This is a genomic window from Cupriavidus sp. H19C3 (assembly GCF_049393815.1).
GTDB lineage: Bacteria > Pseudomonadota > Gammaproteobacteria > Burkholderiales > Burkholderiaceae > Cupriavidus.
Window position 1 is genome coordinate 3,770,356 of the sequence record NZ_CP184985.1, and the last position, 113,028, is coordinate 3,883,383.

The window sequence follows — 113,028 nt, forward strand, 5'->3', positions numbered from 1 at the left end:
AGCGCGGATCGCCGGAATCGCCTTCGGGGCGAAACTGGGCCATCACGCCGCACAGCCGCTCTGCCCAGTCGCTCGGACGGAAAGCCTTGCCTTCCTTCGTAATGCCTTGGATGAAATATTCGCGAACGTTGGGCTTCATGAGACTGCGGGGATGGAACGGAGACTCGACGGACAACCCGCTGTCACGGGCGCCCATTTTGACGCGGCCCGCCAGCATTTGGTTCGCTGTGCGTCGGCCGGGTGAGCAGGGCGTCGGTGTCTGCAGGGGCACTTTTGATGCCGGTGCGGGCGACCGGCATGGGTATGCCTGGCCCCGCGTGAATCAGCAGGTATTATATCTTATATAAGACTTGCGCATAAGTGCCCAGGCCTCCGGCAGGCACCGTCCGCACCGCCGGGGTGGGGTGGCCCCGGGCTCGCCAAAGGGCGCATAACCCGTTATGATTCTTGCAGTCAAAATGCGTAAGCGACGCGAAAGGCGGCTCCGCGACACGCTCCGCCGAACGGCATCGGCCCGGTGAATACCGCGCTCCCGCCGGCGGATGTGTCCCCAGCGAGTCGCCTTCTTTGTTTTATGAGCCCAACCCCGATCAAGCATTACCTGCAGTTCAGCGACCTTGCCGCCGAGGAGTACGAGTACCTGCTGGACCGCGCGCAGATCCTCAAGGCGAAGTTCAAGAACTACGAGACCTGGCACCCGCTGCACGACCGCACGCTGGCCATGATCTTCGAGAAGAATTCGACGCGCACGCGCCTCTCGTTCGAGGCCGGCATCCACCAGCTCGGCGGTCACGCGGTATTCCTCAACACGCGCGACTCGCAGCTCGGTCGCGGCGAACCGATCGAGGACGCGGCGCAGGTGATCTCGCGCATGGTCGACATCATCATGATCCGCACGTTCGGCCAGGACATCATCGACCGCTTTGCCGCGCATTCGCGCGTGCCCGTCATCAATGGCCTGACCAACGAATACCATCCGTGCCAGGTGCTGGCGGACGTGTTCACGTACATCGAGCAGCGCGGCAGCATCCGCGGCAAGATCGTGGCGTGGATCGGTGACGCCAACAACATGGCCTACACCTGGATCCAGGCGGCCGAGCGTCTCGGCTTTACGTTCCATTTCTCCGCCCCGCCGGGGTATCAGCTCGAGCCGGCCATGGTGCCGGCCACCGCGGCGGGCTTGGTGAAGGTGTTCGACGATCCGCTGGCCGCCTGCGCCGGCGCGCATCTCGTGACCACCGACGTCTGGACCAGCATGGGCTTCGAGGCCGAGAACGAGGCGCGCAAGCGTGCGTTCAAGGACTGGATGGTGACCACCGCGATGATGGACCGCGCCGCCTCCGATGCGCTGTTCATGCATTGCCTGCCCGCGCACCGTGGCGAGGAAGTGGAAGCCGCCGTGATCGACGGCCCGCGCAGCGTGGTCTGGGAAGAGGCCGAGAACCGCCTCCACGTCCAGAAGGCGTTGATGGAATACCTGCTCTGCGGCCGTTACTGAAATTTTTCTCCGAAAGAACCATCCATGAGTCAGTTCGACAACGTCTCCGTCGTCAAGAAAGCCAACCTGTATTTCGACGGCAAGTGCGTCAGCCACACGGTGCTGTTTCCCGATGGCACGCGCAAGACGCTGGGCGTGATTTTTCCGTCGAGCCTGACCTTCAGCACCGGCGCGCCGGAGATCATGGAGATCAATGCGGGTACCTGCCGCGTGCGTCTGCACGGCGCGGATGGCTGGCAGACCTACGGCGCCGGCCAGCAGTTCAACGTGCCTGGCGATAGCAAGTTCGATATCGAGGTCACCGAGACGCTCGACTACGTCTGCCACTTTGGCTGACGCGCCGCACCGCCGCTGCATCAGAGAATTACCGGCTCCGGCTCGATCCGTACGCCAAAGCGCTGCTGCACCGCGTCCTCGATGCGGTGCGCAAGCGCGAGCAGGTCGCGCGCGCTGCCGCCGCCATGGTGCACCAGCACCAGCGCCTGCTTGCCGTAGACACCCACGGCGCCATCCCGGATACCCTTGAACCCGCACTGGTCGATCAGCCAGCCCGCGGCCAGCTTGTACGAGCCGTCGGCCTGCGGATAGCTGACCAGCGACGGATGCGCCGCCAGCAGACTGTCACGCAACCCGGCCTCGACCAGCGGGTTCTTGAAGAAACTGCCCGCATTGCCGATCTGGGCCGGATCGGGCAGCTTGCGCGAGCGGATCGCGACCACCGCGTCGCGAATCCGTGCCGCGTCCGGTGCCGCCACGCCTTCGAGTTCACGCGCCAGTTCGGCATAGCCAAGCGCGGGCGTCCATTGCCGTGGCAGGCGGAAGGTGACTGCCGTGACGATGTAGCGGTGGCGGCCCTCGCGTTTGAACAGGCTGTCGCGATAGCCAAACGCGCAGCGCGCGGCGTCCAGCTCGACAAACGCGCCGGTACGGCGATCGTACGCGCGCAGGCCGGCAAAGCGGTCGCACAGCTCCACGCCATAGGCGCCGATATTCTGGATCGGCGCGGCGCCCACGGTACCCGGGATCAGCGCCAGGTTTTCCAGGCCGGGCAGCCCGTCGGCAATGGTGCGGTTGACGAAGTCGTGCCAGTTTTCGCCGGCGCCGGCGGTGACCAGCGTCACGTCGCCGCCCGCGGCAATGCGGTAGCCGGGAATTTCCATCAGCAGCACCAGCGCGTCGAGATCGCCAGTCAGCACGATGTTGCTGCCGCCCCCGAGTACCACCACGGGCAGGTCACGCGCACGCGGGTCCGTCAGCGCGCCGACGAGGTCGTCCTCGCTGCGGACATGGACGGCAAAGCGCGCGCGGACGTCGAATCCGAATGTATTGTGGCGGCGCAGGGGATAGAATTCGTGGAAATCTGCCATGCAAGAGAAGCGGTTGTACGCGCGGGTAGCCGGGAATTGGTTGCCGGAACCCGGGCGGGTACCCGGACTGCGCGGTAGGCAGGATTATACGTAACCGGTCGCGAAGGCCCGCCGGCGCGCGGCGCGCCCCGGGCCCATGACGCCCCAGGAGAATGAAGATGCCGTCGTTTGATGTCGTATGCGAAGCGAATATGGTGGAAGTGAAGAACGCTGTGGAGCAATCCAACAAGGAGATCTCCACGCGCTTCGATTTCAAGGGCTCGGATGCCCGTGTGGAACACAAGGAAAATGAACTGACCGCGTTTGCCGACGACGATTTCAAGCTCGGTCAGGTCAAGGACGTACTGATCAACAAGATGGCCAAGCGCAATGTCGATGTGCGCTTTCTCGATTATGGCAAGGTCGAGAAGATCAGCGGCGACAAGGTCAAGCAGGTCATCACCATCAAGAAGGGCGTGACCGGCGACCTGGCCAAGAAGATCGTGCGTCTGATCAAGGACAGCAAGATCAAGGTGCAGGCAAGCATCCAGGGCGACGCGGTGCGCGTCTCGGGCGGCAAGCGCGACGACCTGCAGTCGGTGATCGCGCTGCTGCGCAAGGACGTATCGGAAGCGCCGCTCGACTTCAACAACTTCCGCGACTGAATGGCGGCCGGCCGTCCGTGGGGACGGCCACCAGCGTCAGTGCCGGATCCGGCTTACTGCGCCGGCCGTCCCGCCGGCGGCAGGCCGCCGATCTTCGCGCCGGGCTTGATGCCCTTCTGCGCAAACCAGCCCTTGTTCATCTCCAGCGCGTAGCGCACCGCCGCGCGCGGGCAATGGTTGTCCTCGGTCTGCGGCGCCATGTCCTCGATGTTGACGATGCTGCCATCATCGGCCAGGAAGGCGATCGACAGCGGCAGGTCGGTGTTCTTCATCCAGAAGCAATGGCCGGCCTTTTCCTCGAACACGAACAGCATGCCCGCATTGGCCGGCATGTTCTGGCGGTACATCAGGCCGCGCTCGCGCGCCGACGGGCTGGCCGCCACTTCGGCGTGAATGGCATACACGCCGGCGGTCAGGTTGATCGTGGGCAGCACGCCCTGGGCGTGCGCCAGGGCGGCCCAGGCAAGGCCGGCGGCGGCCAGCGTGGTCTTGAACACGGTATGCATGGCGAGGAGATCGGGTTCGGTGTGGGAGGCCGGATCGGCGTCCGGCAGCAGCCGTGAGCATAGCGCAGCACGGCGCCTTCGTGCGCTGCGGCCGCCCATGAGAAAAGGCAGGAGCGCCGGGGCGATCCTGCCTTTCTGTTGCCGTCGCGAGGCGCGCAGGCCTCGTGTCGGCGCTTACGACGCAGCTGCGGTCTTCTTCTTGGCAGCGTGCTTCTTGTGCGTCTGCTTCTTCTTGGTGGTCTTCGAGGTGGCGGCCGGTGCGGCGCTGTCAGCCGCGGGGGCGGAAGCTTGAGCGAAAGCGCCAGTGGCGAACAGGCCGACAACCAGGGCAGCGATCAGTTTTTTCATTGCATGTACCTCGAAAATTGAGTGCATTCGGAAAAATTCGACGCGTATTGGACGTGTCAGCGACAAAAACGACGGCCGCAAGGCGGTCGTTGACGGCGATTTGTCTAGGATTTGTAACGGCGTTTTACAGCGCGTTGCGGCGCGGCGCGCACCGCGGGCGCGGGCAGGCCCATGGCCGCGGGCGCAATCTCGCGCCATTGGCCGGGCGCCAGCGCGAGGTCGGGCAGGCGCAGCGCACCGATCGCCACACGTACGAGACGCAAGGTCGGATAGCCGACCGCGGCGGTCATGCGGCGCACTTGCCGGTTCTTGCCCTCGTGGATCACCACCTCGACCCACGTGGTGGGAATGGCCGCGCGAAAGCGCACGGGCGGATGGCGCGGCCAGAGCCAGGCCGGTGCCTCCACCACGCGCGCCTGGGCCGGCAGCGTGCGGAAATCGCCCAGATCCACGCCACGCCGTAGCGCCGCGAGCGCCTCCGCGTCGGGTACGCCCTCCACCTGCGCGAGATAGGTCTTGGCCAGCTTGTGCCGCGGATCGGCGATGCGGGTTTGCAGCGCGCCGTCGTCGGTCAGCAGCAGCAGGCCCTCGCTGTCGGCGTCGAGCCGGCCGGCGGGATAGACCCCGGGCACCTGCACGCAGTCGGCCAGCGTGGGCCGGGTCGGATGCGGCGAGAACTGGCTCATGGTGCCGAACGGTTTGTTGAGAGCGAGCAGGGTCAATGCGAGCGGGGCAGGGTGGCGGAAGCGCGCAGTATGCCGGAGTCCGGCGCCGCCTGGGCCGGGATTGGGCCGGGATTGGACCGGGATTGGGTCAGGGATGGGTCAGGGATGGCCCAGGGATTGGGCCGGACACCATGGCGGTGCCGCGCGGTTTGCTGCAAAATGCCTCGCGACTCCCGTCAAATTTCCCTTCTGCAGTGGAGACGCACATGTACCAGCACATCAAGGTTCCCGCAGGCGAGAAGATCACCGTCAACCAGGATTTCTCGCTCAACGTTCCGGATCATCCGGTCATTCCGTATATCGAAGGCGACGGCACGGGCGTCGATATCACGCCGGTCATGCTCAAGGTGGTCGATGCCGCAGTGGCCAAGGCATACGGCGGCAAGCGCCAGATCGCCTGGATGGAGATCTACGCCGGCGAGAAATCGACGCGCGTCTACGGTCCCGATGTGTGGCTGCCGGACGAAACGCTCGAGGCGGTCAAGGAATACGTGGTCTCGATCAAGGGCCCGCTCACCACGCCCGTCGGCGGCGGCATCCGCTCACTCAACGTGGCGCTGCGCCAGCAGCTCGACCTCTATGTCTGCCTGCGGCCCGTGCGCTATTTCAAGGGGGTGCCGTCGCCCGTGCGCGAGCCCGAGAAGACCGATATGGTGATCTTCCGCGAGAATTCCGAGGACATCTATGCCGGCATCGAATGGGAAGCGGAAAGCGCCAATGCCAAAAAGCTGATCGCGTTCCTGCAAGACGAGATGGGCGTGAAGAAGATCCGCTTTCCCGATACCTCGGGCATCGGTATCAAGCCGGTGTCGAAGCAGGGCACGCAGCGCCTGGTGCGCAAGGCCATCCAGTACGCGATCGACAACGACAAGCCGTCGGTCACGCTGGTGCACAAGGGCAACATCATGAAGTTCACCGAAGGCGGGTTCCGCGACTGGGGCTACGCGCTGGCGCAGGAAGAATTCGGTGCCGAGCTCGTGGATGGCGGCCCCTGGTGCAAGATCCGCAATCCCAAGACCGGCAAGGACATCGTGGTCAAGGACGCCATCGCCGATGCGTTCCTGCAGCAGATCCTGCTGCGCCCCGCCGAGTATTCGGTGATCGCCACGCTCAATCTCAACGGCGACTACATCTCCGACGCGCTGGCGGCGCAGGTGGGCGGTATCGGCATCGCGCCGGGCGCCAATATGTCCGACTCCGTGGCGATGTTCGAAGCCACGCATGGCACGGCCCCCAAGTATGCGGGCAAGGATTACGTCAATCCGGGCTCGGAGATCCTGTCCGCGGAAATGATGCTGCGTCATATGGGCTGGACCGAGGCAGCCGACCTGATCATCGGCGCGATGGAGCGCGCGATTCTGTCGAAGAAGGTCACGTACGACTTTGCGCGCCTGCTGGAAGGCGCGACGCAGGTATCGTGCTCGGGCTTCGGTCAGGTGATGATCGACAACATGTGAGCCCGGTCCCGGCCCCGTGCGTGCGAGCCGCACCGCACCGCGCCGGCTCGAACGCGCGTTCGGCGGCGCCCGGGCGCCGGGATGAGGGGGAAACCGGAAAGCCGGAAAGCCGGAAAGCCGGAAAGCCGGAAAGCCGGAAAGCCGGAAAGCCGGAAAGCCGGAAAGCAAGAAGCCCGGCGTGACCGGGCTTCTTGTCGGATGCGTGGCATACCGCTGTCAGGCATGCCGCGGCTGTCATTGTCAGGCCGAGGCGAGGGATCCCGTCCCAGGGAGCGTTGCCGCCCCCTCGCATCCTGCGGACCGCCAGCTCTGTGGCCAGTACGGTCGCGGCGCGCTTTTACTGGGCGGCGTCCTGAATGTTCGTGGCTTGCTTGCCCTTGGGGCCTTGCACCACGTCAAACGAGACCCGCTGGCCTTCCTTCAGCGTCTTGAAACCGGACATCTGGATGGCCGAAAAGTGCGCAAACAGTTCTTCTTCGCCGTCGTCCGGCTTGATGAACCCGAAGCCCTTGGCGTCATTGAACCATTTGACGATACCGCTTGCCATAAACTCCCCCAACGAAATAACAGATTTCAAGCAGGGAGAAACAGGCAGGCGCGCGCTGCGCGAAGCGGCCAGCGTGCCCCCGCTGCGCCCCGGGCGGGTCCGGATCGAACCCTGACGGAACCTCAACGGGCAATTGCGCAAGCAATTGCACGGACAACTGACCGGAATCTGACATGCTACCGGGCCGTGGGCCTCCCCGCTCACGGAAGCACTCCGGATGGCCTTATTCGCTTTGGCTCGCTGGTCCATGCCGGAATGTCCGATCGATTTTTCTGGCAAACCGGAGGGCTGTCAAGCTGGCAGATTCCCCACTCGCCGTAGGGTGTGGCGGGATTGAAACGGCGGCCAATGGTACCTTGGAGCCCGGCTTGGCCGCCGTGCGAATCGTGCCGTTACCGGGCAATCGCCGGTGGCGGATTGCACCAGCCGCGTGCACGCTTGTGGCCTGGGTGTGCGCTTGCGCACGCAGGAATATTCCGGGGAGGCGTCCCCTTGAATCCGGCGCCTTTTCCCCAAATTGCAGACTTGTGAGTAAGGGTTAGAATAAGGCCATGGCTACACGGCTGGCGAATACCCCACAACGCGAAGCAGGCACCGTTATCGAGCGGCGAGAGCAACAACTCAAGCCGCCGGCGATGTACAAGGTGGTCCTGCTCAATGACGACTACACTCCGATGGAGTTCGTCGTGATGATCCTGCAGCAGTATTTCAGCAGGGACCGCGAGACGGCGACGCAGATCATGCTCACCGTCCACCGGGAAGGCAAGGGCGTCTGCGGCATCTACACGAGAGATATCGCGGCGACCAAGGTGGAACTAGTGTCAACCCATGCGCGGCAGGCGGGGCATCCGCTGCAGTGCGTGATGGAGGAAGCATGATTGCGCAAGAATTGGAAGTAAGCCTGCATATGGCTTTCGTCGAGGCCCGTCAGGCGCGCCACGAGTTCATTACCGTGGAACACCTGCTGCTGGCATTGCTCGACAATCCCACGGCGGCCGAGGTGCTGCGCGCGTGCGCAGCCAACATCGAGGACTTGCGCACCAGCCTGAAGAACTTCATCGCCGACAACACGCCCGTCGTGCCCGGCACCGATGAGGTCGATACCCAGCCCACGCTGGGCTTTCAGCGCGTGATCCAGCGCGCCATCATGCATGTGCAATCGACCTCGAACGGCAAGAAGGAAGTCACCGGCGCCAACGTGCTGGTCGCGATCTTCGGCGAGAAGGACTCGCATGCGGTCTACTACCTGCAGCAGCAGGGCGTGACGCGCCTCGACGTGGTCAACTTCATCAGCCACGGCATCCGCAAGGACCAGTCCGAGCCGGCCAAGCACGGCGAGGGCAATGCCGAGGGCGAGGGCGGCGACGGCAAGGAAAGCCCGCTCGAGCAATATACCCAGAACCTGAACGCGCTGGCCAAGGCCGGCAAGATCGATCCGCTGATCGGCCGCGAGAGCGAGGTCGAGCGCGTGGTGCAGGTACTGTGCCGCCGGCGCAAGAACAACCCGCTGCTGGTCGGCGAGGCCGGCGTGGGCAAGACCGCGATCGCCGAAGGCCTGGCGTGGCGCATCACCAAGAACGAGGTGCCCGATATCCTGGAAAAGGCGATCGTGTACTCGCTCGACATGGGCGCGCTGCTGGCCGGCACCAAGTACCGCGGCGATTTCGAGCAACGCCTCAAGGGCGTGCTGAAGTCGCTCAAGGACAATCCGAACGCGATCCTGTTTATCGACGAAATCCACACGCTGATCGGCGCGGGCGCCGCCTCGGGCGGGACGCTCGACGCCAGCAACCTGCTTAAGCCGGCGCTGTCGTCGGGGCAGCTGAAGTGCATCGGTGCGACCACGTTCACCGAATATCGAGGCATTTTCGAGAAAGATGCGGCACTGTCGCGGCGCTTCCAGAAGATCGACGTGGTCGAGCCCTCGGTCGACCAGACCGTGCAGATCCTGCGCGGGCTGAAGTCGCGCTTCGAGGAGCACCATGGCGTGAAGTACGCCGCCTCGGCGCTGACCGCCGCGGCCGAGCTGTCGGCACGGTTCATTACCGACCGTCACCTGCCCGACAAGGCGATCGATGTGATCGACGAAGCGGGCGCGGCGCAACGCATCCTGCCGAAGTCCAAGCAGAAGAAGACGATCGGCAAGGGCGAGATCGAGGACATCGTCTCGCGCATCGCGCGCATCCCGCCGCAGAGCGTGAACCAGGACGACCGCAGCAAGCTGCAGACGCTGGAGCGTGACCTCAAGTCGGTGGTGTTCGGCCAGGACCCGGCCATCGAGGCGCTGGCCGCCTCGATCAAGATGTCGCGCGCGGGCCTCGGCAAGACCGACAAGCCGATCGGCTCGTTCCTGTTCTCGGGTCCGACCGGCGTCGGCAAGACCGAAGTGGCCAAGCAGCTTGCATTCATCATGGGCATCGAGCTGCTGCGCTTCGACATGTCGGAATACATGGAGCGCCATGCGGTGAGCCGGCTGATCGGCGCGCCGCCGGGCTACGTCGGTTTCGACCAGGGCGGTCTGTTGACCGAGGCCGTGACGAAGAAGCCGCATTGCGTGCTGCTGCTCGACGAAATCGAGAAGGCGCATCCGGACATCTTCAATATCCTGCTGCAGGTGATGGACCATGGTTCGCTGACCGATAACAACGGCCGGCGTGCCGACTTCCGCAACGTGATCATCATCATGACCACCAATGCGGGCGCGGAAACCATGAACCGCGCGACCATCGGCTTTACCACGGCGCGCGAGCAGGGCGACGAGATGGCCGACATCAAGCGCATGTTCACGCCGGAGTTCCGCAACCGCCTGGACGCGACCATCAGCTTCCGCTCGCTCGATGAGGAGATCATCCTGCGCGTGGTCGACAAGTTCCTGATGCAGCTGGAAGAGCAGTTGCACGAGAAGAAGGTCGAAGCGAGCTTTACCGAGAAGTTGCGCAAGTTCCTGGCCAAGAAGGGCTTCGATCCGCTGATGGGCGCGCGGCCGATGCAGCGTCTGATCCAGGACATGATCCGCAAGGCGCTGGCCGACGAACTGCTGTTCGGCCGTCTCGTCAACGGCGGCAAGGTGGCCGTGGATCTGGACGACGCGGATCAGATCAAGCTGACGTTCTCGGAAGCCGATCCGGAGCCGCCCGAGGCGCCGGAGAGCGAGCAGCGCGCGGAGGCCTGAGGCCGCGGACGCACGGTCGGCAGGGGACGCACCAGCGGACCCTGACAGACCATCACCCGGCAATAATCGGGCCGTAGCGCCCGATTATTGCCGGGATTGCGGCTGGCAACGATGTCATTGCGGGCGATAGACGGGCACCACGCCTGCAATGTGCCTGATCCTCGGGCAAAATACAGGGCGGCGACATGTCGCCCTTTTCTTTTTGCCCGCGATCGCAGGATTGCACCGCCCGAGTCTCCGATGCCCCCTTCCGACCACACGCGGCTTCGCCGCCTGCTGCTCAAGTCCTTGCCCCTCGGTGCTTCGCCGATGGCGTTGGCTTCCTTGTCCCTGCCCGCACAGGCCGACAGCCGTCCCATCTCGATGGTGCTGCCGTTTCCGCCGGGCGGCAGCGTCGATATCGTGGCGCGCCAGTTGCAGCCAGGCCTGAAGAGCGAGCTCGGGCAGACCATTGTGGTGGATAACAAGCCTGGCGCGGGCGGGCTGATCGCGAGCAGCGCCGTGGCGCGTGCCAAGCCGGATGGCAATACGTTGCTGATGGCGTTCGATACGCACGCGATCAACCCCTTTGCGTACAAGAACCTGCCCTACGACACGTTCAAGGATTTCACACCGATAGCGCAGTTGGTGCGTTTTCCGCTGGTGATCGCGACGAATCCGGGTGTGATGGCATCCAATGTGCGCGAGTTGATCGAACAGGCCAAGGCCCATCCGAAGGGCGTGAAGTATGCGTCGTCGGGCATCGGCAGCCTCAATCAGCTGGCCGCCGAGGCGCTGGCCACCGAGGCTGGCGTGCAGTTCCTGCATGTGCCCTACAAGGGCGGCGGTCCGGCCGTGCAGGCCGTGCTGGCCGGCGAGGTCGATATCTTCTTCAGCAGCTATGCGGCCGTGCAGGCGCATATTGCCGCCAAGACCATCAAGGTGCTCGGCGTGACGGGCAGCGCGCGTCTGCGTCAGTTGCCGCAGGTGCCGACCGTGGCAGAGCAGGGCTTCAAGGGCTTCGAAGCCTATTCCTGGATCGGCGTGTTCGGCCCGGCCGGGCTGACGCCCGACACGGTGACGCGTCTGCACGATGCGCTGGCCGCCTCGATTCGCCAGCCGCGCGTGGTCGAGGCGCTGCAGGCGCAGGGCTTCGAGATCGCCGTCGGCACGCCGGCCGACCTCGGCAATCTGGTGCGCCACGAGCACGACAAGTGGCAGGCGGTGGCGCGCAAGGCCAACATCCAGTTCGAATAAGGACTGCCGATGGTTGCACCCGTCGAGGCGGCCGCGCCTCTCGAAGCGGTCGAGCCGTACGACCACGCGGTTGTCGTCTGTCCCGATCTCGATGCCGCGGCGGCCAACTGGCAGCGGCTCGGCTTTACGCTGACGCCGCGCGGTTACCACACGCTCGGCTCGCAGAACCACTGCATCATGCTGGCGCGTGACTATCTGGAACTGTTGCACGTGACGGCGCCCAATCCGAGCCGCCAGTACTACTGGGACGCACAGCAGCGCGGCGGCGGTTGTGCCGCCACCTCGTGCAAGAGCCGCGATGCATTTGCGACGGCCGCGCGCCTGCAGGCCGCGGGAATCGCGCGCTCCGAGCCGATCGAGTTCTCGCGCCCGGTGCGCCTGGACGATGGCAGCGAGCATGCCGCCACGTTTCGCGTGACCGCGGTGGACCAGGCACCCGGGGCGCGGTACTTCGTGTGCGAGCATCGCACGCCCGAACTGCTATGGCGCCGCGAGTGGATGTCCCATGCCAACGGCGCGCAAGCGATTGGCGCGATGTACCTCGTGGTGGCCGATGCCGAGCTGGCGGAAGCGGGGCGCGTGTACGCCACCATGACGGGGGGCACGCTGACGACGGGCGCCGACGGCACGTTGCATATCGCCATCGACGGCGCCGAGCTGGTGGTAACGACCGCGGCGCGGCTCGGACGGGTCACGGGTACCGCCGCAGCCGGCCCGGCCGCCCTCTATCGTGAGGTGCCCGGTTATGCCGCGATTCGCCTGCGCACGGCCGACCTCGCTGCCGCAAGGGCGCACTGGCATGCGCACGGCGTGACCGTGCACGACCTCGGTCCGCGCGACGCGCTGATTCCGGCGGCAGCCGCCAACGGCGTCGCCTTGCTGTTCACGCAGGCCGCCTAGAACGTCGGCAGCAGTTCGGGCGGATGCGCGCGCAGTTGCGCGCGCGCGTCGCGAAATTCCGGAAAGATCGACTCCACGGTCTCCCAGAAGCGGGGACTGTGGTTCATCTCCTTGAGGTGGGCCAGCTCGTGCGCCGCCACATAGTCGATCATCGACAGCGGAAAATGCATCAGGCGCCAGTTGAGCCGGATCTTGCCATCGGCCGTGCAGCTCCCCCACCGCGTCGCCGCCGAGGTCAGCGCAAACCCGGTATGGCGCACGCCCAGCTTCTCTGCATAGACGTCGAGCCGTTCCGGCAGCATGCGCCGCGCCTGGTGCTGCAGCCAGCCTTGCACGCGGTCCTTGATCTGTTGCTCGTCGGCATGGCACGGCAGCGCGAGATGCAGGACGCGCGAGTCCGCATCGAACAGCAACGCGCCCATCGGCGATTCCAGTTGTAGCGTGATCGGCTTGCCAAGGAATGGCAGGCTCGCGCCTTCTCGCCATTGCACGGTGGGCAGCACGCGGCGCGCTTCGCGATGGCGCCATTCACCGAGCTTGGTAAAGATCCAGCGCTGTTTTTCCAGGATCGCCGCCTCGATATCGGCCAGGGTGACCCAGCGCGGTGCGGTAATCGACAGCCCGCGGTCGTCGATCGTGAAACCGATGGTCCGTCGCGACGAGCGTTTGAGGGTGTAATGCAGCGACCGTTCGCCGATATGCAGCGCACGGGAGTTCGGCTGTAACGGCGGCCATGCCGCGCCGTCCGGCGCCACCGGGGGGGGCGGCGGGGGCTCGGCGGACGGCGCCAGCAGGGGTGCGGCTTCGTGTGTAGGCAAATGAGCAGACGGTTGAACGAGCGGAGGCGCGGACGGGCGCGCAAACGATGGCGAGGGCCCCTGCACGTGCGATGGCGGCACGTCGCCGAACGACAGCTCCAGTTGGGCGCCGGTCGTATCGTGGGCAGGGCGCAGCAGCTTCATGCGGTGGCCTGGCTCCGGTAGCTGCCGGCGTCGATGCGGCGCATTTCCGCCTCGATCCAGACCTGGGCCTCGGTGTTGAGCTGGTCCGCGGTACGGTTGGCCGACGGGATCGCCGGGCCGATCGAGATCGTGATCGTGCCGGGATATTTGTAGAACGAATTACGCGGCCACACGCGGCCCGAATTGACCGCCATCGGCACGATCCACGCGCCGGTCTCGGCCGCCAGGCGCGCACCGCCGCTCTTGTAGCGCGGGTGTTCCATGCCCGGCGGCGTGCGCGTCCCTTCCGGGAACATGATGATCCAGGCGCCCTCGGCAAGCCGCTCGCGGCCCTGGCTGGCGGCCTGCGCAAAGGCGCGCGAGCCGTCCTTGCGGTTGATATGGACCATCTTGAGCATGCCCAGCGCCCAGCCGAAGAACGGCACGTAGAGCAGCTCGCGCTTGAACACGAAGCACAGGGGCTTGGGCATCAACGCCACGTACGCCACGGTCTCCCAGGCGGACTGGTGCTTGGACAGCAGCACCACGGGCTTGTCCAGCATCGCGTGCAGGCGGTCCATGCCTTCGATGCGGTGATCGATGCCGCAGATCACGCGCGCGGCCCAGATCACGAGCCGCGGCCAGCCGCGCACGAAGCGGAAGCGGTTCTCCGCGCTCATGAACGGAAACACGAGAAAACAGGCGCACGCATACGGCGGCGTCAGCACCGCCAGATAGATGGCGAACAGCAGGGAACGAATAAAGATCATCGGGGTTGTGCCGGGGGTTGCGCCGCGTCGGATACGGCCGGCTTGTGGGCGGCCGGGGCGCCGTCGCCGCGGATCAGCCAGCGGGCGAAAGCGGCGAGGTCGTCGTGCACGCGCGTGCCGGCGGGCAGGCCGCCTTGCTCGAGCGTTTTCTGGCCCTTGCCGGTCAGCACGAGGTGCGGCATGCAGCCGACCGCGACGCCGGCTTCGAGGTCGCGCAGCGAGTCGCCGACCGCGGGCACCGTACGCAGTTCGATGCCGAACCGTTCGCCGATCTGCTCGAACAGGCCGGGTTTGGGCTTGCGGCAGTCGCAGCCGTCGGCTGCCGTATGCGGGCAGAAGAATACCGCGTCGACGCGGCCGCCGAGATTGGCGAGCGCCTTGTACATCTTCTCGTGCATGGCGTTGAGCGCGCTCATCTCGAACAGGCCGCGGCCGATGCCCGACTGGTTGCTCGCGATCACCACGCGGAAGCCCGCCTGGTTGAGCGAGGCGATCGCCTCGAGGCTGCCGGCGATGGGGACCCATTCGTCGGGGGTCTTGATGAACTGGTCGCTGTCGAAATTGACGACGCCATCGCGGTCGAGGATGACGAAGCGGGGCAGGGACTGTGGCATGGTCGGGCGGGTCAGCTATCCATGGGGGCGGGCGGTCAGGCGGCCAGCTTGGAAATATCGGCCACGCGGTTGGCCAGCACGTGCAGCGACGCCAGCAGCGCCAGCCGGTTGGCACGCAGACGCGCGTCCTCGGCCATTACCATCACGTCGTTGAAGAACTGGTCGACCGCGGCGCGCAGTTGCGCCAGGTCGCGCAGCGCGGCCGTGAAGTCACCGTTGGCAAAGGCTGCCTCCACACCGGGGCGCACGCGCTCGATGGCCGCGTGCAGCGTGCCTTCGGCGCTTTCCTGGAACAGCGCGGGATCCACCGTGCCGATGGCCTCGTCGGTCTTGCGCAGGATGTTGGTGATGCGCTTGTTGGCGGCGGCGAGGGCTTCGGCCTCGGGCAGCGCCGCAAACGTGCGGACGGCCTCGATGCGGCCGACGATATCGTGCAGCGTCCGCGGGCGCAGGCTGACCACGGCTTCCACCTCGTTGGTGGTGTAGCCCTTCTCCTTCAGATAGCCGCGCACGCGGTCGTACAGGAAGTCGAGGATCGCCTCGCGCGCGGGCTTGACCGCGGCAATGCCGGCAAAGGCCTGCTCGGTCAGGTCCAGCAGCGTGTCGAGCGGCACCGCGAGCGGCTTCTCGATCAGCATGCGCAGGATGCCGAGGGCGTGGCGGCGCAGCGCGAAGGGATCTTTCTCGCCGGTGGGCTGCAGGCCGATGCCCCAGATGCCGACCAGCGTCTCGAGCTTGTCGGCCAGCGCCACCGCGGTGCTGACCGCGCCTTCGGGCAGCGCGTCGCCGGCAAAGCGCGGGCGATAGTGTTCCGAGCAGGCCAGCGCCACCTCGTCGGCTTCGTCGTCGTGGCGCGCGTAGTACGTGCCCATGGTGCCCTGCAGTTCCGGAAACTCACCGACCATGTCGGTCAGCAGGTCGGCCTTGGCCAGCTCGGCGCCGCGCATGGCGGCAGCCTTGTCGACGGTCACGCCGGCGGCGTTCATCGCATCGGCGATATGGCCCGCGATCTGCTGCAGGCGCTGCACGCGGTCGAGTTGCGAGCCGATCTTGTTGTGGTACACCACATTGGCCAGTTGCGGCACGCGCGAGGCCAGCGTCTTCTTGCGGTCCTGGTCGAAGAAGAACTTGGCGTCGGCCAGACGCGGGCGCACCACGCGCTCGTTGCCGCTGATGATCGATTGCGGCGTGTCGGTGGCGAGGTTGGAAACGATCAGGAAACGGTTGCGCAGATGCCCGGCGGCATCGGTCAGCGCAAAGTACTTCTGGTTGGTCTGCATCGTCAGGATCAGGCACTCCTGCGGGACGGCGAGGAAGGTCTCCTCGAAGTGGCAGGCGTAGACCACGGGCCATTCGACCAGCGAGTTGACCTCGTCGAGCAGCGCCTCGGGCATGATCACGCGGTCGTTGCCGGCGGCGGCGAGCAGTTGCGCCTTCATCGATTCGCGGCGCGCGTCATAGCTGGCGATCACCTTGCCCTGTTCGCGCAGCGCGTCGGCATACACGTTCGCATGGGCGATCTCGATGGCGCCGTGCGAGAGGAAGCGGTGGCCCTGGGTCACGTTGCTGGCGGCCAGGCCGAGCACCGACACCGGCACGATCTCGGCGCCGAACAGCGCGATGAGGCTGTGGGCCGGCCGCACGAAGTGCACGGTGGTGCCGTCCGGGCGCTGGTAGCTCATGACCTTGGGGATCGGCAGCTTGGCCAGCGTCTCGTCGAGCGCGGCCTGCAGGCCTTCGGCCAGCGCGGCCCCACGCGCGGTGTAGCGGTAGAAGAAGGCGTCGGCCTTGCCGTCGGAGGCGCGCTCCAGGGTCTGCCAGTCGATCTCGGCCACACCCACGGACTTGGCCAGCGCGGCCAGCTTCTTGGCGAGCGGGGCGGTGGGAGCGCCGCTGGCGTCGAGCGCCACGGTCAGCGGCAGTACCTTCTCACGCTGTTCGCGGTCCGGTGCGGTGCGACGCACGCCGGTCACGCGCGCGGCCAGGCGGCGCGGCGTGGCGAACGGGGTCACGGCGGCACCGGGCTCGAGCAGGTCGCGCGCGCCCAGGCCGGCAAACAGGCCTTGCGCAAACGCCTCACCGAGGCGAGCCAGCGCCTTGGGCGGGAGCTCTTCGGTGAACAGTTCGATCAGCAGCGAATCGGTCATCAGTTGCGACATGAATCGTATCCAACGGGTATCAGGCAGGCATCGCGCTCAGCAGCGCGGTGCGGGATTGGGTTCTACACCGGACAGCAGCCAGAGGCCGTTCTGTTGCCGGAACTGCAGCGTGGTGAACGCGCACTGCGCGGCCACGCCGGATGCGCCGCGGCTGCCCGCGGCGGGGAAGCGTGCGTCGAGCCGTTGCAGACGACGGTCGTAGCGGATCTCGTCGATGCGCCCGCCGACCCAGAAATCGATCTTCTGCGGCAACTGCGCCGCCGAGCGGTACGTGCGGATCTTGCGGCGCTGCCGGCCGTTGCGCTCCTCCCACTCGACCCACGTGAGCGGGTAGCGGATCGCGCTTTCGTACGCGCGCAGCGGCACCCGGTGCCAGCCAAGATCGCGCGAGCCGGACAGGTCGCACGAGAACGAGCGCACCAGCTGCGCCCATTGGTCGATCGCGTTCAGGCTTGGCCGCCAGTGCCGGGCGAGCGCTTGCTGCAACGCCTGCTGGTCGGCCTCGCACACGTTCGAGAGTTCCGCCGGCAGGTACAGCGTGCTCGGCGTCGGCACGGGCGTGCGCGCGGCCAGCGCCTGGCTTGCCCCGGCCCCGGCCGCCGCCACCGCCGCCACAATCAGCGCGGCACGACGGACGGCGCCTGGCACGCCGCGCGCGCGGGCGGTCATGCGCGGGCCCCGGCGTTGCACATCGGAAAGCCCAGCGCTTCCCGCGAGTTGTAGTAGGCCTGCGCCACCGCGCGCGACAGATTGCGGATGCGGCCAATATAGGCGGCCCGCTCGGTCACGGAGATGGCGCCGCGCGCGTCGAGCAGGTTGAAGGTATGGGCGGCCTTGAGCACCTGCTCGTAGGCGGGCAGCGCCAGGCGCGTGCCGGCCTGGCCGGCGCCGTTCTCGCCCTCGGCGGCTTCGCCCATCAGGCGACGGGCCTCGCTCTCGTGTTCCGAGAAATGACGGAACAGGATGTCGGTGTTGCTGTGCTCGAAGTTGTAGGTGGATTGCTCCACCTCGTTCTGGTGATACACGTCGCCGTAGGTCAGGCGGCGGGTCTCGCCGTTTTCGACCCATTCGGTCCACACCAGGTCGTACACGTTCTCGACCTTCTGCAGATACATCGCGAGCCGCTCGATGCCGTAGGTGATTTCGCCGGTAATCGGCTTGCAGTCGATCCCGCCCACTTGCTGGAAGTACGTGAACTGCGTGACCTCCATGCCGTTGAGCCAGACTTCCCAGCCCAGGCCCCAGGCGCCGAGCGTCGGATTCTCCCAGTCGTCCTCGACAAAGCGGATGTCGTTCTGCTTCAGGTCCAGGCCGAGCGCTTCGAGCGAACCAAGGTAGAGCTCAAGGATGTTCTCGGGCGCCGGCTTCAGCACCACCTGGTATTGGTAGTAGTGCTGCAGGCGGTTGGGGTTCTCGCCGTAGCGGCCGTCCTTGGGGCGGCGCGACGGCTGCACGTAGGCGGCGCGCCACGGTTCCGGGCCGATTGCGCGCAGGAACGTGTGCACGTGGGACGTGCCGGCGCCGACCTCCAGATCGATCGGTTGCAGCAATGCGCAACCCTGCCGGTCCCAGTAGGCCTGCAGGGTCAGAATCATTTGTTGGAAGGTCAGCATAGGAAGACAGGAATGAACACGGCCGGCATGTGCGCGCGATGTCTCCCGCGCGGCGTTGCCAAACCCCGAATTCTATCGGGTTTTTGCCCGCCAACCGCCACGTCGGGGCCCGGAGCGGGAAGTGGCGGATTGCGCGGGCCACGCGGGCACGATGCATGGTGTGCCGGAGTTGTCGGTTCGGCGCAACGGGTCGGGTAAATCCTGACATGGCTTTCAGACTCCGCCGGTGGGTGCCGATAATGATTTTGTATACAGTGCTTCTTATGCGGCCACAGAGCCGCGAGGTCGCGCAAGGTATGGCACCAGGGGCACCGGGCATGACAGCGGGCAGGGCGGCGTAGGCCGGCGTAGGCCGGCGTAGGGCCGTGGTAGGGCACCGGCCATACCTCGTCCTCCCAGGTTTGCTTGCGGCTGTGCATGGTTCTTGCTCGGTGCTGTCGTGGCGTGTCATCGCACGCGGCGTTGCACCAGATCCGCACCGGCACCGCCGGACGCGAACAGGCACTGCCAGACAGGAACATTACCTTGCGCATATCCCCCGTGCCCTCAGGGCCGGGTCACAACAGCCTTTGGAAGGAAGGGGTCCATCATGACTTTGCTGTCTCGCAAGCCTTATATCGCCGCCATCGCCGTGATGGCCGCCGTCGTCGCCGTGGCGCTGATCCGCTAAGGATCTTCGGACCGCTGGTTCGCCCTTCAGACGCCTTTCAGACGCCCACCCGGTCGCACCTGCAGGTCCGCGCGTGCCCCTGATGCACCGTCATGAACCGTCATGCACGGCGCTTGCGCGCGGCCAGCGCTCCCAGCAGTCCCAGCGCCAGCACCGCCAGGCTCGCCGCCAGCATCGGCACGTTGCCCCAGCGGATAAACGGTGTGAACCCCTGCATGCCCTGTACGCTTGCCGCCAGCGTGCCGACCTCGAAGGTCGGCAGACGCTGGCTTGCGCCATCGGGCGTGACCACCGCCGTCATGCCGGTATTGGTCGCGCGCAGCATCGGCCGGCGCATTTCCAGCGCGCGCATGCGCGAAATCTGCAGGTGCTGGTCCAGCGCGATGGTGTCGCCAAACCACGCGAGGTTGGTCATGTTGGCCATCATGTTGGCCGGCTGCGCCTGGTGCCGCAGCGTGTGCGCGATTTCCTCGCCGAACAGATCCTCGTAGCAGATATTGGGCGCCACGCGGACGCCGCGCACGGGCACCGCCTGCTGGTCGAGGCCGCCGCGCCGGAAATCGCCGAGCGGCATCTTCATCATGTTCACGAACCAGTGGAAGCCGAACGGAATGAATTCGCCGAACGGCACCAGGTGATGCTTGTTGTAGCGGTACAGCTCCGGCTGCTCTGGCCCGATCGCGAATGCGCTGTTGGTGAAATCGATCGGCGAGTTCGCGCCCACCGCACCGAACAGGATGGTGCTGCCGGTGTGCTCCATGTAGCGCCGCACATCGCGTGCGATATCGACCGGCAGATCCTGCAAAATCACCGGGAAGCCGGTCTCGGGCGTGACCACGAGGTCGGCCGGCTGCGCGGTGATCAGGTCGCGGTAGAGTTCCAGCGAGCGCTGGATGCCGACCGGCTCGAACTTCACGTCCTGTGCGACGTTGCCCTGCAGCAGCCGCACCGAGATGGGCCGACCCGCCGGCTCGGTCCACTTTACGGGGCGCAGCAGCGCCCCGGCCACCAGGATGCCGGCGCCAACGGCAAGCGCCGCGCCCAGGCGCCGACGCTGTGGCAGAAAGCCCGCCCGCACCGCCACCACCAGCAAGGCGGCGATCGTGCCGGCCAGCACGGCAATGCCATAGACGCCGAACAGCGGTGCAAAGCCGGCGAGCGGACCGTCGGTATGCGGATAGCCGCTGCCGAGCCACGGAAAGCCGGTCAGCACCACGCCGCGCAACCACTCGGACAGGCCCCAGGCGGCGCCGAACACGACTGCCGCCATGACGCCCATGGCGCCGCGCGCCGCATGCCGGCACAGCCAGTGCCAGCCATACCCGGCCAGCGCGGGCCAGATCGACAGGTACATCGAGAACAGCACCACCGCGGGCGCCGCCATCCAGGCCGGCATCTCGCCATACACGTGCATGCTGATATAGAGCCACCAGATGCCCGACAGGAACCAGCCCATGCCGAACGCATAGGCGGTGGCCGCCGCCACGCGCGGCCGGGGGGCGTCGGCCAGCAACGCCACCAGCCCGGCGAGCGACAGCAGCTGCAGCCACCACCAGTCATGCGGGGCGAATGACTGGGTATGCGCCACACCGAGGATCGCGGCGAGCAGCAGGCGTCCGCGGGAGCGGAGCATGCCGGCGCCGCGCCCGGTCGTCATGGACGACTGGCGCGAAGTATCGGGCGAGGAACCGAGATGGCCGTCGGCGCGGCGCGCGTCCACCGCGCTGGCGGCAACCCGCTTCATGCGTCGGCCACGGCCAGCGCCTCGGGGGCGGTTTCACGGCGCACCAGCAGCAGGTGCACCTGGCGGGCGTCGGCGCGCAGCACTTCGAAGCGGATCGGCGGCAGCGTGATGACTTCGCCGCGATGCGGCACATGGCCGAGGTGATTGATCAGCAGGCCGCCGACGGTATCCACGTCGTGATCGGAAAAACCGGTGCCGAACGCTTCGTTGAATTGCTCGATCTCGGTCAGCCCGTGCACGCGCCAGGCGCCGTCGGCGGTCGCCAGGATCTTGTCCTGGTCCTCGTCGAGGTCGAACTCGTCCTCGATGTCGCCGACGATCTGCTCCAGCACGTCCTCGATGGTCAGGAGGCCCGCCACACCGCCGTATTCGTCGACCACGATCGCGATGTGATTGCGGTTGATGCGGAATTCGCGCAGCAGGATATTGAGCCGCTTCGACTCCGGAATGAACACGGCCGGGCGCAGCGTTTCGCGCAGGTCGAAGGTGTCGTCGGTGTAGTACCGCAGCAGGTCCTTGGCCAGGAGGATGCCGATGATGTTGTCACGGCTGCCTTCGTAGACCGGAAAGCGCGAGTGCGCGGTCTGCTGCATGTAGGGAATGAAGGTCTCCGGCGCGTCGGCGATGTTGACCATATCCATCTGGGCACGCGGCACCATGATGTCGCGCGCGGTGAGCTCGGATACCTGGAACACGCCCTCGATCATCGAGAGCGAATCGGCATCGATCAGGTTGCGCGCATGCGCGTCCTGCAACACTTCGAGCAGTTCGGCGCGGGTGTCCGGCTCAGGAGAGATGAAATCCGAAAGACGTTCGAGCAGGGATCTGGGGCGATCCGCCTGCCTGTGGCTGGCAGGTTTCGAACTGGGATAAGGGTCGTTCATGTCGCGGCGAGCGCGTGGTGGAGATCGTCTGAAGCATACACTAAAAGCCTTGCGGCCCCGTGACAGCGCGGGACCGGGTGCACTAAGCGCCTCTCGCTGCACCGCGCGGGTGCGGCGCGCGCGGATCACCGTGCCCCGCACCCCTCAGGCGCGATAGGGATCGTCGAAGCCCAGCGCCTGCAGCGTCTCGGTCTCGATCGCTTCCATTTCCTCGGCCTCCGCCTCGTCCTCGTGCTCGTAGCCCTGGGCATGGAGCACGCCGTGCACGATCAGATGCGCATAGTGGGCGAGCAGCGGCTTGCGCTGTTCGCGCGCTTCCTTCTCCACCACCGGGCAGCACAGCACGATATCGCCGGCCACGGGGTCGTCCTCGTGCTCGGCATAGGCGAAGGTCAGCACGTTGGTCGCATAGTCCTTGCCGCGATAGCTGCGGTTCAGCGCGCGGCCTTCGTCCTCGCCGACAAAACGCACGGTCAGCGCGGCATCGGCGTACAGGGCCGACTTGACCCAGGTCTCCACCTGCTTGCGGCGCGGCAGCCCGTCGCCCTTGCGAATGCCGTCGCCAAACTGGATATCGAGCTCCAGCGCGCGCGGCGTGGCCGGCGTGCCGGTGGTGGTGGTGAGCGGCGTGGCCGTGATGGCGACCGACAGCGCGTCGTGGTTGTCCGGGCGCATCAGCAGGCCAGCCTGCTGCGCGGGGTCGGTATGCTCGGCCAGGAGCGCGACCACGCCATCGTCGGCCTGTGACAGGTCGATGGTGAGGCTGCGTCCATCGGGCAGCTGCACGCGCAGCGCGTGCGCGCTGGTCTTGCGCGCGCGGCCGTCGGCATCGAACAGGGTCAGGCTGGGAGCCGGGCGGGACTTGGAATTCGACATCAGGCGTCTTTATGTTGGGCGTGGTACTCGTCGTAGGCGTCGACAATGCGTGCCACCAGCGGATGGCGCACGACGTCGATGCTCGAGAAGCGCGTGAACGACACGCCGCGCACATCGCGCAGCACGTGCTGGGCCTCGACGAGGCCGCTCTTCTGTCCGCGCGGCAGGTCGATCTGCGTGGTATCGCCGGTGATCACTGCCTTCGAACCGAAGCCGATACGGGTAAGGAACATCTTCATCTGCTCGGGCGTGGTGTTCTGCGCCTCGTCGAGGATGATGAACGCGTGGTTGAGCGTGCGGCCGCGCATGTAGGCCAGCGGCGCGATCTCGATCATCTGCCGCTCGAACATCTTCTGCGTGCGGTCGAAGCCGAGCAGGTCGTAGAGCGCGTCGTAGAGCGGGCGCAGGTACGGGTCGACCTTCTGCGCGAGGTCGCCGGGCAGGAAGCCGAGCCGCTCGCCGGCCTCCACCGCGGGGCGCGTCAGCACGATGCGCTTGACGGCGTCGCGCTCGAGCGCATCCACCGCGCACGCCACCGCGAGATAGGTCTTGCCGGTTCCCGCGGGGCCGATGCCGAGCGTCAGGTCGTGCGAGAGGATATGGCGCAGGTACTCGCGCTGCGCGGCGGTACGGCCCTGCAGGCCCGAGCGGCGCGTGTGCAGCACCGGGGATTCGTCGTCGGGCGCCACCGCGGCGTCGGCTTCGCCCTGCTCGGGCAGGTAGCCTCCATGCGCCGACACCTGGCGCGACTCGACCAGACCGAGCTGCACGTCGTCGATCGACAGCGGCAGGCGCGCGTCGTTGTAGAAGCGCTCGAGCGCGAGCGCGGCATCCTGCGCGAGCGTGCCGCGCACGGTCATGCGATGGCCGCGGCGCTGGATGGTCACGTCGAGCGCCTGCTCGATCTGGCGCAGGTTTTCATCGAGCGGCCCGCACAGGTTCTGCAGGCGCGTGTTGTCGTCCCTGGGCGCGACGAACTCGGCGGAGGGCATCTTCATTGGCATGATGACTGGCGTACCACGATCTCACCGCGCAGCGAGTGCGGGAAGGCCTCGGTGATATTGACGTCGACCATCTGCCCGATCATGCGGTCGCGCTGCGTCTGCGGCACGCCCGGCAGCGCGAAGTTGACCACGCGGTTGTTCTCGGTGCGGCCGTGCAATTCGGTCGGATCCTTGCGCGCCGGACCTTCGACCAGAATGCGTTGCACGCTGCCGACCATGCCGCGGCTGATGCGCTGCACGTTGTCCTCGATGGTCGCCTGCAGATGCTGGAGGCGGCGCAGCTTGACCTCGCGCGGCGTATCGTCGTGCAGGTTGGCCGCGGGCGTACCGGGGCGCGGGCTGAAGATGAACGAGAACGAGGTGTCGTAGCCGATCTCCTCGACCATCGCCATCAGCTTGTCGAAGTCCGCATCGGTTTCGCCGGGAAAGCCGATGATGAAGTCGGACGACATCGACATCTGCGGCCGCAACACGCGCAGCTTGCGGATGATGCTCTTGTACTCCAGCACGCTGTAGCCGCGCTTCATCGCCATCAGGATGCGGTCGGACGCATGCTGCACGGGCAGGTGCAGATGATTGACGAGCTTGTCGCAGCGGCCGTACAGCTCGATCAGCCGCGAGGTGAATTCCTTCGGATGGCTGGTGGTGTAGCGAATGCGCTCGATGCCGGGGATCTCGGCCACGTATTCGATCAGCAGCGCAAAGTCGGCGATTTCGCTGGTACCGCCCATGGCGCCGCGATAGGCGTTGACGTTCTGGCCCAGCAGCGTGACCTCGCGCACGCCCTGTTCGGCAAGGCCGGCCACTTCGGCCAGCACGTCCTCGAACGGGCGCGACACTTCCTCGCCGCGCGTGTACGGCACCACGCAGTAGCTGCAGTACTTGGAGCAGCCTTCCATGATCGAGACGAACGCGCTGGGACCCTCCACGCGCGCCGGCGGCAGGTGATCGAACTTCTCGATCTCGGGGAACGAGATGTCGACCTGCGAGAGGCCGGTCTGGCGGCGGCGTTCGATCAGGTCCGGCAGGCGGTGCAGCGTCTGCGGGCCGAACACGACATCCACATACGGTGCGCGCGACACGATGGTCGCGCCTTCCTGGCTGGCGACGCAGCCGCCCACGCCGATCACGAGGTCGGGTCTGGCGGCCTTGAGGGCCTTCATGCGGCCGAGTTCGGAGAACACCTTCTCCTGCGCTTTCTCACGCACGGAGCACGTGTTGAACAGGATGACGTCGGCGTCCTCGACGTTGTCGGTGGGCTCGAGGCCCTGGCTGGCATTGAGTACGTCCACCATCTTGTCCGAGTCGTACTCGTTCATCTGGCAGCCGTAGGTCTTGACGAAAACTTTCTTCATGGTGCCGGTCTCAGTGGTTTATCTGGGGGCACCCGCGGTAAAACGGGTTACTGCCTGAAATTGTCCGCGACGGGCTCGTCGCGGTCCTGCCTTGTTCCTGCGTGCTCAGTGTCCTGCGTGCTCAGTGCGCGGACTTCCACGCCTTGTACTCGGCCTCGGTCATGATCCACGCGGTCAGCAACTGGCCGTAGAGGTCGAGGCGGTAACGCACCTCGAGCTTCTTGCCGGCGATGGCCTGCGGATTGAGCAGCTGCATGTCCGGCGAAAACACCCGCACGCCCGGTGCGAGGCCGACCGTATTGCTGCCCAGCCTGGCCGTCTGCGGACCGTTGGCGGCGGGCGCCGCCATCACCAGGCGTGCCTGCAGCGCATCCGGCGGAATCACACGCAGGATCGGTGCGCCGGCGTTGCCATCGACAAAGGTCGGTGTATCCGGCTGGATGGTCATCTGCTGGGCCAGCGCGGCCGGTGCGACGATCATGGCCACGAGCGTTGCCATCAGCCGATGGCCCAACCGAGGGCCCAACCGAGGGCGGCACATTACTGCAGCGGCACGCACTGCAGCGGTACTGAATCCAGCGGTACGGAATCCAGCGGTACGGAATCCAGCGGTACGGAATCCAGCGGGCATTGAGCGCTCCGGCACGAGTCAGCGGGAAACAAGGGTAACCGCGGATTTTACCCGTTCGGCCGCCGGCAAGGGCATTTCACTCGGGTGCTGTGGCGCAATCAGAACACGTGCGCGGTGAACACGTGCCATCAGAACAGGCAGGCCGCTTCCTGCAGCACGCGCTGCTTGGACACGGTACCGAGCAGCTCGCGGCTGTCGGTATCGCGGATCAGCGGAATCCGGTTGATGCCGTGGTGCGAGAACAGCGCCAGCGCGTCGCGCAGGCGCGAATCCGGCGTCAGCGACGGGAACTCGCGGTCGGCCAGCGCCAGCAGGCTGGCGCCGGGCTGCTCGCGCTCGGCGCGCTGGATCGCGTGGATCGAAATCGCGCCCAGCAGCGCACCGGCCGTGGAGACGAGATACAAGTAGCGCGTGCCGGTCTCGGCGAACTTGTCGGCGGCCTGCGCCACGCTGGCGTCGGGGCCGATCACGGTGTCGGTGGGGTCGCACAGGCCGGCGAGCTGGAGTGTGCGCGCACGTTCCACCGCGGCGCTGGCCTGCGCGCGTTCGGTCACCACACTGTAGAGCGACAGGGTCTGGCAGCGCGAAGCCGTGTAATAGGCCGCCACGGCGCCGATCATCGATGGCAGCAGCAGCGCCGGGGCGAGCGTCATTTCAAACACCATCAGCACCGACATCAGCGGCGCATGGCTGGTGGCGGCGAGGAAAGCGCTCATGCCAACCAGCGGTAGCATCGGCGCCCAGTCGCCGCCCGGCATGAGCAGCGCCAGCACTTGGCCCAGCGCCGCGCCCACGAACAGCGAAGGCGTGAAGACACCACCCACCGCGCCCGAGCCCATGCTGATGACGGTGGCCGCGAGCTTGGCCAGCAGCACGCCGGCGATGGGAACCGAGAGCGGATGTCCCTGCAGGATGGTCTGGATGGTGAAATAGCCGTTGCCGACCACCTCCGGTACCGCCATGGCAAGCAGGCCGACCAGCAGGCCGCCGAGCGCCAACCGGGCCGGCGGGCCGCCGCGCAGGCGGCCGAAGCTCGTGCGCGCGACCCGTGCCGCGTGCTGGAACAGGGCGCCGGCGACGCCGGCCACCAGACCGAGCGCCACCGCGGCCAGCATCAGCTGTGGCCGGATATCCGGTTCGATATGAAGGCCCGGGTACAGGGGCTGAAGGCCGCCGTGCCACTGGCTGACCATGGCGCCGGCGACGGAGGCGAGGAACAGCGGCATCAGCCGCTGCACGGCCAGCGCGCCGAACACGACTTCCGCGACGAACACCGCCGCGGACAGCGGCGTGTGATAGACCGTGGCCAGGCCGGCCGCGGCCCCACAGGCAGTCAGCATGCGGCGCATGTTGGTGTCGTCGGCGTCGCGTCCGACGGGCGGCTCGGCGCGCGGCGTGCGGGCCGATGGAAACAGCGAGCCGCACAGCGCGGCCAGCTGGATCATCGCGCCCTCCTTGCCGACCGAGCTGCCCGAGACGATCGAACAGAACGACGACAGCGAGCGCAGCAGCGTGATGCGCACCGGCAGCCGGCCGGTGCCGCTCGCGACCGCCTCCATGTAGTCGGTGGGGCCCGTCTGCGCGGCCTGCAGCCGTTCGGCCAGCATCAGCAGCGCACCGGCGATCATCCCGCCCACGGCGGGAATCACCACGCGCCAGGCCAGCGCCAGCCCCGCAAAGACCAGTACGATATCGGCATCGGTGCGATAGAGCGCGAGGCCGGCGCCTTCCAGCGCGGCTTTGAACAGCGTGGTGGCGATGGCCGCGAGGATGCCGACGGGAATCGCGGCAAACAGTGTTACTTCCTGGTCTTCGAGAAATCGGAGCCGCATGATGATCGGGCACGGGGCGGTGAGCGCCCATGATACTCCCGGGCCACCCCGCCGCGAAATCCGCCATGGGCGTCCCCACGGCATGCGGCCGTCACGCGTGGCAAGCGAAATGAAAGGCATGGCGCACGACAGGGGTAAAGCACGAGAAGGACAAAGCGTTTCGCGGCGGACTGGTACACTACGGGCCTTTCCTGTTCCGGAGACGGGGGCAATCGACCTGTCCCGCCGGAGCGCGGGCTGCATGGTGCATCGCCCGTGCCATACCGGTTATCCCATTGTTGCCGCTCCACGATTGGCGCACCCTATGCGCGGCGGGCGGCCGAAGCGTCCATTCATGTCTTTTTCCGAACTTGGCTTGTCCGACAAGCTTGTGCGTGCCGTGGCCGAACAGGGCTACACCACGCCGACCCCGATTCAGGCGCAGGCCATTCCTGCCATTCTCAAAGGCGGCGACCTGCTCGCCGGCGCGCAGACCGGGACCGGCAAGACCGCCGGTTTCACGCTGCCCATGCTGCAACTGCTGACCGAATCCATCGAACGCAATCCCGTGCCGCGCGGCCAGCGCGCACCGGTGCGCGCGCTCGTGCTCACGCCCACGCGCGAACTCGCGGCGCAGGTCGAGGAGAGCGTGCGCAACTATGGCAAGTATTTGCGGCTCCGCTCGATGGTGATGTTCGGCGGCGTCGGCATCAATCCGCAGATCGAAGCGCTCAAGCGCGGCGTGGATATCGTCGTGGCCACGCCTGGCCGCCTGCTTGACCACGTCTCGCAGCGCACGATCGATCTCTCGCAGGTGGAACTGCTGGTGCTCGACGAGGCGGACCGGATGCTGGACATGGGCTTTATCCATGACATCCGCAAGATCCTCAACATCCTGCCGGCCAAGCGCCAGAACCTGCTGTTCTCGGCCACGTTCTCGGACGATATCCGCGCGCTGGCCGACCGCCTGCTGAACAACCCGGCGTCGATCGAGGTCGCGCGTCGCAACACCACCGCCGAGACCGTGGCGCAGCGCGTGTATCCGGTGGACCGCGAGCGCAAGCGCGAACTGCTCGCGCATCTGGTGCGCACCCACGACTGGCACCAGGTGCTGGTGTTCACGCGCACCAAGCACGGCGCCAACCGGCTGGCCGAGCAGCTGACGCGCGACGGCCTGTCCGCGCTTGCGATCCACGGCAACAAGAGCCAGTCGGCGCGCATGCGCGCGCTGTCGGAATTCAAGGCCGGCACGCTGCGGCTGCTGGTGGCGACGGATATCGCCGCGCGCGGCATCGATATCGACCAGCTGCCCCACGTCGTGAACTTCGACCTGCCGAACGTGCCGGAAGACTATGTGCACCGGATTGGCCGGACCGGACGCGCGGGCGCAGAAGGCGAAGCGATCTCGCTGGTGTGCGTGGACGAACATGGCTTGCTGCGCGATATCGAACGACTGATCAAGCGTCAGATCGAGCAGACCGTGCTGCCGGGCTTCGAGGTGGATCCGACCATCGCGCCCGAGCCGATCCAGAAGAGCCGCCAGCAGCGCGGCGGCGGCCAGGGCCAGGGCCGTGGCCGTCCGGGTGGTGCCGCCGCGAGCGAGCAGCGGCGCCAGGCGCCGCAGGGCGAACCTCGTGGCCAGCGCGGCCAGGGTAGTCAGGGCGCTCAGGGCGCTCAGGGCGGTCAGGGCGGTCAGGGCGGTCAGGGCGCCAGCCGGGGCGGCCAGCGTGGGCAGGGGCAGCCGGGCCAGCCCGGTCAGCAGCGCGACGGCGCGCGCGCCAAAGCGCCCGCCGCGCCGGCCGCCAAGCCCGTCGCCAGGCCGGCCCAGGCACCGAAGTCCGGCCAGCCGCAGCCACAAGCACGCGCCCGACCGGCGCAGCCGCGCCGTCCGGCCGACAATGGCGGTGCGCCGCAGCCCGCCGGCGCCGCCCGCCCTGCCCGCAAGCCTGCACCGCAGGCGGCGCTGCTGGGCGGCAGCCGCAAGCCCTGAGCCCATGTCCGCGCCGCTCGATCCGACCGCCGACCGGCATCCCGACCAGGGCACCGACAGCGACGTGCCGTATGCCGGCCTGACGCCCGAGCGCATTCTCGATGCCCTCGAGTCGGCCGGTTTCCGTCCCGACGGGCGGCTGCTGGCATTGAACAGCTACGAGAACCGTGTGTGGCAGGTCGGCATCGAGGACGCCGCGCCCGTCGTCGCCAAGTTCTACCGGCCGGGGCGTTGGATCGATGCGGCGATTCTCGAAGAGCACGCCTTTGTGCGCGAGCTCGCGGACGCGGAAATCCCGGCGGTGCCGGCGCTTGCCAGCGGCGATGACGCGGCCGCGGGTGGCGGCACGCTGCACGTGCACGATGGCTTTCGCTTTGCGGTGTTTCCGCGCTGCGGCGGCCGCGAGCCGGCGCTCGACCTCGCCGAGACGCGCGTCTGGCTGGGCCGCTTTATTGGCCGGATTCACGCGGTGGGCGCCACGCGTCCGTATCAGGCGCGTCCCACCCTCGATATCGATACCTTTGGCGTGGCGTCGCGCGACTGGCTGCTCGCGCACGACTGCGTGCCGGCCGACCTGCTCGCGCCGTGGCGCGCCGCGGTCGACCTTGCGCTCGACGGCGTGCGCCGCTGCTACGAACGCGCCGGCGATATCCGCCTGCTGCGCCTGCACGGCGATTGCCATCGCGGCAACGTGCTGTGGATCGACGCTGACGATGCGCGCGGCCGTGGCGAGCCGGGGCCGCACTTCGTTGACTTTGACGACAGCCGCATGGGCCCGGCCGTGCAGGACCTGTGGATGTTGCTGGAAGGCGATCGCGCCGCCATGCAGGACCAGCTCGCCGATATCGTCGCGGGCTACGAGGATTTTGCCGCCTTCGAGCCGCGCGAACTGTGGCTCGTGGAAGCGCTGCGCACGCTGCGTCTGCTCCATTACAGCGCCTGGCTGGCCAGCCGCTGGCGCGATCCTGCCTTTCCCGCGGCGTTTCCGTGGTTCGGCACGGCGCGCTACTGGCAGGACCGCATCCTGGAGCTGCGCGAACAGATCGCCTTGATGGACGAACCCCCGCTCTGGGGGTAAGCGGGATCGGGCCGCGCGGGAAAGCGGTCAGCCTCGCGTCTTTTCCGCCTTCACCATGATGACCGGGCACTGGGCCTGCGCCACCACGCGCCCGGCCACCGAGCCCAGCACCGCATCGAAGAACGTGCCGCGGCCGTGGGTGCCCATGACGATCGCGCCCGCGCCGACGGATCTGGCGTGGGACAGGATCTTCTCCGGCGCAAAGCCATGCAGCGCATGGCGTTCGAAGGGAATGCCGGCGGCTGCCAGAATGTCGCAGACCGACCGCATGGCCTTGTCGCTCTCCTCCTGGTGCCACGACGCAACCGCGTCCTTGCTGACGAAGGCACGGACCTGTCCCGTGACGTCCGGGGTGACATGGACCACGTGGACCGTAAAGCCCGGCTGCAGCAGATCGCCGCGCGTCAGGAAATGCGCGGCGGCATCGCTGAACGGGGAGCCGTCGGTGGCGAGCACGATAGGGGTCATGACTGGGAACCTCCTCGAAGCGTGGGTCAAGGGACATCCAGGGCGGCATCGCCTCGACATCGACGATGCGCAACCCTCGACGGGATGCGTGGTTGCGATGCAATCGTTACGCCCGGCTATCATAGGCCCATATCGATAGGCCTATTTAGATCACCAGGAGACAGCACATGCACCAGCGCGGCATTCTTCCATTGCAAGGCGTCCGCATCGTCGAGTTCGAAGGGATTGGTCCTGGTCCGTTGTGCGGGGCGATGCTGGCCGGCCTGGGTGCGACAGTCACGCTGGTGACGCGCCCGGTTGCCCCCGAGGCGCGGCGCCTGCTGCTCGATGGTGACATGCCGCCGGAGGTTGCGCTCGATCATGACAAACATGTCATGGCGCTCGATCTCAAATCGGAGGCGGGCCATGCCGCAGCGCTCGACCTCGTGGCCGACGCCGATGCGCTGATCGAGGGGCTGCGGCCCGGCGCCATGGAGCGGCTGCGCCTGGGCCCGGCCGAATGCCACGCGCGCAATCCACGCCTGGTCTATGGCCGCATGACCGGCTGGGGCCAGCACGGCCCGCTCGCGCACAGCGCCGGACACGATCTCAACTACATCGCGCTGACCGGGTTGCTGCACAGCGCCGCGCCAGCAGGCGCACTGCCGCGTACGCCGCCGATGGTCCTGGGCGACGCCACCGGCGCGCTCGGCCTCGGCTTCGGCATCGCCAGCGCCATCGTGCATGCGCGCGCCACCGGCCAGGGCTGCGTGGTCGATGCCGCCATCACCGATATCGTCGCCATGCTGGGTGGGCTGCTGCAGGTGGCGCGCGCCGCCGGCAGCGTCGATGGCCCGCAGGCGAGCGCGTTCCACGATTCGCCGTTCTACGATGTCTACCGTTGTGCCGACGGCCGCGCGATCACGCTCTGCGCGCTCGAACCGCCGTTCTACCGCGTCCTGCTCGAACGACTGGGGCTTGCCGACGTCGCTCCGTCGGCGCAGTACGACCGTACGCAGTGGCCGGCGCTCAAGGCGCGTATCGCCGCCTTGATCGCGACCCAGCCGCTCGCGCATTGGCAGGCGCTGCTCGAAGGCACCGATGTGTGCTTTGCCCCGGTGCTGACCCTCGACGAGGCCGCGCGGCATCCGCACAACGTGGCGCGCGACGTCTACCGCGTGTATCGGCAGGACGGGCACGAGGCCGTGCAGGCCGGGGTGGCGCCCTGCTTCCTGCCCGCGGGCACCCCGAGCGCGGGCACGCGCGGCTAGCGCGCACGCGGCAGGGCGGGGTGGCAGGCCGGGTGCGGAAATTTCTGCATCAATTGTCGGAAATTTCGACAACCAGATTCGGCCTTTTCGACAATTCGCCGGGCACGGGCGCGCCTATTCTCGCCGCAGTCCCGTCCATGAAGGAGCGAATGCCATGTCCGTTGCACTGATCGTCGATGATCATCCCGCCGTCCGCCTTGCCGTTGCCGCGCATCTGACGCAAGACCTCGGCTTCGAAGTCCGCGAGGCCACCTGCGCCGCCGAGGCGATCCAGGCCATGAAGGAGGTCCAGCCCGACCTCGTCATCGTGGACCTCGACCTGCCCGCGCTGCCGGGCGACACGGTGATCGAGGCGGTGGGCAATCTGTGCCCGTCGGCCCGCCTGGTGGTGTTGTCCGCGCTGACCGGCGCGCCGATCCGCGCGTTGCGCGCGGGCGCGCATGGCTATGTGGCAAAGGATTCAGGGCTCCATGAACTCGCCGAGGTACTGCGCGTGGTGTTGTCCGGCTATGCGGTGTTTCCGGTGGGGTCGCTCGATACGCTGCGCCGCATCGCCGATGGGCCCGGCAGCCCGACCGCCGGCCTGAGCCGGCGTGAAATGACGGTACTGCGTTTTCTCGCCACGGGACAGTCGAACAAGTCGATCGCCGAGACCCTGCGCATCAGCAACAAGACCGTGAGCTCGCACAAGACCAGCATCATGACCAAGCTCAAGCTGTCATCGCTGATCGAACTCGCGGAGTTCGCGCGCCGGCATCATTTGATGGGATAAGAGGGGAGGGTGAGCCGAGGCCCTGATGCATGGCGCGCGCGAGGCCCGGTTGGTTTCGCGCGGGCCCGGCAGCGCGGGCCCGCGCCAGGCAGGCCAATCAAGAAAACAAGGCCACGACAGTAAGGCCACGACAATATGGCCACGACAGTAAGGCCACGACAACAAGGCAAAGAAAAAAGCCGCAATCCCTTGCGGGATGCGGCTTTTTGAATCGTGGTGGCGAATCAGGGACTCGAACCCCGGACCTGCGGATTATGATTCCGTCGCTCTAACCGACTGAGCTAATTCGCCAACGAAGACCGTGATTATACCTACGACTTTGACGCTGTCAACACCTTTGTTGTGGTGCGCCGCACCTGCCGGCGGGCGGCTCCCTGTTGGTGGGGGGAGCCGCCGCGGGCGGGCGGGCTACGGCATCAGTCGTGCGCGTAGATATCGACGTCCTTGGTTTCGCGGATGAACAGCGCGCCGATCACGAAGGTCATGGCGGCGATGATGATCGGGTACCAGAGGCCGTAGTAGATGTTGCCGTTCTGCGCCACGAGGGCGAACGAGATGGTCGGCAGCAGGCCACCGAACCAGCCGTTACCGATGTGGTAGGGCAGGGACATCGACGTGTAGCGGATGCGGGTCGGGAACATTTCCACCAGCATCGCCGCGATCGGACCGTACACCATCGTCACGTAGATCACCAGGATCACCAGCAGCACGAGCACCATGATGGTGTTCATCTGCGCCGGATCGGCCTTGGTCGGATAGCCAGCCGCGGCCATCGAGTCGGCCACGTCCTTCTTGAACGCGGCGATCTGCTTCTTGCTCGCGTCGTCGAAGCTGTGGCCACCCACGACACCGGCGTCGAATGCCTTGATCTCCTTGTCGCCGATCTTCACCGACGCCACGGTGCCGGCCGGCGCCTGGACCACCTCATAGCTTGCCGATGCCTGCGCCAGCGTACGCTTGACGATATCGCACGAGCTGCGGAAATCGACCTCGCGGGCGATCGGGCTGCCCTGGAACGAGCAGGTCTTGGGGTCGGCGGTGACCACGATCTGCGCGGTCTGCTGGGCGCGCTCGAGCGCCGGGTTGGCGTAGTGCGTCAGGCCCTTGAAGATCGGGAAGTAGGTCAGCACGGCCAGCGCGCAGCCCAGCATGATGATCCACTTGCGGCCGATCTTGTCCGACAGCGAGCCGAAGAAGATAAAGAACGGCGTACCGATCACCAGGGCACCGGCGATCAGCAGGTTGGCGGTCTTCGCGTCGACCTTCAGCACTTGCGTGAGGAAGAACAGCGAGTAGAACTGGCCCGAGTACCAGACCACGGCCTGGCCGGCGGTCAGGCCGATCAGTGCCAGGATCACGATCTTCAGATTGCGCCACTGGCCGAACGACTCGGTCAGCGGTGCCTTGGAGGTCTTGCCTTCGGCCTTCATGCGCTGGAACGCCGGCGATTCGCTCATCGACAGCCGGATATAGACCGACATGCCCAGCAGCAGGATCGACAGCAGGAACGGAATGCGCCAGCCCCAGCTATCGAAGTTCGGACCGGTCAGCTCGCGGCACAGCAGGATCACGATCAGCGACAGGAACAGGCCCATGGTCGCGGTAGTCTGGATCCACGCCGTGTAGGCGCCGCGCTTGCCGTGCGGCGCGTGCTCGGCCACGTAGGTGGCGGCACCGCCGTACTCGCCGCCGAGCGCAAGGCCCTGCAGCATGCGCAAGGCGATCAGGATGATCGGGGCAGCCCAGCCGATCGTCGCGTAGCCAGGCAGCAGGCCCACGATGAAAGTGGAGAAACCCATGATCAGGATGGTCACCAGGAAGGTGTACTTGCGGCCGATCATGTCGCCCAGGCGGCCGAACACCAGCGCGCCGAACGGCCGCACGATAAAGCCGGCGGCAAACGCGAGCAGCGCGAAGATGAACGCGGAGGTGGGGTCGAGGCCCGCGAAGAACTGCTTGGCGATGACGGCCGCCAGCGAACCGTACAGGTAAAAGTCGTACCACTCGAACACCGTGCCGAGCGAGGAGGCCAGAATGACCTTTTTCTCCTCGCGCGTCATCGGCGCGTTGTGTGCGGTGCCCCCCGGCATCGTCACGTTCTGCGCGTTAGCCATGTTGTCGTCTCCTCTACGTTGGGATCTCCGGCCCAACCCACACGGCGAAACACTGCGCGCACGTGCGGACCTGTGCACCGAAGTTGCAGACGATTGTGGGAGGCGAAACTTACTGCGTTCTGACAGGGGTGGTCGGGGTATACGCTAGCCGTGCGCGGCCGGGCACACGCCTGGCCGATGTTGCGGTGCCGGGTTGCGTGGCGCACGAACCCAGCATTGGCGCGGCAGTGGGTGCGTCTTGCTATGCAGCATCGGTGGGCCGTTGCGTCGCGCTGCGCGAGGGCGCATGCGACACGGCGGCGTCAGGTTCCACCGGATGGGAGTCGGTGGCATCGTCCTGGGGGCCTGGCACATGGACGCGGTTCATGTGCCAGGCGTAGAGCGCGGCCATCAGCACGTAGACGATCAGCGCGCCCTGTGCGCCCACCCAGAACGAGAAGGGCCAGCCGAAGAAGTCGAAGCGCAGCTCGCGCGCATACCAGCTCACCACGAATGTCACCACGAACCAGACCACCAGCAGCGCGGCGATATAGCGCAGGTTGTGGTGCCATGCGCGGCGTTCGGCCGCGGTGGCTGGCGCGAACGCTCGTTTGAAGGGGCGCTTCATGCGGAGATCCCTTCGAGGGGCCGGCGCAGCGTGATGCGGAAGCGCGTGCCGACGCGGCGCGGCTCGGTCTGCCACACATGGTCGCCGATGCTGACCTCGCCGCCATGCTGCTGCACGATCTCGCGCACGATCGCGAGGCCCAGGCCGCTGCCTTCGGTATTGGTGCCGAGCACGCGGTAGAAGCGCTCCATCACGCGTTCGCGTTCGGCGACGGGAATGCCCGGACCGGTGTCTTCCACATCGAGATAGACAAACGGTTCGAACGCATCCACGCTCACGCGCACGGTCGCATTGCCGCCGGACGGCGTATAGCGGATGGCGTTATCGAGCAGGTTGTTGAGCATCTCGGTCAGCATGAGGCGATTGCCGGTGATCATGACCGGGTGCTCGTCGGCCTCCAGGCCAAGGTCGATGCGGCGCGCCCACGCCTGCGGCAACCAGTCCTTGACCACCTCGCGCGCGAGCCCGGCGAGGTCGAGCGGCGCCATGCCGCCCACGCCGGCCAGGTTCTCCATGCGCGCCAGCGAGAGCAATTGCGTGACGAGGTGCGCGGTGCGTTCGGAGCTGCCCGCGATCTGCGCGAGCGAGCGCCGCAGTTCCTCGGGCGACTGCTCGCGCTGCGCGAGCTCGGCCTGCATGCGCAGGCCCGCGAGCGGCGTCTTCATCTGGTGCGCGGCATCGGCGATAAAGCGCTTCTGGGTCTGCACCGACTGGTCGAGGCGCGCGAGCAGGTCGTTGAACGAGGCCACCAGCGGCGTGATCTCCTGCGGCGCGGCACGCTCGTCGATGGGGCTGGTATCGCCCGGATTGCGCGCGCGGATACGTTGCTGGATCGCCGTGAGCGGGGCCAGCCCGCGCGTGAGGCCGAACCACACCAGCACCACCGCGAGGGGCAGGATGACGAACTGCGGCAGGATCACGCCCTTGATGATTTCATTGGCAAGGCGCGCGCGCTTGTCGAGGGTCTCGGCTACCTGCACCAGCACCGGCTGCGTGCCGCCCGCGTTCTTGAGCTCGACGTAGGTATAGGCCACCCGCACGTCGTTGGCGCCGACGCGGTCGTCGCGTAGCGACACCAGGCCGGCATGGGCCTGGTCGTCCTCGGGCGGCAGCGGCAGGTCGTGATCGCCGGCCACATACTCGCCGCGCTTGCCGACCACCTGGTAGTAGATGTTGTCGGTCTCGTCGGCGCGCAGGATCTCGCGCGCGGAGAGCGGCAACTGCAGCGTGACGCGGCCGTTGACCTCGCGTACCTGCTGCGACAGCACGATCGCGCTGGCCTCGAGCGAGCGGTCGAACGGGCCGTTGGCGATCGACTTGGCCACCAGGTAGGTGACGGCGATGCTCATCGGCCAGAGCAGCAGCAGCGGGGCGAGCATCCAGTCGAGGATTTCGCCGAACAGCGAGCGTGGCGCCGGATGAGCGGCGCTTTCCTCGAGGTGGGGCAGCGCGTCGGCCAGCGCTTCGTCGGTGACGGCGGGCTCGGCCGGCGGCGTGCCGGCCGGCGTGGGTTCCCCCGTGCCGGGCGTACCCGCTGCGGCGGCATCGCCGCGCGTGGCCGAAGGCGAGGGACGGGACAGGCGCCGCCAGGGCAGCCGCAGCAGGCTCATCCCGTGCTCTCTTTCGTGGGTCAGTCGTGCGCGGCCATGGCCGGCTGGAATTTCTCGAGGCAGTAACCGAGCCCGCGCACCGTGGCGATGCGGATGCCGCCCACCTCGATCTTCTTGCGCAGGCGGTGGACGTACACCTCGATGGCATTGTTGCTGACTTCCTCGCCCCATTCGCACAGGTGGTCCACCAGCTGTTCCTTGGAGACCAGCCGGCCGCTGCGGGTGAGCAGGATCTCGAGCAGGCCGATCTCGCGCGCGGAGAGATCGAGCATCTGTTCGTTGAGATAGGCGATGCGGCCGACCTGGTCGAACGCCAGCGGGCCATGGCGCATGAGCGTGGCACCGCCGCCGGCGCCGCGCCTTACCAGCGCGCGCACACGCGCTTCGAGCTCCGACAGCGCGAACGGCTTGGCCATATAGTCGTCGGCACCAAGGTCGAGGCCCTTGACGCGCTCGTCGACGCTGTCGGCTGCCGTCAGGATCAGCACGGGCAGCATGGCGCCGCGCGCGCGCAGCCGCTTGAGCACCTCGAGCCCGGTCATGCGGGGCAGGCCGAGGTCCAGGATCAGCAGGTCGAAATTCTGGGTGGAAAGCGCGGAATCCGCCTCCACGCCATTAGTGACGTGGTCGACGGCATAGCCGGACTGGCGTAGCGAGCGTGTCAGGCCGTCGGCCAGCACGTCGTCATCTTCGGCGATCAGAATCCGCATGGTTGTCTCCACCCTGTTGCCGGCTGCGCCGACCGGGCGGGGCACCGGTGGGGCTTGCCAAGCATACTGTTTTTTTATACAGTACCCGACATTCCGAGCGGGCCGCCTGGGGAAGGTGGCTACGCAGGTGGGCCGGGTCTGGCACCGGAGCGGGGGTTTGAGGAAAAAGCGTTGGAAAACCGATGGGAGACCATTGGAAGCCCATTGGAAGCCCATTGGAAGTCCATTGGAAGAACGTCCGAAAACGTTCTTGCTGCCCCGAAAATCCCGCGAAAACCGGCGCCGCGCCGCATGCGGCCTATTTATACACCATTGACTGAAGGACGACCATGGACGACAAGAAGGCCGGCGCCGGCGTGAGCGCGGAGAAGCAGAAGGCGCTTGCCGCCGCGCTTTCCCAGATCGAGAAGCAGTTCGGCAAGGGCTCGATCATGCGACTCGGGGACGGCGACGTCGAACAGGATATCCAGGTGGTGTCCACCGGCTCGCTGGGTCTGGACGTCGCGCTGGGCGTGGGCGGCCTGCCGCGTGGCCGCGTGGTCGAGATCTACGGTCCGGAATCGTCGGGCAAGACCACCCTGACGCTGCAGGTGGTGGCCGAGATGCAGAAGCTGGGCGGCACCTGCGCGTTTATCGACGCCGAGCACGCGCTGGACGTCAGCTACGCCGGCAAGCTTGGCGTGAGCGTGAACGACCTGCTGATCTCGCAGCCGGACACTGGCGAACAGGCGCTGGAGATCGCCGACGCGCTGGTGCGATCGGGCTCGATCGACCTGATCGTGATCGACTCCGTGGCGGCGCTGGTGCCCAAGGCGGAAATCGAAGGCGAAATGGGCGACTCGCTGCCGGGCCTGCAGGCCCGCCTGATGAGCCAGGCGCTGCGCAAGCTGACCGGCACCATCAAGCGCACCAACTGCCTCGTGATCTTCATCAACCAGATCCGCATGAAGATCGGCGTCATGTTCGGCTCGCCCGAAACCACGACCGGCGGTAACGCGCTGAAGTTCTACGCCTCGGTGCGCCTGGACATTCGCCGGATCGGCTCGATCAAGAAGGGCGACGACGTGATTGGTAACGAGACCAAGGTCAAGGTAGTCAAGAACAAGGTGTCGCCGCCGTTCCGCGAAGCGTTCTTCGACATCCTCTATGGCCAGGGGATTTCCCGCCAGGGCGAGATCATCGACCTCGGCGTGGATGCCAAGATCGTCGAAAAGTCGGGTGCCTGGTATAGCTACAACGGCGAAAAGATTGGCCAGGGCAAGGACAACGCGCGCGAATACCTGCGTGAGAATCCCGATATCGCCAACGAAATCGAAAACAAGGTCCGCGTGGCGCTGGGCGTGGCGCCGCTGAATGCCAGCGCGAAGGCAGCCGCGACCGCGGAAGTCGACGACTGACCTGGCCTGCGTACTGTTGAAGTACCGCTGACGTTCCGATGGCGCTTCGCCCCCCGCTTTCGCTCAAGGCGCGCGCCATCGGATATCTCTCGCGGCGTGAGCATAGCCGCGCCGAACTGGCGCGCAAGCTCGCGCCTCATGCCGAATCTCCCGAAGAAGTCGACACCCTGCTCGATGCCCTCGAGCGCGAGAACTGGCTATCCAATGCCCGATTCGTCGACAGCCTCGTCCATCGCCGCGCCAGCCGCTACGGCACCGCGCGCGTGCTGCAGGAAGCAAAGACCCACCAACTTGGCCACGAGCAGATCCGCGAACTGCAGGATCAGTTGCGTGCGACCGAGTTCGAGCGCGCGCGCGAAGTGTGGCGCAAGCGCTTTGGCGAAGCGCCGGATTCCGCCGAGGCACGCGCCAGGCAGATCCGCTTCATGATGGCGCGGGGCTTTTCCCGCGCGGTCATCGGCAAGGTGATCCGTGGTGCGGAGGAGGACCCCGCGATGGAGCAGGGCGACGGGGATAGCGGCGACTGACTGACCTCGCCCTGCCCGCCAGCCCGCATGGCCGTGTTGTATACCTGCGAGCACATCAGGTGTATTTGCCCGCTTGCCGCACATTCCGCACTGCAGCGCCGTTTCCGCTTGTTGTCCGAAAACCGTTGTGTGGCAAGGGTTTGCGGTCGACCAGGCTGCAACAATCGCGCGCCGACAGTGGCGGCGGCAGGTTGTTCCCGGCCAAGGGGGCGCGGCATGTTAAACTCTTCGGGTTTTTCGGTCCCACGGCGGCCGCGCGGCTTCAAGTCGCCACCACCCCGGACCATGTTCGCCTCCGGTTCGCCCCTGATTCTTGCCACTGGTCATGGCGGCCAGTGGTTGCAACCGGTTTGATACCCGATCGTCTGGTTTCTGCTTCTGATCCCCGCTTTTCCAGCCTGGTTTCCTCATGCCGCTCTCCCAGCCCGTCAACCGCGCACTGCGTCACCGCCGAGCCATTACGGCCGAGGCGTACCTGCGTGAGGACGGCCTGTGGGATATCGAGGCGCGCCTGACCGATACCAAGCCGCGCGACATTCCGCTCGCGGCCGGCGGCGTCCGGCCCGAGGGGCAGCCGCTGCACGACCTGTGGCTGCGCGTGACGATCGACCTGCGCATGAACGTGGTGGATGCCGAGGCCTGCTCCGACTGGGTGCCATATCCCGGCTATTGCGACACGATCGGGCCGGCCTACCGCAAGCTCGTCGGCCTGAACCTGATGCGAGGCTTCCGCAAGGCCGTACGCGAACGGCTCGGCGGCGTGGCCGGCTGCACCCATCTGACCGAACTGGCGGCGGTGCTGCCCACCACGGCGATCCAGGCTTTTGCCGGCGACGTGTTCAAGACCCGCGATACCGGTGCCGCCGGCGGCGCCGAAGATACCCACCCCGAACCCCCGTACCAGCTGCATGGATGCCACGCGCTTCACTTCGAGGGCGAGGTGGTTCGACAGTTTTACCCGCGCTGGTATGGTTACCAGCCGAAACCCAAGGCCGGCGCCGAGGCGTCGATGTCCCAGAACGCGTCACGCGGCGGTGCTCCGGCATCGGGCGGCGACGATGCCCTGGCCACCCGGCCCAACGGAACCTCAGGCTGACCGTCACGGTCGGCCGACAGGCGAGAGCCGTTCGTCTCCCACGAATTTCTCCTTCTTCCCCCTTTTACGCCTACCCGAAAGGAAACACGCATGAATATCCATGAGTATCAAGGCAAGGAAATCCTGCGCAAATACAACGTGCCGGTTCCGCGCGGCATTCCCGCGTTCTCGGTCGACGAAGCCCTGAAGGCTGCCGAACAGCTCGGCGGTCCGGTCTGGGTCGTGAAGGCGCAGATCCACGCCGGCGGCCGCGGTAAGGGCGGTGGCGTCAAGGTGGCCAAGAGCATGGACGAGGTCAAGACCTACGCCACCAACATCCTGGGCATGCAACTGGTGACGCACCAGACCGGTCCGGAAGGCAAGAAGGTCAACCGCCTCCTGATCGAGGAAGGCGCCGACATCAAGAAGGAACTGTACGTCAGCCTGGTGGTGGACCGCGTGTCGCAGAAGGTGGCCCTGATGGCCTCGAGCGAAGGCGGCATGGATATCGAGGAAGTCGCTGCCCATACCCCGGAAAAGATCCACACGCTGATCGTGGATCCGGCCGAAGGCCTCAAGGACGCCGACGCCGACGACATCGCCCGCAAGATCGGCGTGCCCGACGCGAGCGTGCCGCAGGCCCGCCAGGCCCTGCAAGGCCTGTACAAGGCGTTCTGGGAAACCGACGCGTCGCTGGCCGAAATCAACCCGCTGATCCTGACCGGCGACGGCAAGGTGATCGCGCTGGACGCCAAGTTCAACTTCGACTCCAACGCGCTGTTCCGTCACCCGGAAATCGTGGCCTACCGCGACCTCGATGAAGAAGACGCCAACGAAATCGAAGCGTCCAAGTTCGACCTGGCCTACATCTCGCTGGACGGCAACATCGGCTGCCTGGTGAACGGCGCCGGCCTGGCCATGGCCACCATGGACACCATCAAGCTGTTTGGCGGCGAGCCGGCCAACTTCCTCGACGTGGGCGGCGGTGCCACCACCGAGAAGGTGACCGAGGCGTTCAAGCTGATGCTGAAGAACCCGAACCTGAAGGCCATCCTGGTCAACATCTTCGGCGGCATCATGCGTTGCGACGTGATCGCCGAAGGCGTGATCGCTGCCTCGAAGGCGGTGTCGCTGTCGGTGCCGCTGGTGGTCCGGATGAAGGGCACCAACGAAGATCTGGGCAAGAAGATGCTGGCCGATTCGGGCCTGCCCATCATCTCGGCCGACGCGATGGAAGAGGCCGCCCAGAAGGTCGTGGCCGCCGCCGCTGGCAAGTAAGCCGATCCGCCAACTAACGCGAACGCGCGTAGCGAGCGGGTCCGCCCCGCGCTGCGTGCCAGCCAAGCAAAGGATTACAGCATGTCGATTCTGATCAACAAAGACACCAAGGTCATCACCCAGGGCATTACCGGCAAGACCGGCCAGTTCCACACCCGTGGCTGCCGCGACTACGCCAACGGCAAGAACGCCTTTGTGGCGGGCGTGAACCCGAAGAAGGCCGGCGAGGACTTCGAGGGCATTCCCATCTACGCGAGCGTGAAGGACGCCAAGCAGGCGACCGGCGCCACCGTGTCCGTCATCTACGTGCCGCCCGCAGGCGCTGCCGCCGCGATCTGGGAAGCCGTCGACGCCGACCTGGACCTCGTGGTCTGCATTACCGAAGGTATTCCTGTCCGCGACATGATGGAAGTCAAGGACAAGATGCGTAAGCAGAACAAGAAGACCCTGCTGCTGGGACCGAACTGCCCGGGCCTGATCACGCCGGACGAAATCAAGATCGGCATCATGCCGGGTCACATCCACCGCAAGGGCCGCATCGGCGTGGTGTCGCGCTCGGGCACGCTGACGTACGAAGCCGTGGGCCAGCTGACCGCGCTGGGCCTGGGCCAGTCGTCGGCCGTCGGTATCGGTGGCGACCCGATCAACGGTCTCAAGCACATCGACGTGATGAAGATGTTCAACGACGATCCGGAAACGGACGCCGTGGTCATGATCGGTGAAATCGGTGGTCCGGACGAAGCCAACGCCGCTTACTGGATCAAGGACAACATGAAGAAGCCGGTGGTTGGCTTTATCGCCGGTGTGACGGCGCCTCCGGGCAAGCGCATGGGCCACGCCGGCGCGCTGATCTCGGGTGGTGCGGACACCGCCCAGGCCAAGCTGGAAATCATGGAAGCGTGCGGCATCAAGGTCACCAAGAACCCGTCCGAAATGGGCCGCCTGCTCAAGTCCATCCTGTAAGTGGACCTATTGCATCGCTTGCAAGTGCAGTAAATGGAGCCTCGTCGCGCCGCGCGCCTGCCTCGCCTGTGTGCTGGCAGGCACCCGGGCACGACGGCCGGCTTCGTAGTAATTTGTAGTGTCCGTTGCCCCCGTGCGCAGGCCCGGGGGCAATGTCGTTTTTTGGCGAGCCGCCTCCTTAGGGTATGTCCGGAGGCCGTTGCCGGCGGATTGAAACCGAATCGAAAGGTTCGTGCGATACATCTGCATGTCTGGAATGTCAGACATCCGAAAGGCCTCAGTCAGGTTGGGTTGTGGGATTGAGGCACAGGGAACATAACCGAGAAATACGAGGAGCTTTGCCGTGGAATTGTTGTCCAGCAGCACGTTTTGGATCGCGCTGGGTTCGATCATCCTGACCAATATCGTCCTGTCGGGCGATAACGCCGTCGTGATCGCGCTCGCTTCGCGCAATCTGCCGCCCGCCCAGCAGAAGAAGGCGATCTTCTGGGGTAGCGCGGCCGCCATCATCATGCGGGTCGTGTTGACCGTTGCCGCGGTCAAACTGCTGAGCCTGCCGTACCTCAAGATCGTCGGCGCCGCGCTGCTCGTCTATATCGGCGTGCAACTGCTGACCGGCGATGACGACGAAGACGGCCATGACGCCAAGGACAATATCTGGGCCGCCATCCGTACCATCCTGATTGCCGATCTGGTCATGTCGCTCGACAACGTGGTGGCCGTGGCTGCCGCCGCGCAGAAGGGTCCCGAGGGTAGCCAGCTGATGCTGCTGGTGCTGGGCCTGGGCCTGTCGATTCCGCTGATCGTCTTTGGCAGCACGATTCTGCTGAAGGTGATGGAACGCTTCCCGATCATCATCGTGCTTGGCGCCGCGCTGCTCGGCTACCTCGCCGGTGAAATGCTGGTCAGCGATCCGGTTGACCACGTCTGGTTTGAAGCCAACATTCCGCATGCGCACCTGGTGTTTGGCGTGCTCGGCGCGGTGCTGGTGGTGCTGGTCGGCAAGCTGCTGCAGAAGCGTGGCGCACGGTCCGACCAGACGGCATGACGGTGTAGGCGCAAGGCGGGGTAGCCCCCGCCAGATACGAATCAGAATTTTCGTATTGCATAAGGAAGGGCGATCTGCGGATCGCCCTTTTTTATTGGCCTCGACGGGCGCCATCCGGCGCGCCAGGGGCAATTGCGGCAAAAAAGCCGCGATTTAATACCGATCTGCAAACGTTGAATCGCGCTTGCGCTGGATCAAGTCGATCGGACCCTTCCGATGGAGATGATGGGTCTCGTTTCATGTGGCGGCTGTGCGGGCTGTGGTGACGTCAGTCGTGACTTCGGTCGCAACTTCGGTCGTGACTTCGGTCGTGACTTCTGCCGTGACTTCTGCCGTGACATTGGTCATGACATTGGTCGTGACTACGGCCCCGACCTCGGTCGTCACGTGGGACGAGATGCCTCAAAACCATGACGTCAAACATTCATCGAAAGGGTCAACATGAAACGATTCTCGCGCTCTGTGTGCGGCTCCAGCCGCCATCGTCGTCAGCGCCGACGGCAACACGGCTTCACGCTGATAGAACTGATGATCGTAGTCGCCATCATCGCGGTGCTGGCGGGCATCGCGATTCCGCAGTACCAGACCTACATCGCGCGCTCGCAGTTCGCGGAAGGCTTGAGTCTGGCATCCGGTCAGAAGGTGGCTGTCACCGAGGCGTTTGCCGACAGCGGCAAGTGTCCGGACAACAGCGCCGCGCCGACCGATGGCATTCCGCAGTCGCGGGACATCATCGGCAGCTACATCAAGAGCGTGACGGTAGGTGGCACCCCGACGCCGTCCGGCGGCTGCACGATCGTCGCCGCGTTCAAGGACGCGGGCATCTCGAACGGCCTCCTCGGCAAGGAAGTCACCCTGACCATGCTGAACGCCGACAAGGGTTCGGTCACCTGGGAGTGCCGCTCCACCGCCGAAGCGCGCTACCTGCCGCGCGTCTGCATGGCGCCGGCGGATGGCGGGCCGCGGTAAGGGATGGCGTGACGCCTTATCTGGCTTTATTAGTGATTTATCGGGCTCATTGAGCCACCGACAGGCGCCCCCGACTGCTCGCGGGGGCGTCTTCTTGCACGAACCCAAGGGGAAGCGCGTCCACCTGTAAACTTGACGAACTTCGCCACAAAAAAGTGACAAATCCTGTTGCCTACTGCGCGCGGCCGCCACGCACATGGCAAAAATTGTCAAGCAGTGGTCACTGTCCGACGAGAATATCGGCCAATTCCGGGCTGGCACACTCCCTGCTAAAGAGTTGATGCATCACATGCAACAGGGTGTTTCATCCTGTAACGAAATTCTCTTTGAGGGGTCAATTCTCATGAAACGGGTACAACTGAAAAAACTGGGCACCAAAGTCCAGAAGGGCTTCACGCTGATCGAACTGATGATCGTCGTGGCGATCATCGGTATCCTGGCAGCTATCGCGATTCCGCAGTATCAGGACTACGTGGCGAAGTCGCAGATCAATCGTGCGTATGGTGAGTTGGCGGCTTACAAGACGGCCGTGGAAGAAAACCTTCAGCGCGGCAATGCTACCAATATGACGTCCGCGGACATTGGTTTTGTGCCTTCGAACATTACCAGTGCTACGTCCGCCACGATGCCGGCGAGCTTTGCGTCCGACGGTGTCGGCACTCTGACCGTCACGATGGGCGGCAACGCGAATACCGCTGTTACCGGCGCTGTCATCACGCTAAATCGCGACGCGGCTGGTACGTGGAACTGCCGCATCACGCCGTCCGCTTCAGGCTGGAAGACTTCGTACGTTCCGCCCGGTTGTCAGTAATACGGCCTTGTTCGACACTTTCCAAAAGAGCGCCTACGGGCGCTTTTTTTTGCTCATGAGTTTCTTCCCCGCGACTTTTCTCAACGGCCGAACCCGATATCTGCCCGCCGAATCAACGTTGGCGCTGGTGATTTGCGTTCCGCTGTTGGTACCCAGGCACACATTGCCGCATCCGGCCTTCTATGCCGAATGGATTTCGGCAATACTTTTCTCCCTAGCTGTGTTTCTTTCGGCCGCGCTGAGCAGACGTGAAAAGCCGGCCTCATTGCCTTATGTCATGTTTGCCCCCATATGGTTGATCGCGTGCACTCTGACGCAGATGTGGCTCGGTCTGAACCAGACTACTGGGACAAACGGCATAGTGGTGAGCGTGTTGGCGTTAGGGGCAGTGGTCATATTCGCTGCTTGGCGCTATGCCAACTCCGCAAGTACACACGATAGGGGCGTACTAATTTCCTCTCTCGCGATTGGCTGGCTGGCAGCGGGACTTCTCGGTACGCTGGCCCAGTGGATTCAGGTGTTTCACCTCGAGCCGATGTTCGCCGGCTGGGTCTCCCATTACGATTTGGGGACAACAAATCGTCGACTATGGGGAAATCTGAACCAGCCGAATCACCAGGCCACCGTTAATGGACTTGCTCTCGCAGGGGCCATTTGGCTGTATGCAAGCCGTCGCCTGCGTTTCCTGGCATGGCTGGGGGCAGTCATCTGGTTGGAGAGCGGCATCGTCCTGTCCGGATCGCGCACCGGAATGGCGCACATAGGCATTGCGTCCGTCTATCTCTTTCTTCTTGCCTTCCTGTCGAGAAAGGAAAACATCAATGATGGTCCCGCGTCGGCGCCTGACTCCGTTCGCTTGCGCGCGGCAGGGCTGTCAGTGCTTGCGATACTCATTGCACTCAAGGCAGGTATAGACGCGACTGGCGACGTCTTTGGATGGAACCTTTTCGATTTGAAACCAGAGGGGCAAGGAGGAACACAGTTCGCGGCACGCTCGGCATTGTGGGCGCACGCCTGGGCCATGTTTGAAACCCATCCATGGCTCGGAGTGGGCTGGGGCGAGTTCGCGTGGGAGCAGTTCCAGCAAATGCGTTTAATTGGCAAGACAGCGGAAATGTCACTTCATGCCCATAATGCGCTGCTCGACATGCTGGCAAAAACCGGCCTGTTAGGCACGGTTGCCATCTGCGCGGTACTGGCGGCATGGTTCGTTCGAGTCGTTGTAGCGCGAATATTGCGCGGCTGTGACCATGAACGAAACCAGACGATCATGATCCTGACGTGCCTGGCAATCATCGGAGCTCACTCGATGCTCGAATATCCGCTGCACTATGCGTATTTCTTCCTCCCGTTTTGCCTGATGCTCGGGATGCTCGAAACCAAAGGACTCAGGATTCCCGTCGTACCCCAATGGTTTTCTCGCCTAAGTGTCTATTCATTTGCGCTAGTGACGGCCCTCGTATTGGGTACGACAAGCCTCGACTATCAGGCGACCGAACTTAGCGCCGGCACCTATTCCAAAGAGGTCATAGGGCCGCCTGAACCGCTGATATGGTTTCGTCCCTACGCACAGGCCAGGCGAACCGAAACTAAGACGATTACGACCGCGAACGCTGCGCAATTGCTACCGGAGCACGTTGCCGCACTGCACGTATTGCCGACCCAAAACATGGTGACACGGACGGCATGGCTTATGGCACTCACGGGGAATGTCGATGGTGCCAAGGCATGGTTGGAACGACTGCCTTACTACTACTGGAGCGACCCCCATGGTGTCTATATGACCGTCGGCAAGGCTTGCAATACAACTTCGCCGGCCGCAATCTCAAGGGATTTTTGCCACTGGATTGAGGATCGAATTCACGAGACTAAGCGCAAACAAGATAGGCTGATTGCAGCCCCATGACTGCAATTCAGGTTAAAGGTGCGGCTTAAGTCCTGACGCGCGCTACCATAGCGCCTTCAACGCCACCAGCCGCCCCTCTCACCCTCCATGCAGCCTTCCAGGGTCACGCTTGCCCCCGCGGCCATCATCGTCGCCTTTGCCGTGCCATTGCTGGTCTCCCGCCACACGCTGCCGCTGGCAACGTTCTACGGCGAGTGGGCCGCCGGGCTGCTGGGTGTGCTGCTGGTTCTGGTACTAGTCGCTTCACGCGCTCCCCGCGATCCTTCGCAGCAAATCAGAATCGTCCCATTGATCGCGCTGGCACCGTTATGGCTGATCGGCACGACATTGCTCCAGGCGGCGAGCGGGGTGGCCGATATCACCGGTAGTCGTTTGATGACCGACGTCATGCTGGCGTCAGGTGGCGCCGTCATGGCGGCAGCATGGTGGACGGGGCAAGGCATGTCCGCGGCGCAGCGCGAGACAATGGTCGATGCGTTGGCTGCGGCCTTCCTGATTGCAGGTCTGCTGGGTACCCTCGCACAGTGGGTCCAGGTGTTCCATATGGAGCGCCACACCTTCGGTCTGGTGTCCGAATACTTCCATGCCGATAACCGCCGACTCTGGGGTAACCTGAATCAACCTAACCACCAGGCCACGGTGGAAGGTCTCGCGCTCGCGGCTTCGGTCTGGCTGGCGATGCGCGGCAAGCTGCGGTTCCCCGCGTGGCTCGTGGCGGTCTTGCTGGTGGAGTCCGGCATCGTGCTGTCCGGCTCGCGGACGGGCGTGGTGCATGTCGGCATTGCCGTCGTCTATGCATTGCTGGCAGCCACGATGGCACGCGGAGAACGCAGCCCGAACCTGATGCGGCGGCCGGCGACCCTGGTGGTAACGGCAGCCATCATGGCGGTCATGTTCATGGCGCTCATGACGTTGATCAAGACCGCTGGCCTGGCGTTCGACTGGCGACTGTTCGATGCCGTCGCGCAGATGCATACCAAAGACCAGTTGAGCGGCCGCAATGCGCTCTGGGCGCACGCCATCGGCATGTTCCGTGCGCACCCGTGGCTCGGGGTGGGCTACGGTGAATTCGGCTGGGCACAGTTCCAGCAGCTGGCACAAGTGGGCGGACGGCCGGAGATGGCGCTCCACGCGCACAATGCCGTGCTCGACCTGCTGGCCAAGACCGGGGCCATCGGTACGGTCGGCGTGCTGGTCATGCTGGCGGCATGGCTATGGCGCGTGGTGCGGCAACGCCTGCTGCATGGGGAGCGCGCGGACCGGTGGCAGACCGTGGTCGTGCTGGTGTGGCTGGCGATGTTCGCCGCGCATTCGATGCTCGAATACCCGCTGCATTATCTCTACTTTTTTCTGCCGTTCTGCTTCCTGCTCGGCTGGCTGGAAACCGCAGGTATTGGCGGTGTGCGCTCGGGCCGGCCGGCGGTCGCGATGGCAGCCATCGGGACGATCGCCGCCGCGCTCGTGCTGGTCACCACCTGGCAAGACTATCGACGCGTGGAAGCACGCCAGTACGCGGCGGGCAGCACGCGCGAGGCGTTGCCGATGCCCACGTTCTGGTTCGGCGCCTATGCCCGGATGCAGAGCGCGGACGACGCAATCATTACCGCCGACAACGCGCCCCTGCTGCTGCCGGCGCAAATCGAGAGCGTGCATCTGCTTCCGACGCCAGCGATCATCGCGCGCGCTGCCTGGCTGTTCGCGCTCACCGGCGAGCCGGAGCGCGGCCGGCTATGGATGGAGCGGCTGCGCTTCTACTACCAGGGCGACGAACGCGCACAGTTCGCGGCAATCGAGCAGGCGTGCCAGACCATCGACGCAGACCGGCGTCCGCGCGACTTCTGCACGTGGATCCGCGCGAAATCGCGCAGCATGACGCGCTAACGCAGCGCGGCACCGCTAACGCACGTAACCGGGCGGCGGAGGCGGCGGGTAGTACGGCTGATAGTTGGGCGGCGGCATGGTCCGCGCCGAAGTCGGCGACACGCGCGTGGTCATGTTGCCGTACACAGGCACCCGGTTGCCGCTCGCATACATGCACTGCACGTATGCCGCGTCGTAGCGTTGCTGCGTGGCATAACCCGACGAATACGAATTACCCGCGCCCACGGCCGCACCCGTCAGCAGGCCCACGCCGGCGCCCACGGCGGCACCACTGCCGCCATCGAACGCGGCGCCTGCCGCAGCCCCGAGGGCGGTACCAATGGCCGCGCTGCCGAGCGCACTGGTGTTGGCGTTCTGCTGGGCCGTGGTACCCCCGACCTGGCCGAACGCATACTGACGGCAGCTATAGTCGTCAGCTCGGAACTGGTCGAACGTCTTGTTGGTACCCGGCAGCGCCATCACGCTCGGGCCGGAGGGCAGCACGGCGCAGGCGCCAAGGGCCAGCGTCGAGGCCAGCAGTAACGAAACGGAACGTATCTTCATGACTGTATCCTCGCGCCTCACGATCCCGCCGGCGGTTGCGCGGGTACCTTCTCCCACCCGCCTGGGCACGACTTGATATACGGGTAGTAGCCTTCCGGCTGCTGGCAGTGGTACCACCACTGATTGGGATTGGCATCCGGCGACGCCTCGACCGGATTGCCATCGGTACCTTGCTCGACGTACTGCGGCGGTTGCGGCGCCGGCACGGCGACGACCGCGGGCGGCGGATAGTAGCCAGGGTAGTAATAGGGGTAGGGCCCGTCGTAGTACGGATAGCCCCAGCCAGGCCCCCATCCCGGCCCCCAGCCCGGACCCACGTAGACGCCCACGCCCACACGCGCTCGCGCGTGATAGAAGCCCCCGTGGCCATGGTAGCCACCGCCGCCGTGATAACCACCGCCGCCGTGATAGCCGCCTCTGGCAAACGCCGGACTTGCGGCTGCTGTTGCCGCCACCGCGGCCATCGCCAGGACGATCTGGCCAAGCTTGCGCCCGTTCATGCTGTGTACCCCGTAGAGTCATGCTTGCCGGCGGGCCACTGGCGGGTCTTGCCGGTCAGTTGTTGCTGGAATCCTGGTCGACGGACCGGAGTTGCCGACCGCTGCCAAGCGCGCCGAGCCCTGCCGGTATGTCAGCCCCATGCACGGCCATGATGCTTGCCAGATGCCGCGCCCTGTCTGGTATTGAACACCAATTTGCCCCAGACAGCGGCGCCCGGGGCGCTTTGGAAATGTGGCGTTACCTTTATTACGGGGGAGACAAGCCACCCCCGCTTTGTATCGCCGCCTTAATGCGCTGTAAGAGAGCGGCGTCGGAGAGCGGCGTCGGAGGGCGGCGGAGGAGAGCGGTGCGAGGAGGCGGTGCGAGGAAGCGGTGCGAGGAAGCGGTGCGAGGAAGCGGTGCGAGGAAGCGGTGTCAGCGAGCGATGCAAGACACCCACGCATGATGGCGATGGACGATCGCCCCGCAAGGCGGCGAATTCACGCGGTGAATCGGGACGAGGTCATGGAGCACCGCGTGAGCCATGATGGAGGCATCGTGCGGCACCGTGATGGGGTGCCGCCATCGGTTTGCGCACGACTTAGGGCGCCACCCAATCCCCCGACTTCCCCCCATGTTTTTCCAGCAGCTTCACATTCCCCATCACCATCCCCCGGTCCACCGCCTTGCACATGTCGTAGATCGTGAGCAGGGCGACCTGGACGCCGGTCAGGGCCTCCATCTCCACGCCGGTCTGGCCACGGGTCTCGGTGCGGACCACGCAGGCGATGGTCGAACTTGGCGCGTCAAGGGCGAAGTCGACGGCGACGCGGGTCAGGCCGATCGGGTGGCATAGCGGAATCAGGTCGGCGGTGCGCTTGGTGGCCATGATCGCCGCCACGCGCGCGATCCCGAGCACGTCGCCCTTGCGTGCATTGCCGTCGCGCACCAGTGCGAAGGTTTCCGGCTGCATGGTGATGGTGCCCGTGGCCACTGCCACGCGGTGGGTGCTGTCCTTGTTGCCGACGTCGACCATATGGGCCTGTCCGGCGTTGTCGAAGTGTGTAAGCTGGCTCATGGCGGAAAATATGCGGATGGGTGAGTGGGTTGTCCGAGGGTGCCCTGTGCGGCGCGCCGTACGACAAGCGTACGGCGACCGCGCGACGACCGCGCGACCGCGATGCAACGACCTGGCGACAAAAATCTCGACGAAAGTGCGATGAAACACCGGGAATGGCTGGCCCGATGGGAACGGGTATCCGAGGCCGCTATCATAGCAACATGCCCATGATTCCACGGACCCTGCGCGGCCTGCCCCGGCACGGTCTTACCGCCCCGCCGGCCACGCCGGCCACGGTCACGTCCGCCGCGCCCGCCGCCCCTGGCGCATCTGCCGCCCCCGCAGCCGCCGCCAGCCCTGCGGCAGTACGGACGTTGCCCGCCGCGCCCGCCGTCACCGCCTCGCCTGTCGCGCGGCGGCATGCGGCCGTCCAGGCATCACTTCTTGACGCCCCGCATGGCGGAGCGCCTCATGTCGCCCCTCATTCCACCCCTCATGCCGCCGCGCACGTAGCCCATGATGTCGCCCGTCCGGGACCCGGCCGCGCGCGGCGGCATGTATCCGCGCGCCCACGGATTCGCGTGCCGCTGCGCGTGCGGGCCCTCGCGGCCGCGCTGATCCTGACTACTTCCGCGCCGGCCTGGCCGCAAGGCGTGCCGGCCGCGCGGCTGACCCCGGACGCGGTGCCGTCGCTGGCGCCTGCCCAGCCCTCCGGCGAAGTCAGCGACCAGGTCTATGACAACCTCAGTCGCAGCGTGCGGGCCGGGCAGAAATCGGAATTCGGGTTGCGCACGAATAACCCCGTGGTCGAGGCCGGCGGCATCCAGTTGCCCGACCTCGGCGACCCGTCCAGCGCGGCGTTATCGCCGGACATGGAGAAGCGCCTGGGCGACCGCATCATGCGCGACGTGCGGCGCGATCCCGACTACGTGCGCGATCCGCTGCTGACCGATTACCTGAACGCGCTTGGCTACCGGCTGGTGCAGGCCGCGCGCCGCCAGAACATCTCGGGCTCGAATGGCGCCGGCACCTTCGCCACCGGTTTCGAGCTGTTCGGCGTGCGCGACCGCACCATCAACGCGTTTGCCATGCCGGGCGGCTTTATCGGCGTGCATACGGGCCTGCTGGTGCAGTCGGAGACGGAATCGGAACTGGCTTCCGTGCTGGGCCACGAAATCGGCCACGTGATGCAGCGGCATATCGCGCGCGGCATCACCAGCCAGGATCAGTCGATGTGGATCGCGCTGGCCGCGATGGTGCTGGCCGGACTGGCCGCGACCAAGAGCGGCGACGCCGCTGCCGCGCTCGCCCTGGGCGGGCAGGGCGCCGCCGTGGCCAACCAGTTGTCGTTCTCGCGCGGTGCCGAGCGCGAGGCCGATCGCGTGGGCTTCCAGATCATGACCGCGGCAGGCTTCGACCCGCAGGGCATGCCGGACTTCTTCATGCGGTTGCAGCGCGTGATGGGCATCTCGGAGAACTCGGTGCCGTCCTATGTGCGGACCCACCCGCTCACCTCGGAGCGGATCTCGGACATGCAGGACCGCGTGCGCCACGTCGCGCCGCACAAGGTCGGCAACACGCCCGAGTACGAATTTGCACGCGTGCGGGCGCGCGTCATCCAGGAGAAGGATCAGAACGAACTCGCCAACGTGCGCGCGTCGTTTCAGGCGCAGATGGCCAACGCCTCGCCGGTGCGGCTGCCGGCGCTGTATTACGGCGTGGCGTTCGTGGAGCAGCGTCTCGGGCGCTATGCGAGGGCCGAGGAGGCGCTGGCGCAGGCGCGGCGGCTCTACGGCAATATTCCGGGCGCGACCTCGGGCAGCCCCATGCTCGATGTCATGGCGATCGAACTGGCGCGCCAGGAAGGACGCCCGCAGGAAGCGCTGCAGCAGGCGACGGCAACCCTACGGGCCTTTCCGCTGTCGCACGCGGTGGCGTTGGCCTACGCCGATACGCTGCTGGCCACCGGCAAGCTCGACGAGGCGGTGACGTTCCTGCGTGCACGCACGCGCGAGGAATCCTCGCGCGCCGAATGGTGGGAACTGCTGGCCCGAGCCTATGCGGCGCAAGGCAAGCGTCTGCAGCAGCATCAGGCGCTGGCGGAGAAGTACGCGATGGACGGCTCCTACCAGGCGGCGATCGAGCAGCTGCAGATCGCGCGCAAGGCCGGCGACGGGGACTTCTACACGCTGTCCGAAGTCGACGCGCGCCTGCACCAGCTCGAGCGGCAGTACCGCGAGGAAAAGCAGGACAACAAGGGCATCCCCAACTGAGCCGGCACGCCCCGGCACCGGCGCGCTACGCCGCCGGCATCCGCACGAAGCCAAAGCGCGCCGGCACCTCCGCTTCCGCGATCGGTTCGATCCCGAGATCGCGCGCGCCGGTGTGGAACACGCCCAGCACCGTCCCGCAGGCCTCGCCATGCCAGGTACTCATGCCGGTGAAGGCATCGAGATCGTGATCATGCAGCAGCGCGGCCTGGGTGCCATCGATGCCATCGACCGCGCCCGCCAGCAGCACGTTGCCATGCTCGTCGGCAAAACACGCTTCTGGCTGGAACGCACGCCCGCTCGTGGTGGCGAGCCGGCCCTCGTGCAGCCGTACGATCCACGGTGTATAGGCCAGCGAGACAAACACGCGCTGCGGACCGTTCTGGAAGAACCACGCGCCTGCCTCGTCGCGCGTGTAGTTGCGTTCGATAAAGCCGACCAGCGCCTCATGGCGAATCGGATCGCCGGAGAGCCCGTGCTGCTGCGCGTATTCGTTGCGCATGCGCCATTGGCCGCGCCGATCCAGCGCAAGCCAGCCGTAGCAATTGGGCACGTTGGGCCAGCGTGCCATGGCCTGTCTGACGATTTCGTCCATCGTCGTCTCCTGGTTGACCCCTGCCGGTATCAGCCCACGCTGTCGAAGAAGCGCAGGATGCGTGCGGGGAGCCAATCGATATGTCCCGCCACGGGAAAGAGCGGCACCTGTCCCAGCAGGCCACCGCGTGGCGTCATGAAACCGACATGGCCGCCTTGTTCGGGCTGCTCCAGCAGCACGTGGCGGCTCACATCGGACGGACCCGGCAGATGGCGGCCGGGCAGGAATGGGTCGTTGCGCGCGTTGAGCACCAGCGTCGGCACCTGGATCTCGCCGAGAATCGGCTTGCTGGCGGCGCGCGCCCAGTAGTCGTCGGTATCGCGAAAGCCGTGCAGCGGCGCGGTCACGACATTGTCGAAGGCATAGAGATCGCGGCTGGCCAGCATCGCGGCGCGGTCGAACAGGCCCGGGTATTGCCGCAGCTTGGCCAGCGACTTCTGCTTGAGCGTCTGCAGGAACATGCGCGTGTAGACCATGTTGAAGCCGCGCGAGAGCGCCGCGCCGCCGGCGGCCAGGTCGAGCGGCGCGGAGATCGACGCCGCCGCCGTCAGGAACCCCGCGGCGCTGCCTTCCTCGCCGAGGTAGCGCAGCAGCGCATTGCCGCCAAGCGAGATGCCGACCGCAAGCATGGGGCGCGCCGCTTCACCGGCGGCGGCCTGTGCGCGAACCTGCGCGTGCAGGCGCGCCAGCACCCAGCGGATCTCGGCCGAATCGCCCGAATGATAGAAGCGTGGCGCGCGGTTCAGCTCGCCCGAGCAGCCACGGAAGTGTGGAATCACGCCTTGCCAGCCGCGCACGCGCAGCGCATCCATCAATGTTTCCGCATAGTGGCTGCTGGAAGCGCCCTCCAGGCCGTGGAACATCACGACCAGCGGCGCGCCTGGCAGCACCGGGTGCGTGGTCCAGTCGAGATCGATAAAGTCGCCGTCGGGCGTGTCCCAGCGCTCGCGGCGGTAGCTCAGGCGGGCATGGCGTGTAAAGCGGGCGGCCAGGATGGTTTGCGCATGGCCGCCGCGCAGCCACCATGGCGTTCGAAAGCCCTCGCCGAACTGCATGGTGGAAGACGTCAGTGGAGCGCCTGGCCTGGCACGGCGGCGACGGTCGCCACCTGCACCGCGTTGGCCGGACTGCAGTGGATATGCGCGAGGCGCCAGCCTTCGTGGTTCTGCATGAGTACGTAGGTGGTGTGCACGTACAGGTCGGCTTCCACGCGGTCGGGGCCGAAGCGCAACGCCTCGGTCACGTCGAAGATCGACACCCCCAGCGAGGCATGGCTGCTGGTTTCGATGGCATCGATCAGCACCGGCTGCGTATCGAGCAGCGTGGTAAAAGCCTGGCGCAGATGCTCGTGCCCGATCAGGCGCTGGCCGTCGGGCAGCACGCAAGTCACGGAATCCTCGTCAAGCCAGAGGCGCAGCGCGCCGTCGGCATCGCGCAGCTTCATGGCTTCACGAAAGGCTTCGACGATGTCTTCGGCGGAATCGAACAGGCGAGCGAAACGGGGCATGGCGTGATGGCGTGATCAAGTAATCAGGGCGACAGGGTAGCCACGTACCGGGCTGCATCGCCGCGCGTGGCGGCCGCATGCACCCACACGTGCGTCCGGCGAGGGGCTACAGACACATGGCCCCATTCGACACATGGCCCCATTTGTCACGGCCGGTGCAGGAGCTTGCGCAACTCGACGAACACCATTTCGGGGCCGATCTCCTTCAGACAGCGCAGGTGGCCGAGCGGGCACTCGCGCTTGAAGCAGGGACTGCACTCGAGTTGCAGCCACATGATACTCGCTGCCTGTGACAACGGGGGCGTATGGCGGGGGTCGCTCGAGCCGAACACGGCCACCTGGGGGCGATTGAGCGCCGCCGTCACGTGCATCAGGCCGGAGTCGTTGCAGACCGCGGCCTCGGACAGTGCCAGCAGGTCCACCGCGTCGTCCAGCGACGTCTGCCCGCACAGGTTGCGTACGAACGGGGCGCCCTCGACGATGGCATTGGCGATCTCGGCATCCTTGGCCGAACCGAGCGCGATGATCTGCGCATACGGGAACGAGCGCCGCAGCATCTGCGCGAGCTCGGCGAAATGCGCCGCCGGCCAGCGCTTGGCGGGGCCGAATTCGGCGCCCGGGCAGAATGCGATCACGCGGGTTTGCGGGGCAATCTCGAAGCGCGCGGCGGTGGCTGCGACACGCGCCGCATCCACGCGCAGGCGCGGCTCGGACAGGTTCTCCGGCAAGCGCGCGCCCGGCTTGAGCGCCAGCCGCGCATAGTGCTCCACCATCGGCGGCCGCTGGTCGCGCGGTGGATTGGCATGGCGCACGTTGAGCATGCCGAAGCGGGCTTCGCCGCGATAGCCGATGCGCAGCGGAATGCCGGCCAGCCACGGGATCAGCGCCGACTTCAACGAATTCGGCAGCACGTAGGCGAGGTCGTAGCCTTCGTTCTTCAACTGCTGCGCAAACAGCAGGCGGGCGGACAGCTGCAGCTTGCCATGGGCGAGATCGCTCGGAAACACGCGGCCGATCTCGGGCATGCGGGCCAGCACGGGTGCCACCCATTTGGGCGCGAGCGCGTCGATCTCGAGCCGCGGATGACGGGCCTTGATCAGCGCAAACAGCGGTTGCGCCATCAGGGCGTCGCCGATCCAGTTAGGGGCGATGACGAGAGCTTTCTTCATGGATGGCGGGCACAGGCGGGGCCAGCGCCGGCAGGCGGGGCAAACCCGCCGCCCGGTCGCGTCCCGCCGGAAAACGTCGAGCGCCGCTGGCCCGGACGCACGGTCCGGCGCAGCGGGCGCGCCACGGCGAGGCGGCCGCGGTTCAGTGGTGACCCTTCAGCACGGTCCCCGGCTTGAGCTTGTACACGGTGCCGCAGTACGGGCACTTGACCTCGCCGGTGTCCGCCACGTCGAGGAAGACACGCGGGTGGTAGTTCCACGCGGGCGTATTGCCGGTGGGGCAGTGCAGCGGAATGTCTTCCGCGCCGATTTCAACGACGGTGGCGGTCTGGCTCATGGTGTTGCGGGTTGCAGGGATTGTTATCGGGATCGCTGGAGTGACGCGGGTCTCAGACCAGCGTCAGCCACTTCTTGTACTTTTCGTCCGTGCCGCCCACGGCGGCGAAGAACGTTTCCTGGATGCGCTGGGTCACCGGGCCGCGGCGGCCTTCGCCGATCTGGCGGTCGTCCAGTTCGCGGATGGGCGTGACCTCGGCGGCGGTGCCGGTAAAGAACGCCTCGTCGGCGCAGTACATCTCGTCGCGCGTGATGCGCTTTTCGCGGACTTCCAGGCCCAGGTCGCGCGCGATGGTGAGCGTGGCGTCGCGCGTGATGCCGTCCAGGCACGAGGCGAGGTCGGGGGTGTAGATCACGCCGTTACGCACGATAAACACGTTTTCGCCCGACCCTTCGCTGACATAGCCGTCGGTATCGAGCAGCAGCGCCTCGTCGTAGCCGAGGCTGGTCGCTTCCTGGTTGGCGAGGATCGAGTTGATGTAGTAGCCGCTGGCCTTGGCGCGCACCAGCGACACATTGACGTGGTGGCGCGTGAACGACGACGTCTTGACGCGGATGCCGCGTTCCATGCCTTCCTCGCCGAGGTAGGCGCCCCACGGCCAGGCCGCGATCGCCACATGGATGGTATTGCCGCGCGCGGACACGCCGAGCTTTTCCGAGCCGATCCAGACCAGCGGGCGGATATAGCAGGATTCGAGATGGTTGGCGCGCACCACCTCGCGTTGCGCGGCTTCCAGCGTGGCCTCGTCGAACGGCATTTGCATCTGGAAGATCTTGGCCGAGTTGAACAGCCGGCGGGTGTGCTCCTTGAGGCGGAAAATCGCGGTGCCTTCGGGGGTCTTGTACGCGCGTACGCCCTCGAAGACGCCCATGCCGTAGTGCAGCGTGTGGGTCAGCACGTGGATCTTGGCGTCGCGCCATTCGATCAGCTTGCCATCCATCCAGATCTTGCCGTCGCGATCCGCCATCGACATGGTTATCTCCCGGTCCACCGAAAAAGTTGCAAAGAACGCCATTGTAAGCCGCGCGCCGGGTAGTGCCAACGCGTGGCCCGGCGGGGGGCTAGAATCGGTGCTTTCCGGCACGGCGGCGCCAGGCCAGGCCCGGCCCGGCGCGCGGTGCCGTCAGACCGTTGGCGCGCCCATCTGGCCTGCGCGGGTCGCGCCGCCGCTTGTCCGTTTACCGGCCGCCCACCGACCCCTTACCGACCCCTTTTACCGATCCAAACCCTACCCGCGCGTGCCCCCGCTGCCCCGCGCTTACCGACCACCCGCTGCCCAGTCACCGCCCGCCTGCCTCACCCCCGCCCACCGCCCATGCCCACCGATTTCCCACCTGACCGCGCGCCGGACCCCGACCTCACCCCGGACCGCTGGCGCGACGCGCTCGATGGCCTGGAAGCGTTGGCTGGCGTGGCCGAAGGCGTGGCAGGCGGGGCGCGCCGGCTGCTGTGGGCGCTGACTGTCGATGCCGACGGCGTGGTCGGCACGGTCGAGCCGCTCGAGCAGGTGCGCGGCGCGCGCGGCTGGGGGCGGCCGCGTCCGCTGCCGCTGGCGCGCGTGGCCGCGGACGAGGCGGAGGGCGCGCTCGCGCCGTGGGACCAGCGCGTGGCCCGGGCCATCCGCCGCGATGCCTCGCGCCACCGCCGCCATGGGCTGGACCGCGCTGCCGCGGTACTCGCGCTGGTTGGGCATCCCGCGGTAGTGCTGGCACACGCGCCCACGCAGCCGCTCGAGGTAGTGGCGGCGATGCCGACGCTGGAAGCCGTGCGCGAGGTGGTGGGCGGCGTCGAACGCTTTGTGCTGCGCATGCAGCCGCCGCTGCGGGCGGCCCCGGCCATGGAGGAACTGTTGCCGCCCGCGGCCCGCCGCGAAGCCGAGGCCTTGCGTCAGATCACCGTGCTGCAGGACGGTCCGCGCCGCTTGCGCGTGATTCGCTTCACCGCCGAACAGCAGGAGGCCGCGCGCTGGATTGCCGATGGTCTCGCCGTGCCCGCCTCCGCGCGCGGCCGGCTCGATACCACGTTACGCGCGCTGGCCGGCCAGTTCGAGATTCATGCGGACGCCACCGGCGAGGCGCGCGAACTGGCCGCGGAGCCGCGCCTGCGCGCGGAACTGGCCCCGGTGGGGCGCGGCATCGGCCTGCGGCTGGTGGTGGCGCCGCTCGGCGTGGCCGGCCCGCGCCTGGCCCCCGGCGCCGGACGCGCGCGCCTGATGGCCGCGGTGGGCGGCGAAACCGTGGTCACGCAGCGCGACCTCGACGCCGAGCTGGCGCACGTGGCCGAGGTCTTCGCCGCGTTGCCGGTGCTGGTGGAGCAGGCCCCGGCCAATGGCGAATACACCTGGACGCTCGACGATCCCGAGCACGCGCTGACCGTGGTCGAGACCTTGCCCGGCCTGGCCGGCGTGCAGGATCTGGAATGGCCGCGCGGCCGCGAGATCCGCCTGTTGCCCGCCGATCTCGCGCAGCTCGCGGTCAGCGTCGAGACCGGCAGCGAATGGTTCAAGCTGGTAGGCGAGTTGCGCGTTACCGAAGGGCTGGTGCTGCAACTGGGCAAACTGCTGTCGTGGACGGCAAGCCATGCCGGGCGCTTTGTGCCGATGGGGCAGGGCGTCTACGTGGCGCTCACGCGCCAGTTGCGCGGGCGCTTGCGCGACCTGGCCAGCGTGGCCGAGGGCGCGCGCGATGGCATTCGCGTGCCACTGGTGGCCGCGCCCTGGCTCGACGACGTGCTGGCCGGCGCCGGCATCGACCCCGACGATCACTTCCGCTCGCGGGTGCGGCGCCTGCGCGCGGCGCGCAATCACGAGGTTGCGCTGCCGGCTACGCTGACGGCCGCGCTGCGTCCCTATCAGGAGGCCGGTTATCGCTGGATGATGTCGCTTGCCGAGGCCGGCTTTGGTGCCTGCCTGGCCGACGACATGGGTCTCGGCAAGACGCTGCAGGCGCTCGCCGTGCTATGCGCGCGCGCCGCCGGCGGCGCGGCGCTGGTGGTCGCCCCGACCTCGGTGTGCGGCAACTGGGCCGCCGAGGCGCGCCGCTTTGCGCCCTCGCTACGTGTGCAGGTCTATGCCGAGGGCGAGCGCGAGGCGGTGCTGGCGGGCGCGGGCGCGCACGACCTGGTGATCGTCTCGTATACGTTGCTCGCCCAGGCGCGCCACGCCTTCTGCGCGCGTCACTGGCACACGGTGGTCGCGGACGAGGCGCAGTCGTTCAAGAACCCGTCGTCGCATCGCGCGCGGGCGATGTTCGCGCTGCCGTCCGACTTCCGCCTGGCGTTGTCCGGCACGCCGGTGGAAAACCGGCTCGCCGAGCTCTGGGCGGTGATGCGCTTCTGCGTGCCGGGGCTGCTCGGCTCGCTGGCGCGGTTCAACGAGCATTTCGCCAATCCGGTCGAACGCAGCGGCGCGCGCGAACCGGCCGTACGGCTGCGGCGCATGATCGCACCGTTCGTGCTGCGGCGAACCAAGGCGCAGGTGCTGGCGGAACTGCCGCCGCGCACGGAACTGGTGATCCGTGTCGAGCCCGAGCCGGCCGAGGCCGCGCATTACGAGGCGTTGCGGCGCCAGGCGTTGTCCGCGGCCGAGCGCGCGTTGCTGCAGGCGCGCGAGCGGGGACCGAAAGGCAAGAAAGGACCGCCGGGGCAGGGCGCACGCACGCCCGGACGGACCGGCGCGGACGCGCAGGCCGAAGCGCGCATCCACGTACTGGCGCAGCTCATGCGGCTGCGCCGCGCCGCCTGCGATCCGCGCCTGGTCACGCCGGAAGTGGGCCAGCCGGGCGCCAAGGTGCGCGCCTTCGCGGAGCTGGTCTCGACGCTGGCGGCCAATGGGCACAAGACGCTGGTATTCAGCCAGTTCGTCGACTTCCTTGCGCTGCTGCGGCAGTCGCTCGACCAGGCCGGCCTGTCCTGCCAGACGCTCGACGGTGCCACTCCGGCGGCGGAGCGCACGCGCCGCGTGGCGGCCTTCCAGGCCGGCGCGGGCGATGTTTTCCTGATCAGCCTCAAGGCCGGTGGCTTCGGCCTCAATCTGACCGCGGCCGACTACATCGTGATTGCCGACCCGTGGTGGAACCCCGCCGCCGAAGATCAGGCCATGGGCCGCGCCCACCGCATCGGCCAGGCGCGGCCGGTCACGGTGTACCGCCTGATCGCGGCGGGCACCATCGAGGAACGCATCGTCGAGCTGCACCGCGGCAAGCGCGCACTGGCCGACCAGGTACTCGAGGCCGGCGCCGGCGAGGCCATCGGCATGGCGGCGGCGCTGCCCGATATCGACGAACTGGTGGGACTGCTGCGCCAGTGAGTGCAAGCCGACGGGCGCCGATGCAACATTTGTTAAGCGGGCGCTTACCGCGCTGCCGGCCGCCCCTATAATGACGGCTTTGCCGGTGCCTGCGCAGCAAGACGCGAACACCGACGCCTCCCTGCCTCCTTCCATGACGCCCCCAATTTGCACCCCGGTGTGGTTGCGCCTCTGGCATCGCTTTGCCGAGGTCGAGCGCACGGCTTTTGTCGATGGCGCGCGCTATTTCGCGCCGTCCCTGCCCGCGGTGTTTTCCTGGGGCCTGGTGACCGGGGTGGCGATGAGCAAGTCGGTGCTGACGGTGCCGGAAGCGATCGGCATGTCGCTGCTGGTCTATGCCGGCTCCGCGCAGCTGGCGGTGCTGCCGCTGTTCGCGGCGGGGCTGCCGATGTGGACGATCTGGCTGACCGCGGCCGTGGTCAATCTGCGCTTCGTGATCTTCAGCGCGGCACTGCAGCCGCACTTCAGCTACATGCCGCTCTGGCGCCGCACGATCATGGGGTCGTTCAACGGCGACCTGCACTTCGTCTACTTCATGCAACGCTACAGCCGGCCCGGCTACGAGCCCGGCAAGGAAGGCTTCTTCTGGGGCATGGCGCTGACCAACTGCGCGATGTGGCAGGTGTCCTCGATTGCGGGCATCCTGCTCGCCAGCATGTTCCCCGATAGCTGGGGCCTCGCGCTGGCCGGCACCATGGCGCTGATCCCGGTGATGATCGCGACCATCAGCTCGCGCTCGACCATGCTGGCGGTGGTGGTGTCGTCGGTGCTGGCGCTGCTGTGCTTCGACCTGCCGTACCGGCTCAGCCTGGTGGTGGCGGTGGTGGGTGCGATTGCCGCCGGCATGGCCAGCGACGAACTGGCCAACCGTGCCACGCTGCGCGCGATCCGGGCACGCGGCCATGGCGATGGCCGCGCGGGAGACCGGCGATGACGCCGCAACCGCTCGGCCATGTCGAGATCTGGATCGCGCTGGTCGGCATGGCCGTGGTGACCATCATCACGCGCGCGCTGTTCCTGATGGCGGGAGAACGCGTGACCGTGCCGGACCGGCTGCAGCGCGCGTTGCGCTATGCGCCGGCCGCCGCGCTGGCGGCCATCATCCTGCCCGACTTCCTGACCTTCGAGGGGCACTTCGTGCTGGCCCTGGAAAACGACCGCCTGATGGCCGGCATTGCCGCCACCGTGTTCTACCTGGCCACGCGCCGCATGGTCGGCATGATCCTGGTCGGCATGGCGGTCTACACCGCGTTGCGCCTGCTGGTCTGACGCCCCGCCTGCAGGTGGGGCGGCACGCCGGTATGGCTGGCCAGCACGCTCGCCAGCCGCGTGAGCAGATGCGACAGCTGGGCCTGGGTGCTCATGCCGGTCTTGATAAAGATGGATTTGAGCTGGGTGCGGCTGGTCTCGCGCTTGATGCCCAGTTGCGCGCACGCCTCGGGCAGTCCGATTCCGGTCGTCATCAGCGCCGCCAGCCTGGCCTCGGCCGGGGTCAGTGCATAGAGGTCGCGCAGGATGGCGGCCATCGCCGGCGGCGAGGCATTGCCTTCGTACACCACCACCAGCGCCGCCGGCGTCTCGGCATCGGGCCACAGCGGCATCGTAACGATCTGCGCGGTGCGGCCGTCGACGCCGTGCGCGAGCATGGCCTGGGCCGGCATCGGCACCTGTGGGTCGCACACCGTGTGCAGGACGTCCGCAAAGCCGCGCGACAGGCGCCAGCCATGCAGGCCGTGGTTGCCGCCCGATCCGGTTGGGGGGGCTTCCAGCGCGGCCAGGCTCGGGACCTGGCCGGCGCCGCCGACACGCGGCAGCAGCCGGCGCACCCAGGCTTCGCCAGCTTGGTTGGCCTGCAGCAGCTCACCATCGTTGCGCACCACCGCCACCGCGAACGGCAGCCGGTCGATGACGCCGGTCGAGGCGCGGCCGGCGAGGGTGTCGAGGCTGGCCCGGCGCCGCAGCGCCGCAGCCTGCCGCACGTGCGGAATGGCCCAGTCGAGCGCGTGGGCGTCACGGGAGACATACGGCAACTGGTCCGGCGTGCGCAGCAGGCACAGGTAGGTCTCGTGGTCGGTGCCGCGGTCGACCAGGCACAGCATGACCGGGGACTGGCCCACGCCCGCGTCGTTGGCCGCTCTGGTGTCGTCCGTGGGGACATCGAGCTGCCGCCGCGCGTGGGCCATGCCCGCGCGATTCATGCCGATATACCACTGCCCGGTCGCGAGCTTGGCGGTGCGGGCCCATTCGGGTTCCGGTGCGTTGAACTCGTCCGGCGGCGCATTGGCGGGCCCGTCCGTAAGGTCAGTGCCGGTATGCGCGAGCACGTTGGTGCGCAGGCGCCCATGGGCGCGGCTGACGGTAACGATGGAGGCGTAGGCACTGCCGCTCGCATCGCGCAGGCGGGCGAGGCTGCGCCGCCACGCGCTCGCATCGAGCGTGCCTTCGTACAGGATGCGGATGGTCTCGTGCATGTCGGCGGGGCCGGCGGGACTCATGGCTACCCTCGGCGCCGGCTGACCCCGGCCAGACCTGGACGGCGCGGGACAGCGCGGGGACCCCTGACGTCCCCGGGATGCGGCAATGCGGTCATCGATTACCCCTTGCATTCTCGAACGCGCGCCCGCCCGTGAATCGGGGGATCGCGTCGTTTTATAGTTTTATATCGGCGTGCCCCGTCTTGTGAGCGGTATCCGCCATATACCTGTCGGCGTCTTGCCTGTCTGACCTAGCAGACGTTTAGTACATTTGCCCGACATACCCCAAGAGTGGGGGGTGTTACGGCAAGTGCGTACCCTGCTTTGGTAGGGATTTGACAGAAACGCCACGAAATGACGAATCCGTATCCAGTGGCAATTTTCCGGCCGGAATGCAAACGGTCCCCGCCCGGAGCCCCGCCAGGCTCCCACCGGGCAAACCGGAATTCCGCAACGGCGATCAGGTAAAATGCCGGTTTCCCCGATTCACCGCTGGTGGGTGGCCTCAGGCCGCCACAGTCCTGCTCTTATCTGCTCCTATCGCCATGACCTCTGTCCTGCGTCTCACCGATCTCATCTCCCAAGGCAAGATTTCCGGCAAACGCGTGTTTATCCGCGCCGATCTGAACGTGCCGCAGGATGACGCAGGCCGCATCACCGAAGACACCCGGATCCGCGCCTCGGTGCCGGCCATCGAGGCATGCCTGGCCGCCGGCGCCGCGGTGATGGTGACCTCGCACCTGGGCCGGCCCACGGAAGGCGACTTCAAACCCGAGGATTCGCTCGCGCCGGTCGCGGCGCGGCTCGCCGAGTTGCTTGGCAAGCCGGTGCCGCTGGTGGCGAACTGGGTCGATGGCGTGCAGGTGGCGCCGGGCCAGGTCGTGCTGCTGGAGAACTGTCGCGTCAACAAGGGCGAAAAGAAGAACAGCGACGAACTGGCGCGCAAGATGGCGGCCCTGTGCGACGTCTACGTGAATGACGCCTTTGGCACCGCGCACCGCGCCGAAGCGACTACCCACGGCATCGCCCGGTTTGCGCCGGTGGCATGCGCGGGTCCGCTGCTGGCGGCCGAGATCGACGCGCTGGGTCGCGCGCTGGGCCAGCCGGCCCGTCCGCTGGTGGCGATCGTCGCCGGCTCCAAGGTCTCCACCAAGCTCACCATTCTCAAGTCCCTGGCCGACAAGGTCGACCAGCTCATCGTCGGCGGCGGCATCGCCAACACGTTCATGCTGGCCGCCGGCCTGAAGATCGGCAAGTCGCTCGCCGAAGCCGACCTCGTGGCCGATGCGCGCACCATCATCGACATGATGGCCGCCCGCGGCGCCTCGGTGCCGATCCCGGTCGATGTGGTGTGCGCCAAGGAATTCAGCGCGACGGCGGCCGCCACGGTCAAGGACGTCAAGGACGTCGCCGACGACGACATGATTCTCGACATCGGGCCCAGGACCGCGGCGCAACTGGCCGACCAGCTCAAGGCAGCCGGCACCATCGTCTGGAACGGCCCGGTCGGGGTGTTCGAATTCGACCAGTTCGGCAACGGTACCAAGGTGCTGGCCCAGGCCATCGCGGACTCCAGCGCCTTCTCGATCGCGGGTGGCGGCGATACGCTGGCCGCGATCGCCAAGTACGGCATTGCCGACCGCATCGGTTATATCTCGACCGGCGGCGGTGCCTTCCTCGAATTCCTGGAGGGCAAGACGCTGCCGGCGTTCGAGGTGCTGGAGCAACGCGCGGCGGCCTGACCGCGTCGGCGCCCCCGACGGTCGTCTCGCCCCGCGGCAGCACCGTTGCAAAGCTTTCACTGGTTCGACAGGTTCGACAGACCCCGACAGAAGGAGTCGCCCGCATGACCCGCATGACCAAGATCGTCGCCACGATCGGCCCCGCATCGAGCTCGCTCGACATGCTGACCCGCATGATCGCGGCCGGCGTGGACGTGGTACGCCTGAACTTCTCGCACGGCACCGCCCAGGACCATATCGACCGCGCCGCGCTGGTGCGCGAGGCCGCGCAGGCGTGCGGCCGCGAGGTGGCCATCATGTGCGACCTCCAGGGCCCGAAGATCCGTGTCGGCAAGTTCGAGCACGGCAAGATCACGCTCAAGGTGGGCGATCCGTTCATCCTCGACGCCACCTGCCAGCTGGGCAACCAGGAGCGCGTGGGCCTTGACTACCAGGACCTGCCGCGCGACGTCGGCCCCGGCGACATGCTGCTGCTCAACGATGGCCTGATCGTGCTGATGGTGGAGCGTGTGCTCGGCCCCGAGATCTTCACCACGGTGCGCGTCGGCGGCGACCTGTCCAACAACAAGGGCATCAACCGCCAGGGCGGCGGCCTCTCGGCCCCGGCGCTGACGGCCAAGGACATGGAGGACATCAAGACCGCCATGGCCCTCGGTGCCGACTATGTCGCGGTGAGCTTTCCGAAGAACGCCACTGACATGGAAATGGCGCGCCAGCTCGCTGCCGTGGCGGGCCAGCCGCATGGCCACAAGGCGCGCATGATCGCCAAGATCGAACGGGCCGAAGCGATTCGCCCGGGCGTGCTGGAAGAAATCCTGCAGGCCTCCGACGGCATCATGGTGGCGCGTGGCGACCTGGCCGTGGAAGTTGGCAACGCCGCGGTGCCCGCTTTGCAGAAACGCATGATCCGGCTCGCGCGCGAAGCCAACAAGCTGACCATCACCGCCACGCAGATGATGGAAAGCATGATCGTGAACCCGGTGCCGACGCGCGCCGAGGTATCGGACGTGGCCAACGCGGTGCTCGACGGCACCGACGCGGTGATGACGTCGGCCGAGACTGCCGCGGGCCGCTATCCGGTGGAAACGGTCGAAGCCATGGCCGCGATCTGCCTGGAAGCCGAGAAATCGGAAGTGGTGCAGCTCGACACCGACTTCCTCAACCAGACCTTTTCGCGCATCGATCAGTCGATCGCGATGGGTGCGCTGTTCACCGCCTATCATTTGGGGGTGAAGGCGATCGCGGCATTGACGGACTCGGGCGCGACCGCGCTGTGGATGAGCCGTCACCGCATCCATGTGCCGATCTATGCGATGACGCCGAACCTGGCCTCGCAGCGCAAGATGCAGCTCTACCGCAACGTGGTGCCGCTGCCGCTGGAAGCCAGCACGGACCGCGACACCGCGCTGGAGCAGGCCGAAGCGCTGCTGCTGGCGCAGGGGGTGGTCCAGCGCGGCGACTTCATCGTGCTCACGGTGGGCGAGCCGATGGGCCAGCCGGGCGGTACCAATACGTTGAAGATCGTGCGCGTAGGGACTTGACCGACACCGCCTGTGTGCCGCGCCGGACAGACGCGCGCACGCAGGCGTGCGAGCCTGCCGGAGCCACCGGGGGTGCCGCACCGGCCAACCCACGCGCAGAACAATATCGAGACACCCAATTTTTTATCAGGAGTTTGACATGCCACTCGTTTCCATGCGCCAGCTGCTGGACCACGCCGCCGAGAACGGCTACGGTCTGCCCGCGTTCAACGTCAACAACCTCGAACAGGTCCAGGCGATCATGCAGGCGGCCGACGAGGTCAACGCCCCGGTGATCATGCAGGCGTCGGCAGGCGCGCGCAAATACGCCGGCGAGCACTTCCTGCGCCACCTGATCGAAGCGGCCGTGGAGGCCTATCCGCATATTCCCGTGGTGATGCACCAGGATCACGGCCAGTCGCCGGCGATCTGCCAGGGCGCGATCGACCTCGGCTTCTCGTCCGTGATGATGGACGGCTCGCTGCGCGAGGACGGCAAGACCCCGGCCGACTACGAGTACAACGTCGACGTGACCCGCAAGGTGGTGCAGATGGCGCACGCCGTGGGCGTGACGGTGGAAGGCGAACTGGGCTGCCTGGGCTCGCTGGAAACCGGCGAGGCGGGTGAGGAAGACGGCATCGGCGCCGAAGGCAAGCTCGACCACTCGATGCTGCTGACCGATCCGGAGCAGGCCGCCGACTTCGTCAAGGCGACCCAGCTCGACGCGCTGGCCATTGCCATCGGCACCTCGCACGGCGCATACAAGTTCACGCGCAAGCCCACCGGCGACATCCTGGCGATCAGCCGCATCAAGGAAATCCACGCGCGTATCCCCAACACCCACCTGGTGATGCACGGTTCGTCGTCGGTGCCGCAGGAACTGCTGGAAGAGATCCGCAAGTTCGGTGGCGACATGAAGGAAACGTACGGCGTGCCGGTCGAGGAGATCCAGGAAGCCATCAAGTACGGCGTGCGCAAGATCAACATCGACACCGATATCCGCCTGGCGATGACCGGCGCGATCCGCCGCTTCTTCGCCGAGAACCCGAGCAAGTTCGATCCGCGCGAATACCTGAAGCCCGCGCGCGAAGCCGCCAAGCTGGTGTGCAAGGCGCGCTACGTGGCGTTCGGCTGCGAAGGCCAGGCCAGCAAGATCAAGCCGGTGGGCCTGACCGATATCGCCGGCCAATACCAGTCGGGCAAGCTCGCACAGGTCGTGCAGTAAGCCTCAGCCGTTTTCGCAATACCTTGTGTGCCGTCCTGCCCTGACTCGTCACTTGCCCGGGGCAGGGCGGCAAACCACCCGCAGTCGACTCCCATCATGTCCGAAGCCCTCTACGAATCTTCCATTCATTCCCTGCCGCTGCTTGGCCGCGGCAAGGTGCGCGACAACTATGCCGTCGGCGACGACAAGCTGCTGATCGTCACCACCGACCGCCTGTCCGCGTTCGACGTGATCATGGGAGAGCCGATTCCGGCCAAGGGCCGCGTGCTGAACCAGATGGCCAACTTCTGGTTCCGGCGCCTCGCCCATATCGTGCCGAACCATGAGACCGGCGTGACCGCCGAGAGCGTGGTGGCCCCGGACGAAGTGGCGCAGGTGCGCGGCCGCGCGGTGGTGGTCAAGCGCCTCAAGCCGATCCTGGTGGAAGCCGTGGTGCGTGGCTACCTGGCCGGCAGTGGCTGGAAGGACTACCAGGCCACCGGCAAGGTGTGCGGCATTGCGCTGCCGGCCGGCCTGCAGAACGCGCAGAAGCTGCCCGAGCCGATCTTTACGCCGGCCGCCAAGGCCGAGATGGGCGAGCATGACGAAAACATCTCGTTCGAGGAAGTCGAGCAGCGCATCGGCAAGGAGCTGGCGGCGAAGATGCGCGATATCTCGATCCGCCTGTACAAGGAGGCCGCCGAATACGCGGCCACGCGCGGCATCATCATTGCCGACACCAAGTTTGAATTCGGCCTCGACGAAAACGGCACGCTGACGCTGATGGACGAAGTGCTGACCGCCGATTCGTCGCGCTTCTGGCCGGCCGATTCGTACCAGGTGGGGACCAACCCGCCGTCTTTCGACAAGCAGTTCGTGCGCGACTGGCTCGAGGCCGTGCGCATCGACGGCAAGCCGTGGCCGAAGACCGCGCCGGCGCCGCAATTGCCGGAGGACGTGGTCGAGCGGACCGCCGACAAGTACAAGGAAGCCCTGACGCGCCTGACCGGCGAGTCGCTGCAGTAACCGAGCGCGAGGAAGACGACGTGAGCAACGACGCAAAGCCGGTGGTGGGCGTGGTAATGGGCAGCAGTTCCGACTGGGACGTGATGCAGCACGCGGTCGCCATGCTCAAGGATTTTGGCGTGCCGTGCGAGGCGCAGGTGGTATCCGCGCACCGCATGGCCGACGACATGTTCCGCTATGCCGAAGCGGCGCGCGCGCGCGGGATTCGCGCGATCATCGCCGGTGCCGGCGGTGCCGCGCACCTGCCGGGCATGATCGCGGCCAAGACCATTGTGCCGGTGTTCGGCGTGCCGGTGCCGTCGAAGTACCTGCGTGGCGAGGATTCGCTGCTGTCGATCGTGCAGATGCCGAAGGGCGTGCCCGTGGCGACGTTCGCGATCGGCGAGGCGGGCGCCGCCAATGCGGCCCTGCACGCGATTGCAACGCTGGCGACCACCGACGACCAGCTGGCCGCGGCGCTCGAAGCGTTTCGTGCGAGGCAGACCGAAGCGGCGCGCGCGATGAAGCTGCCGGTCTGAACCCGTACGGAAACGTCACCGAACGCCGGCGCCGCTCGCCATAGCCCGCACTTGCGACCGCACCTGCGACCACAATTGTCGCCACACACCCTGTACGCGCTCTGACGAGCGCCGCCGATACCAGCCGCTACCTGCCGATACCTCGCATGGCCACCGATATCCATCCCTACCTGTCCGAAGCCCACACGCCCGAGTCGCGCGCGGAGTTCGGCGTCGATAACCCGAACGCGCCGATCCTGCCCGGCAGCTGGCTCGGCATGCTCGGTGGCGGACAACTGGGGCGCATGTTCACGCATGCGGCGCAGTCGATGGGCTACCGCGTGTGCGTGCTCGATCCCGACCAGGACAGCCCGGCCGGCGCGGTGGCGGACCGCCACCTGTGCGCGCCGTACACCGACGAAGCCGCGCTGGCCGAAATGGCGCGGCTATGCCCGGCGGTCAGCACCGAGTTCGAGAACGTACCGTCGATTTCGCTGGACCGCCTGGAGCAGCTCGGTGCGTTCGTGGCCCCGCGCGGCTACTGCGTGTCGATCGCGCAGAACCGCATCGGCGAGAAGAAGTTCTTTGCCGCCTGCGCCGGACGCACCGGCGTGGCACCCGCCCCGCACTGGGTGATCCAGCACGATGCCGACGTCGACCAGGTGCCCGAGGCGCTGCTGCCCGGCATCCTTAAGACCGCGCGCATGGGCTACGACGGCAAGGGCCAGGCGCGCGTGAAGACGCGCGAGGACGTGCGCGCCGCGTGGCGTGCCATGCAGCATGTGCCGTGCGTGCTGGAGCAGATGCTGCCGCTCGCCTACGAGGTCTCGGTGCTGGCCGCGCGCGGCGCGGACGGTGCCACGGTGACCTGGCCGCTGGCCGAGAACGTGCATCGCGACGGCATCCTGTTCTCGACCACGATGCCGTCGACGAGCGTGTCCGACGAGATCGCGCAGCGTGCGCGCGCCGCGGCGGCGTCGATCGCCAGCGAGATGGGCTATGTGGGCGTGCTCTGCATCGAGTTCTTCGTGCTGACGGACGGCTCGCTGGTGGCCAACGAAATGGCGCCGCGCCCGCACAACTCGGGCCACATCACGATGGACGTGTGCGAGACCAGCCAGTTCGAGCAGCAGGTACGCGCGATGGCGCGCATGCCGCTGGGGCAGACGCGCCAGCATTCGGCCGGCAAGATGCTGAACCTGCTGGGCGATGCCTGGTTCGAGTTCGGCCTCGAACGCACGCCGGCGTGGGACGCCATCCTGGCGCAGCCCGGTGCCAAGCTCCATCTGTATGGCAAGAACGATGCGCGCCCCGCCCGCAAGATGGGCCATGTGAACTGCGTCGGCGAGCAGGCCGAGGCCGCCCAGGCGGCCTTCGTGGCGGCGGCGCAGGCGCTGCATATTCCGCTCTGAGCGAGGGGACGCACCCCGGCGCAGCCTGCCAGGCCCGATCCCGCACCGTATCGATTCCGTACCCGACCCACGCCCGACCCGCACACCGACCCGATTGCCCGCGATGTCTTCCCGTCTCCCCACGGCCGCCGAACTCGACGAAGCCGTCCGTCTGCTCGAAGCTGGCCAACTGGTGGCGTTTCCCACCGAGACGGTCTACGGTCTTGGCGCCGATGCCGAGAACCCGGAGGCGGTGGCGCGCATCTTTGCCGCCAAGGGGCGGCCGTCGAATCATCCCGTGATCGTGCATGTGGTGGACGGCGCCGATATCGGCTATTGGGCCGACGAGGTGCCGGAAGCCGCGCGGCAACTGATCGACGCCTTCTGGCCCGGTCCGCTGACGCTGATTCTCAAGCGTGCCGCGCATATTCCCGCCGCGGTGGCGGGCGGGCAGGACAGCCTGGGCTTGCGTTGCCCGTCGCATCCGGTCGCGCAGGCGCTCCTGTCGCGCTTTCGCCGTGGCCGGGGTGGCATTGCGGCGCCCTCGGCCAACAAGTTCGGGCAGGTGAGCCCGACCACCGCGCAGCATGTGCGCGACGAATTCGGCGATGCCGTCTATGTGCTCGAAGGCGATGGCGTCGATGTCGGCATCGAGTCGACCATTGTCGATCTGTCGCGCCTCGACCAGGGCATCGGCCCGGTGCTGCTGCGTCCGGGGGCGATCACGCCGGCGATGATGGCGGCGGTGCTGGGTACCGCGCCGCTGCCGCCCGATGCGGCCGCGCCGCGTGCCTCGGGCACGCTCCGCGCGCATTACGCGCCGCGCACGCCGCTGGTGCTGGCCGCGGCGTCGGCCTTGCCGGCCTATCTCGCCAGCCTGCCTGCGGATGGACGCCTGGCGTGGGTCGCCGCGGCCGCGCCGCAGGGGCACGATGCGCGATGCGAATTCGTGCCGGCACCGGCCACGCCCGAAGCCTATGCGCGCGAACTCTATCGCCTGCTACGCCGCCTGGACAAGGAGGGCTTCGCGCGGCTCGTGTTCGAGCCGGTGCCCGAGGGCCATGCCTGGGATGGGGTGCGCGACCGCCTGGGGCGCGCCGCGGCCGCGTTCGAAGCCTGAGCCGGCCGCGCGCCGGCAGCGTCCCTGGCGCAGCGCCGGGTGCGTCTCTCAGCGCGTCCCTTACTGCGTCCCTCACTGCGTCCCTCACTGCGCCCCTCACTGCGCCCCTGAGCCCACCCCACGGGCATCCTCGCCGCCTCGCCTGACCTCACGGCGCGCCGCGATACACCCATTGCATCAACGCATCGTGCGCTTCCTGCGCGGCGGAAGCGTTGGGATGATTGATATAGGCCACCACCACGTAGCGGTCGCCATTGAGCGCGTCGACATAGCCGGCGAGCGCCCGCACATCCTGCAGCGTGCCCGTCTTGAGGTACGCATTGCCGGCCGCATGCGCGCGCGTCAGTCGGTTGCGCAGCGTGCCGTCGACGCCGAGAATCGGCAGCGAATCGATCAGGTCATTGCCGACATTGCTGGCCAGCGCCTGCTGCAGCAGGCGTGCCATGTCGTACGCGCTGATGCGCTCGTCGCGCGACAACCCCGATCCGTTCTCGAGCACGAGGTCCGGCATGTCGAGTCCCTGGCGCGACAGCCAGCGCTGGATCACGCGGGCGGAGCGCGCCGTGCTGGCGGGGCCGCTGCGATCGATCTCCGCGCCGATGGTCAGAAACAGCTGGCGCGCCATCACGTTGTTCGAGAACTTGTTGATATCGCGCACGATATCGGCCAGCGGTTCGCCGTAGTGCCGCGCCAGCAGAATCGCGTTGCGCGGCACCTTGCCAGCGCGCACGCCGGGCGGATGGGCGAAGGTACCGCCCGCGCGCTGCCATTCGGCGACAAAGCCGCCCCAGATGAAATCGCTGTGGGACAGCGTTGCGAGGTTGACGACATGCTCGCCGCAGTCCGTCGAATAGCTGCCGTCGAAAGACGCCACGACGGTGCCGTCGGGTTGCGGCATGATGGCCGGGTTCGCGCCCGTGCGCCAGTCACCGCAGCGGCCGTTGCGCAGCGTCAGGCGGTTGTCGACGCGCAGTTGCGCCAGCGCCGGCGTGACCGACACCGCGACCGAGCGCGTGGCGGGATCGGGACTGATGGTGAACGAGAGGGTCTTGAACGAGTAGAGCAGCGCGTCCGGGCTCACGTTGTAGGCGCGCGTGGTTTCGCCGTCGATGGTGCCGTTGCCGTCGAGGCCGTCCGCAAAGTAGCTGCGGTCCAGCACCAGATCGCCGTTGATGTTGCTGACGCCGTAGCGGCGCGCCTGCGACACCAGCTTGGCCATTTCTTCGGGCACGAGCTTGGGATCGCCGTGGCCGCGCAGATAGAGGTTGCCGTTGAGCGTGCCATCGGGTTCGGGCGCCGCATCGGCATAGAGGGAGGTCTGCCACCGATAGTCGGGACCGAGCAACTGCAGGCCGGCAAAGGTGGTGACCACCTTCATGGTCGAGGCCGGGTTCATCGGCTGCTGGGCGTTCCAGCTCGCGCGCGCGGACGGCGCGCCGACCTTGACGACGTAGAAGCTGGCTGCCGAGAGCGGCACATTGGCGCGCCGCAGCGCGGTCAACACGGTGGCGGGCAGGCCCGCGCGCAAGGCGGCGGGATCGATCGCGGCGACCCGTTCGGCCGCGGCGGGGCGTGCGGCTCGGCCCGGGGCGGCGCTCGCCACCGCTGCCTTCGCCGCATGGGACTTGGCGGATCGTGCGGGTTTGGCGTGGGCGAGGGGACCGGCCGCGAGCGCGGCGGCAAGGGTGACAACGAGGGCGAGCGGCGGCAGGTGACGATTAGGCATGGCGACGATGTTAACGCATGCCGTGTGCGGCGCGGATGACGTGGAGTGAGGCGTTACGGGCTTAATTTGCCGGCGAAGTCGGCATCACGCCGCACCGCGCGCTTACTCCGGGCATTGGCGTGGTGCCGTCTGGGTCCCAAGCGCGGTATTGCTCGCGTCCGGCGCATGACGCGGCAGCGGAAACACCAGGTCGTAGGCCCAGTTGTAGATCAGCGCGTAGACCATGTAGAAGCCGGCCACCGCGATGTCCATCACGAACGCGTCGAACAGGCTGATATCGAGATACCACGCCACCGAGGGCAGGAACACGATCAGCAGGCCGCCCTCGAACAGGATCGCGTGCAGCACCCGGATCGCCGGGGTCTTGTGGACCTCGCCGCGCAGCCGCAGCATGGTCTTGTCGAACATCAGGTTGTAGACGTAATTCCAGCCGGCCGCGATCAGCGACGCGACCGCCCCGATCAGCCCCATCTGGTGAAGCGCGAAGCCGAACACCCAGCTGGCCAGTGGCGCAAAGGCCATCAGGCCGATCAGCTCGAAGCCGATGGCATGTCGGATGCGGTCTCCCGTGGTACGCATGATGCTCTCCTGCAATCGCAATGCCGCAAGTCTATCTGCTGGAGTGCTATTGCCAAGTTGGATACTATCGGTTTATCCGATGGATGGACGTTGGGAGCCGCCATGAGCCTATCGCTGGACCAGTTGCAGGCCTTTGTCGCTGCCGCCGAGACCGGCTCGTTTTCCGCCGCCGCGCGCCGGCTTGGCAAGGCGCAGTCGGTGGTCAGCGCCGCCGTGGCCAATCTGGAAATCGACCTCGGCAACGCGTTGTTCGATCGCCGCGCGCGCTACCCGGTGCTGACCGCGGCGGGCGAGCGGCTGCTGGCGGAGGCGCGCGTGATCCTGGAGCGCTGCGAGCATTTTCGCGGGGTGGCCAAGAGCCTGGGCGAGGGGGTGGAAACGCGCCTCGTGCTCGCGGTGGACGAGCTGTATCCCGAGGAAGTGCTGGGCGTGCTGCTCGAAGAATTCTCGCGGCGCTTTCCGGCCGTGGAACTGGAGCTGCTGTTTCCGTTGATGGAGGACGTGAGCCGCCTTGTGCTGGGCCAGTGCGCGGACCTTGGCATCATGTGGCGCCAGGAAATCCTGCCGCCCGAACTCGCGTTTCATGCGCTCGGCTGGGTGCCGATGCCGATCATCTGCGCGCCCGATCACCCGCTCGCCGCGCAGCCGCGGGTCGACTGGGAGGAGCTCAAGCGTTACCGGCAACTGATGGTGGCCACCCGCAGCGACAGCGAGGAGAAGAAGCGCCTGCGCGTCGCGGCCGACGTCTGGTGGGTCGAGAGCCAGTGGGTGATCGTCGAACTGGTCAAGCGCGGGCTGGGCTGGGCCTTCGTGCCGTGGCACGTGGCCGCCAACTCGCCGGCGGCGGCGCAGCTGGTATCGCCCAAGCTGGCCTTCCAGGAGCAGGACTGGCCGGTGGCGATGGAGCTGGTGTGGCACAAGCAGCGTCCGCTCGGCAAGGCCGCCACCTGGCTGCGCGAGCGAGTCAGGCAGCAGCCGCTGCCGGTGCCGGAGGGACGCCGCGACGTCGCCGCGTGAGCGGACTCAGGGCTTGACCGCCGCGCCCCGCGTCGCGCGCGCGGTATCGGTATCGGTATCGGTGGCGGTCGCGGTCGCGGTGGCGGTGGCGGTAGTGGACGCGGTAGCAGACGCGGTAGCAGACGCGGTATTGCCCATGGTATCGCTCGCGATAGCGGTCCCGTTATCGGTTTCGCCAGCATGCCAGCCGCCGCCCAGCGCCGCAATCAGGATCACCGCGGTGGTGTACTGCCGGCCCGTGATCGACAGCGCCGTACGTTCCGCGGTGTAGGCCGCCGTCTGCGCCGTCAGCACATCGAGCAGGGCCGCGGTGCCGGCCTTGTAGCGGTTGTTGACGAGCGCCAGCGCCTCGCGCGCCGAGCGCAGCGCGTCGTTCTGCACCACGCTTTCCTGCTCCAGCAGCCGCGCGGCGGCAAGATTGTCCTCGACCTCCTGGAACGCATTGAGCACGGTCTGCCGGTAGTTGGCCACGGTCTGGTCGTACGCCGCCACCGCCTGGGCCTTGTTGGCGCTGCGCAGGCCGCCGTCGAAGATGGCACCGGCCAGCGACGGACCGAACGACCAGATGCGGTCGGGCAGCGACAGCCAGCGCGCGAGCGTGGCGGCGGTCAGGCCGCCGGTGGCGGACAGCGACAGCGTGGGATAGTACGCGGCCTGCGCCACGCCAATCTCGGCGTTGGCGGCCGCCATGCGGCGCTCGGCGGCGCCGATGTCGGGGCGGCGCTCCAGCAGTTGCGACGGCACCGCCACCGGTACGCGCGGCAGCGCATCGTCGAAGTCGATGGCGGACAGCGTCAGTTCCGAGGGCGAGCGGCCGATCAGTACCGCGATGGCGTGTTCGAGCTGCGCGCGCGTGATCTGGATATCGATCTGCTGCGCCTGCGCCGACTTGAGCTGGGTTTCGGACTGCAGCACATCGGAGCGCTGCGCGGTGCCCACCGCATACTGGTTCTGCACGAGCTGCAGGGACCTCTGGTAATCGGCCACGGTGCGGTCGAGCAGCGCACGCTGGGCATCGGCGATGCGCAGCAGGAAGTAGCTCTGCGCGAGCGTCGACTGGGTCGACAGCAGCGCCGCGGCGAGGTCCGCCTGGCTGGCCTGCGCGCTGGCCGTGCTGCTTTCCACCTGGCGCCGCACGCGGCCCCACACGTCGATTTCCCAGTTGGCCGAGAACGTGATGCTCTGGCCATTGCGGATATTGCCGGCCTGGCTGCTGTTGCTGCTGCCCGAGCGCGATGCGCTGGCGCTGCCGTCGAGCGTCGGGAAGAAGCCCGCGCGCGCGGCGCGCAGCGCGCCCACGGCCTGGCGGTACTGGGCCTCGGCCGCCTTGATGTTCTGGTTGGAGATGCGCACCTGTGCCATCAGCGTGTCGAGATCGGGGTCGTTGAACACGCGCCACCAGTCCGCGCGCGCGACCTGGTCCTGCGGCTCCGCGGGCTTCCATGCGCCGGCCCACGCGGGCATGTCGGCGCTGGCCTCCTTGAAGGCGGCCGAGGTCGGTGCATCGGGGCGCTGGTAGTCGGGGCCGACGGCGCAGCCGGCCAGCAGCAGCGCGGCTGCGAGGGCGGCCACCCGTAAGGCGGGGGAGCGTTGCATCTGGGTCATGCGTCGGGTCATGAGTCGCATCAATGTTCGAGTCGTGGCGCGGCGCCGGTGCCGCGCTGGCGGCGCGCGCGCCATCCCTGTACCTTCAGGCGCCAGCGGTCGAGGGTCAGGTAGACCACCGGCGTGGTATAGAGCGTCAGCAGCTGGCTCACCAGCAGGCCGCCCACGATGGAAATGCCGAGCGGGGCGCGCAACTCGGCGCCGTCGCCGCGGCCGAGGGCAAGCGGAATCGCGCCCAGCAGCGCGGCCATGGTGGTCATCAGGATCGGGCGGAAGCGCAGCAGGCAGGCGCGGTGGATGGCGTCGCGCGGCGACAGGCCTTCGCGCCGCTCGGCGTCGATCGCAAAGTCGATCATCATGATCGCGTTCTTCTTGACGATGCCGATCAGCAGGATCACGCCGATCAGCGCGATGATGCTGAACTCGGTCTTCGATGCGAGCAGGGCCAACAGCGCGCCCACGCCAGCCGACGGCAGCGTGGACAGGATCGTGAGCGGATGCACGTAGCTTTCGTACAGGATGCCGAGCACGATATAGATCGTGATCAGCGCGGCCAGGATCAGGATCGGCTGGCTCTTGAGCGAGTCCTGGAAGGCCTTGGCGCCGCCCTGGAAGTTGGCCTGCAGCGTTTCGGGCGCGCCAATGCGCGCCATCGCGTCGCGGATCGCATCGGTCGCCTGCGACAGGGAAAATCCCTCGGCCAGGTTGAACGAGATGGTCGAGGCGGCGAACTGGCCCTGATGATTGACGCCGAGCGGGGTACTGGTGGGCACCACGCGCGCGAACGCGGACAGTGGCACCTGCTTGCCGCCGCCCGTCACGACGTAGATGTCCTGCAGCGCGTGCGGACTCTGCAGGTACTCCTGGCTCAGCTCCATCACCACGCGATACTGGTTGAGCGGATGGTAGATCGTGGACACCAGCCGCTGGCCAAACGCGTCGTTGAGCACCGCGTCCACCTGCTGCGCGGTCACGCCGAGCCTGGAGGCGGTATCGCGATCGATGATCACCGAGGTCTGCAGGCCCTTGTCGTTGGTATCGGTGTCGACGTCCTCGATGCCCTTGATGTTGGAGATGGCCGCGCGCACCTTGGGTTCCCATGCGCGCAGGGTCTCCAGATCGTCGGACTGCAGCGTGAACTGGTATTGCGAGCTGCTCTGGCGGCCGCCGATGCGGATGTCCTGCACCGGCACCAGGAACAGGTTGGCACCCGGTTCCCTGGCCAGCTTGCCGCGCAGCCGCGCGATGATCGCATCCGCGCTTGCCTTGCGCTCGGACAGCGGTTTGAGCGTGACGAACATCTGGCCCGTATTGCGTTGCGATCCACCCGTGAAGCCGGTCACGTTGACCACGGCCGGGTCCGCCCGCACGATTGCGATGAAGTTGTCGAGCTTGGTGCGCATGGCCTGGAACGAGGTGGCCTGGTCGGCGCGGATAAAGCCGATCAGGCGGCCCGTGTCCTGTTGCGGGAAGAAGCCCTTGGGCACGATCACGTAGAGGTAGACGTTGAGCACGATGGTGGCCAGCAGCACCAGCCACACCAGCAGGCTGTGGCGCAGCGCGACCGCGAGCGAGCGCGCGTACGCCGCATGCATCCAGTCGAACACGCGCTCGCTCGCCTGGTAGAAGCGGCCGCGCTTCTCCTCCTTCACCGGGCGCAGCAGCCGCGCGCACATCATCGGCGTGGTGGTCAGCGAGACCACCAGCGAAACCAGGATCGCCACCGACAGCGTGATGGCGAACTCCTGGAACAGGCGGCCGACGATGCCGCCCATCAGCAGCAGCGGAATGAATACCGCGATCAGCGACAGGCTCATCGACAGCACGGTAAAGCCCACTTCGCGCGCGCCGCGCAAGGCGGCGGCGAGCGGCTTCATGCCGTCCTCGATATGGCGCGAGATATTCTCGAGCACCACGATGGCATCGTCGACCACGAAGCCGGTGGCGATGGTCAGCGCCATCAGCGACAGGTTGTTGAGCGAGAAGCCGGCGAGGTACATCACCGCGAACGTGCCCACCAGCGAGACCGGTACCACCACGCTGGGAATCAGCGTGGCGCGCACGTTGCGCAGGAACAGGAACACCACCATGATCACCAGCGCCACCGAGATCATCAGCGTGTGCTCGACTTCCCGCAGCGAGGCGCGAATGGTAGGCGTGCGGTCCAGCATCACGTCCATCGAGATATTGGCGGGGATCATCTTGCGCAGCTGCGGCAGGATGTCGTTGACGCGGTCGACGGTCTCGATGATGTTGGCGCCGGGCGAGCGGTTGAGCACCAGCAGTACCGACGGCTTGCCGTTGGCCGAGCCCGCGTTGCGGATGTCCTGCACCGAGTCGGTCACGGTGGCCACGTCCGACAGGCGCACCGGCACCGCGAATGCATTGGGGCCGCTGTTGCCGTTGTTGCCGCCGGTGGCGCCCGTGGTGATGGTGGTGGTGCCGCTGCTGGTGGTCAGCGTGGTGGTCGTCACGCCATTGACGGTCTTGGTGCTGACGTTGCCGCCGGCGGCGGCATTGGCGGTGCTGGCGATCAGCGCCCCGGCCGAAGCCGACGAGAACGTGCCCGGCGTGGCGTAGCGCACGATCAGCGGCATGTAGTCCCTGGCTGCCATGGCCTGGTCGTTGGCGTAGACCTGCCAGTTGTTGCGGTCGTTCTCGAGCACGCCGAGCGGACGATTGGCGTTGGTCGCGCTGATGGTGTTGCGCACATCCTCGAGCGAGATGCCGTACTTGTTGAGCGCGGTCGGATTCAGCTCGACGCGCACGGCCGGCAGCGACGAGCCGCCGATCGTGACCTGCCCGACGCCTTCCACCTGCGACAGCTTCTGCGCGAGGATGGTGGAGGCCGCATCGTAGAGCTGTCCGCGCGTCATGGTCGGCGAGGTCAGCGCGATGATCATGATCGGCGCGTCGGCCGGGTTGACCTTGCGATAGGTCGGGTTGTTGGGCAGGCTGGTGGGCAGCGTCGCGCGCGACGCGTTGATGGCCGCCTGCACGTCGCGCGCGGCGCCGTCGATATTGCGCGAGAGGTCGAACTGCAGCGTCACGCGCGTGGAGCCGAGCGAGCTGGTGGAGGTGATCTCGTTGACGCCGGCGATGGTGCCGAGTGCGCGTTCGAGCGGCGTGGCCACGGTGGCCGCCATGGTCTCGGGGCTAGCGCCCGGCAGCGATGCCGACACCGAGATGGTCGGAAAGTCGACCTGCGGCAGCGGCGAGACCGGCAGCAGCCGCAGCGCCGCCAGACCGGCCAGCAGAATGCCGATGGTGAGCAGCGCGGTGGCAACCGGACGATGGATGAAGGTGGCCGACAGGTTCATCAGGCGTGCGGCTCCTGTGGACGTGGCGCGCCGCTGCCATGGCCGCCGTCGCCGGCATCGCCATGGTCACCATGGTCGCCGTGCTCCGGGTCGCCGAACCTGCGCCGGCGCCAGTCGTTGAGGCGCATGGCCACGCGGTCGAACGCGAGGTAGATCACCGGCGTGGTGAACAGCGTCAGTACCTGGCTCACCAGCAGGCCGCCGACCATCGTCACGCCGAGCGGCCGCCGCAGTTCCGAGCCGATACCGGTGCCGAGCATCAGCGGTAGCGCGGCGAGCAGGGCCGCCATGGTGGTCATCAGGATCGGGCGGAAGCGCAGCAGGCAGGCCTGGAAGATCGCGTCGCGCGGCGCCATGCCGCCCTCGCGTTCGGCCTCGAGCGCGAAGTCGATCATCATGATCGCGTTCTTCTTGACGATGCCGATCAGCAGGATGATGCCGATGATCGCGATGATGCCAAGGTCCTGGCGCGCGATCAGCAGCGCCAGCAGCGCGCCCACGCCGGCCGACGGCAGCGTCGACAGGATCGTGACCGGATGGATGGTGCTCTCGTACAGCACGCCGAGCACGATATACATGGTGATCACGGCGGCCAGGATCAGCCACAGCGTGTTGGACAGCGAGGCGCTGAACGCGAGCGCGGCGCCCTGGAATTCGGTCGCCATCGAGATCGGCAGGCCGATTTCCTGCTCGACGCGCTTGATCTTTTCCACCGCGGCGCCGAGCGACGCGCCGGGTGCGAGGTTGAACGAGATGGTCGCGGCCGGGAACTGGCCCTGGTGGTTGATCACCAGCGGGCCGGTCCGCTCGCTGATGCGCGCGATCGAACCCAGCGGCACCTGGCCGCCCGACGACGACGGCAGGCGCAGCTCGGACAGCGACTGCGGCCCGGTGCGGAACTGCGGCATGGTCTCCAGCACCACGCGATACTGGCTCGCCTGCGTGAAGATGGTGGATACCAGGCGCTGGCCGAAGGCGCTGTACAGCGCACTGTCGATCACCGCGGTAGTGATGCCGAAGCGCGCGGCGGCATCGCGATCGATCTCGACGTACGCGCGCAGGCCATTGTTCTGCTGGTCGCTCGTCACGTCGCGCAGTTCCGGCTCCTGGCGCAGCCGGTCCACCAGCTTCGGTACCCAGTCGGCCAGCACGGCGGGATCGGGGTCTTCCACGGTGAACTGGTACTGCGTGCGCGAGACGCGGTCCTCGATGGTCAGGTCCTGCACCGGCTGCATGTAGAGCGAGATGCCGCCAAGCTTCTGCGCGGCCTCCTGCAGGCGGTCCATCACCACGTTCATGCTGTCGCGCTCGTCCTTCGGCTTGAGGTTGATCAGCATGCGGCCCGCGTTGAGCGTGGTGTTGGTGCCATCCACGCCGATGAACGACGACACGCTGGCCACCGCCGGGTCCTCGAGGATGACCTTCTGCACGGCCTCCTGCTTGCGGCCCATGGCGGTGAACGAGGTGGTCTGCGCGGCCTCGGTAATGGCCTGGATCACGCCGGTGTCCTGGGTCGGGAAGAAACCCTTGGGCACCACGAGGTAGAGCAGGCCGGTCAGCACCAGCGTGCCGATGGCCACGATCAGCGTGGCGGTCTGGCGCGCCAGCACCCATTCCAGCGCGCGGCCGTAGCGGGCGATCACGCTGTCGAAGAAGCGGCCGGTGGCCTGGTGGAAGCGCGACAGGTTCTCCTCGGGCACATGGCGCAGCAGGCGCGCGCACATCATCGGCGTGAGCGTCAGCGAGACCACCGCCGAGATCAGGATCGATACCGCCAGCGTGATGGCGAACTCGCGGAACAGCCGCCCCACCACGTCGCCCATGAACAGCAGCGGAATCAGCACGGCCACCAGCGAGAACGTCAGCGAGATGATGGTGAAGCCGATCTGCTTCGAGCCCTTGAGCGCCGCCGCCATCGGCGAGTCGCCTTCCTCGATGTAGCGCATGATGTTCTCGATCATCACGATGGCGTCGTCCACCACGAAGCCGGTCGCGATGGTCAGCGCCATCAGCGTGAGGTTGTTGATCGAGAAGCCGGCGAGATACATCACGCCGAAGGTACCCACCAGCGAAAGCGGTACCGCCACGCCGGGAATGATGGTGGCCGGCACATTGCGCAGGAAGACGAAGATCACCATCACCACCAGCGCCACGGCCAGCAGCAGCTCGAATTCGACGTCGGCCACCGACGCGCGGATGGTGGTGGTGCGGTCGGTCAGCTGCTGCACGTGCACCGAGGCCGGCAGGGCGGCCTGCAACTGCGGCAGCAGCGTCTTGATGCGGTCCACCACCTCGATCACGTTGGCGCCGGGCTGGCGCTGGATATTGACCACGATCGCCGGCCTGGCATTGGCCCATGCCGCCAGCCGCGCGTTCTCGGGGCCATCGACGATGTCGGCCACGTCGGTGATGCGGATCGGCGCGCCATTCTGGTAGCCGATGATGATCTGCTTGTACTCGTCGGCCGAGCGCAGCTGGTCGTTGGCGTCGATGGTCGAGGCGCGCGCCGGACCGTCGAAGCTGCCCTTGGCGCCATTGACGTTGGCACTGCCGATCGCGGTGCGCAGGTCGTCGATCGACATGCCGAGCGCGGCCAGCGCGGTGGGATTGGCCTGGATGCGTACGGCCGGCCGCTGCCCGCCGCTGATGGTGACCAGGCCCACGCCCTGGATCTGCGAGATCTTGGCGGCCACGCGCGTATCGACGATGTCCTGCAGCTTGATCAGCGGCAGGGTGTCGGAGGTCATGGCGAGCGTCATGATCGGCGCGTCGGCTGGATTGACCTTGCTGTAGACCGGCGGCGCGGGCAGGTCGGCCGGCAGCAGGTTGCTGCCGGCGTTGATCGCGGCCTGGACTTCCTGCTCGGCGACGTCGAGCGACAGCGAGAGCTCGAACTGCAGCGTGATGACCGAGGCGCCGCCCGAGGACGACGAGGACATCTGCTTGAGGCCCGGCATCTGGCCGAACTGGCGTTCGAGCGGCGCGGTCACCGACGAGGTCATCACGTCCGGACTCGCGCCTGGATAGAGCGTGGTGACCTGGATGGTCGGGTAGTCCACCTCCGGCAGCGCCGACAGCGGCAGCAGGCGGAATGCCACCAGCCCGGACAGCAGGATGGCGAGCATCAGCAGCGCCGTGGCGACCGGCCGCTCGATGAAGATGCGTGACGGATTCATGCCGCTTTTCGACTCCTTGGCTGGGCGCGCCGCTTATTGCTGCGGGCGCTGGCCGACATTGCCGGCGGGATTGGCGGGCGTGTTCCGGGTGGGGTCGCCGGTGACATCGGCATCGCGCTGGCGCCGCGCCTCGGCCGCGGGCGCACTGGCGCCACCGCTACCGGCGCTGCCGCGCGGGCCGCCATGGGCCCCGCTGGCCCCTCCCCCAGTTGCCGCCGCCCTCGCCGTGGCGCCGCCCGCGCGCGCGCGGCTGGCTGGCCGGCACCAGCTGCGCGGCGCGCGCGGCCGGGTCCACCGCCTCGACGGTCATGCCTTCCTTGAGCCGGTCCGCGCCGTCGACCACCACGCGCTGGCCTGGCTCCAGTCCCTTGGTCACGGCGGTATGGCTGCCGTCGCTCGGGCCCAGCATCACGGTCTGCACGCGCACCGTGCCGTTGTCGTCGACCACGTAGACGAAGGTACCCTGCTGGCCGCGCTGGATGGCCGCGACGGGAATCACGGTGGCATCCTCGAGCGTATCGATGCGCGTGCGCACATTGACGAACTGGTTCGGGAACAGCATGCCGTCCTTGTTGGCAAACTCGGCCTTGAGCTTGACGGTGCCGGTCGTCACGTCGATCTGGTTGTCGGTGGTCAGCAGGATGCCTTCCGCCAGGCGGTTGCGGGCCTGCCGGTCCCATGCCTGCACGGGGATCTTCTCGCCGGCGTTGAGTCGCTTGAGCACCTGCGGCAGGTTGTCCTCGGGAATGGTGTACAGCACGGTGATCGGCTGGATCTGCGTGATCAGCGCGATGCCGTTGGTGTCGCCGGTATTCACGATATTGCCGGCGTCGACCTGGCGCAGGCCGATGCGTCCCGACACCGGCGCCACGATGCGCGTGTAGCCGAGCTGGATGCGGGCGTTGTCGACATTGCCCTGATCGGTCTTGACCGCGCCTTCGTACTGGCGCACCAGCGCGTCCTGGGTGTCGACCTGCTGGCTCGAGATCGAGTCCTGCTGCAGCAGGGTCCGGTAGCGCTTCTGGTCGAGGCGCGCGTTCTGCAGCAGCGCCTGGTCGCGCGCCAGCTGGCCCACGGCCTGGTCGAGCGTGGCCTGGAACGGGCGCGGGTCGATCTCGGCCAGCACGTCGCCGGCCTTGACCATCTGGCCCTCGCGGAACAGCACCTTGACGAGCGGGCCCGACACCTGCGCGCGCACGGTCACGTTGGCCAGCGGCGTGACATTGCCGAGACCGTTGAGCACCACATCCATGTTGCGGCGGGCCACGGTGGCTACCACCACCGGCGAGCGCGGCATGGCATTGGGCCCGCCCGGGCCGCGGCGGCCCGCGCCGGCGCCGCTGGCGCCGCCGGCGGGGCCGGCCTTGCCACCGGCTGCCATATCCGCGCCGGCCCGGTGACCAGTCCACCAGTACCAGCCAGCGCCGGCCAGCACCACGATCACGGCGGCCGCGATCCAGGTGCGGCGGCGCGACGAGGGCGCGGAATCGCGCGGTCCCTCAGGCTGCCGGGGGGGCCGGGGTGGCTGGGATGCGGGTGGCGAAGGCGGCGTGGGTGGGGGAGGCGTTTGACCGTGTTCGGGTTGGGACATGACCGGGATCCTGGGAGCGGCACGTAAAACATTGACGTGCCAACGGTATTCGCACCGCAGCCGGCGTCGATCGGCGACCGGCCGTATCGGAGTGTCCGGGAGCGTCCTACAGCGCTGGCCCTGTCGAGGCTCCGGGGCGACCACGTGTGCGAAGTTGCAGAAGTATGCCGTATCGCGTTGCCTGTGCGCCCGCTCGGTGGGAGGGGTGGCGTCGCGACGCGGAAGCCGTGCGGTGCCGATGATGGCCGGTGGCCGCGCATGCCTTGGATCGAAGCATAATGTGCCGTCGTTGCCGCACCTGTTTCCCGCGCTTGCCGTTTTATTACAGCGGGTTACGATCGGCCCGGGTGTAACCTCCGGAAACAAAACGGCGGACGCGATTCGCGTTGTCGCGCGTCCGGCCTGACTATCATGTGCCTATGCGAACCAACCAGCCGACCCAGATCCTCGTCGTCGACGACGATCCCGAACTGCGCGACCTGTTGCGAGAGTACCTGACCCAGCAGGGTTTCGCGGTTTCCGTCCTGCACGACGGCGATGGCCTGCAGGCCCGCCTCGAACGCGAGCGCCCCGCGCTGATCGTGCTCGACCTGATGATGCCCAAGGTCGATGGCCTCACCGCGCTGCGCAACCTGCGCGCCAAGAACGACGATATCCCGGTGATCCTGCTGACCGCGCGCAGCGACGAGATCGACCGCATCGTCGGACTCGAGATCGGCGCCGACGACTACCTGGGCAAACCGTTTTCGCCGCGCGAGCTGCTGGCACGCATCAACGCCGTCCTGCGCCGCAAGCTGGCGCGCCCGGCGGCCGCGCCGGAGGACCGCGAATCGATCGCCTTCGGGCCGTTCCGCGTGAATTTCCGCCAGCGCTCGCTGTTACGCAACGGCCAGTCCGTGTCCATCAGCGATACCGAGTTCGCGCTGCTCAAGCTGCTGCTGATGCATCCGCTGGAAGTGCTGTCGCGCGAGCGTATCGTCGAGCTGATGTATGGCACCGCCAGCGGCATCAGCGACCGCGGCATCGACGTGCAGGTCTGGCGCCTGCGGCGCCTGCTCGACGAGGATGCGCAGCGCCCGCGCTATATCCAGACCGTGCGCGGTCGTGGCTACACGTTCGTCCCCGACGAGGCCGAAGACATTCCGCAATGAAGCTGAGGATCGATACCCTGTTCGGCCGCATGGCGCTGCTGATTGCGGCGGTGCTGGTGATCAGTCATTTCTCGTGGCTGGCGATCCTGCGCATGGATCGCCGTCAGCAGCAGGTCGACTATTCGGTCGAGCAGATGCTGTTCCAGCTGCACAGCATCGAACGCGCGCTCGACGCGCGTCCGCCGCTGCCGTTGCCCGCGCTGATCGAGGTGGCCGACGCCGCGCGTGCCGAAGAGCTCTCCACCATCCCCCAGGGCGGCCGTCCGCGCCGGCTGGTGGACCAGTTTGCCGGCCGCTTGCCACCGGGTAGCGAAATCCGCGTCGAGGACGAGGCCACGCCGCGGCTGTGGATCAAGCTGCCGAACCGGTCGCGCTGGATCGCCATGCCGATCCTGTGGGTGCACAATCCCCCGCCCGACAACCGCCTGGTGCCGGGCGTGGTGCTCGTGCTGGGCGTGGCCATCGTGTTTGCGCTGCTGGTCGCCTGGCAGATCCAGCGGCCCGTGCGCGACATGGCCGAGGCGGCCGAGCGGCTGTCGCGGCAGCACAGCGTGTCGCCGCTGCGCGAACGCGGGCCGCATGAGCTGCGTCAGCTGATCGAGCGTTTCAATCGCATGGTGGCCGACCTCGCGCGCAACGACCAGGAACGCAACACCATGCTGGCCGGCATCGCGCACGACCTCAAGACGCCGCTGGCGCGGCTGCGCCTGCGCGCCGAAATGCTGGCCGATCCGAAGGCGGCGGCCGGCGTCACGCGCGACGTCGATTCGATGTCGGCCATCGTCGAGCAGTTTCTGACCTTTGCGCAGAGCAGCGAGCCGACCGCGCGGCCGGTGCCGGTGGACAAGCGTATCGCCGAGCTGGCCGCATCGCTGGCCGAGCAGGACCGCACCGTGGTGCTGGAGCTCGGCGCGGGCGACGGTTTCCGCATGATCGCCACACAGCTCGACCGCATCGTCAGCAATCTCGTGGACAACGCGTACGCGTACGGCGCGCCACCGGTGTGCGTGGCCACCGCGCGCACGCACGAGGGCTGGTGCCTGACCGTAGACGATCATGGCAGCGGCATTCCCGCAGGAGGCGATGGAGCGGGTCACGCTGCCGTTTGTCCGGCTCGATCCGGCTCGCGGCGGCAATGCCCACTCGGGGCTCGGCCTGGCGATCGTGGACCGGCTCGTGCGTCAGGCCGGCGGCAGGCTGACCCTGCTCAACCGGCCCGAAGGCGGACTGCGCGTGGAAATGGTGTTTCCGTTCGCCGCGCTGGCGCAGGCGGCCTGAGGCACGCGGCGCGCGCCTCGGGCCGGTGGTTGGCTAGCCAGCCTTCTTCTTGTCGCCGATGCGGCTTTCCTTGCCGGCCAGCAGCTTGGCGATATTGGCACGGTGGCGCACGACCAGCAGCACGCTGATCACGAAGATCGCGCCCGTGATGATATCCACGCCGGACATCAGCACATGGAAGAACGGCGCGAAGATCGCCGAGACCAGCGCCGCGAGCGACGAATAGCGGAAGAAGAACGCGATGATCACCCAGGTAGCCAGCGTGGCCAGGCCGAGGACGGGGTCGAGCGCGAGCAGGATGCCGGCCGCGGTGGCCACGCCCTTGCCGCCGGCAAAGCGGTGGAACACCGGAAACAGGTGGCCGAGGAACACCGCCACCGCGACCAGCGCAATGCCGGCATCGCCCACGCCGTAGGCCGGGCCGAACCTGTGCGCGAGCCACACCGCGAGCCAGCCCTTGGCGGCGTCGCCGATCAGCGTGAGGATGGCCGCGCGCTTGTTGCCGGTGCGCAGCACGTTGGTGGCGCCGGGATTGCCCGAGCCGTAGCTGTGCGGATCGGGCAATCCCATCAGCTTGCTCACCACGACGGCAAAGGACACCGACCCGATCAGGTAGGCGACGACAGCGAATATCAGGTTGACCATTGCAGGGGACAGGTATTTTTAGCTGGCGCGATTGTAGCGTGCCGCCTCAGTCGGGCAGCGCGCATTGCACCGGTTGGGCGGCGAGCAGGCGGGTCAGCACTTCGGGTGCCACGCTCACGAGGTAGCCACGGCGTCCGCCGTTGATATAGATCCTGTCGAGCGCGAGCACCGACGACTCGACGTAGACCGGCATCTTCTTGCGCGTGCCGAACGGGGACGTGCCGCCGACCATGAAGCCGCTGTGCCGCTGCGCGACCTCGGGCTTGCACGGCTGCACGCTCTTGCAGCCGATCTGCCGCGCGAGGTTCTTGGTCGAGACCGAACAGTCGCCATGCATCAGCACGATCAGCGGCTGCGCGCGCTCGTCTTCCATGACCAGGGTCTTGACCACGTCGTGCTCGGGTACGCCGAGCTGGCGTGCCGATTCGCCGGTGCCGCCGTGATCGACGTAGTCGTAGGGATGCTCGCCGAAGGTCACGCCGTGCTGCCGCAGGAACTGCGTGGCGGGGGTCTCGGAGATATGTTTGCCTTTGCTCATGACAGGGGCCGTGCGGGTCAGCCGCGCGGATGGTGATGCAGGTGGAGTTCACGCAGGCGCTCGCGTGCCACGTGGGTATAGATTTGCGTGGTCGAGATATCGGCATGGCCCAGCAGCAACTGCACCACGCGCAGGTCCGCGCCATGGTTCAGCAGATGGGTGGCAAACGCATGCCGCAGCGTGTGCGGGGACAGCGGGGCATGGATGCCGGCGTCGCGCGCATGTTTCTTGATGAGGTGCCAGAAGGCCTGGCGCGTCATGCCCTCGCCCCGCTGCGTGACGAACAGCGCGTCGCATGCGCGTCCCGTCAGCAGCGCCGGGCGCGATTCCGCCAGGTAGCGGCGCAGCCAGTCGCCAGCCTGCGCGCCAAACGGCACCAGGCGTTCCTTGTTGCCCTTGCCGCCCACCACGCGCGCCACGCCCTCGTTGAGGCCGATTTCGACCGTTTTCATCTGCGTGAGCTCGGACACGCGCAGGCCGCTCGCATACATCAGCTCGAGCATGGTGCGGTCGCGCAGGCCCAGCGGCGTGTCGGTGTCCGGCGCTTCGAGCAGCGCCTCCACCTGGGCCTCGGTGAGCGTCTTCGGAAAGCGCGGCGGCTGCTTGGCCGGGCGCAGCAGCAGGCACGGATCGGCCTGCACCATGTGCTCGCGCAGCGCCCACTGGAAAAAGCGGCGGAATACGGTCAGGCGCCGATTGGCCGACGACGCGCGCGTTTCCATATGGCGCGCGGAAAAATAGGCTGAGAGCCGGGTATCGTCCACCGCGAGCAGCGCGCCATGTCCCTGTTCATGCAGCCAGCGCGCCAGCATCGAGAGGTCGCGCCGGTACGCGTCGATGGTATTGCGCGAGAGGCCGTCCTCGAGCCAGAGCGCGTCGCAGAAACGATCGACCAGCGCGAGGTCAGCCAGCGCGAGGTCGGTCGCCGCCGCGGCGGCATCGACCGTGCGGTCCGCCATCGCCCCGCTCATAGCAGCATGGCGCGTTCGTGCCGCAGCAGCCAGCGCTTGACGCCGAGGTGGAAGCCTTCCTCGCCGTGGTGGGCAAAACCGCCGAGTCCGCTCGCGGACACCACGCGGTGACACGGAATGACCACGGGAAACCAGTTCTGTCCGCAGGCCTGGCCGACCGCGCGCGGCACGCTGCGCAGCGTCCTGGCAATGGCGCCATAGGTGGCCAGTCCGCCGCGCGGCACGGCGCAGATCTGATCCCAGACGTGGCGCTGGAACGCGGTACCGCGCGGGGCCAGCGGCAGGTCGAAGACGGTATCGGGATCGGCGTAGTACGCGTCGAGCTGCTCGGCCACGCGCCGCGTCAGTGCGTCGGCCGGGGCCTTCGCCTCGAAGCTGTCGGGCAGGTAGACCAGCTCGGCCACGGCGCCGCCCTCGGTGCGCACGCCGACCATGCCGAACGGCGCGGGCAGGATGGCATCGAACGGCGTGGATGGAGTGGGTGAGGCGGGCATGGGACTGGCGGCAGATACGGAGAACTGGATTCTATGCCGAATTGCCGTCGCGGCCGCGTCCGCCGCGCCTGACTGCCCCGGTTGTGCTTCGGGCGGGCCCGACTGGTGCCCTGGTTGGGGCATTTGTGCGGTGTGTTGTCGCGCTACGCGCGCGCCCGGTGCGGGTGCGCGCGTAGCGCGGGGGCCGGCCGCCCGATAGGGCGGTCAGGCCGGATACGACGCGTTGCCGCTTATTGCTCGAGCTTGATGTTCTGCACCTTCACCAGGTTGCGCATCTTGTCGAACTCCTTCTTGATCTCGGCGGCGTGCTGGGCCGGCGTGTTGCCCGACGGCTCGGCCCCGGCGGCGCGCAGGCGCTGCTGGAAGCCCGGATCCTGCAGCGCCTTCACCGCGGCCGCGTTGAGCTTGTTGATGATGTCGTCAGGCGTGCCTGCCGGCGCCACCAGGCCGTACCAGGCCGGATCGTTGGGCTCCTTGAGGCCCAGCTCGCCGAAGGTCGGTACATCGGGCAGTCCGTCCACGCGCTTGTTCCACGCCACCACGAGCGGACGCAGCTTGCCGGCCTTGATGTAGGGAATCGACGACGGCAGGTTGTCCACCATGATCGGCACCTGGCCCGCCAGCACGTCGTTCAGCGCAGGGCCTGCGCCGCGGTACGGGATATGGACGATAAACGTACCGGTCGACACCTTGAACTGCTCGCCCAGCATGTGGCCAAAACCGCAGGTGCCCGACGACGCGTACGAATACTTGCCCGGATTGGCCTTCAGTACCGCGATGAACTCCTTGTAGTTCTTGGCCGGGAAGTTCGGGTTCACTGCGATCACGTTGGCCACGTTGGCCACGTTGGTGATGGGCTTGAAGTCCTTGATCGGGTCGTACGAGAGCTTGGGATTGCAGGCGGGATTGACCGCCATCGTCGATACCGTCGAGATGCCGATGGTATAGCCGTCGGGCTGGGCCTTGGCGATCGCGTCGGCGCCGATCGAGCCGCCGCCACCGGCGCGGTTCTCCACCACCACGGCCTGGCCGAGGATGCGGCTCATCTGGTCGGCCACGCCACGGCCGACGATGTCGGTGGTGCCGCCCGGCGCGAACGGGATGATCAGCCGGATCGGCTTGGTCGGGTAGTTGCTTTGCGCCTGCGCGACGGAGGCGAAGGCGAGGGTGGCACCGGCGAGGGCCAGGGTGAGAGCGGTTCTGCCTGCTTGCATGAGAGGGTGTCTCCGGGTCTAGATACGGGAGCCGGGCGCGGTAGCACCCGGCGGGTAAGCGCCGCCAACGCCGTCGCCGGTGGGCTTGCCACCGGCGACGGGCGTTCAGTCGCCCAGCAGTCCGCGTTTGAGGTCGCGGTCCACGGGGTGTTCGCCCAGGAAGATGCGTAGCACCGCCTGGTAGAAGTCCTCACCCGGAATCGGCTGGCCACGTGGAATGCCATTGACAGCCACGATGGTGCCGTGGTCCGGGGTGAAGTCGATATTGATGATGTCGCCGCGCCGCGCGGGCCCGACCTGGTTCATGGTCTGGGCCAGTTGCGCGAGCCGCTCCGCCAGCATCCTGCGCTGCAGTTCGCTGTGGTTCTCGCGGATGCCGTCGTTGAGCGACTTGATAAAGTCGTCCGGTCCCACTTCGCGCAGCGGACGGATCTGCAGCCGCTTGGGTCCCGAGGTGCCGAGCACCACGGTGGCGTTGCGCGCGCGCTCGGGCAGATACAGCGCGGCCACATAGCCCTTGATCACAAAGCCCGCGCGCACGCCGGTGCCATTGAGCGGCAATTCCTTGCCGCCCAGGCGCGCGGCATCGTCAAAGCGCACGCCCTCGATCTCGCCGCCCATGGCGGGCGCAGCCAGGCCCAGCACGGCGGCCGCGCAGCCGCAGGCGGCCAGGCGAACGAGACGTGCGAGGGTAGGGGAGCGCAGACGGGAAGAGTGCGGATACTGCATGGCTGCCACGGGCGTGCCGGACCGGCGGATGTTAACTTGGCAGGCCATCATGCCTTATTTCACGGACAATCCCCATCCGGATCTGCCCTAAGCCGCACTTTGCGGCGTGGCGCCGGGGACGCCCCACGCGCGCCGGAGTGCGCTGGACGCGCGCTGGACGTGCGCGCGAGACGACACGACAATAACGCCCATGTCATCTGCCCTGTTGTTGATCCCGGACTTCAGCCTCATCCTGATCGGCTGGCTGCTGGTGCGGTATTCCCCCTTCGACCGCGCGTTCTGGGCGGGCATCGAGCGCCTGGTCTACTTCGTGCTGTTCCCGGCCCTGCTGCTGCAATCGACCAACAGCGCCAGATTCGATGTGTCCACGACTTCGGCCATGCTCGGGCTGGCGCTTGCCACTACCGCCTTCGGCATGGCGGGCGGCTATCTCGTCAAATGGGTATTGCGGCCGGATCCGATCGATTTCGCCTCGGGCCTGCAGACCGCCTTTCGCTTCAATTCGTATATCGCGCTCGCGCTGGCCGCGCGCCTCGGCGGCAACGAGGGGCTGGCGCTGATGGCGCTGGTGATCGGCTGCGCCGTGCCCATCTGCAACGTGGTGGCGGTGTGGGCGCTGGCGCGTCATGGCGAATCGCGCCTGCTGCGCGAACTCGCGCGCAATCCGCTCATCCTCGCCACCGCGGGCGGGCTGGTGACCAATCTGCTCGGGCTGCATCCGCCCGAGGTGGTCGGCATGATCCTCGGTCGCCTGGGATCGGCCTCGACCGCGCTCGGCCTCATGACCGTCGGCGCGGGCCTGCAGCTCGCCGGCGCCACCGCGGCGGCCGGACCGATGGCATGGTGGACCGGCGTCAAGCTACTCGCCATGCCGTGTTTTGCCTGGCTGGTGGGGCGCTACCTGCCGCTGACCACGCTGCAGTACCAGATCGTGGTGCTCTATGCCTCGATGCCGACCGCCTCCAGCGCCTATATCCTCGCCGTGCGCATGGGGGGCAACGGGCCGCTGGTGGCGGCGACGATCTCGGTCATGACGGTGGCGGCCATCGTCACCACGCCGCTCTGGCTGGCCCTGGTCAGCTAGCGGTGTCCTGCGCCAGGGCCCATGCCACGTGCTCGCGCACCAGGGCGCTGGCGTCGTCGCGGCGGCTCCGCAGGGCGGCGCGGATGCGCGCGGCGAGCGCCTGGGCGCCTGCGCCGGGGGTGGCGGACGCCTGGCGCAGGCTGTTGCCAAGGCCCACCGCGAGGTTGCGCAGCCAGCGTTCGTGGCCGATGCGGCGGATCGGACTGCCCTCGAGTTGCCGGTTGAAGGTCTCCTCACTCCACAGGAACAGGGCCACCATGTCGGGCGCGTCGAAACCATTGCGCACGTCGAAATCGGGCAGCGTGGCGCGATGCGCGAACTTGTTCCACGGGCAGGCCAGCTGGCAATCGTCGCAACCGTAGACGCGATTGCCCATCGGTGCGCGCAACGGCTCTGGGATCGCGCCCTTGTGCTCGATGGTCAGGTACGAGATGCAACGCCGCGCGTCCAGGCGGTAGGGCGCCAGGATGGCGCCGGTGGGGCAGACGTCGATGCAGCGCGTGCACTGGCCGCAATGGGGTGTCTCGGGCGGGTCGGCAGGCAGCGGGATATCGACCAGGATCTCGCCGAGGAAGAACATCGAGCCGCCCTCGCGATCGAGCAGCAGCGTATGCTTGCCGCGCCAGCCCAGGCCGCCCTGGCTCGCCAGGGCGACTTCCATCACCGGCGCCGAGTCGGTGAACACGCGATAGCCGAAGGCGCCGAGCGCGCCTTCGATGCGCGATGCCAGTTGCTGCAGCCGGCCGCGCAGCACCTTGTGATAATCGCGGCCACGCGCATAGAGCGAGATGGCGGCGGTGGCGGGATCGTCGAGCCGCGCGAACTCGTGCGCGCGCCAGTCGGCCGGGCCGCTGGCCGGCAGATAGGGCATGCGCGCGACGATCGCGCGCACGGTGCCGGGCACCAGTTCGGCCGGCCGCGCGCGCCGCGTGCCGTGGTTCGCCATATAATCCATGTCGCCGTGATGGCCGGCAGCCAGCCATGCGAGCAGCCCCGCCTCGGCATGGCCGAGGTCCACGTCGGCGATGCGGACCGCATCGAAGCCGAGCTCGGCGCCCCACGCGCGGATCGACGCGACCAGCGCGGCGAAGTTGCTGGCGGTGGTGTCGGTGTCGGTGTTGGCGCTGGCGCTGGTGCTGGCGTTGGTGCCCACGCCCGCGCCCGCGCCCGCGGCAGGGCTCCCCCCCGCGGCGGATGGCTGGGGCGCTGGCGCTGTGGCTGGCGCGGATACGGCTCGCTCGGTCATCCCCGAATTGTACGCAATGCCCCTGCTCGAAGAACGCATTCTCCTGCTGCCCGACGAAGCCGCCACCGAACGGTTCGGTGCGGCGCTCGCCGGTGCGGTACGCACGCTGCCGCCGCAAACCATCCACGTGCAGCTGTCCGGCGACCTCGGCGCCGGCAAGACCACGCTCTCGCGCGCGGTGCTGCGGGCGCTCGGCCATGCCGGCAAGGTGCGCAGCCCCACCTACACGCTGTGCGAGCCGTACGAGGTGGCCCGCGCCGATGCCTCGCCGCTCACGGTCTACCACTTCGATCTCTATCGCTTTGCCGATCCCGAGGAATGGATCGATGCGGGATTTCGCGACTGTTTTGCCGAGCCCGCCTTCAATCTGGTGGAGTGGCCCGAGAAAGCCGGCCGGCTGCTCGGGGAACCGGACCTGCATGTGTTGCTCCAATCGGACAACCGGGCGCCGATTGCGGCGACAGACGGTGCCAATGATGGCGCGGATGCCCGCCTGGCTACCTTGCGCGCCTATACTCCCACTGGACTCACCCTGCTGACCGCATGCTGATCAAGCGAATTGCCACCGACCGTCCCGAGGGACTCCCTGGATCCGATGGAGCCGACAGCGTTCTGATGGCGCGCCGCAAATGGATGGCGCAGTGCCTGAAGCTCGGCGCCGGCGGCGTGGTGCTCACGCTGGCGGGGCCGCAGATCGCGTTTGGCGCGGGCATCGTCGCGGTGCGGGTGTGGCCGGCCGAGGACTATACGCGCGTGACCATCGAGTCCGATGCGCCGCTGGCCGCGGCCCACCAGATGGTGCGCAATCCCGATCGGCTCGTGGTCGATATCGATGGCCTCGACCTGTCGCCGACGCTGCGCGAGATCGTCGCCAAGATCGCGCCCAACGACCCCTATATCCAGACCGTGCGCGTGGGCCAGAACCGGCCGCGCGTGGTCCGGCTCGTGTTCGACCTCAAGGAAGACGTCTCGCCGCAGGTGTTCACGCTGGCGCCGATCGGCGACTATCGCAACCGCCTCGTGTTCGACCTGTACCCGGTCAACCCGCCCGACCCGTTATGGAAGCTCGTGCGCGATACCGAGGACAAGCAGCGCCGCTTTGCCGCCTCTGAGCCGCCCTCGGGCAGCGCGGGCATAGCCGGGGCGCCGCCCACGGCCGAGGAAGATGCGATCGGCGCGATCGTGCGCAAGCTCGAGGACAAGGACCAGATTCCGAGCGGCACCACGGCGCTGCCGCAGACACCGCCGATGGCCGCCGTCAAGCCACGGCCGCCGGCCTCGGAGCACGGATCCCGGTCGTCGCCGGCAGCACCGGCGGCACCGGCCATTCCGCCGCCGATGGCGCAGACCAACGTGCCGCCGCCGAGCCAGTTCAAGATGCGCCGGCTGCTGACGGTGGCGATCGATCCCGGTCATGGCGGCGAGGATCCGGGCGCCACCGGCGCCGCGGGCTCGCACGAGAAGAACGTGGTGCTGCAGATCGCGCAGCGGCTGCGTGCCAAGATCGATGCGCAGCCCAACATGCGCGCGATGATGACGCGCGACGCCGATTTCTTCGTGCCGCTCAACGTGCGCGTGCAGAAGGCGCGCCGCGTGCAGGCGGACCTGTTCGTGTCGATCCACGCCGATGCCTTCCTCTCGCCGGAGGCACGCGGCGCCTCGGTGTTTGCGCTGTCGGAGCGCGGAGCGTCGAGCTCGGCCGCGCGCTGGCTGGCCAACAAGGAAAACGCGGCCGACCTGATCGGCGGCACCAACATGAACAACAAGGATGCGCAGGTCGCGCGCGTGCTGCTCGACCTGTCGACCACCGCGCAGATCAACGACAGCCTGCAGGTCGGCAATGCGGTGCTCAAGGAGATCGGCGGCATCAACCGGCTGCACAAGGGCAGCGTGGAGCAGGCCGCGTTTGCCGTGCTCAAGGCGCCGGATATCCCGTCCATCCTCGTCGAGACCGCGTTTATCAGCAATCCCGAAGAGGAGCGCAAGCTCAACGACGACGCGCACCAGGACCAGCTCGCCAATGCGATCCTGCGCGGCATCAAGGCCTACTTCGCCAGGAATCCGCCGCTGTCGAAGAATCCGTCGGTATAGCGCTTGCCCCGACAGGGGTGGTGGGATGGCGTTACTGGCAGGCAAAAAAAGGCAGCGCGAAAAATCGCGCTGCCTTTTTTATTGCACGGGTGACGGCGCTCAGGCGCGCACCGTCGAGCGGCCTTGCACCACGTCGTCGCGGCTGGCGTAGCGCGACGCGATGACCGAGCAGACGATCAGCTGGAGCTGGTGATAAACCATCAGCGGCAGCACCAGCAGGCCCAGTGCCGGGTGGCCGGCAAACAGGATCTTGGCCATCGGGATGCCGTTGGCCAGGCTCTTCTTGGAGCCGCAGAACACCGCGGTGATCTCGTCCTCGACCGAGAAGCCGAAGCGGCGCGCGGTAAAGGTGGTGGTGCCGAGCACCACGAACAGCAGCACGGCGGCCAGCCCCATGACGGCGCCGATGGTCTGCCACTGGTACTGGTGCCAGAGGCCGGCGGCGGTCGCATCGCAGAACGAGGAGTAGACGATCAGCACGATCACGCCGCGGTCGACCTTGTTGGTGATGTGCTTCTTCCTGGCGAGCCAGCTGCCGATCAGCGGACGCGCGGCCTGGCCGAGCGCGAACGGCAGCAGCAGCTGCAGCGCCACACCCATCAGGGCCTTGCCGAGCGGCATCGAGGCGCCGCTGGCGCTGATCACGAGGCCCATCAGCAGCGGCGTGAGGGCCATGCCGATCAGACCCGAGATGGTCGCGTTGAAGATGGCGCCAGGCACGTTGCCGCGCGCCATCGAGGTCATGGCCACCGACGAGGAGACCGTCGACGGCAGCGCGCACAGGTAGAACACGCCGAGCAGCAGGTCGGCCGGCAGCGCGTTGCGCAGCGCCAGCATCAGGACGACACCGACGATCGGAAACACGATGAACGTGAACGACTGCACGAACACATGCAGGCGCCAGTGACGCGCACCGGCCACGAGCTTGTCGCGCGACAGCGCGGCGCCGTGCAGGAAGAAGACGAGCGCGACGCCGATGCTGGTAACGATGCCGAGATGGAGCGGACCGTCGCCGGTACCGATCTCGGGCGCGACGAGCGCGATCATGATGGCGGTCAGCATGATCAGGACAAAGCCGTCGATCAGGTCGTAGACCTTTTTGAAAGGTGCAAGGAGGGTGGCCATGACTAGGGATAGTGCGTAAGGGTTTCCGCTTGGTATTGGACACTTGTATTGTCTAGAATGCAAATTCATTTATTTCATTCATTAATTTTCTGATTGCATGAATTACACCTTGCGGCAGTTGCGGGTCTTCCTGGCAGTGGCGGCGCATGGCAGCTTCAGCCGTGCGGCGGACGCGGTCGGGCTGACCCAACCCGCCGTCAGTCGTGGGGTTCAGGAGCTGGAAGAGGCACTTGGCGTGCGGTTACTGGACCGCACCACGCGCGAAGTGGTGCTGACGGATGCCGGCACGGCACTGGTGCCGGCGCTGGAGCGGCTGCTGGGCCAACTCGACGACACGCTCGAGGAGACGCGTCAATCCGGGGAGCGCTATCGGGGGAGGGTGGTAATCGCGAGTGCGCCGACGATCTCGGCGCGGCTGATGCCGATGTATGTAGCGGCCTGCGCCGCCCAGTATCCCGAGATTCGGTTGTTTATTCGCGACAATGTCCAGGCCGACGGCCTCGAACAGATCCGCGCGGGCGCGGTCGATTTCGGCGTGCTGATCGATCCGATGGCGCGCGAGGGACTGACCATCACACCGCTGGCGACCGACCCGTTCTGTTTTGTCTGTCGCCGCGACCATCCGCTGGCGCGGGCGGAGACGGTACCCTGGAGCGCCTTGCACGGTCAGCGCCTGGTCCTGCTCGACTTCGCCTCGGGCAGCCGTCCGCTGATCGACCGCATCTTCGCGCGCCATGGCGTGACGCCGCACGTGGTGCAGGAGCTGGGCCATTCGGCCAGCGTGTTCGGCATGGTCGAGGCGGGCATCGGCGCGTCCGTGCTGCCGTCGTTCTCGTTGCCGCTGCCGGCGGCGTCGCCGCTGGTGTCGCGCCCGCTGGTGCCGCGCGAGGAGCGCAGCATCGTGATGGTCCGCCGCGAGGATCGCTCGTTGTCACCCGCCGCGGCGGCGGTGTGGCAGATGGTGGAGGCCATGCCGATTCCAGGAGAGGCCGCGGCGGCATAGCTGGCGTCTGCACACCGGCGGCCGCGGGGGCACGCAGGTGGACGGAAGGGGGCGGCACGGCGGGGCCACATCGGTGGACGCGCGCCCCCCACGATGTCCAGATGCGAGGCAGTGCGCTCAGGCGCGCTGCGGCGTCGCGGTCAGCATCAGCGCGTCGAGCGTAAAGCTGCCGTCGGCCTGGACGCGCAGGCGCGCGCGCACTTCGTCGGGCGCCTTGCTCCACAGATGGCGAATGGCGGCGATGGCGACCTCGGGCGTGCGCATGCGCGCGACCCAGCTGTCGAAGTCCAGCGCGATCTGCCAGCGCGGGGCCAGCGTGACATCGAATCCCGCCGCTTCGAACATCGCGCGCCATTCCGCCGGCGTGTAGTCGCGAATATGCGACGGGTCGCGCAGCAGCTCGACCGCCTGCAACCAGGTGTCGCACAGCGTTGCCTCGTTACCCGCGATATCGATCAGTACCACCTTGCCGCCCGGCTTCAGCACGCGCCGCACCTCGCGCAGCGCGGCCGGCACGTCGTGCCAGTGATGGGCACTCATGCGCGAGACCACCGCGCAAAAGCTGGCATCGGCAAACGGCAGCTGCTCGGCCGCGCCTTGCTGGGTGCGGATATTCGTCAGGCCACGCGCACCGGCGGCGCCGGCGACCACCTCCAGCATCTGCGGCGACAGGTCATAGGCCACCACCTCGTTGGCCATCGTCGCGGCCGCGAAGCTTGCATGGCCGGCGCCACAACCCAGGTCGAGCACGCGACTGTGAGCGACCGGCTTCAGGTGAGCGAGCGCTTGCTTGAGTTGTTCGAGGTCGGCGCCCTCTGCGTGGACGGCACTGGTGAGATAGGCGTTGGCGGTGGCGCCAAACTGGGCGGCGGCAAGTTCGTGCTGGGGCTGCATGGTCTGCTTCGGGTCGAGAGGTGGGAAGGGTTGCCTGCGGGATGCGGCTCACGTACTGTAGATGGCACGTTTTCCCGGTACAACTGACTCATTTATCCTGGTATGACAGCCACCAGCCAAACACCGTCGCCGCCTGCCGCGGCTGCGGCCACGTCGCCTGCGGAGGAACTCGGGACCTTCCTGCGCAACCATCGCGAGCGGCTCACACCGGCGGAGGTTGGACTGCCGCCGGGCCGGCGCCGGCGCACGCCCGGGCTGCGCCGCGAGGAAGTGGCGCAGCTGGCCGGACTGAGCGCGACGTGGGTAACCTGGCTCGAGCAGGGCCGGCCGGTCACGATGTCGGCGCGCGCGCTGGATAGCCTGGCGGAAGCCTTGCGTCTGTCGCGCGCCGAGCGCGCATACCTTTTTGCATTGGCCGGCAAGCCCGCGCCGCGCGCCGAGGCACACGAGGCGGTGCCGCCGGTATTGCTGCGCAGCGTGGGCGCCATCGCCGGCCCGGCCTATGTGCTCGACCGCCAATGGACCGCGCTGGCGTGGAACCCGGCTGCGACGGCGCTGTTTACCGGGTGGCTCGACGAAGCGAGCGAGGACCGCAACCTGCTGCGCGCGATGTTCCTGTCGCCGCGCCTGCAGGCGTTGGTGGAGGACTGGCCGCACCGCGCCGCGCGGCTGGTGGCGGAGTTTCGCGTGCACAGCCTGCGGCACGCGGCCGACGCGCCGACGCGCGAGCTGGTGGCATGGCTGATGGCGCAGAGCCCGGCGTTCCGGGCGGCCTGGCAGTCGCAGGATGTCGAGGAACGCGAGGGCGGACGGCGCGGCTTTCACCATCCGGCGCACGGCCTGATCTATTTCGAGCAGTTGACGCTGGTCCCGCCCGCTGCGCCGGGTACGCTGCTGACCATGCTGCTGCCGGCAGCATAGCGGCAGCGGGGCAGCGGGGCAGCGGGGCAGCGGGCCCGGCCGCCCCTCGATGCTGAGGTTGCGTCTCGCGGGCCTACTTCGGTTGCATGCGGATCGCGCCGTCGAGGCGGATCACCTCGCCATTGAGCATGGTGTTGCCGACGATCGCGCGCACCAGCCTGGCGTACTCGGCGGGCCGGCCGAGCCGCGGCGGGAACGGCACCATGCGACCGAGCGCATCCTGGACTTCCTGCGGCATGCCCAGCAGCATGGGCGTCTCGAAGATGCCCGGCGCGATGGTCATGCAGCGCACGCCATCACGCGACAGGTCGCGCGCGATGGCCAGCGTCATTGCCACGACACCGCCCTTCGACGCCGCATAGGCAGCCTGGCCGATCTGGCCGTCATAGGCGGCCACCGAGGCCGTGTTGACGATCACGCCGCGCTCGCCCTCGGCGTCGGGGGTGTTCTGCACCATGGCGGCCGCCGCCAGGCGGATCATGTTGAAGGTGCCGATCAGATTGATGCGGATGGTCTTCTCGAACTGGTCGAGCGGATGCGGGCCGTTCTTGCCGACGGTCTTGGCGGCGGTGGCAATGCCCGCGCAGTTGACCAGCCCGGACAGCCGCCCCATCGCCTGCGCCGCCGTCACCACGGCCTGCCCATTGGCTTCCGAGGTCACGTCGCAGCGCACGAAGGCGCCCCCCAGTTCCTTTGCCAGCGCCAGACCGGCGTTCTCGTTGAGATCGGCGATCACGACCTTGCCGCCGTTCTCGGCAAACATGCGCGCCGTGCCTGCGCCCAGTCCCGATGCGCCGCCGGTGACGATAAATACGTTGTCCTGGATTTCCATGCCGTTGTCTTCCTCTCGCTCTCTGGTGGATGGATCTGGCGCCCGGGGTCAGGCACCTTATGTTCGTTACTTTACGTTTACGTATACGTCAATTCGAACTAGCGCGATTCTACGGCGAGTCGCCCAAAAGAAAAAGGCGACCCTGGGGGTCGCCTTCCTTCTGCATGCGTCTACGGACCGGTCCCGGGGTCCGCTCCGGGGCCCCGCCCGCCCGACTTGCGCGCGATGTTTCAGCGTTTTGCTGTTCGCGTCAGGCTTACCTGTTACTTCAGCGCCTCGAACACGCTCGCGGTGATCTTGTCCACGTCGCCCAGGCCCGAGATCTTGCGGTACTTCGGCGGAGCAACGCTCGCACCGGCATCGCCGTTGGCGGCCCAGTCCGAGTAGTAGTCGACCAGCGGACGCGTCTGCGTGGCATAGACATCCAGACGCTTGCGCACGGTCTCTTCCTTGTCGTCCTCGCGCTGGATCAGCGCTTCCCCGGTCACATCGTCGACGTTCTCCACCTTGGGCGGGTTGTACTTGACGTGGTAGGTACGGCCCGACGCCACGTGCACGCGGCGGCCGCTCATGCGCTCGATGATGGCGTCGAACGGCACGTCGATCTCCAGCACGTAATCGATCGCCACGCCGGCTTCCTTCATCGCCTCGGCCTGCGGGATCGTGCGCGGAAAGCCGTCGAACAGGTAGCCCTGATCGCAATCGCATTGCTTAAGACGGTCCTTGACCAGGCCGATAATGATGTCATCGGACACCAGTCCACCCGCGTCCATGACCTTCTTGGCCTCCAGCCCGAGCGGCGTGCCGGCCTTGACGGCCGCGCGCAGCATATCGCCGGTCGAGATTTGCGGAATGCCAAATTTTTCGCAGATGAACTTGGCTTGCGTGCCTTTGCCGGCGCCGGGGGCACCCAACAGGATCAAACGCATTTACGGTCCTCAGAAGTTTTTGGAAGCGGGTAACGCGGGAGACTTGGAAGGAGGGTAACGCCGCAACTTGACGCGGGACTTACGCACAGTCTGCACCCGACGGCCAGTCCGCGCCGGGCGATACGATCGATGCATCCATGCGATCCGTACGCCGACGTCTGGTCTGCGGGGCACTGCCGGAGTCTCGTCAGGCGCGGCGGCCGGCGCGAACTGCCAGCGCGCACGCGTGACGGGTGCGGCGGCAAATGCCGGACGGGCTCGATCTATCTCCCCACCGAGCCTTGTGCGAAGCAAGTTTGCGCGCCGCAGGCTCTGTTTCGGCAGGCATTATGCCATGGGCAGTGGCGATTCGGCCGCCGCCGTCGGCCTCCGCTTCGGTTGCAACAGTGTGAACCTGAGCGAAGCAATGCACCCGGCGCACCGTCGTGCCGCCTTCCGGCGCCTACGGTCCTTCCTGCGCGGCCTCCGCCGCCCACAGCGCGCGCACGCGTTCGAGGTCGGCCGGGGTATCGACGCCCGGCGCGGGCGCCGCGGCCGTCACCAGCACCCCGATCCGTTCGCCATGCCACATCGCGCGCAACTGCTCGAGCGCTTCCGTCTGTTCCAGCGGCGACGTGGCCAGCGTGGGAAAGCGGCGCAGGAAGCCGGCGCGGTACGCGTACAGGCCGATATGGCGCAGCACGGGCATGGCCGGCATCGGCACTGCCGCGGCGGTGCCCGTGGCCCCCGCGGCAAGGCCGGTCCACGCGTCGCGCGCCCATGGAATCGGCGCGCGCGAGAAGTACAGCGCGCGCCCCGCCGCGTCGCATACCACCTTGACCACGTTCGGGTTGAACACGTCGGCGATCGCGTCGAGCGGATGTGCCGCCGTGGCGATCGCGCAGTCGGGATGCCCGGCCAGATGCAGCGCCACCGCGTCGATCAGCTGCGGATCGATGAGCGGCTCATCGCCCTGCACATTGACCACGATGGCCTCGTCGGCGAGCCCGAGATGCGTGGCCACCTCGGCCAGGCGGTCGGTCCCGGACGGGTGGTCGGCGCGCGTCAGCACGACCTCGATGCCGCGCGCGCGGCAGGCATCCGCCACCGCCGGCGCGTCGGTGGCGACCACCGTGCGGCGCGCGGACGAGGCATGCGCGCGCTCGGCCACGCGCACGATCATGGGATGCCCGCCGATATCGGCAAGCGGCTTGTCCGGCAGGCGCGTGGAAGCCAGGCGTGCCGGAATGACGACGGTAAAGGCGGGAATGCTCATCGCAGTGCGGCGCGGGGCGGACGGTACCGGTCAGGCGCCGGTGCCGCCGTTCGCACCGCCAGCGCGGTCGCCGCGCGCGGCGTCGGGATCGACCACGCGTCCCGGCACCGACTGGCGGGCCTCGTCGGCGAGCATGACGGGAATGCCGTCGCGGATCGGATACGCCAGCTTGTCCGCATGGCAGATCAGTTCCTGGGCGGCGCGGTTGTACTCGAGCTTGCCCTTGCACAGCGGGCAAACGAGGATCTCAAGCAGCCGGTTGTCCATCCTGGTGTTCCTTGTCGAGGCCGCCGTGCCCGGTGGTGACGGGCGTGGCGACGGCCGGCGCGCGCGCCATCAGCACGCGGCGGATTTTGTCGATCAGGCCCGCGTCGATCACGGGCGTGGTGGCGACGACCCAGATTCTCGGGTCGTCGAAGCGCTCGCATTTTACGGCATCCTTTTCGGTGATCAGGATCACGTCGGCATCGAGCGCGGCCGCGTCCGTGGTGAACGGGTCGTCGGCATAGTCGTAATGGTCGGGCAGCGGCAGCGTGGCGGGGTTGAGGCCGGCCTGACGCAGGCTGGCAAAGAAGCGCTCCGGATTGCCGATGCCGGCGGCAGCCAGCACACGGCGGCCGGCAAAGGCCGAGACCGGGCGCGTCATGGTCGGATCGTTGAGCTGCCACGCCACCTCGAGTTCCAGCCGCATGCCGTAGACGTCGGGCTGGTCCGGTGTGGCGCGGAAGGTGGGATCGTTGATCAGGGTGGCGTCGCGCGGCCGCGAGAGCGGTTCGCGCAGCGGCCCGGCCGGCAGCATGAAGCCGTTGCCGCCCATGCGGGCGTCGAACATCACGATTTCGAAATCGCGTTGCAGGCGGTAGTGTTGCAGGCCGTCGTCGAGCAGCAGGACGTTGACGCCCGGATGCGAGACCAGCATGGACTGCGCGCACAACGCGCGGTCGGGGTACACCCAGACCGGCACATCGGCGGCGCGCGCGATCAGCAGCGGCTCGTCGCCGACATCGGCCGCGCACGAGGTGGCTTTGACGCGGCGCGGCCGTTCGAGCTTGACGCCATAGCCACGCGACACCACGCCCGGGCGCAGACCCGCTTCGGTCAGTGCCTGCGCCAGCGCGATCACGGCCGGCGTCTTGCCGGTGCCGCCGACGGTCACGTTGCCGACCACGATGACGGGCATGGGCAGCCGCGTCGAGCGGAACCAGCCATGGAGATAGCCATGCCGGCGGACGCGCGCGATCACCGCGAACAATAGCGAGAACGGCAGCATCAGCCAGGCGAACCAGCCGCGGCGTTGCCACTGGGCGGTCACGAAGCTGGCCAGCGAATGCCGGAAGGCATGCCGGCCTGCGTGGCGAGATGCGGAAGGAGCGGACATCCAGGAGGCGGAGGGCGGTTGGGGGCGATGCCGGCGGCGGCATCGGCGGATCCAGACATTATGGGCACCGTGCAGCGCATGCCGCAAGCCCGGCCTGCGGTGCCACGCCGCCGCTTCAGCGCTCAGCGCTCACCTCAGCCCTCAGCCCTCAGCGCGGTTGCGCGCTTTGCGTGGAGAAGGTCAGCCGTGACAGGCCGGCCACGCGCGCGGCCTCCATCACGTTGATCACGGCCTGGTGCGTGGCCTGGGCGTCGGCATTGACGATGACCACCGGCGGCGGGCCATTGCCGGCAGGGCCGGCGGCATGACGCAGCTGGTCGGCCAGGCTCGTCACGTCCTTTTCCTCGAGCACCTGCTTGTTGACCGAATAGACCCCGCGCGCCGATACCGACACCACGATCTCGCTTGGCCGCTGCTGGGCGCGCTCGGCGTCCGCGGTCGGCAACTGGATCTGCAGCTCGGTGTAGCGCGAATAGGTGGTCGTGATCATCAGGAAGATCAGGATCACGAGCAGGACGTCGATCAGCGGGATCAGGTTGATCTCCGGCTCCTCGCGCCGCTGGCGGGAACGGAAGTGCATGGCGTGCTCCCGCGCGCTTACGACCTGCGCTGCGGCAGGATGGCGTCGAGGAACGTGGTCGCGCGGAATTCCAGTTCGGCCACGTAATCGTCCACCCGACGGCGGAAATAGCGCCAGAAGATCAGGGCCGGGATGGCCACGATCAGGCCAAACGCGGTGTTGTAGAGCGCTACCGAGATGCCATGGGCCAGTTGCTCCGGGTTGGCACCGGTACCGTTCTGGTTGCCGAAGATCTCGATCATGCCGATCACCGTGCCGAGCAGGCCCATCAGCGGGGCCACCGAGGCGATCGTGCCGAGCGCGTTCAGATAGCGCTCGAGTTCATGGGCGACGGCGCGGCCGGCTTCCTCGACCACGTCCTTGGCGGCGTCGCGCGAGGTATGCGGCTGCAGCACGACGTGGCGCAGGCCGGCGGCCAGCACGCGGCCGAGCGGCGAATTATTTTCGAGGTGGTTGACCACCTCGGGCGTGGCGCGTCGCTGCTGGGCGGCGGAGAGCGCCTCCTCGTACAGCTTCGGCGGCAGGATCTTGCTGCGCTTGAGGGACAGGAAACGTTCGACGATCAGCGCCAGTGCGATGACCGAGGCGAGCAGCAACGGCCAGATCGGCCAGCCGGCCGCTTGAATGATGGAAAACACGTGGACCCCCGAAAACGACGACAGACGACGACAGACCCGAAACAGGACGGCAAACCTGGCAGCCTTTGATGCGGCCCGCATTCTGGCACGCAGCGGCGATGCTCGAAAAAATCAGGCGCCACTCTACCCCGCGCGTCAGCGCGCGGCAAGCCGCTCGCACGGACCGTTGTGTCGAACCCGCAGCGCGGCGGGCGCGGCTTTCCACACCGGCGCGGGACAGTGCTGTGGACCGCTTGTGGATACGCACCGGATACTGGCGCTAAGCCATTGATCGCAAAGGGACTCCGCAGCGCTGCCAAAAAAACGGGCAGACCCGGGCGGCGCGCCGCTCGCGATGCGTATCCACACACGACCGGGACAGGATTGTGGACCGGTTGTGGACAGCGTACGCACAACCAGGCCAAGTCCTTGATTGCGCAGGGTAAACCTCATGCTGCCTAAATTTTGCGCAGGCAGTGCGCGGCCGGCACCGGCGACTTTCCACACCGGGGCGGGACAGTGCTGTGGATGGTCTGTGGACAGACGCCGGAAAGCTGCGCCAAGTCCTTGATTCGAAACGGAAGCGCAAGCTTTGCTCAAAAATGGGCAAGAGCCGTCGCGGCGCCCGCGCGCCCTGCGAGTGGCGTGCGGGACACCATGGCTTGCCACAGCCATCAACCCGCGGGCGCCGGAGCCATTTTCCACAGTCCGGGCCGCGCGCGATGTTTTATCCAGAACTTTTGTGGATAACTTTGTGAACAAGCCGGGGGCGCATTTCGTAAGTGGTTGACGCGTAAGCGTTTCTCTTACATTGCCTAATTTTTGGTTGGGGCCGAAAATTCAAAAGAATCAAGGGCTTGAACGATACCAGGCGGGTTTCGGCGTCAAACGGGTGCATGGGCGTCTACCTCTTGACAGAGCAGTTATGCTGTGGACATGTCCACTTCACGCCGCCCGGACGGGCCGTGCACCATGCCAGACTTCCCGAACGTTTCGCGCACGACGCCGTCCAACGCGCCCTCGGGCGCGCCGCCCGCGGGCCGCGACGTGATTCCGGTCAGCGAGCTGAATCACGCCATCTCGTCGTTGCTCGAGCGCAGTTTTCCGCTTGCCTGGGTGCGAGGCGAGATCTCCAACTTCACGCGGGCCGCCAGCGGACACTGGTACTTCTCGCTCAAGGATGCGCGCGCGCAGATCCGCTGCGTGATGTTTCGCGGACGCAACCAGCACGTCGACTTTGCGCCGCGCGAGGGCGAAGCCGTGGAAGTGCGCGCGCTCGTGTCCATGTACGAGGCTCGCGGCGAATTGCAGCTCGGCGTGGAGGCGATGCGCCGCGCCGGCCTTGGCAATCTCTACGAGGCGTTCCTGCGCCTGAAGGAAAAACTTGCACAGGCGGGGCTTTTCGCCAGCGAACGGAAACGCCAGATTCCCACGCATCCGCGCACCATCGGCGTGGTCACGTCGCTGCAGGCGGCAGCGCTGCGCGACGTGCTGACGACGCTGCGCCGGCGCGCGCCGCACGTGTCCGTGATCGTCTATCCGGTTCCCGTGCAGGGGGCGGGCGCCGCCGACCGCATCGCGGCGATGCTCGATCTCGCCAATGCGCGGGCCGAATGCGACGTGCTGATCCTGTGCCGCGGCGGGGGCAGCATCGAGGACCTGTGGTCGTTCAACGAGGAGGTGGTGGCCCACGCCATCGCGCGCAGCGCGCTGCCGGTGGTGTCCGGCGTGGGCCATGAAACCGATTTCACCATTGCCGATTTCGTCGCCGACGTGCGCGCGCCCACCCCCACCGGCGCGGCCGAACTAGTCAGCCCGGATCGCGCGCATCTGCTGCAGCTGGCGCGGCGCGCGCAGGACGCGTTGCGGCAATGCATGGACCGTCAGCTAGAGCGTCGCGGCCAGCATCTGGACTGGCTTGCACGCCGGCTGCGCAGTCCGCAGGCGCAACTGCAGGAGCGCCGCGCGCGCGTCGACAATCTGGCCCGACACTTGCGTGCCGCGTTACGCGATACGGTGACCGTGCAGCGGCATCGGCAACAGGTGCTGGCGATGCGCTGGCGGGCGTGCGTACCCCAGGTGGGGCGCGCGCGTACCGATCTCGGCCGGCTGTCGGCCCGGCTGGCCACGGCCGCCACCCGGCAGCACGAGCGGGCCGGCCAGCGGCTGGCGCGGGCGGCCGGCGCGCTCGAACTGCTGGCGCCGCAACGCACGCTGGAGCGCGGCTATGCGGTGCTGCTGGACCAGCGGGGCCATGCCTTGCGTTCGCCGCAGGAGTTGCGCGCGGGCAGCATCGTCGAGGCCCATCTGGCGCAGGGCGTGGCCGATATCGAAATCGCCGGCGTGCAGGCCAAGCTCGGGGAATTCTGAGACGGCCAGCGCAAACTAACATGAGTCCAGGGGGCTTTGCGCCCGCGTTTGCGCGGGTCTGGCAAGTCACCTACAATCGGCAACTCCCCACCTAAACAACCCGCAGAGACAGAACAATGGAACACGCACTCCCCCCGCTTCCGTACGCGCATGACGCCCTCGCTCCGCATATCTCCAAGGAGACGCTGGAGTTCCATCATGACAAGCATCACCAGACCTACGTCACGAACCTGAACAACCTGATCAAGGGCACCGAGTTCGAGAACGAGTCGCTGGAGAACATCGTCAAGAAGTCGTCGGGCGGCATTTTCAACAACGCCGCCCAGGTGTGGAACCACACCTTCTACTGGGAATCGATGAAGCCGAACGGCGGCGGCCAGCCGACCGGTGCCCTGGCTGACGCCATCAACGCCAAGTGGGGCTCGTTCGACAAGTTCAAGGAAGAATTCACGAAGGTCGCGGTGGGCACCTTCGGTTCGGGCTGGGCCTGGCTGGTCAAGAAGGCCGACGGTTCGCTCGACCTGGTGTCGACCTCGAACGCCGCCACCCCGCTGACCACCGACGCCAAGGCACTGCTGACCTGCGACGTGTGGGAACACGCCTACTACATCGACTACCGCAACGCCCGTCCGAAGTACGTCGAGGCGTTCTGGAACGTCGTGAACTGGGACTTCGCGAGCAAGAACTTCGCCTGATCGCGCGCGTATCCGCAGTATCCGCCAAGGAAAAACCCCGGCACCCAGGTGCCGGGGTTTTTCTTTGCGCGTCACGCCGCCTGGCCGGCACGCATGATGCCCGCCCTGGCCGCCTGGTGGTCGGGCCTGGTGGTCGAGCCTGGTGGTCGGCCCACCGATGGTCGCCCACCGATGGTCGGCCCTGATGGTCCTGATGGTCCTGATGATCGGCTTGGCGGGTGGCTGCGTGGCTGGCTTAGTGGCCCGCGCTCTGGCCGCCGTCCACGTGCAGGATCTCGCCGGTGACGAACGGTGCGTTCTCCAGGAACAGCACGGCGTCGGCGATGTCCTTCATCTCGCCCATGTGGCCCACCGGATGCAACCCGCCCAGTGCCTCGTGGGTTTCCGGCGCGTGCATTGGCGACTTGATGATGCCGGGCGAGACCGCGTTGACGCGGATGCCGGTCTTTGCATACTCGATCGCGAGCGACTTGGTGGCCGCGTTGATGCCGCCCTTGGTCAGCGACGCCAGCACCGACGGCACGCCCTGGATGGCATGGTCGACCAGGCTCGTGGTAATGCTCACCACGTGGCCGCTGCGCTGCTTTTCCATCTGCGCGATGGCGCGCTGGGTGATATGGAAGAAGCCCGAGGTGTTGGTGCCCGTGACCGCGGCATAGTCTTCGGCGGTGTAGCTGGTGAAGGGCTTGGCGACGAAAATGCCCGCGTTGTTGACCAGCGAATCGATGCGGCCAAAGCGCTCCAGCGCGGCGGCAACCACTTTTTCGGCGGTGGCCGCATCGGCGATGTCGCCGGGGATGGTCACGATATCGGGATCGGTCGACGACTGGATGCTGCGCGAGGTGGCCACCACGCGATAGCCCTGGGCGCGATAGGCCTTGACGAGTTCGGCGCCGATACCTTGCGACGCGCCAGTCACGATCACAACTTTTTGCGAGGACATTTCACTTTCTCCTGATCGGGTGATTCGGTTTGTTCGCCGGAATTGGCAGAACCGATGGACTCCAATCTAGGGAAAGGGCGTGCGATGTTGAAGGCACCGTCCGCACTAACACTTGTGCGCGGCGGTAACAAGTGCCGGAGGACGGGGCGCAAGCCCGTACCGCCCACGCCGCCCACGCCGCCCACGCCATCGGCGGCGACCGTCATCGGGCCGTGATAACGTCACGCGCAACATCATCTTGTTCGTGGGGGCTTCATGCAATCCGCCATCGTCGACGCCGGCTATGGTTCCGACCCCGTCGGGCTGGTCTGCGGATACGTATTCGAACCGGGACAGCCGGCGCGGGAAATCGACTCGAATGCCGCCGTGGGGTGGCTGCGCGCGCAGGACGCCGCGGCGCGGCAGGCGCCCGCGCCGGGCGAGGCAGACCGGCGGGGCGAGAGCGGGGAGAGGCACGGCCACGACCATCAGGGCAATCAGGACAGTGAGGCCAAGGTGGCCCGCACGGACCGAGCCGACGGCCATGTCCGACCTTTCCTGTGGCTCCATTTCAATCTGTCTCACCGCGCCTGCGAGCGCTGGATGAAGCAGCAGCTCGGCCTCGCCGACGACTTCTTCGAAGCGCTGAAGCAGGGCTCGCACTCGACCCGCATCGAGCGCCAGGACGACGCGCTGCTGGCCGTGGTCAACGATGTGATCTACAACTTCGGCGTGGCCTCGACCGATATCTCGACCATGTGGGCCAGTGCCGACCATCGCCTGCTGGTGACCGCGCGGGCCCGGCCGCTGCGCTCGGTGGACAAGTTGCGCAACGCGGTGCGCCGGGGCGAAGCGTTCCGCTCGCCGCTCGACCTCGTGGTGCACCTGCTGCGCGACCAGGCCGATGTGCTGGTGCAGATCGTGCGTGAGACCGGTGTCAATGTCGACCAGATCGAGGACCAGTTGCTGTCGCAGCGCCTGCAGACCAACCGCGCCGACCTCGGCGCCATGCGCCGCGGGCTGGTGCGGCTGCAGCGCCTGCTGGCGCCGGAGCCGGGCGCGTTGTTCCGCCTGCTGAACCGGCCGCCGGCGTGGCTGCAGGAAGGCGACCTGCGCGAGTTGCGCGAGTCGACCGAAGAGTTTTCGCTGGTGCTGAACGACCTTGCCGCGCTGGTGGAACGCATCAAGCTGCTGCAGGAAGAGATCGCCGCCAAGCTGAACGAGCAGACCAACCGCACGCTGTTCACGCTGACGCTGGTGACGGTGCTGGCCTTGCCGATCAATATCGTGGCTGGCTTCTTCGGCATGAACGTGGGCGGCATTCCGCTGGCCGACCATCCGCACGGTTTCTGGCTGCTGGTGGCGGTGGTGGCGAGCTTTACCGCGCTGGCGGGCCGATGGGCCTTTCGCAAGCAGCAGCTGGGCGGATAGGATGGGGTGGCCAACGTTGTTTCACGGAATTGCCATGCGGCGGGCGTAGGCTGTCTGGCCTCGACTGCCTGGTCAGGCACACGGAGGAAAGCCATGAACTACAACGACGAAGCACTGATCCGGCGCATTCACCGCGAGGTGGCGGACTATTACGACGAAGAACTCGAGCTCGAACTCGAGGATCGCGATCCCAGCCTGGTGCAGAGCATCCTGGCGGGCACGGGTGGCGATTCGGGCGTTGCCGCCGACGACGCGGAGCGCGCCGAGCGCCAGATGTACTTCCGCGAGCTGTTCCGCCTGCAGGGGGAGCTGGTCAAGCTGCAGAGCTGGGTAGTCGCCACCGGCCACAAGGTCGTGATCCTGTTCGAGGGCCGCGATGCCGCCGGCAAGGGTGGCGTGATCAAGCGCATCACCCAGCGCCTCAACCCGCGCGTATGCCGCGTGGCGGCGCTGC

General features: G+C 67.1%; 101 protein-coding genes, 1 tRNA gene and 1 pseudogene (2 of these 103 cut by a window edge). 45 read left to right on the forward strand and 58 right to left on the reverse strand.

The annotated features are described in order from the left end of the window. Positions 1-139: the 5' end (the start) of a DUF3579 domain-containing protein gene (locus DFLDMN_RS17445; protein WP_423196122.1), read on the reverse strand. Its footprint begins 161 nt before the window's first position; the window shows 139 of its 300 coding nt (coding positions 1-139); it begins with the start codon at positions 137-139; the stop codon falls past the left edge of the window. A 435-nt stretch (positions 140-574) separates the two neighbouring features. Here DFLDMN_RS17445 and argF point away from each other — a divergent pair, with 435 nt between their 5' ends. Continuing rightward, positions 575-1,498, forward strand: coding sequence for an ornithine carbamoyltransferase (gene argF / locus DFLDMN_RS17450; protein WP_423196123.1), 924 nt, complete (start codon positions 575-577; stop codon positions 1,496-1,498). Between the two features lie 24 nt (positions 1,499-1,522). Continuing rightward, positions 1,523-1,834, forward strand: coding sequence for a pyrimidine/purine nucleoside phosphorylase (locus DFLDMN_RS17455; RefSeq protein WP_423196124.1), 312 nt, complete (start codon positions 1,523-1,525; stop codon positions 1,832-1,834). A gap of 20 nt (positions 1,835-1,854) precedes the next feature. Here the strand turns inward: DFLDMN_RS17455 and murB are convergent, their stop codons facing one another. Then, a complete protein-coding gene (gene murB / locus DFLDMN_RS17460) occupies positions 1,855-2,865 on the reverse strand; it encodes a UDP-N-acetylmuramate dehydrogenase (protein WP_423196125.1) in 1,011 nt (336 codons plus the stop codon). 158 nt (positions 2,866-3,023) lie between these two features. On the opposite strand from murB, the gene DFLDMN_RS17465 reads away from it, so the two are divergent. Beyond that, positions 3,024-3,509 (forward strand): YajQ family cyclic di-GMP-binding protein, encoded by a 486-nt coding sequence (locus tag DFLDMN_RS17465; protein WP_423196126.1) that lies wholly within the window; start codon positions 3,024-3,026, stop codon positions 3,507-3,509. Positions 3,510-3,562: 53 nt separating this feature from the next. Here the strand turns inward: DFLDMN_RS17465 and DFLDMN_RS17470 are convergent, their stop codons facing one another. The 3 genes from DFLDMN_RS17470 to DFLDMN_RS17480 all read right to left on the reverse strand — a co-directional run bounded on the left by DFLDMN_RS17470 (position 3,563) and on the right by DFLDMN_RS17480 (position 5,085). Further along, complete coding sequence (locus DFLDMN_RS17470) at positions 3,563-4,015, reverse strand: DUF192 domain-containing protein (protein ID WP_423196127.1); 453 nt, start codon at positions 4,013-4,015, stop codon at positions 3,563-3,565. A gap of 174 nt (positions 4,016-4,189) precedes the next feature. Continuing rightward, entirely contained in the window at positions 4,190-4,363 is a 174-nt protein-coding gene (locus tag DFLDMN_RS17475; RefSeq protein WP_423196128.1) for a hypothetical protein, read from the reverse strand. Between the two features lie 104 nt (positions 4,364-4,467). After that, positions 4,468-5,085 carry a pseudouridine synthase gene (locus tag DFLDMN_RS17480; RefSeq protein WP_423196129.1) on the reverse strand — a complete coding sequence of 206 codons (618 nt, stop codon included), beginning with the start codon at positions 5,083-5,085 and terminating at the stop codon, positions 4,468-4,470. A gap of 209 nt (positions 5,086-5,294) precedes the next feature. Here DFLDMN_RS17480 and icd point away from each other — a divergent pair, with 209 nt between their 5' ends. Beyond that, entirely contained in the window at positions 5,295-6,545 is a 1,251-nt protein-coding gene (gene icd, locus DFLDMN_RS17485; protein WP_423196130.1) for an NADP-dependent isocitrate dehydrogenase, read from the forward strand. A 337-nt stretch (positions 6,546-6,882) separates the two neighbouring features. Here the strand turns inward: icd and DFLDMN_RS17490 are convergent, their stop codons facing one another. Further along, positions 6,883-7,092, reverse strand: coding sequence for a cold-shock protein (locus tag DFLDMN_RS17490; RefSeq protein WP_423198458.1), 210 nt, complete (start codon positions 7,090-7,092; stop codon positions 6,883-6,885). Positions 7,093-7,643: 551 nt separating this feature from the next. Here DFLDMN_RS17490 and clpS point away from each other — a divergent pair. The 4 genes from clpS to DFLDMN_RS17510 all read left to right on the forward strand — a co-directional run bounded on the left by clpS (position 7,644) and on the right by DFLDMN_RS17510 (position 12,400). Further along, on the forward strand, positions 7,644-7,970 hold the full coding sequence (gene clpS, locus DFLDMN_RS17495) for an ATP-dependent Clp protease adapter ClpS (protein ID WP_423196131.1): 327 nt from the start codon (positions 7,644-7,646) through the stop codon (positions 7,968-7,970). Beyond that, a complete protein-coding gene (clpA, locus tag DFLDMN_RS17500; RefSeq protein ID WP_423196132.1) occupies positions 7,967-10,264 on the forward strand; it encodes an ATP-dependent Clp protease ATP-binding subunit ClpA in 2,298 nt (765 codons plus the stop codon). The genes clpS and clpA overlap by 4 nt, the downstream gene beginning before the upstream one ends. 240 nt (positions 10,265-10,504) lie before the next feature. Continuing rightward, complete coding sequence (locus tag DFLDMN_RS17505) at positions 10,505-11,500, forward strand: Bug family tripartite tricarboxylate transporter substrate binding protein (RefSeq protein WP_423196133.1); 996 nt, start codon at positions 10,505-10,507, stop codon at positions 11,498-11,500. 9 nt (positions 11,501-11,509) lie between these two features. After that, entirely contained in the window at positions 11,510-12,400 is an 891-nt protein-coding gene (locus DFLDMN_RS17510) for a VOC family protein (RefSeq protein ID WP_423196134.1), read from the forward strand. Here the strand turns inward: DFLDMN_RS17510 and DFLDMN_RS17515 are convergent. The 13 genes from DFLDMN_RS17515 to DFLDMN_RS17575 form a co-directional block, all read right to left on the reverse strand. Then, positions 12,397-13,362: a M48 family metallopeptidase gene (locus DFLDMN_RS17515; protein WP_423196135.1), complete on the reverse strand. Its 966-nt coding sequence runs from the start codon at positions 13,360-13,362 to the stop codon at positions 12,397-12,399. The two genes, DFLDMN_RS17510 and DFLDMN_RS17515, sit on opposite strands and share 4 nt — an antisense overlap. Further along, positions 13,359-14,111: a lysophospholipid acyltransferase family protein gene (locus DFLDMN_RS17520; protein ID WP_423196136.1), complete on the reverse strand. Its 753-nt coding sequence runs from the start codon at positions 14,109-14,111 to the stop codon at positions 13,359-13,361. Before DFLDMN_RS17520 ends, DFLDMN_RS17515 begins: the two co-directional genes overlap by 4 nt. Beyond that, a complete protein-coding gene (gmhB, locus tag DFLDMN_RS17525) occupies positions 14,108-14,725 on the reverse strand; it encodes a D-glycero-beta-D-manno-heptose 1,7-bisphosphate 7-phosphatase (protein WP_423196137.1) in 618 nt (205 codons plus the stop codon). The genes DFLDMN_RS17520 and gmhB overlap by 4 nt, the downstream gene beginning before the upstream one ends. Positions 14,726-14,760: 35 nt before the next feature. Beyond that, on the reverse strand, positions 14,761-16,884 hold the full coding sequence (gene glyS, locus DFLDMN_RS17530) for a glycine--tRNA ligase subunit beta (RefSeq protein WP_423196138.1): 2,124 nt from the start codon (positions 16,882-16,884) through the stop codon (positions 14,761-14,763). Between the two features lie 36 nt (positions 16,885-16,920). After that, entirely contained in the window at positions 16,921-17,553 is a 633-nt protein-coding gene (locus tag DFLDMN_RS17535) for a hypothetical protein (RefSeq protein WP_423196139.1), read from the reverse strand. Beyond that, positions 17,550-18,497: a glycine--tRNA ligase subunit alpha gene (gene glyQ / locus DFLDMN_RS17540; RefSeq protein ID WP_423196140.1), complete on the reverse strand. Its 948-nt coding sequence runs from the start codon at positions 18,495-18,497 to the stop codon at positions 17,550-17,552. Before glyQ ends, DFLDMN_RS17535 begins: the two co-directional genes overlap by 4 nt. A gap of 770 nt (positions 18,498-19,267) precedes the next feature. Then, a complete protein-coding gene (gene lnt, locus DFLDMN_RS17545) occupies positions 19,268-20,911 on the reverse strand; it encodes an apolipoprotein N-acyltransferase (protein ID WP_423196141.1) in 1,644 nt (547 codons plus the stop codon). Continuing rightward, the gene (locus tag DFLDMN_RS17550) at positions 20,908-21,795 is read right to left on the reverse strand and encodes an HlyC/CorC family transporter (protein WP_423198459.1); all 888 of its coding nucleotides are present in this window, start codon (positions 21,793-21,795) and stop codon (positions 20,908-20,910) included. Before DFLDMN_RS17550 ends, lnt begins: the two co-directional genes overlap by 4 nt. Before the next feature lie 144 nt (positions 21,796-21,939). Next, the gene (gene ybeY, locus DFLDMN_RS17555; RefSeq protein WP_423196142.1) at positions 21,940-22,671 is read right to left on the reverse strand and encodes an rRNA maturation RNase YbeY; all 732 of its coding nucleotides are present in this window, start codon (positions 22,669-22,671) and stop codon (positions 21,940-21,942) included. Beyond that, a complete protein-coding gene (locus tag DFLDMN_RS17560) occupies positions 22,671-23,669 on the reverse strand; it encodes a PhoH family protein (protein ID WP_423198460.1) in 999 nt (332 codons plus the stop codon). Before DFLDMN_RS17560 ends, ybeY begins: the two co-directional genes overlap by 1 nt. Then, a complete protein-coding gene (gene miaB / locus DFLDMN_RS17565; protein ID WP_423196143.1) occupies positions 23,666-25,030 on the reverse strand; it encodes a tRNA (N6-isopentenyl adenosine(37)-C2)-methylthiotransferase MiaB in 1,365 nt (454 codons plus the stop codon). Before miaB ends, DFLDMN_RS17560 begins: the two co-directional genes overlap by 4 nt. 121 nt (positions 25,031-25,151) lie before the next feature. Continuing rightward, positions 25,152-25,529 carry a hypothetical protein gene (locus DFLDMN_RS17570; RefSeq protein ID WP_423196144.1) on the reverse strand — a complete coding sequence of 126 codons (378 nt, stop codon included), beginning with the start codon at positions 25,527-25,529 and terminating at the stop codon, positions 25,152-25,154. Between the two features lie 260 nt (positions 25,530-25,789). Further along, the gene (locus DFLDMN_RS17575; protein WP_423196145.1) at positions 25,790-27,493 is read right to left on the reverse strand and encodes a ClcB-like voltage-gated chloride channel protein; all 1,704 of its coding nucleotides are present in this window, start codon (positions 27,491-27,493) and stop codon (positions 25,790-25,792) included. A gap of 334 nt (positions 27,494-27,827) precedes the next feature. On the opposite strand from DFLDMN_RS17575, the gene DFLDMN_RS17580 reads away from it, so the two are divergent. Next, positions 27,828-29,462: a DEAD/DEAH box helicase gene (locus tag DFLDMN_RS17580; RefSeq protein WP_423196146.1), complete on the forward strand. Its 1,635-nt coding sequence runs from the start codon at positions 27,828-27,830 to the stop codon at positions 29,460-29,462. A 4-nt stretch (positions 29,463-29,466) separates the two neighbouring features. Continuing rightward, the gene (locus tag DFLDMN_RS17585) at positions 29,467-30,540 is read left to right on the forward strand and encodes a serine/threonine protein kinase (protein ID WP_423196147.1); all 1,074 of its coding nucleotides are present in this window, start codon (positions 29,467-29,469) and stop codon (positions 30,538-30,540) included. Positions 30,541-30,567: 27 nt separating this feature from the next. On the opposite strand, the gene DFLDMN_RS17590 is transcribed toward DFLDMN_RS17585, so the two are convergent. Beyond that, positions 30,568-31,008 carry a universal stress protein gene (locus DFLDMN_RS17590; RefSeq protein ID WP_423196148.1) on the reverse strand — a complete coding sequence of 147 codons (441 nt, stop codon included), beginning with the start codon at positions 31,006-31,008 and terminating at the stop codon, positions 30,568-30,570. Positions 31,009-31,175: 167 nt separating this feature from the next. Between DFLDMN_RS17590 and DFLDMN_RS17595 the strand changes: the two genes are divergently transcribed. Beyond that, complete coding sequence (locus DFLDMN_RS17595; protein WP_423196149.1) at positions 31,176-32,258, forward strand: CaiB/BaiF CoA transferase family protein; 1,083 nt, start codon at positions 31,176-31,178, stop codon at positions 32,256-32,258. A 154-nt stretch (positions 32,259-32,412) separates the two neighbouring features. Continuing rightward, entirely contained in the window at positions 32,413-33,030 is a 618-nt protein-coding gene (locus DFLDMN_RS17600; protein ID WP_423196150.1) for a LuxR C-terminal-related transcriptional regulator, read from the forward strand. A gap of 214 nt (positions 33,031-33,244) precedes the next feature. Here the strand turns inward: DFLDMN_RS17600 and DFLDMN_RS17605 are convergent. The 5 genes from DFLDMN_RS17605 to DFLDMN_RS17625 form a co-directional block, all read right to left on the reverse strand. Beyond that, positions 33,245-33,321: transfer RNA gene (locus DFLDMN_RS17605), tRNA-Met, on the reverse strand. A gap of 125 nt (positions 33,322-33,446) precedes the next feature. After that, positions 33,447-35,144 (reverse strand): MFS transporter, encoded by a 1,698-nt coding sequence (locus DFLDMN_RS17610; RefSeq protein WP_423196151.1) that lies wholly within the window; start codon positions 35,142-35,144, stop codon positions 33,447-33,449. Between the two features lie 241 nt (positions 35,145-35,385). Beyond that, complete coding sequence (locus tag DFLDMN_RS17615) at positions 35,386-35,751, reverse strand: DUF4212 domain-containing protein (protein WP_423196152.1); 366 nt, start codon at positions 35,749-35,751, stop codon at positions 35,386-35,388. Continuing rightward, positions 35,748-37,361, reverse strand: a complete 1,614-nt coding sequence (locus tag DFLDMN_RS17620; RefSeq protein WP_423196153.1) for a sensor histidine kinase N-terminal domain-containing protein — start codon at positions 37,359-37,361, stop codon at positions 35,748-35,750. The genes DFLDMN_RS17615 and DFLDMN_RS17620 overlap by 4 nt, the downstream gene beginning before the upstream one ends. Positions 37,362-37,381: 20 nt before the next feature. Then, complete coding sequence (locus DFLDMN_RS17625; RefSeq protein ID WP_423196154.1) at positions 37,382-38,071, reverse strand: response regulator; 690 nt, start codon at positions 38,069-38,071, stop codon at positions 37,382-37,384. Between the two features lie 329 nt (positions 38,072-38,400). Between DFLDMN_RS17625 and recA the strand changes: the two genes are divergently transcribed. The 10 genes from recA (at position 38,401) to DFLDMN_RS17675 (ending at position 49,926) form a co-directional block, all read left to right on the forward strand. Further along, entirely contained in the window at positions 38,401-39,468 is a 1,068-nt protein-coding gene (gene recA, locus DFLDMN_RS17630; protein WP_423196155.1) for a recombinase RecA, read from the forward strand. 38 nt (positions 39,469-39,506) lie between these two features. Beyond that, positions 39,507-39,995 carry a recombination regulator RecX gene (recX, locus tag DFLDMN_RS17635; protein ID WP_423196156.1) on the forward strand — a complete coding sequence of 163 codons (489 nt, stop codon included), beginning with the start codon at positions 39,507-39,509 and terminating at the stop codon, positions 39,993-39,995. A 409-nt stretch (positions 39,996-40,404) separates the two neighbouring features. Further along, positions 40,405-41,091 carry a DUF2889 domain-containing protein gene (locus tag DFLDMN_RS17640; protein ID WP_423196157.1) on the forward strand — a complete coding sequence of 229 codons (687 nt, stop codon included), beginning with the start codon at positions 40,405-40,407 and terminating at the stop codon, positions 41,089-41,091. A gap of 90 nt (positions 41,092-41,181) precedes the next feature. Continuing rightward, positions 41,182-42,348 (forward strand): ADP-forming succinate--CoA ligase subunit beta, encoded by a 1,167-nt coding sequence (gene sucC / locus DFLDMN_RS17645; protein ID WP_423196158.1) that lies wholly within the window; start codon positions 41,182-41,184, stop codon positions 42,346-42,348. 81 nt (positions 42,349-42,429) lie between these two features. Then, positions 42,430-43,311 (forward strand): succinate--CoA ligase subunit alpha, encoded by an 882-nt coding sequence (gene sucD, locus DFLDMN_RS17650; RefSeq protein WP_423196159.1) that lies wholly within the window; start codon positions 42,430-42,432, stop codon positions 43,309-43,311. A gap of 343 nt (positions 43,312-43,654) precedes the next feature. Next, on the forward strand, positions 43,655-44,359 hold the full coding sequence (locus DFLDMN_RS17655; RefSeq protein ID WP_423196160.1) for a TerC family protein: 705 nt from the start codon (positions 43,655-43,657) through the stop codon (positions 44,357-44,359). A gap of 441 nt (positions 44,360-44,800) precedes the next feature. Then, positions 44,801-45,328, forward strand: a complete 528-nt coding sequence (locus DFLDMN_RS17660; protein WP_423196161.1) for a pilin — start codon at positions 44,801-44,803, stop codon at positions 45,326-45,328. Positions 45,329-45,524: 196 nt separating this feature from the next. Further along, positions 45,525-46,139: a pilin gene (locus DFLDMN_RS17665; RefSeq protein ID WP_423196162.1), complete on the forward strand. Its 615-nt coding sequence runs from the start codon at positions 45,525-45,527 to the stop codon at positions 46,137-46,139. 7 nt (positions 46,140-46,146) lie between these two features. Then, positions 46,147-48,045, forward strand: coding sequence for a Wzy polymerase domain-containing protein (locus DFLDMN_RS17670; protein WP_423196163.1), 1,899 nt, complete (start codon positions 46,147-46,149; stop codon positions 48,043-48,045). 87 nt (positions 48,046-48,132) lie between these two features. Beyond that, positions 48,133-49,926 (forward strand): Wzy polymerase domain-containing protein, encoded by a 1,794-nt coding sequence (locus DFLDMN_RS17675; RefSeq protein ID WP_423196164.1) that lies wholly within the window; start codon positions 48,133-48,135, stop codon positions 49,924-49,926. Between the two features lie 15 nt (positions 49,927-49,941). On the opposite strand, the gene DFLDMN_RS17680 is transcribed toward DFLDMN_RS17675, so the two are convergent. The 3 genes from DFLDMN_RS17680 to moaC form a co-directional block, all read right to left on the reverse strand. Next, the gene (locus tag DFLDMN_RS17680) at positions 49,942-50,469 is read right to left on the reverse strand and encodes a hypothetical protein (protein ID WP_423196165.1); all 528 of its coding nucleotides are present in this window, start codon (positions 50,467-50,469) and stop codon (positions 49,942-49,944) included. Positions 50,470-50,486: 17 nt separating this feature from the next. Beyond that, positions 50,487-50,969: a hypothetical protein gene (locus DFLDMN_RS17685; RefSeq protein ID WP_423196166.1), complete on the reverse strand. Its 483-nt coding sequence runs from the start codon at positions 50,967-50,969 to the stop codon at positions 50,487-50,489. Positions 50,970-51,550: 581 nt separating this feature from the next. After that, complete coding sequence (moaC, locus tag DFLDMN_RS17690; protein ID WP_423196167.1) at positions 51,551-52,027, reverse strand: cyclic pyranopterin monophosphate synthase MoaC; 477 nt, start codon at positions 52,025-52,027, stop codon at positions 51,551-51,553. A 563-nt stretch (positions 52,028-52,590) separates the two neighbouring features. Between moaC and DFLDMN_RS17695 the strand changes: the two genes are divergently transcribed. Beyond that, the gene (locus DFLDMN_RS17695; RefSeq protein WP_423196168.1) at positions 52,591-54,282 is read left to right on the forward strand and encodes a M48 family metalloprotease; all 1,692 of its coding nucleotides are present in this window, start codon (positions 52,591-52,593) and stop codon (positions 54,280-54,282) included. A 25-nt stretch (positions 54,283-54,307) separates the two neighbouring features. Here DFLDMN_RS17695 and DFLDMN_RS17700 read toward each other — a convergent pair whose 3' ends face one another. From DFLDMN_RS17700 to DFLDMN_RS17725, 6 genes are all read right to left on the reverse strand, one after another. Then, a complete protein-coding gene (locus DFLDMN_RS17700) occupies positions 54,308-54,874 on the reverse strand; it encodes a DUF2946 family protein (protein ID WP_423196169.1) in 567 nt (188 codons plus the stop codon). Positions 54,875-54,903: 29 nt separating this feature from the next. Beyond that, positions 54,904-55,929 carry a YheT family hydrolase gene (locus DFLDMN_RS17705; protein ID WP_423196170.1) on the reverse strand — a complete coding sequence of 342 codons (1,026 nt, stop codon included), beginning with the start codon at positions 55,927-55,929 and terminating at the stop codon, positions 54,904-54,906. An 11-nt stretch (positions 55,930-55,940) separates the two neighbouring features. Further along, complete coding sequence (locus tag DFLDMN_RS17710) at positions 55,941-56,381, reverse strand: YybH family protein (RefSeq protein ID WP_423196171.1); 441 nt, start codon at positions 56,379-56,381, stop codon at positions 55,941-55,943. A 146-nt stretch (positions 56,382-56,527) separates the two neighbouring features. Beyond that, a complete protein-coding gene (waaF, locus tag DFLDMN_RS17715; protein ID WP_423196172.1) occupies positions 56,528-57,550 on the reverse strand; it encodes a lipopolysaccharide heptosyltransferase II in 1,023 nt (340 codons plus the stop codon). A gap of 142 nt (positions 57,551-57,692) precedes the next feature. Next, positions 57,693-57,887: a zinc-finger domain-containing protein gene (locus DFLDMN_RS17720; RefSeq protein WP_423196173.1), complete on the reverse strand. Its 195-nt coding sequence runs from the start codon at positions 57,885-57,887 to the stop codon at positions 57,693-57,695. 52 nt (positions 57,888-57,939) lie between these two features. Beyond that, on the reverse strand, positions 57,940-58,860 hold the full coding sequence (locus DFLDMN_RS17725; protein ID WP_423196174.1) for a branched-chain amino acid transaminase: 921 nt from the start codon (positions 58,858-58,860) through the stop codon (positions 57,940-57,942). A gap of 342 nt (positions 58,861-59,202) precedes the next feature. On the opposite strand from DFLDMN_RS17725, the gene DFLDMN_RS17730 reads away from it, so the two are divergent. The 3 genes from DFLDMN_RS17730 (at position 59,203) to DFLDMN_RS17740 (ending at position 63,462) form a co-directional block, all read left to right on the forward strand. Further along, entirely contained in the window at positions 59,203-62,193 is a 2,991-nt protein-coding gene (locus tag DFLDMN_RS17730; RefSeq protein WP_423196175.1) for an SNF2-related protein, read from the forward strand. A gap of 133 nt (positions 62,194-62,326) precedes the next feature. Then, positions 62,327-63,127, forward strand: a complete 801-nt coding sequence (locus DFLDMN_RS17735; protein ID WP_423196176.1) for an AzlC family ABC transporter permease — start codon at positions 62,327-62,329, stop codon at positions 63,125-63,127. After that, positions 63,124-63,462 carry an AzlD domain-containing protein gene (locus DFLDMN_RS17740; protein ID WP_423196177.1) on the forward strand — a complete coding sequence of 113 codons (339 nt, stop codon included), beginning with the start codon at positions 63,124-63,126 and terminating at the stop codon, positions 63,460-63,462. The genes DFLDMN_RS17735 and DFLDMN_RS17740 overlap by 4 nt, the downstream gene beginning before the upstream one ends. On the opposite strand, the gene DFLDMN_RS17745 is transcribed toward DFLDMN_RS17740, so the two are convergent. Then, positions 63,435-64,688 carry a helix-turn-helix transcriptional regulator gene (locus tag DFLDMN_RS17745; protein WP_423196178.1) on the reverse strand — a complete coding sequence of 418 codons (1,254 nt, stop codon included), beginning with the start codon at positions 64,686-64,688 and terminating at the stop codon, positions 63,435-63,437. The genes DFLDMN_RS17740 and DFLDMN_RS17745 overlap by 28 nt on opposite strands. Positions 64,689-65,212: 524 nt before the next feature. Between DFLDMN_RS17745 and DFLDMN_RS17750 the strand changes: the two genes are divergently transcribed. The 7 genes from DFLDMN_RS17750 to DFLDMN_RS17780 all read left to right on the forward strand — a co-directional run bounded on the left by DFLDMN_RS17750 (position 65,213) and on the right by DFLDMN_RS17780 (position 73,167). Continuing rightward, positions 65,213-66,409 carry a phosphoglycerate kinase gene (locus tag DFLDMN_RS17750; RefSeq protein ID WP_423196179.1) on the forward strand — a complete coding sequence of 399 codons (1,197 nt, stop codon included), beginning with the start codon at positions 65,213-65,215 and terminating at the stop codon, positions 66,407-66,409. Positions 66,410-66,513: 104 nt separating this feature from the next. Beyond that, positions 66,514-67,950, forward strand: coding sequence for a pyruvate kinase (pyk, locus tag DFLDMN_RS17755; protein WP_423196180.1), 1,437 nt, complete (start codon positions 66,514-66,516; stop codon positions 67,948-67,950). 139 nt (positions 67,951-68,089) lie between these two features. After that, positions 68,090-69,154 carry a class II fructose-bisphosphate aldolase gene (gene fba, locus DFLDMN_RS17760; protein ID WP_423196181.1) on the forward strand — a complete coding sequence of 355 codons (1,065 nt, stop codon included), beginning with the start codon at positions 68,090-68,092 and terminating at the stop codon, positions 69,152-69,154. 96 nt (positions 69,155-69,250) lie between these two features. Then, positions 69,251-70,159 carry a phosphoribosylaminoimidazolesuccinocarboxamide synthase gene (locus tag DFLDMN_RS17765; protein WP_423196182.1) on the forward strand — a complete coding sequence of 303 codons (909 nt, stop codon included), beginning with the start codon at positions 69,251-69,253 and terminating at the stop codon, positions 70,157-70,159. A 20-nt stretch (positions 70,160-70,179) separates the two neighbouring features. Beyond that, complete coding sequence (gene purE / locus DFLDMN_RS17770) at positions 70,180-70,677, forward strand: 5-(carboxyamino)imidazole ribonucleotide mutase (RefSeq protein WP_423196183.1); 498 nt, start codon at positions 70,180-70,182, stop codon at positions 70,675-70,677. A gap of 146 nt (positions 70,678-70,823) precedes the next feature. Beyond that, on the forward strand, positions 70,824-72,068 hold the full coding sequence (locus DFLDMN_RS17775) for a 5-(carboxyamino)imidazole ribonucleotide synthase (RefSeq protein WP_423196184.1): 1,245 nt from the start codon (positions 70,824-70,826) through the stop codon (positions 72,066-72,068). Between the two features lie 103 nt (positions 72,069-72,171). Continuing rightward, complete coding sequence (locus tag DFLDMN_RS17780) at positions 72,172-73,167, forward strand: L-threonylcarbamoyladenylate synthase (RefSeq protein WP_423196185.1); 996 nt, start codon at positions 72,172-72,174, stop codon at positions 73,165-73,167. Between the two features lie 148 nt (positions 73,168-73,315). Here DFLDMN_RS17780 and dacB read toward each other — a convergent pair whose 3' ends face one another. Together dacB and DFLDMN_RS17790 are read right to left on the reverse strand one after the other, a co-directional pair. Further along, the gene (gene dacB / locus DFLDMN_RS17785) at positions 73,316-74,893 is read right to left on the reverse strand and encodes a D-alanyl-D-alanine carboxypeptidase/D-alanyl-D-alanine endopeptidase (RefSeq protein ID WP_423196186.1); all 1,578 of its coding nucleotides are present in this window, start codon (positions 74,891-74,893) and stop codon (positions 73,316-73,318) included. A gap of 102 nt (positions 74,894-74,995) precedes the next feature. Then, positions 74,996-75,472 (reverse strand): PACE efflux transporter, encoded by a 477-nt coding sequence (locus DFLDMN_RS17790; protein ID WP_423196187.1) that lies wholly within the window; start codon positions 75,470-75,472, stop codon positions 74,996-74,998. 102 nt (positions 75,473-75,574) lie between these two features. Here DFLDMN_RS17790 and DFLDMN_RS17795 point away from each other — a divergent pair, with 102 nt between their 5' ends. Continuing rightward, on the forward strand, positions 75,575-76,489 hold the full coding sequence (locus DFLDMN_RS17795) for a LysR family transcriptional regulator (RefSeq protein ID WP_423196188.1): 915 nt from the start codon (positions 75,575-75,577) through the stop codon (positions 76,487-76,489). 6 nt (positions 76,490-76,495) lie between these two features. On the opposite strand, the gene DFLDMN_RS17800 is transcribed toward DFLDMN_RS17795, so the two are convergent. The 4 genes from DFLDMN_RS17800 to DFLDMN_RS17815 all read right to left on the reverse strand — a co-directional run bounded on the left by DFLDMN_RS17800 (position 76,496) and on the right by DFLDMN_RS17815 (position 86,181). Continuing rightward, positions 76,496-78,094 carry an efflux transporter outer membrane subunit gene (locus DFLDMN_RS17800; protein WP_423196189.1) on the reverse strand — a complete coding sequence of 533 codons (1,599 nt, stop codon included), beginning with the start codon at positions 78,092-78,094 and terminating at the stop codon, positions 76,496-76,498. Positions 78,095-78,114: 20 nt separating this feature from the next. Further along, a complete protein-coding gene (locus DFLDMN_RS17805; RefSeq protein WP_423196190.1) occupies positions 78,115-81,414 on the reverse strand; it encodes an efflux RND transporter permease subunit in 3,300 nt (1,099 codons plus the stop codon). Beyond that, on the reverse strand, positions 81,414-84,590 hold the full coding sequence (locus tag DFLDMN_RS17810; protein ID WP_423196191.1) for an MdtB/MuxB family multidrug efflux RND transporter permease subunit: 3,177 nt from the start codon (positions 84,588-84,590) through the stop codon (positions 81,414-81,416). The genes DFLDMN_RS17805 and DFLDMN_RS17810 overlap by 1 nt, the downstream gene beginning before the upstream one ends. A gap of 157 nt (positions 84,591-84,747) precedes the next feature. Beyond that, on the reverse strand, positions 84,748-86,181 hold the full coding sequence (locus DFLDMN_RS17815) for an MdtA/MuxA family multidrug efflux RND transporter periplasmic adaptor subunit (protein ID WP_423196192.1): 1,434 nt from the start codon (positions 86,179-86,181) through the stop codon (positions 84,748-84,750). A 419-nt stretch (positions 86,182-86,600) separates the two neighbouring features. Between DFLDMN_RS17815 and DFLDMN_RS17820 the strand changes: the two genes are divergently transcribed. Further along, positions 86,601-87,332 (forward strand): response regulator, encoded by a 732-nt coding sequence (locus tag DFLDMN_RS17820; protein WP_423196193.1) that lies wholly within the window; start codon positions 86,601-86,603, stop codon positions 87,330-87,332. Continuing rightward, positions 87,329-88,610: pseudogene (locus DFLDMN_RS17825) on the forward strand (ATP-binding protein). Before DFLDMN_RS17820 ends, DFLDMN_RS17825 begins: the two are co-directional and overlap by 4 nt. A gap of 33 nt (positions 88,611-88,643) precedes the next feature. On the opposite strand, the gene plsY reads toward DFLDMN_RS17825, so the two are convergent. The 6 genes from plsY to DFLDMN_RS17855 all read right to left on the reverse strand — a co-directional run bounded on the left by plsY (position 88,644) and on the right by DFLDMN_RS17855 (position 93,201). Further along, entirely contained in the window at positions 88,644-89,255 is a 612-nt protein-coding gene (plsY, locus tag DFLDMN_RS17830) for a glycerol-3-phosphate 1-O-acyltransferase PlsY (RefSeq protein WP_423196194.1), read from the reverse strand. A gap of 46 nt (positions 89,256-89,301) precedes the next feature. Next, complete coding sequence (locus DFLDMN_RS17835; RefSeq protein WP_423196195.1) at positions 89,302-89,793, reverse strand: aminoacyl-tRNA deacylase; 492 nt, start codon at positions 89,791-89,793, stop codon at positions 89,302-89,304. 17 nt (positions 89,794-89,810) lie between these two features. Then, the gene (xerD, locus tag DFLDMN_RS17840; RefSeq protein ID WP_423196196.1) at positions 89,811-90,752 is read right to left on the reverse strand and encodes a site-specific tyrosine recombinase XerD; all 942 of its coding nucleotides are present in this window, start codon (positions 90,750-90,752) and stop codon (positions 89,811-89,813) included. A gap of 8 nt (positions 90,753-90,760) precedes the next feature. Beyond that, the gene (locus tag DFLDMN_RS17845; protein WP_423196197.1) at positions 90,761-91,258 is read right to left on the reverse strand and encodes a methylated-DNA--[protein]-cysteine S-methyltransferase; all 498 of its coding nucleotides are present in this window, start codon (positions 91,256-91,258) and stop codon (positions 90,761-90,763) included. 230 nt (positions 91,259-91,488) lie between these two features. Then, the gene (locus DFLDMN_RS17850) at positions 91,489-92,472 is read right to left on the reverse strand and encodes a tripartite tricarboxylate transporter substrate binding protein BugE (RefSeq protein ID WP_423196198.1); all 984 of its coding nucleotides are present in this window, start codon (positions 92,470-92,472) and stop codon (positions 91,489-91,491) included. A 105-nt stretch (positions 92,473-92,577) separates the two neighbouring features. Then, positions 92,578-93,201 (reverse strand): chalcone isomerase family protein, encoded by a 624-nt coding sequence (locus tag DFLDMN_RS17855; RefSeq protein ID WP_423198461.1) that lies wholly within the window; start codon positions 93,199-93,201, stop codon positions 92,578-92,580. Between the two features lie 190 nt (positions 93,202-93,391). Here DFLDMN_RS17855 and DFLDMN_RS17860 point away from each other — a divergent pair, with 190 nt between their 5' ends. Further along, entirely contained in the window at positions 93,392-94,285 is an 894-nt protein-coding gene (locus DFLDMN_RS17860) for an AEC family transporter (RefSeq protein ID WP_423196199.1), read from the forward strand. On the opposite strand, the gene queG is transcribed toward DFLDMN_RS17860, so the two are convergent. After that, positions 94,278-95,531 (reverse strand): tRNA epoxyqueuosine(34) reductase QueG, encoded by a 1,254-nt coding sequence (gene queG / locus DFLDMN_RS17865; protein ID WP_423196200.1) that lies wholly within the window; start codon positions 95,529-95,531, stop codon positions 94,278-94,280. The two genes, DFLDMN_RS17860 and queG, sit on opposite strands and share 8 nt — an antisense overlap. 16 nt (positions 95,532-95,547) lie before the next feature. Here queG and tsaE point away from each other — a divergent pair, with 16 nt between their 5' ends. Together tsaE and DFLDMN_RS17875 are read left to right on the forward strand one after the other, a co-directional pair. After that, positions 95,548-96,081 carry a tRNA (adenosine(37)-N6)-threonylcarbamoyltransferase complex ATPase subunit type 1 TsaE gene (gene tsaE, locus DFLDMN_RS17870; RefSeq protein WP_423196201.1) on the forward strand — a complete coding sequence of 178 codons (534 nt, stop codon included), beginning with the start codon at positions 95,548-95,550 and terminating at the stop codon, positions 96,079-96,081. After that, entirely contained in the window at positions 96,075-97,622 is a 1,548-nt protein-coding gene (locus tag DFLDMN_RS17875) for an N-acetylmuramoyl-L-alanine amidase (RefSeq protein WP_423196202.1), read from the forward strand. Before tsaE ends, DFLDMN_RS17875 begins: the two co-directional genes overlap by 7 nt. Positions 97,623-97,721: 99 nt before the next feature. On the opposite strand, the gene DFLDMN_RS17880 is transcribed toward DFLDMN_RS17875, so the two are convergent. Beyond that, the gene (locus DFLDMN_RS17880) at positions 97,722-98,747 is read right to left on the reverse strand and encodes a bile acid:sodium symporter family protein (protein ID WP_423196203.1); all 1,026 of its coding nucleotides are present in this window, start codon (positions 98,745-98,747) and stop codon (positions 97,722-97,724) included. A gap of 97 nt (positions 98,748-98,844) precedes the next feature. Between DFLDMN_RS17880 and DFLDMN_RS17885 the strand changes: the two genes are divergently transcribed. After that, on the forward strand, positions 98,845-99,750 hold the full coding sequence (locus DFLDMN_RS17885; protein ID WP_423196204.1) for a LysR family transcriptional regulator: 906 nt from the start codon (positions 98,845-98,847) through the stop codon (positions 99,748-99,750). 117 nt (positions 99,751-99,867) lie between these two features. On the opposite strand, the gene DFLDMN_RS17890 is transcribed toward DFLDMN_RS17885, so the two are convergent. After that, complete coding sequence (locus tag DFLDMN_RS17890; protein ID WP_423196205.1) at positions 99,868-100,644, reverse strand: class I SAM-dependent methyltransferase; 777 nt, start codon at positions 100,642-100,644, stop codon at positions 99,868-99,870. 102 nt (positions 100,645-100,746) lie between these two features. Between DFLDMN_RS17890 and DFLDMN_RS17895 the strand changes: the two genes are divergently transcribed. Further along, positions 100,747-101,565 (forward strand): helix-turn-helix transcriptional regulator, encoded by an 819-nt coding sequence (locus DFLDMN_RS17895; protein WP_423196206.1) that lies wholly within the window; start codon positions 100,747-100,749, stop codon positions 101,563-101,565. A 73-nt stretch (positions 101,566-101,638) separates the two neighbouring features. Here the strand turns inward: DFLDMN_RS17895 and DFLDMN_RS17900 are convergent, their stop codons facing one another. The 7 genes from DFLDMN_RS17900 to DFLDMN_RS17930 all read right to left on the reverse strand — a co-directional run bounded on the left by DFLDMN_RS17900 (position 101,639) and on the right by DFLDMN_RS17930 (position 107,177). After that, complete coding sequence (locus DFLDMN_RS17900; protein WP_423196207.1) at positions 101,639-102,397, reverse strand: 3-hydroxyacyl-CoA dehydrogenase; 759 nt, start codon at positions 102,395-102,397, stop codon at positions 101,639-101,641. A gap of 263 nt (positions 102,398-102,660) precedes the next feature. Next, the gene (gene adk, locus DFLDMN_RS17905) at positions 102,661-103,326 is read right to left on the reverse strand and encodes an adenylate kinase (RefSeq protein ID WP_423196208.1); all 666 of its coding nucleotides are present in this window, start codon (positions 103,324-103,326) and stop codon (positions 102,661-102,663) included. A 442-nt stretch (positions 103,327-103,768) separates the two neighbouring features. Continuing rightward, positions 103,769-104,581 carry a 3-deoxy-manno-octulosonate cytidylyltransferase gene (gene kdsB / locus DFLDMN_RS17910; RefSeq protein WP_423196209.1) on the reverse strand — a complete coding sequence of 271 codons (813 nt, stop codon included), beginning with the start codon at positions 104,579-104,581 and terminating at the stop codon, positions 103,769-103,771. 30 nt (positions 104,582-104,611) lie between these two features. Then, positions 104,612-104,848, reverse strand: coding sequence for a Trm112 family protein (locus tag DFLDMN_RS17915; RefSeq protein ID WP_423196210.1), 237 nt, complete (start codon positions 104,846-104,848; stop codon positions 104,612-104,614). Continuing rightward, positions 104,829-105,959 (reverse strand): tetraacyldisaccharide 4'-kinase, encoded by a 1,131-nt coding sequence (lpxK, locus tag DFLDMN_RS17920; protein WP_423196211.1) that lies wholly within the window; start codon positions 105,957-105,959, stop codon positions 104,829-104,831. Before lpxK ends, DFLDMN_RS17915 begins: the two co-directional genes overlap by 20 nt. A gap of 148 nt (positions 105,960-106,107) precedes the next feature. Beyond that, positions 106,108-106,539 carry an ExbD/TolR family protein gene (locus tag DFLDMN_RS17925; RefSeq protein ID WP_423196212.1) on the reverse strand — a complete coding sequence of 144 codons (432 nt, stop codon included), beginning with the start codon at positions 106,537-106,539 and terminating at the stop codon, positions 106,108-106,110. A 17-nt stretch (positions 106,540-106,556) separates the two neighbouring features. Then, positions 106,557-107,177 (reverse strand): MotA/TolQ/ExbB proton channel family protein, encoded by a 621-nt coding sequence (locus tag DFLDMN_RS17930; RefSeq protein ID WP_423196213.1) that lies wholly within the window; start codon positions 107,175-107,177, stop codon positions 106,557-106,559. Between the two features lie 951 nt (positions 107,178-108,128). On the opposite strand from DFLDMN_RS17930, the gene xseA reads away from it, so the two are divergent. After that, positions 108,129-109,526, forward strand: a complete 1,398-nt coding sequence (gene xseA / locus DFLDMN_RS17935) for an exodeoxyribonuclease VII large subunit (protein ID WP_423196214.1) — start codon at positions 108,129-108,131, stop codon at positions 109,524-109,526. A gap of 116 nt (positions 109,527-109,642) precedes the next feature. Next, the gene (gene sodB / locus DFLDMN_RS17940) at positions 109,643-110,221 is read left to right on the forward strand and encodes a superoxide dismutase [Fe] (RefSeq protein WP_423196215.1); all 579 of its coding nucleotides are present in this window, start codon (positions 109,643-109,645) and stop codon (positions 110,219-110,221) included. Positions 110,222-110,456: 235 nt separating this feature from the next. Here the strand turns inward: sodB and DFLDMN_RS17945 are convergent, their stop codons facing one another. Beyond that, positions 110,457-111,164: an SDR family NAD(P)-dependent oxidoreductase gene (locus tag DFLDMN_RS17945; RefSeq protein ID WP_423196216.1), complete on the reverse strand. Its 708-nt coding sequence runs from the start codon at positions 111,162-111,164 to the stop codon at positions 110,457-110,459. Between the two features lie 255 nt (positions 111,165-111,419). On the opposite strand from DFLDMN_RS17945, the gene DFLDMN_RS17950 reads away from it, so the two are divergent. Then, positions 111,420-112,574, forward strand: coding sequence for a transporter (locus DFLDMN_RS17950; RefSeq protein WP_423196217.1), 1,155 nt, complete (start codon positions 111,420-111,422; stop codon positions 112,572-112,574). Positions 112,575-112,667: 93 nt separating this feature from the next. Beyond that, positions 112,668-113,028: the 5' end (the start) of a polyphosphate kinase 2 gene (gene ppk2 / locus DFLDMN_RS17955; RefSeq protein WP_423196218.1), read on the forward strand. 578 nt of this gene lie beyond the right edge of the window; the window shows 361 of its 939 coding nt (coding positions 1-361); its start codon is at positions 112,668-112,670; its stop codon lies beyond the right edge, outside the window.

Excerpts from the sequence above, each read along its gene's own strand:
- icd (WP_423196130.1), top strand. The coding sequence starts at position 5,295 with ATGTACCAGCACATCAAGGTTCCCGCAGGCGAGAAGATCACCGTCAAC.
- sucC (WP_423196158.1), top strand. The coding sequence starts at position 41,182 with ATGAATATCCATGAGTATCAAGGCAAGGAAATCCTGCGCAAATACAAC.
- glyS (WP_423196138.1), bottom strand. The coding sequence starts at position 16,884 with ATGTCGCAACTGATGACCGATTCGCTGCTGATCGAACTGTTCACCGAA.
- DFLDMN_RS17845 (WP_423196197.1), bottom strand. The coding sequence starts at position 91,258 with ATGCCCGCCTCACCCACTCCATCCACGCCGTTCGATGCCATCCTGCCC.
- sodB (WP_423196215.1), top strand. The coding sequence starts at position 109,643 with ATGGAACACGCACTCCCCCCGCTTCCGTACGCGCATGACGCCCTCGCT.
- DFLDMN_RS17625 (WP_423196154.1), bottom strand. The coding sequence starts at position 38,071 with ATGCGGATTCTGATCGCCGAAGATGACGACGTGCTGGCCGACGGCCTG.
- DFLDMN_RS17510 (WP_423196134.1), top strand. The coding sequence starts at position 11,510 with ATGGTTGCACCCGTCGAGGCGGCCGCGCCTCTCGAAGCGGTCGAGCCG.
- DFLDMN_RS17470 (WP_423196127.1), bottom strand. The coding sequence starts at position 4,015 with ATGCATACCGTGTTCAAGACCACGCTGGCCGCCGCCGGCCTTGCCTGG.
- DFLDMN_RS17585 (WP_423196147.1), top strand. The coding sequence starts at position 29,467 with ATGTCCGCGCCGCTCGATCCGACCGCCGACCGGCATCCCGACCAGGGC.
- DFLDMN_RS17640 (WP_423196157.1), top strand. The coding sequence starts at position 40,405 with ATGCCGCTCTCCCAGCCCGTCAACCGCGCACTGCGTCACCGCCGAGCC.
- clpA (WP_423196132.1), top strand. The coding sequence starts at position 7,967 with ATGATTGCGCAAGAATTGGAAGTAAGCCTGCATATGGCTTTCGTCGAG.
- DFLDMN_RS17710 (WP_423196171.1), bottom strand. The coding sequence starts at position 56,381 with ATGCCCCGTTTCGCTCGCCTGTTCGATTCCGCCGAAGACATCGTCGAA.
- fba (WP_423196181.1), top strand. The coding sequence starts at position 68,090 with ATGCCACTCGTTTCCATGCGCCAGCTGCTGGACCACGCCGCCGAGAAC.
- DFLDMN_RS17685 (WP_423196166.1), bottom strand. The coding sequence starts at position 50,969 with ATGAACGGGCGCAAGCTTGGCCAGATCGTCCTGGCGATGGCCGCGGTG.
- queG (WP_423196200.1), bottom strand. The coding sequence starts at position 95,531 with ATGACCGAGCGAGCCGTATCCGCGCCAGCCACAGCGCCAGCGCCCCAG.
- DFLDMN_RS17725 (WP_423196174.1), bottom strand. The coding sequence starts at position 58,860 with ATGTCGATGGCGGATCGCGACGGCAAGATCTGGATGGATGGCAAGCTG.
- DFLDMN_RS17945 (WP_423196216.1), bottom strand. The coding sequence starts at position 111,164 with ATGTCCTCGCAAAAAGTTGTGATCGTGACTGGCGCGTCGCAAGGTATC.
- DFLDMN_RS17620 (WP_423196153.1), bottom strand. The coding sequence starts at position 37,361 with ATGAGCCTGCTGCGGCTGCCCTGGCGGCGCCTGTCCCGTCCCTCGCCT.
- DFLDMN_RS17550 (WP_423198459.1), bottom strand. The coding sequence starts at position 21,795 with ATGAACGACCCTTATCCCAGTTCGAAACCTGCCAGCCACAGGCAGGCG.
- gmhB (WP_423196137.1), bottom strand. The coding sequence starts at position 14,725 with ATGCCACAGTCCCTGCCCCGCTTCGTCATCCTCGACCGCGATGGCGTC.
- ybeY (WP_423196142.1), bottom strand. The coding sequence starts at position 22,671 with ATGTCGAATTCCAAGTCCCGCCCGGCTCCCAGCCTGACCCTGTTCGAT.
- dacB (WP_423196186.1), bottom strand. The coding sequence starts at position 74,893 with ATGCCTAATCGTCACCTGCCGCCGCTCGCCCTCGTTGTCACCCTTGCC.
- DFLDMN_RS17895 (WP_423196206.1), top strand. The coding sequence starts at position 100,747 with ATGACAGCCACCAGCCAAACACCGTCGCCGCCTGCCGCGGCTGCGGCC.
- DFLDMN_RS17860 (WP_423196199.1), top strand. The coding sequence starts at position 93,392 with ATGTCATCTGCCCTGTTGTTGATCCCGGACTTCAGCCTCATCCTGATC.
- DFLDMN_RS17475 (WP_423196128.1), bottom strand. The coding sequence starts at position 4,363 with ATGAAAAAACTGATCGCTGCCCTGGTTGTCGGCCTGTTCGCCACTGGC.
- DFLDMN_RS17580 (WP_423196146.1), top strand. The coding sequence starts at position 27,828 with ATGTCTTTTTCCGAACTTGGCTTGTCCGACAAGCTTGTGCGTGCCGTG.
- DFLDMN_RS17820 (WP_423196193.1), top strand. The coding sequence starts at position 86,601 with ATGCGAACCAACCAGCCGACCCAGATCCTCGTCGTCGACGACGATCCC.
- DFLDMN_RS17570 (WP_423196144.1), bottom strand. The coding sequence starts at position 25,529 with ATGGCAACGCTCGTGGCCATGATCGTCGCACCGGCCGCGCTGGCCCAG.
- DFLDMN_RS17490 (WP_423198458.1), bottom strand. The coding sequence starts at position 7,092 with ATGGCAAGCGGTATCGTCAAATGGTTCAATGACGCCAAGGGCTTCGGG.
- plsY (WP_423196194.1), bottom strand. The coding sequence starts at position 89,255 with ATGGTCAACCTGATATTCGCTGTCGTCGCCTACCTGATCGGGTCGGTG.
- DFLDMN_RS17885 (WP_423196204.1), top strand. The coding sequence starts at position 98,845 with ATGAATTACACCTTGCGGCAGTTGCGGGTCTTCCTGGCAGTGGCGGCG.
- moaC (WP_423196167.1), bottom strand. The coding sequence starts at position 52,027 with ATGAGCCAGCTTACACACTTCGACAACGCCGGACAGGCCCATATGGTC.
- DFLDMN_RS17575 (WP_423196145.1), bottom strand. The coding sequence starts at position 27,493 with ATGCGGCTCCGATTTCTCGAAGACCAGGAAGTAACACTGTTTGCCGCG.
- DFLDMN_RS17535 (WP_423196139.1), bottom strand. The coding sequence starts at position 17,553 with ATGACCGCCCGCGCGCGCGGCGTGCCAGGCGCCGTCCGTCGTGCCGCG.
- DFLDMN_RS17835 (WP_423196195.1), bottom strand. The coding sequence starts at position 89,793 with ATGAGCAAAGGCAAACATATCTCCGAGACCCCCGCCACGCAGTTCCTG.
- recX (WP_423196156.1), top strand. The coding sequence starts at position 39,507 with ATGGCGCTTCGCCCCCCGCTTTCGCTCAAGGCGCGCGCCATCGGATAT.
- DFLDMN_RS17730 (WP_423196175.1), top strand. The coding sequence starts at position 59,203 with ATGCCCACCGATTTCCCACCTGACCGCGCGCCGGACCCCGACCTCACC.
- DFLDMN_RS17880 (WP_423196203.1), bottom strand. The coding sequence starts at position 98,747 with ATGGCCACCCTCCTTGCACCTTTCAAAAAGGTCTACGACCTGATCGAC.
- DFLDMN_RS17795 (WP_423196188.1), top strand. The coding sequence starts at position 75,575 with ATGAGCCTATCGCTGGACCAGTTGCAGGCCTTTGTCGCTGCCGCCGAG.
- DFLDMN_RS17740 (WP_423196177.1), top strand. The coding sequence starts at position 63,124 with ATGACGCCGCAACCGCTCGGCCATGTCGAGATCTGGATCGCGCTGGTC.
- murB (WP_423196125.1), bottom strand. The coding sequence starts at position 2,865 with ATGGCAGATTTCCACGAATTCTATCCCCTGCGCCGCCACAATACATTC.
- recA (WP_423196155.1), top strand. The coding sequence starts at position 38,401 with ATGGACGACAAGAAGGCCGGCGCCGGCGTGAGCGCGGAGAAGCAGAAG.
- DFLDMN_RS17615 (WP_423196152.1), bottom strand. The coding sequence starts at position 35,751 with ATGAAGCGCCCCTTCAAACGAGCGTTCGCGCCAGCCACCGCGGCCGAA.
- DFLDMN_RS17735 (WP_423196176.1), top strand. The coding sequence starts at position 62,327 with ATGACGCCCCCAATTTGCACCCCGGTGTGGTTGCGCCTCTGGCATCGC.
- DFLDMN_RS17465 (WP_423196126.1), top strand. The coding sequence starts at position 3,024 with ATGCCGTCGTTTGATGTCGTATGCGAAGCGAATATGGTGGAAGTGAAG.
- DFLDMN_RS17700 (WP_423196169.1), bottom strand. The coding sequence starts at position 54,874 with ATGGACGAAATCGTCAGACAGGCCATGGCACGCTGGCCCAACGTGCCC.
- DFLDMN_RS17800 (WP_423196189.1), bottom strand. The coding sequence starts at position 78,094 with ATGACCCAGATGCAACGCTCCCCCGCCTTACGGGTGGCCGCCCTCGCA.
- sucD (WP_423196159.1), top strand. The coding sequence starts at position 42,430 with ATGTCGATTCTGATCAACAAAGACACCAAGGTCATCACCCAGGGCATT.
- miaB (WP_423196143.1), bottom strand. The coding sequence starts at position 25,030 with ATGAAGAAAGTTTTCGTCAAGACCTACGGCTGCCAGATGAACGAGTAC.
- lnt (WP_423196141.1), bottom strand. The coding sequence starts at position 20,911 with ATGAAGCGGGTTGCCGCCAGCGCGGTGGACGCGCGCCGCGCCGACGGC.
- DFLDMN_RS17595 (WP_423196149.1), top strand. The coding sequence starts at position 31,176 with ATGCACCAGCGCGGCATTCTTCCATTGCAAGGCGTCCGCATCGTCGAG.
- DFLDMN_RS17950 (WP_423196217.1), top strand. The coding sequence starts at position 111,420 with ATGCAATCCGCCATCGTCGACGCCGGCTATGGTTCCGACCCCGTCGGG.
- DFLDMN_RS17790 (WP_423196187.1), bottom strand. The coding sequence starts at position 75,472 with ATGCGTACCACGGGAGACCGCATCCGACATGCCATCGGCTTCGAGCTG.
- DFLDMN_RS17780 (WP_423196185.1), top strand. The coding sequence starts at position 72,172 with ATGTCTTCCCGTCTCCCCACGGCCGCCGAACTCGACGAAGCCGTCCGT.
- DFLDMN_RS17805 (WP_423196190.1), bottom strand. The coding sequence starts at position 81,414 with ATGAACCTGTCGGCCACCTTCATCCATCGTCCGGTTGCCACCGCGCTG.
- DFLDMN_RS17855 (WP_423198461.1), bottom strand. The coding sequence starts at position 93,201 with ATGCAGTATCCGCACTCTTCCCGTCTGCGCTCCCCTACCCTCGCACGT.
- DFLDMN_RS17610 (WP_423196151.1), bottom strand. The coding sequence starts at position 35,144 with ATGGCTAACGCGCAGAACGTGACGATGCCGGGGGGCACCGCACACAAC.
- DFLDMN_RS17560 (WP_423198460.1), bottom strand. The coding sequence starts at position 23,669 with ATGAAGATGCCCTCCGCCGAGTTCGTCGCGCCCAGGGACGACAACACG.
- argF (WP_423196123.1), top strand. The coding sequence starts at position 575 with ATGAGCCCAACCCCGATCAAGCATTACCTGCAGTTCAGCGACCTTGCC.
- DFLDMN_RS17660 (WP_423196161.1), top strand. The coding sequence starts at position 44,801 with ATGAAACGATTCTCGCGCTCTGTGTGCGGCTCCAGCCGCCATCGTCGT.
- lpxK (WP_423196211.1), bottom strand. The coding sequence starts at position 105,959 with ATGTCCGCTCCTTCCGCATCTCGCCACGCAGGCCGGCATGCCTTCCGG.
- DFLDMN_RS17515 (WP_423196135.1), bottom strand. The coding sequence starts at position 13,362 with ATGAAGCTGCTGCGCCCTGCCCACGATACGACCGGCGCCCAACTGGAG.
- clpS (WP_423196131.1), top strand. The coding sequence starts at position 7,644 with ATGGCTACACGGCTGGCGAATACCCCACAACGCGAAGCAGGCACCGTT.
- DFLDMN_RS17720 (WP_423196173.1), bottom strand. The coding sequence starts at position 57,887 with ATGAGCCAGACCGCCACCGTCGTTGAAATCGGCGCGGAAGACATTCCG.
- kdsB (WP_423196209.1), bottom strand. The coding sequence starts at position 104,581 with ATGAGCATTCCCGCCTTTACCGTCGTCATTCCGGCACGCCTGGCTTCC.
- DFLDMN_RS17745 (WP_423196178.1), bottom strand. The coding sequence starts at position 64,688 with ATGAGTCCCGCCGGCCCCGCCGACATGCACGAGACCATCCGCATCCTG.
- DFLDMN_RS17875 (WP_423196202.1), top strand. The coding sequence starts at position 96,075 with ATGCTGATCAAGCGAATTGCCACCGACCGTCCCGAGGGACTCCCTGGA.
- DFLDMN_RS17520 (WP_423196136.1), bottom strand. The coding sequence starts at position 14,111 with ATGATCTTTATTCGTTCCCTGCTGTTCGCCATCTATCTGGCGGTGCTG.
- DFLDMN_RS17705 (WP_423196170.1), bottom strand. The coding sequence starts at position 55,929 with ATGCAGTTCGGCGAGGGCTTTCGAACGCCATGGTGGCTGCGCGGCGGC.
- DFLDMN_RS17600 (WP_423196150.1), top strand. The coding sequence starts at position 32,413 with ATGTCCGTTGCACTGATCGTCGATGATCATCCCGCCGTCCGCCTTGCC.
- DFLDMN_RS17505 (WP_423196133.1), top strand. The coding sequence starts at position 10,505 with ATGCCCCCTTCCGACCACACGCGGCTTCGCCGCCTGCTGCTCAAGTCC.
- DFLDMN_RS17925 (WP_423196212.1), bottom strand. The coding sequence starts at position 106,539 with ATGCACTTCCGTTCCCGCCAGCGGCGCGAGGAGCCGGAGATCAACCTG.
- DFLDMN_RS17680 (WP_423196165.1), bottom strand. The coding sequence starts at position 50,469 with ATGAAGATACGTTCCGTTTCGTTACTGCTGGCCTCGACGCTGGCCCTT.
- xerD (WP_423196196.1), bottom strand. The coding sequence starts at position 90,752 with ATGGCGGACCGCACGGTCGATGCCGCCGCGGCGGCGACCGACCTCGCG.
- DFLDMN_RS17890 (WP_423196205.1), bottom strand. The coding sequence starts at position 100,644 with ATGCAGCCCCAGCACGAACTTGCCGCCGCCCAGTTTGGCGCCACCGCC.
- DFLDMN_RS17765 (WP_423196182.1), top strand. The coding sequence starts at position 69,251 with ATGTCCGAAGCCCTCTACGAATCTTCCATTCATTCCCTGCCGCTGCTT.
- DFLDMN_RS17850 (WP_423196198.1), bottom strand. The coding sequence starts at position 92,472 with ATGCAAGCAGGCAGAACCGCTCTCACCCTGGCCCTCGCCGGTGCCACC.
- DFLDMN_RS17675 (WP_423196164.1), top strand. The coding sequence starts at position 48,133 with ATGCAGCCTTCCAGGGTCACGCTTGCCCCCGCGGCCATCATCGTCGCC.
- DFLDMN_RS17810 (WP_423196191.1), bottom strand. The coding sequence starts at position 84,590 with ATGAATCCGTCACGCATCTTCATCGAGCGGCCGGTCGCCACGGCGCTG.
- DFLDMN_RS17915 (WP_423196210.1), bottom strand. The coding sequence starts at position 104,848 with ATGGACAACCGGCTGCTTGAGATCCTCGTTTGCCCGCTGTGCAAGGGC.
- DFLDMN_RS17590 (WP_423196148.1), bottom strand. The coding sequence starts at position 31,008 with ATGACCCCTATCGTGCTCGCCACCGACGGCTCCCCGTTCAGCGATGCC.
- pyk (WP_423196180.1), top strand. The coding sequence starts at position 66,514 with ATGACCCGCATGACCAAGATCGTCGCCACGATCGGCCCCGCATCGAGC.
- adk (WP_423196208.1), bottom strand. The coding sequence starts at position 103,326 with ATGCGTTTGATCCTGTTGGGTGCCCCCGGCGCCGGCAAAGGCACGCAA.
- DFLDMN_RS17775 (WP_423196184.1), top strand. The coding sequence starts at position 70,824 with ATGGCCACCGATATCCATCCCTACCTGTCCGAAGCCCACACGCCCGAG.
- DFLDMN_RS17750 (WP_423196179.1), top strand. The coding sequence starts at position 65,213 with ATGACCTCTGTCCTGCGTCTCACCGATCTCATCTCCCAAGGCAAGATT.
- waaF (WP_423196172.1), bottom strand. The coding sequence starts at position 57,550 with ATGAAGAAAGCTCTCGTCATCGCCCCTAACTGGATCGGCGACGCCCTG.
- DFLDMN_RS17815 (WP_423196192.1), bottom strand. The coding sequence starts at position 86,181 with ATGTCCCAACCCGAACACGGTCAAACGCCTCCCCCACCCACGCCGCCT.
- DFLDMN_RS17455 (WP_423196124.1), top strand. The coding sequence starts at position 1,523 with ATGAGTCAGTTCGACAACGTCTCCGTCGTCAAGAAAGCCAACCTGTAT.
- DFLDMN_RS17900 (WP_423196207.1), bottom strand. The coding sequence starts at position 102,397 with ATGGAAATCCAGGACAACGTATTTATCGTCACCGGCGGCGCATCGGGA.
- xseA (WP_423196214.1), top strand. The coding sequence starts at position 108,129 with ATGCCAGACTTCCCGAACGTTTCGCGCACGACGCCGTCCAACGCGCCC.
- glyQ (WP_423196140.1), bottom strand. The coding sequence starts at position 18,497 with ATGCTGACCTTCCAACAAATGATTCTGACCCTGCAGGCCTACTGGGAC.
- tsaE (WP_423196201.1), top strand. The coding sequence starts at position 95,548 with ATGCCCCTGCTCGAAGAACGCATTCTCCTGCTGCCCGACGAAGCCGCC.
- DFLDMN_RS17665 (WP_423196162.1), top strand. The coding sequence starts at position 45,525 with ATGGCAAAAATTGTCAAGCAGTGGTCACTGTCCGACGAGAATATCGGC.